Origin of the sequence: Enterobacter sp. BWH64 (assembly GCF_001037645.1) — a bacterium.
GTDB classification, from domain to species: Bacteria; Pseudomonadota; Gammaproteobacteria; order Enterobacterales; family Enterobacteriaceae; genus Enterobacter; species Enterobacter hormaechei_C.
Map to the genome: position 1 here is coordinate 4,056,726 of NZ_KQ089922.1, position 114,349 is coordinate 4,171,074.

The 114,349-nt window shown below is 57.5% G+C and carries 106 protein-coding genes and 6 tRNA genes (1 of these 112 running past the window's edge); 40 read left to right on the top strand and 72 right to left on the bottom strand.

Annotated features, from left to right (window positions below):
- Positions 1-5 precede the first annotated feature (5 nt).
- From SK50_RS19280 to mltB, 12 genes are all read right to left on the bottom strand, one after another.
- Positions 6-82: transfer RNA gene (locus SK50_RS19280), tRNA-Arg, on the bottom strand.
- 64 nt (positions 83-146) lie between these two features.
- Positions 147-223, bottom strand: a tRNA-Arg gene (locus tag SK50_RS19285).
- A gap of 4 nt (positions 224-227) precedes the next feature.
- Positions 228-320 (bottom strand) — tRNA-Ser (locus tag SK50_RS19290).
- A 342-nt stretch (positions 321-662) separates the two neighbouring features.
- Positions 663-848 carry a carbon storage regulator CsrA gene (csrA, locus tag SK50_RS19295; protein ID WP_000906486.1) on the bottom strand — a complete coding sequence of 62 codons (186 nt, stop codon included), beginning with the start codon at positions 846-848 and terminating at the stop codon, positions 663-665.
- A 241-nt stretch (positions 849-1,089) separates the two neighbouring features.
- Positions 1,090-3,717 carry an alanine--tRNA ligase gene (gene alaS, locus SK50_RS19300; RefSeq protein WP_015571666.1) on the bottom strand — a complete coding sequence of 876 codons (2,628 nt, stop codon included), beginning with the start codon at positions 3,715-3,717 and terminating at the stop codon, positions 1,090-1,092.
- Between the two features lie 131 nt (positions 3,718-3,848).
- A complete protein-coding gene (recX, locus tag SK50_RS19305) occupies positions 3,849-4,349 on the bottom strand; it encodes a recombination regulator RecX (RefSeq protein WP_017382782.1) in 501 nt (166 codons plus the stop codon).
- A gap of 68 nt (positions 4,350-4,417) precedes the next feature.
- Entirely contained in the window at positions 4,418-5,476 is a 1,059-nt protein-coding gene (gene recA / locus SK50_RS19310) for a recombinase RecA (RefSeq protein ID WP_015571667.1), read from the bottom strand.
- An 89-nt stretch (positions 5,477-5,565) separates the two neighbouring features.
- Complete coding sequence (gene pncC, locus SK50_RS19315) at positions 5,566-6,063, bottom strand: nicotinamide-nucleotide amidase (protein WP_003862172.1); 498 nt, start codon at positions 6,061-6,063, stop codon at positions 5,566-5,568.
- A gap of 130 nt (positions 6,064-6,193) precedes the next feature.
- Entirely contained in the window at positions 6,194-7,072 is an 879-nt protein-coding gene (locus tag SK50_RS19320; RefSeq protein ID WP_022649141.1) for a metal ABC transporter substrate-binding protein, read from the bottom strand.
- Positions 7,073-7,086: 14 nt separating this feature from the next.
- On the bottom strand, positions 7,087-7,947 hold the full coding sequence (locus SK50_RS19325; protein ID WP_015571669.1) for a metal ABC transporter permease: 861 nt from the start codon (positions 7,945-7,947) through the stop codon (positions 7,087-7,089).
- Positions 7,944-8,597: a metal ABC transporter ATP-binding protein gene (locus tag SK50_RS19330; protein ID WP_017382783.1), complete on the bottom strand. Its 654-nt coding sequence runs from the start codon at positions 8,595-8,597 to the stop codon at positions 7,944-7,946. The genes SK50_RS19325 and SK50_RS19330 overlap by 4 nt, the downstream gene beginning before the upstream one ends.
- A gap of 290 nt (positions 8,598-8,887) precedes the next feature.
- Complete coding sequence (mltB, locus tag SK50_RS19335) at positions 8,888-9,988, bottom strand: lytic murein transglycosylase B (RefSeq protein ID WP_015571672.1); 1,101 nt, start codon at positions 9,986-9,988, stop codon at positions 8,888-8,890.
- A gap of 251 nt (positions 9,989-10,239) precedes the next feature.
- Between mltB and srlA the strand changes: the two genes are divergently transcribed.
- The 7 genes from srlA to gutQ all read left to right on the top strand — a co-directional run bounded on the left by srlA (position 10,240) and on the right by gutQ (position 15,174).
- A complete protein-coding gene (srlA, locus tag SK50_RS19340) occupies positions 10,240-10,803 on the top strand; it encodes a PTS glucitol/sorbitol transporter subunit IIC (RefSeq protein WP_045344506.1) in 564 nt (187 codons plus the stop codon).
- Entirely contained in the window at positions 10,800-11,759 is a 960-nt protein-coding gene (locus SK50_RS19345; protein WP_048229838.1) for a PTS glucitol/sorbitol transporter subunit IIB, read from the top strand. The genes srlA and SK50_RS19345 overlap by 4 nt, the downstream gene beginning before the upstream one ends.
- 12 nt (positions 11,760-11,771) lie before the next feature.
- A complete protein-coding gene (gene srlB / locus SK50_RS19350) occupies positions 11,772-12,134 on the top strand; it encodes a PTS glucitol/sorbitol transporter subunit IIA (RefSeq protein WP_017692786.1) in 363 nt (120 codons plus the stop codon).
- A gap of 14 nt (positions 12,135-12,148) precedes the next feature.
- The gene (gene srlD, locus SK50_RS19355) at positions 12,149-12,928 is read left to right on the top strand and encodes a sorbitol-6-phosphate dehydrogenase (protein ID WP_045339987.1); all 780 of its coding nucleotides are present in this window, start codon (positions 12,149-12,151) and stop codon (positions 12,926-12,928) included.
- A gap of 91 nt (positions 12,929-13,019) precedes the next feature.
- On the top strand, positions 13,020-13,379 hold the full coding sequence (gutM, locus tag SK50_RS19360) for a transcriptional regulator GutM (RefSeq protein ID WP_045333224.1): 360 nt from the start codon (positions 13,020-13,022) through the stop codon (positions 13,377-13,379).
- Positions 13,380-13,442: 63 nt separating this feature from the next.
- On the top strand, positions 13,443-14,216 hold the full coding sequence (locus tag SK50_RS19365; RefSeq protein WP_015571676.1) for a glucitol operon DNA-binding transcriptional repressor SrlR: 774 nt from the start codon (positions 13,443-13,445) through the stop codon (positions 14,214-14,216).
- Entirely contained in the window at positions 14,209-15,174 is a 966-nt protein-coding gene (gene gutQ / locus SK50_RS19370; RefSeq protein ID WP_015571677.1) for an arabinose-5-phosphate isomerase GutQ, read from the top strand. Before SK50_RS19365 ends, gutQ begins: the two co-directional genes overlap by 8 nt.
- On the opposite strand, the gene norR is transcribed toward gutQ, so the two are convergent.
- Entirely contained in the window at positions 15,171-16,685 is a 1,515-nt protein-coding gene (gene norR / locus SK50_RS19375; protein ID WP_045341533.1) for a nitric oxide reductase transcriptional regulator NorR, read from the bottom strand. The genes gutQ and norR overlap by 4 nt on opposite strands.
- Positions 16,686-16,872: 187 nt before the next feature.
- On the opposite strand from norR, the gene norV reads away from it, so the two are divergent.
- Both norV and norW read left to right on the top strand, forming a co-directional pair.
- A complete protein-coding gene (gene norV / locus SK50_RS19380) occupies positions 16,873-18,321 on the top strand; it encodes an anaerobic nitric oxide reductase flavorubredoxin (RefSeq protein ID WP_045344504.1) in 1,449 nt (482 codons plus the stop codon).
- Positions 18,318-19,451, top strand: a complete 1,134-nt coding sequence (gene norW / locus SK50_RS19385) for an NADH:flavorubredoxin reductase NorW (protein WP_045344503.1) — start codon at positions 18,318-18,320, stop codon at positions 19,449-19,451. Before norV ends, norW begins: the two co-directional genes overlap by 4 nt.
- Before the next feature lie 127 nt (positions 19,452-19,578).
- On the opposite strand, the gene SK50_RS19390 is transcribed toward norW, so the two are convergent.
- The 4 genes from SK50_RS19390 to SK50_RS19405 all read right to left on the bottom strand — a co-directional run bounded on the left by SK50_RS19390 (position 19,579) and on the right by SK50_RS19405 (position 24,542).
- Entirely contained in the window at positions 19,579-20,601 is a 1,023-nt protein-coding gene (locus SK50_RS19390) for a HoxN/HupN/NixA family nickel/cobalt transporter (protein ID WP_017382791.1), read from the bottom strand.
- Position 20,602: 1 nt separating this feature from the next.
- Entirely contained in the window at positions 20,603-22,819 is a 2,217-nt protein-coding gene (gene hypF, locus SK50_RS19395) for a carbamoyltransferase HypF (RefSeq protein ID WP_047716709.1), read from the bottom strand.
- Positions 22,820-22,825: 6 nt separating this feature from the next.
- Positions 22,826-23,371, bottom strand: a complete 546-nt coding sequence (hydN, locus tag SK50_RS19400) for an electron transport protein HydN (protein ID WP_017382793.1) — start codon at positions 23,369-23,371, stop codon at positions 22,826-22,828.
- 133 nt (positions 23,372-23,504) lie between these two features.
- Entirely contained in the window at positions 23,505-24,542 is a 1,038-nt protein-coding gene (locus tag SK50_RS19405) for a LacI family DNA-binding transcriptional regulator (protein WP_322934345.1), read from the bottom strand.
- A 189-nt stretch (positions 24,543-24,731) separates the two neighbouring features.
- Here SK50_RS19405 and ascF point away from each other — a divergent pair, with 189 nt between their 5' ends.
- Both ascF and SK50_RS19415 read left to right on the top strand, forming a co-directional pair.
- A complete protein-coding gene (gene ascF, locus SK50_RS19410; RefSeq protein WP_023295324.1) occupies positions 24,732-26,183 on the top strand; it encodes a PTS cellobiose/arbutin/salicin transporter subunit IIBC in 1,452 nt (483 codons plus the stop codon).
- A gap of 18 nt (positions 26,184-26,201) precedes the next feature.
- Positions 26,202-27,626, top strand: a complete 1,425-nt coding sequence (locus tag SK50_RS19415) for a 6-phospho-beta-glucosidase (protein ID WP_023304313.1) — start codon at positions 26,202-26,204, stop codon at positions 27,624-27,626.
- Positions 27,627-27,714: 88 nt separating this feature from the next.
- Here the strand turns inward: SK50_RS19415 and hycI are convergent, their stop codons facing one another.
- From hycI to hycA, 9 genes are all read right to left on the bottom strand, one after another.
- Positions 27,715-28,170, bottom strand: coding sequence for a hydrogenase maturation peptidase HycI (gene hycI / locus SK50_RS19420; RefSeq protein WP_023304314.1), 456 nt, complete (start codon positions 28,168-28,170; stop codon positions 27,715-27,717).
- On the bottom strand, positions 28,163-28,573 hold the full coding sequence (locus SK50_RS19425) for a formate hydrogenlyase maturation HycH family protein (RefSeq protein ID WP_023304315.1): 411 nt from the start codon (positions 28,571-28,573) through the stop codon (positions 28,163-28,165). Before SK50_RS19425 ends, hycI begins: the two co-directional genes overlap by 8 nt.
- Positions 28,570-29,337, bottom strand: coding sequence for an NADH-quinone oxidoreductase subunit B family protein (locus SK50_RS19430; protein WP_023304316.1), 768 nt, complete (start codon positions 29,335-29,337; stop codon positions 28,570-28,572). The genes SK50_RS19425 and SK50_RS19430 overlap by 4 nt, the downstream gene beginning before the upstream one ends.
- On the bottom strand, positions 29,337-29,879 hold the full coding sequence (locus SK50_RS19435; protein WP_023295328.1) for a formate hydrogenlyase complex iron-sulfur subunit: 543 nt from the start codon (positions 29,877-29,879) through the stop codon (positions 29,337-29,339). The genes SK50_RS19430 and SK50_RS19435 overlap by 1 nt, the downstream gene beginning before the upstream one ends.
- Positions 29,880-29,888: 9 nt before the next feature.
- Positions 29,889-31,598 (bottom strand): formate hydrogenlyase subunit HycE, encoded by a 1,710-nt coding sequence (gene hycE / locus SK50_RS19440; RefSeq protein WP_015571690.1) that lies wholly within the window; start codon positions 31,596-31,598, stop codon positions 29,889-29,891.
- A 15-nt stretch (positions 31,599-31,613) separates the two neighbouring features.
- Positions 31,614-32,537 carry a respiratory chain complex I subunit 1 family protein gene (locus tag SK50_RS19445; protein WP_017382801.1) on the bottom strand — a complete coding sequence of 308 codons (924 nt, stop codon included), beginning with the start codon at positions 32,535-32,537 and terminating at the stop codon, positions 31,614-31,616.
- A gap of 1 nt (position 32,538) precedes the next feature.
- The gene (gene hycC, locus SK50_RS19450) at positions 32,539-34,353 is read right to left on the bottom strand and encodes a formate hydrogenlyase subunit 3 (RefSeq protein WP_023304318.1); all 1,815 of its coding nucleotides are present in this window, start codon (positions 34,351-34,353) and stop codon (positions 32,539-32,541) included.
- Positions 34,350-34,958, bottom strand: a complete 609-nt coding sequence (locus SK50_RS19455) for a 4Fe-4S dicluster domain-containing protein (protein ID WP_017382803.1) — start codon at positions 34,956-34,958, stop codon at positions 34,350-34,352. The genes hycC and SK50_RS19455 overlap by 4 nt, the downstream gene beginning before the upstream one ends.
- A 73-nt stretch (positions 34,959-35,031) precedes the next feature.
- A complete protein-coding gene (gene hycA / locus SK50_RS19460) occupies positions 35,032-35,496 on the bottom strand; it encodes a formate hydrogenlyase regulator HycA (RefSeq protein WP_017382804.1) in 465 nt (154 codons plus the stop codon).
- Between the two features lie 210 nt (positions 35,497-35,706).
- On the opposite strand from hycA, the gene hypA reads away from it, so the two are divergent.
- The 6 genes from hypA to flhA all read left to right on the top strand — a co-directional run bounded on the left by hypA (position 35,707) and on the right by flhA (position 41,454).
- A complete protein-coding gene (hypA, locus tag SK50_RS19465) occupies positions 35,707-36,057 on the top strand; it encodes a hydrogenase maturation nickel metallochaperone HypA (protein ID WP_017692771.1) in 351 nt (116 codons plus the stop codon).
- 3 nt (positions 36,058-36,060) lie between these two features.
- On the top strand, positions 36,061-36,924 hold the full coding sequence (gene hypB / locus SK50_RS19470; protein WP_032671926.1) for a hydrogenase nickel incorporation protein HypB: 864 nt from the start codon (positions 36,061-36,063) through the stop codon (positions 36,922-36,924).
- The gene (locus SK50_RS19475; protein WP_045141992.1) at positions 36,915-37,187 is read left to right on the top strand and encodes a HypC/HybG/HupF family hydrogenase formation chaperone; all 273 of its coding nucleotides are present in this window, start codon (positions 36,915-36,917) and stop codon (positions 37,185-37,187) included. The genes hypB and SK50_RS19475 overlap by 10 nt, the downstream gene beginning before the upstream one ends.
- 3 nt (positions 37,188-37,190) lie before the next feature.
- Entirely contained in the window at positions 37,191-38,312 is a 1,122-nt protein-coding gene (gene hypD, locus SK50_RS19480) for a hydrogenase formation protein HypD (RefSeq protein ID WP_045344500.1), read from the top strand.
- Positions 38,309-39,319 (top strand): hydrogenase expression/formation protein HypE, encoded by a 1,011-nt coding sequence (gene hypE / locus SK50_RS19485; protein WP_045344499.1) that lies wholly within the window; start codon positions 38,309-38,311, stop codon positions 39,317-39,319. Before hypD ends, hypE begins: the two co-directional genes overlap by 4 nt.
- Positions 39,320-39,381: 62 nt before the next feature.
- Positions 39,382-41,454, top strand: a complete 2,073-nt coding sequence (flhA, locus tag SK50_RS19490) for a formate hydrogenlyase transcriptional activator FlhA (protein ID WP_032669319.1) — start codon at positions 39,382-39,384, stop codon at positions 41,452-41,454.
- Positions 41,455-41,515: 61 nt separating this feature from the next.
- Here the strand turns inward: flhA and SK50_RS19495 are convergent, their stop codons facing one another.
- The gene (locus tag SK50_RS19495) at positions 41,516-41,860 is read right to left on the bottom strand and encodes a nitrous oxide-stimulated promoter family protein (RefSeq protein ID WP_022649174.1); all 345 of its coding nucleotides are present in this window, start codon (positions 41,858-41,860) and stop codon (positions 41,516-41,518) included.
- Between the two features lie 175 nt (positions 41,861-42,035).
- Between SK50_RS19495 and SK50_RS19500 the strand changes: the two genes are divergently transcribed.
- Positions 42,036-42,266, top strand: coding sequence for a SymE family type I addiction module toxin (locus SK50_RS19500; RefSeq protein WP_017692767.1), 231 nt, complete (start codon positions 42,036-42,038; stop codon positions 42,264-42,266).
- Between the two features lie 113 nt (positions 42,267-42,379).
- The gene (gene mutS / locus SK50_RS19505) at positions 42,380-44,941 is read left to right on the top strand and encodes a DNA mismatch repair protein MutS (protein WP_017692766.1); all 2,562 of its coding nucleotides are present in this window, start codon (positions 42,380-42,382) and stop codon (positions 44,939-44,941) included.
- A 139-nt stretch (positions 44,942-45,080) separates the two neighbouring features.
- Here mutS and SK50_RS19510 read toward each other — a convergent pair whose 3' ends face one another.
- Genes SK50_RS19510 through SK50_RS19520 form a run of 3 tightly spaced genes read right to left on the bottom strand, consistent with a single transcriptional unit; the run spans position 45,081 to position 47,332 of the window.
- On the bottom strand, positions 45,081-45,302 hold the full coding sequence (locus SK50_RS19510) for a non-oxidative hydroxyarylic acid decarboxylases subunit D (RefSeq protein WP_003862116.1): 222 nt from the start codon (positions 45,300-45,302) through the stop codon (positions 45,081-45,083).
- Positions 45,303-45,312: 10 nt separating this feature from the next.
- The gene (locus tag SK50_RS19515; protein WP_032649307.1) at positions 45,313-46,740 is read right to left on the bottom strand and encodes a non-oxidative hydroxyarylic acid decarboxylases subunit C; all 1,428 of its coding nucleotides are present in this window, start codon (positions 46,738-46,740) and stop codon (positions 45,313-45,315) included.
- Positions 46,730-47,332, bottom strand: a complete 603-nt coding sequence (locus tag SK50_RS19520; RefSeq protein WP_003862111.1) for a non-oxidative hydroxyarylic acid decarboxylases subunit B — start codon at positions 47,330-47,332, stop codon at positions 46,730-46,732. Before SK50_RS19520 ends, SK50_RS19515 begins: the two co-directional genes overlap by 11 nt.
- 173 nt (positions 47,333-47,505) lie before the next feature.
- On the opposite strand from SK50_RS19520, the gene SK50_RS19525 reads away from it, so the two are divergent.
- Positions 47,506-47,913: a MarR family winged helix-turn-helix transcriptional regulator gene (locus SK50_RS19525; protein ID WP_015571704.1), complete on the top strand. Its 408-nt coding sequence runs from the start codon at positions 47,506-47,508 to the stop codon at positions 47,911-47,913.
- Here the strand turns inward: SK50_RS19525 and SK50_RS19530 are convergent.
- Positions 47,910-48,797: a LysR family transcriptional regulator gene (locus tag SK50_RS19530; RefSeq protein ID WP_023304325.1), complete on the bottom strand. Its 888-nt coding sequence runs from the start codon at positions 48,795-48,797 to the stop codon at positions 47,910-47,912. The two genes, SK50_RS19525 and SK50_RS19530, sit on opposite strands and share 4 nt — an antisense overlap.
- A 109-nt stretch (positions 48,798-48,906) precedes the next feature.
- On the opposite strand from SK50_RS19530, the gene SK50_RS19535 reads away from it, so the two are divergent.
- Positions 48,907-50,109 (top strand): MFS transporter, encoded by a 1,203-nt coding sequence (locus SK50_RS19535; RefSeq protein WP_045344498.1) that lies wholly within the window; start codon positions 48,907-48,909, stop codon positions 50,107-50,109.
- Entirely contained in the window at positions 50,106-50,483 is a 378-nt protein-coding gene (locus SK50_RS19540; protein ID WP_015571707.1) for a DUF4440 domain-containing protein, read from the top strand. The genes SK50_RS19535 and SK50_RS19540 overlap by 4 nt, the downstream gene beginning before the upstream one ends.
- 50 nt (positions 50,484-50,533) lie before the next feature.
- Here the strand turns inward: SK50_RS19540 and rpoS are convergent, their stop codons facing one another.
- Together rpoS and nlpD are read right to left on the bottom strand one after the other, a co-directional pair.
- The gene (gene rpoS / locus SK50_RS19545) at positions 50,534-51,526 is read right to left on the bottom strand and encodes an RNA polymerase sigma factor RpoS (RefSeq protein WP_013098493.1); all 993 of its coding nucleotides are present in this window, start codon (positions 51,524-51,526) and stop codon (positions 50,534-50,536) included.
- Between the two features lie 59 nt (positions 51,527-51,585).
- Positions 51,586-52,659, bottom strand: a complete 1,074-nt coding sequence (gene nlpD / locus SK50_RS19550; protein ID WP_223259309.1) for a murein hydrolase activator NlpD — start codon at positions 52,657-52,659, stop codon at positions 51,586-51,588.
- Here nlpD and SK50_RS24215 point away from each other — a divergent pair.
- Complete coding sequence (locus SK50_RS24215) at positions 52,592-52,732, top strand: peptidase (RefSeq protein WP_223230135.1); 141 nt, start codon at positions 52,592-52,594, stop codon at positions 52,730-52,732. The two genes, nlpD and SK50_RS24215, sit on opposite strands and share 68 nt — an antisense overlap.
- Positions 52,733-52,826: 94 nt before the next feature.
- On the opposite strand, the gene SK50_RS19555 is transcribed toward SK50_RS24215, so the two are convergent.
- The 11 genes from SK50_RS19555 to cysG all read right to left on the bottom strand — a co-directional run bounded on the left by SK50_RS19555 (position 52,827) and on the right by cysG (position 61,535).
- Entirely contained in the window at positions 52,827-53,453 is a 627-nt protein-coding gene (locus tag SK50_RS19555) for a protein-L-isoaspartate(D-aspartate) O-methyltransferase (protein ID WP_015571709.1), read from the bottom strand.
- Complete coding sequence (gene surE, locus SK50_RS19560; RefSeq protein WP_017382816.1) at positions 53,447-54,208, bottom strand: 5'/3'-nucleotidase SurE; 762 nt, start codon at positions 54,206-54,208, stop codon at positions 53,447-53,449. Before surE ends, SK50_RS19555 begins: the two co-directional genes overlap by 7 nt.
- Positions 54,189-55,238, bottom strand: a complete 1,050-nt coding sequence (gene truD / locus SK50_RS19565; protein ID WP_045344497.1) for a tRNA pseudouridine(13) synthase TruD — start codon at positions 55,236-55,238, stop codon at positions 54,189-54,191. The genes surE and truD overlap by 20 nt, the downstream gene beginning before the upstream one ends.
- Positions 55,235-55,714, bottom strand: a complete 480-nt coding sequence (gene ispF / locus SK50_RS19570; protein WP_015571711.1) for a 2-C-methyl-D-erythritol 2,4-cyclodiphosphate synthase — start codon at positions 55,712-55,714, stop codon at positions 55,235-55,237. Before ispF ends, truD begins: the two co-directional genes overlap by 4 nt.
- On the bottom strand, positions 55,714-56,424 hold the full coding sequence (gene ispD, locus SK50_RS19575; protein WP_015571712.1) for a 2-C-methyl-D-erythritol 4-phosphate cytidylyltransferase: 711 nt from the start codon (positions 56,422-56,424) through the stop codon (positions 55,714-55,716). Before ispD ends, ispF begins: the two co-directional genes overlap by 1 nt.
- 19 nt (positions 56,425-56,443) lie before the next feature.
- On the bottom strand, positions 56,444-56,755 hold the full coding sequence (ftsB, locus tag SK50_RS19580; RefSeq protein WP_003862095.1) for a cell division protein FtsB: 312 nt from the start codon (positions 56,753-56,755) through the stop codon (positions 56,444-56,446).
- Between the two features lie 79 nt (positions 56,756-56,834).
- Positions 56,835-57,161 (bottom strand): DUF3561 family protein, encoded by a 327-nt coding sequence (locus SK50_RS19585; protein ID WP_006811767.1) that lies wholly within the window; start codon positions 57,159-57,161, stop codon positions 56,835-56,837.
- 58 nt (positions 57,162-57,219) lie between these two features.
- The gene (cysC, locus tag SK50_RS19590; RefSeq protein WP_045344496.1) at positions 57,220-57,825 is read right to left on the bottom strand and encodes an adenylyl-sulfate kinase; all 606 of its coding nucleotides are present in this window, start codon (positions 57,823-57,825) and stop codon (positions 57,220-57,222) included.
- Positions 57,825-59,249, bottom strand: coding sequence for a sulfate adenylyltransferase subunit CysN (gene cysN / locus SK50_RS19595; RefSeq protein ID WP_015571714.1), 1,425 nt, complete (start codon positions 59,247-59,249; stop codon positions 57,825-57,827). Before cysN ends, cysC begins: the two co-directional genes overlap by 1 nt.
- A 9-nt stretch (positions 59,250-59,258) precedes the next feature.
- Positions 59,259-60,167, bottom strand: a complete 909-nt coding sequence (gene cysD, locus SK50_RS19600; RefSeq protein ID WP_006811770.1) for a sulfate adenylyltransferase subunit CysD — start codon at positions 60,165-60,167, stop codon at positions 59,259-59,261.
- 9 nt (positions 60,168-60,176) lie between these two features.
- Complete coding sequence (gene cysG / locus SK50_RS19605; RefSeq protein WP_017382819.1) at positions 60,177-61,535, bottom strand: siroheme synthase CysG; 1,359 nt, start codon at positions 61,533-61,535, stop codon at positions 60,177-60,179.
- 237 nt (positions 61,536-61,772) lie between these two features.
- On the opposite strand from cysG, the gene SK50_RS19610 reads away from it, so the two are divergent.
- Complete coding sequence (locus SK50_RS19610) at positions 61,773-62,816, top strand: aminopeptidase (RefSeq protein ID WP_045344495.1); 1,044 nt, start codon at positions 61,773-61,775, stop codon at positions 62,814-62,816.
- 93 nt (positions 62,817-62,909) lie between these two features.
- On the opposite strand, the gene cysH is transcribed toward SK50_RS19610, so the two are convergent.
- From cysH to cysJ, 3 genes are all read right to left on the bottom strand, one after another.
- Positions 62,910-63,644: a phosphoadenosine phosphosulfate reductase gene (cysH, locus tag SK50_RS19615; RefSeq protein WP_017382820.1), complete on the bottom strand. Its 735-nt coding sequence runs from the start codon at positions 63,642-63,644 to the stop codon at positions 62,910-62,912.
- Positions 63,645-63,743: 99 nt separating this feature from the next.
- A complete protein-coding gene (gene cysI, locus SK50_RS19620) occupies positions 63,744-65,456 on the bottom strand; it encodes an assimilatory sulfite reductase (NADPH) hemoprotein subunit (RefSeq protein ID WP_015571717.1) in 1,713 nt (570 codons plus the stop codon).
- Positions 65,456-67,261: an NADPH-dependent assimilatory sulfite reductase flavoprotein subunit gene (cysJ, locus tag SK50_RS19625; protein WP_032619140.1), complete on the bottom strand. Its 1,806-nt coding sequence runs from the start codon at positions 67,259-67,261 to the stop codon at positions 65,456-65,458. Before cysJ ends, cysI begins: the two co-directional genes overlap by 1 nt.
- Positions 67,262-67,564: 303 nt before the next feature.
- Here cysJ and queD point away from each other — a divergent pair, with 303 nt between their 5' ends.
- The gene (gene queD / locus SK50_RS19630; protein WP_006811776.1) at positions 67,565-67,930 is read left to right on the top strand and encodes a 6-carboxytetrahydropterin synthase QueD; all 366 of its coding nucleotides are present in this window, start codon (positions 67,565-67,567) and stop codon (positions 67,928-67,930) included.
- On the opposite strand, the gene SK50_RS19635 is transcribed toward queD, so the two are convergent.
- On the bottom strand, positions 67,915-70,269 hold the full coding sequence (locus SK50_RS19635; protein WP_047721187.1) for a helix-turn-helix domain-containing protein: 2,355 nt from the start codon (positions 70,267-70,269) through the stop codon (positions 67,915-67,917). The two genes, queD and SK50_RS19635, sit on opposite strands and share 16 nt — an antisense overlap.
- Before the next feature lie 171 nt (positions 70,270-70,440).
- Between SK50_RS19635 and SK50_RS19640 the strand changes: the two genes are divergently transcribed.
- Together SK50_RS19640 and SK50_RS19645 are read left to right on the top strand one after the other, a co-directional pair.
- On the top strand, positions 70,441-71,610 hold the full coding sequence (locus SK50_RS19640; protein WP_023304334.1) for a M20 aminoacylase family protein: 1,170 nt from the start codon (positions 70,441-70,443) through the stop codon (positions 71,608-71,610).
- A 27-nt stretch (positions 71,611-71,637) separates the two neighbouring features.
- The gene (locus tag SK50_RS19645; protein ID WP_045344492.1) at positions 71,638-73,035 is read left to right on the top strand and encodes an MFS transporter; all 1,398 of its coding nucleotides are present in this window, start codon (positions 71,638-71,640) and stop codon (positions 73,033-73,035) included.
- 17 nt (positions 73,036-73,052) lie between these two features.
- On the opposite strand, the gene queE is transcribed toward SK50_RS19645, so the two are convergent.
- From queE to SK50_RS19660, 3 genes are read right to left on the bottom strand one after another with little or no spacing between them, the layout of a single operon-like run.
- The gene (gene queE, locus SK50_RS19650; RefSeq protein ID WP_006811780.1) at positions 73,053-73,724 is read right to left on the bottom strand and encodes a 7-carboxy-7-deazaguanine synthase QueE; all 672 of its coding nucleotides are present in this window, start codon (positions 73,722-73,724) and stop codon (positions 73,053-73,055) included.
- 54 nt (positions 73,725-73,778) lie between these two features.
- Complete coding sequence (locus tag SK50_RS19655) at positions 73,779-74,486, bottom strand: N-acetylmannosamine-6-phosphate 2-epimerase (RefSeq protein WP_023304336.1); 708 nt, start codon at positions 74,484-74,486, stop codon at positions 73,779-73,781.
- The gene (locus SK50_RS19660; protein WP_023304337.1) at positions 74,486-76,045 is read right to left on the bottom strand and encodes a maltose/glucose-specific PTS transporter subunit IIC; all 1,560 of its coding nucleotides are present in this window, start codon (positions 76,043-76,045) and stop codon (positions 74,486-74,488) included. The genes SK50_RS19655 and SK50_RS19660 overlap by 1 nt, the downstream gene beginning before the upstream one ends.
- A 166-nt stretch (positions 76,046-76,211) precedes the next feature.
- Here SK50_RS19660 and SK50_RS19665 point away from each other — a divergent pair, with 166 nt between their 5' ends.
- Complete coding sequence (locus SK50_RS19665) at positions 76,212-77,036, top strand: MurR/RpiR family transcriptional regulator (RefSeq protein WP_015571725.1); 825 nt, start codon at positions 76,212-76,214, stop codon at positions 77,034-77,036.
- A gap of 52 nt (positions 77,037-77,088) precedes the next feature.
- On the opposite strand, the gene eno is transcribed toward SK50_RS19665, so the two are convergent.
- The 5 genes from eno to rlmD all read right to left on the bottom strand — a co-directional run bounded on the left by eno (position 77,089) and on the right by rlmD (position 84,771).
- Positions 77,089-78,387, bottom strand: coding sequence for a phosphopyruvate hydratase (gene eno / locus SK50_RS19670; protein ID WP_006811784.1), 1,299 nt, complete (start codon positions 78,385-78,387; stop codon positions 77,089-77,091).
- An 82-nt stretch (positions 78,388-78,469) separates the two neighbouring features.
- Positions 78,470-80,107: a glutamine hydrolyzing CTP synthase gene (pyrG, locus tag SK50_RS19675; protein WP_003862718.1), complete on the bottom strand. Its 1,638-nt coding sequence runs from the start codon at positions 80,105-80,107 to the stop codon at positions 78,470-78,472.
- 223 nt (positions 80,108-80,330) lie between these two features.
- Positions 80,331-81,122, bottom strand: a complete 792-nt coding sequence (gene mazG, locus SK50_RS19680) for a nucleoside triphosphate pyrophosphohydrolase (protein WP_017382826.1) — start codon at positions 81,120-81,122, stop codon at positions 80,331-80,333.
- 67 nt (positions 81,123-81,189) lie between these two features.
- Entirely contained in the window at positions 81,190-83,421 is a 2,232-nt protein-coding gene (relA, locus tag SK50_RS19685; protein WP_048229845.1) for a GTP diphosphokinase, read from the bottom strand.
- 51 nt (positions 83,422-83,472) lie between these two features.
- A complete protein-coding gene (gene rlmD / locus SK50_RS19690) occupies positions 83,473-84,771 on the bottom strand; it encodes a 23S rRNA (uracil(1939)-C(5))-methyltransferase RlmD (protein WP_048229846.1) in 1,299 nt (432 codons plus the stop codon).
- A 57-nt stretch (positions 84,772-84,828) separates the two neighbouring features.
- On the opposite strand from rlmD, the gene barA reads away from it, so the two are divergent.
- Positions 84,829-87,588: a two-component sensor histidine kinase BarA gene (gene barA / locus SK50_RS19695; RefSeq protein ID WP_017692749.1), complete on the top strand. Its 2,760-nt coding sequence runs from the start codon at positions 84,829-84,831 to the stop codon at positions 87,586-87,588.
- A 50-nt stretch (positions 87,589-87,638) separates the two neighbouring features.
- On the opposite strand, the gene SK50_RS19700 is transcribed toward barA, so the two are convergent.
- The 8 genes from SK50_RS19700 to syd all read right to left on the bottom strand — a co-directional run bounded on the left by SK50_RS19700 (position 87,639) and on the right by syd (position 95,973).
- A complete protein-coding gene (locus SK50_RS19700; RefSeq protein ID WP_045344490.1) occupies positions 87,639-88,784 on the bottom strand; it encodes a glycerate kinase in 1,146 nt (381 codons plus the stop codon).
- Positions 88,785-88,861: 77 nt separating this feature from the next.
- Positions 88,862-90,199, bottom strand: coding sequence for a glucarate dehydratase (gene gudD / locus SK50_RS19705; RefSeq protein WP_032619132.1), 1,338 nt, complete (start codon positions 90,197-90,199; stop codon positions 88,862-88,864).
- Positions 90,200-90,214: 15 nt separating this feature from the next.
- The gene (locus SK50_RS19710) at positions 90,215-91,555 is read right to left on the bottom strand and encodes an enolase C-terminal domain-like protein (protein WP_003862733.1); all 1,341 of its coding nucleotides are present in this window, start codon (positions 91,553-91,555) and stop codon (positions 90,215-90,217) included.
- Positions 91,555-92,910: a galactarate/glucarate/glycerate transporter GudP gene (gudP, locus tag SK50_RS19715; protein ID WP_017692746.1), complete on the bottom strand. Its 1,356-nt coding sequence runs from the start codon at positions 92,908-92,910 to the stop codon at positions 91,555-91,557. Before gudP ends, SK50_RS19710 begins: the two co-directional genes overlap by 1 nt.
- Before the next feature lie 308 nt (positions 92,911-93,218).
- Positions 93,219-93,668, bottom strand: a complete 450-nt coding sequence (locus SK50_RS19720; protein ID WP_023295346.1) for a flavodoxin — start codon at positions 93,666-93,668, stop codon at positions 93,219-93,221.
- A 15-nt stretch (positions 93,669-93,683) separates the two neighbouring features.
- Complete coding sequence (gene truC, locus SK50_RS19725) at positions 93,684-94,469, bottom strand: tRNA pseudouridine(65) synthase TruC (protein WP_023295347.1); 786 nt, start codon at positions 94,467-94,469, stop codon at positions 93,684-93,686.
- On the bottom strand, positions 94,466-94,795 hold the full coding sequence (locus SK50_RS19730; protein ID WP_017382834.1) for a YqcC family protein: 330 nt from the start codon (positions 94,793-94,795) through the stop codon (positions 94,466-94,468). The genes truC and SK50_RS19730 overlap by 4 nt, the downstream gene beginning before the upstream one ends.
- Before the next feature lie 632 nt (positions 94,796-95,427).
- Positions 95,428-95,973 carry a SecY-interacting protein gene (gene syd, locus SK50_RS19740; protein ID WP_032619128.1) on the bottom strand — a complete coding sequence of 182 codons (546 nt, stop codon included), beginning with the start codon at positions 95,971-95,973 and terminating at the stop codon, positions 95,428-95,430.
- A 69-nt stretch (positions 95,974-96,042) separates the two neighbouring features.
- Between syd and queF the strand changes: the two genes are divergently transcribed.
- The 5 genes from queF to xni all read left to right on the top strand — a co-directional run bounded on the left by queF (position 96,043) and on the right by xni (position 102,458).
- The gene (queF, locus tag SK50_RS19745) at positions 96,043-96,885 is read left to right on the top strand and encodes an NADPH-dependent 7-cyano-7-deazaguanine reductase QueF (protein ID WP_015571734.1); all 843 of its coding nucleotides are present in this window, start codon (positions 96,043-96,045) and stop codon (positions 96,883-96,885) included.
- Between the two features lie 116 nt (positions 96,886-97,001).
- Positions 97,002-98,366 (top strand): nucleotide 5'-monophosphate nucleosidase PpnN, encoded by a 1,365-nt coding sequence (gene ppnN, locus SK50_RS19750; protein WP_003862748.1) that lies wholly within the window; start codon positions 97,002-97,004, stop codon positions 98,364-98,366.
- Between the two features lie 504 nt (positions 98,367-98,870).
- A complete protein-coding gene (locus SK50_RS19755; protein WP_048229848.1) occupies positions 98,871-100,160 on the top strand; it encodes an HAAAP family serine/threonine permease in 1,290 nt (429 codons plus the stop codon).
- A 62-nt stretch (positions 100,161-100,222) separates the two neighbouring features.
- Positions 100,223-101,590, top strand: coding sequence for an L-serine ammonia-lyase (locus SK50_RS19760; protein WP_015571736.1), 1,368 nt, complete (start codon positions 100,223-100,225; stop codon positions 101,588-101,590).
- A 112-nt stretch (positions 101,591-101,702) separates the two neighbouring features.
- A complete protein-coding gene (gene xni, locus SK50_RS19765; protein WP_045344488.1) occupies positions 101,703-102,458 on the top strand; it encodes a flap endonuclease Xni in 756 nt (251 codons plus the stop codon).
- Between the two features lie 57 nt (positions 102,459-102,515).
- Here the strand turns inward: xni and rlmM are convergent, their stop codons facing one another.
- The 4 genes from rlmM to SK50_RS19785 all read right to left on the bottom strand — a co-directional run bounded on the left by rlmM (position 102,516) and on the right by SK50_RS19785 (position 105,539).
- The gene (rlmM, locus tag SK50_RS19770) at positions 102,516-103,616 is read right to left on the bottom strand and encodes a 23S rRNA (cytidine(2498)-2'-O)-methyltransferase RlmM (RefSeq protein ID WP_003862754.1); all 1,101 of its coding nucleotides are present in this window, start codon (positions 103,614-103,616) and stop codon (positions 102,516-102,518) included.
- Complete coding sequence (locus SK50_RS19775) at positions 103,609-104,004, bottom strand: DUF423 domain-containing protein (protein WP_003862756.1); 396 nt, start codon at positions 104,002-104,004, stop codon at positions 103,609-103,611. The genes rlmM and SK50_RS19775 overlap by 8 nt, the downstream gene beginning before the upstream one ends.
- Positions 104,005-104,043: 39 nt before the next feature.
- Positions 104,044-104,961, bottom strand: coding sequence for a glycine cleavage system transcriptional regulator GcvA (gene gcvA / locus SK50_RS19780; protein WP_003862758.1), 918 nt, complete (start codon positions 104,959-104,961; stop codon positions 104,044-104,046).
- A gap of 350 nt (positions 104,962-105,311) precedes the next feature.
- Positions 105,312-105,539: a YgdI/YgdR family lipoprotein gene (locus SK50_RS19785; protein ID WP_015571738.1), complete on the bottom strand. Its 228-nt coding sequence runs from the start codon at positions 105,537-105,539 to the stop codon at positions 105,312-105,314.
- 191 nt (positions 105,540-105,730) lie between these two features.
- Between SK50_RS19785 and csdA the strand changes: the two genes are divergently transcribed.
- Positions 105,731-106,936, top strand: a complete 1,206-nt coding sequence (csdA, locus tag SK50_RS19790; RefSeq protein ID WP_032619123.1) for a cysteine desulfurase CsdA — start codon at positions 105,731-105,733, stop codon at positions 106,934-106,936.
- Entirely contained in the window at positions 106,936-107,382 is a 447-nt protein-coding gene (csdE, locus tag SK50_RS19795) for a cysteine desulfurase sulfur acceptor subunit CsdE (RefSeq protein WP_017382839.1), read from the top strand. Before csdA ends, csdE begins: the two co-directional genes overlap by 1 nt.
- Here the strand turns inward: csdE and tcdA are convergent.
- Both tcdA and mltA read right to left on the bottom strand, forming a co-directional pair.
- Entirely contained in the window at positions 107,373-108,179 is an 807-nt protein-coding gene (gene tcdA, locus SK50_RS19800; protein ID WP_006811804.1) for a tRNA cyclic N6-threonylcarbamoyladenosine(37) synthase TcdA, read from the bottom strand. The genes csdE and tcdA overlap by 10 nt on opposite strands.
- Positions 108,180-108,254: 75 nt before the next feature.
- The gene (gene mltA / locus SK50_RS19805) at positions 108,255-109,352 is read right to left on the bottom strand and encodes a murein transglycosylase A (RefSeq protein ID WP_040118048.1); all 1,098 of its coding nucleotides are present in this window, start codon (positions 109,350-109,352) and stop codon (positions 108,255-108,257) included.
- A gap of 208 nt (positions 109,353-109,560) precedes the next feature.
- Between mltA and SK50_RS19810 the strand changes: the two genes are divergently transcribed.
- The 3 genes from SK50_RS19810 to SK50_RS19820 all read left to right on the top strand — a co-directional run bounded on the left by SK50_RS19810 (position 109,561) and on the right by SK50_RS19820 (position 109,879).
- Positions 109,561-109,637 (top strand) — tRNA-Met (locus SK50_RS19810).
- 44 nt (positions 109,638-109,681) lie between these two features.
- Positions 109,682-109,758: transfer RNA gene (locus tag SK50_RS19815), tRNA-Met, on the top strand.
- A gap of 44 nt (positions 109,759-109,802) precedes the next feature.
- A tRNA-Met gene (locus SK50_RS19820) sits at positions 109,803-109,879 on the top strand.
- Positions 109,880-109,968: 89 nt separating this feature from the next.
- On the opposite strand, the gene amiC is transcribed toward SK50_RS19820, so the two are convergent.
- The gene (gene amiC / locus SK50_RS19825; protein ID WP_045344620.1) at positions 109,969-111,222 is read right to left on the bottom strand and encodes an N-acetylmuramoyl-L-alanine amidase AmiC; all 1,254 of its coding nucleotides are present in this window, start codon (positions 111,220-111,222) and stop codon (positions 109,969-109,971) included.
- A 227-nt stretch (positions 111,223-111,449) separates the two neighbouring features.
- Here amiC and argA point away from each other — a divergent pair, with 227 nt between their 5' ends.
- Positions 111,450-112,781 (top strand): amino-acid N-acetyltransferase, encoded by a 1,332-nt coding sequence (argA, locus tag SK50_RS19830; RefSeq protein ID WP_015571744.1) that lies wholly within the window; start codon positions 111,450-111,452, stop codon positions 112,779-112,781.
- Positions 112,782-112,814: 33 nt separating this feature from the next.
- Here argA and recD read toward each other — a convergent pair whose 3' ends face one another.
- Positions 112,815-114,349 carry the 3' portion of an exodeoxyribonuclease V subunit alpha gene (gene recD / locus SK50_RS19835; protein ID WP_045344622.1) on the bottom strand. It continues 286 nt past the right edge of the window, so the window shows 1,535 of its 1,821 coding nt (coding positions 287-1,821); its start codon lies off the right edge, out of view; it ends in the stop codon at positions 112,815-112,817.

Here is a 114,349-nt window from a genome sequence, read left to right on the forward strand (position 1 = left end):
AAAAATGGTGCATCCGGGAGGATTCGAACCTCCGACCGCTCGGTTCGTAGCCGAGTACTCTATCCAGCTGAGCTACGGATGCATCGGGATTTACTACTGTACTGCTCGATATTCATATCACTTCGAAAGCAATATGAAGTAATAGATGGTGCATCCGGGAGGATTCGAACCTCCGACCGCTCGGTTCGTAGCCGAGTACTCTATCCAGCTGAGCTACGGATGCAAAATGGCGGTGAGGCGGGGATTCGAACCCCGGATGCAGCTTTTGACCGCATACTCCCTTAGCAGGGGAGCGCCTTCAGCCTCTCGGCCACCTCACCACACAACGCCTCTTTCGAGTGCTTCGAGCAACTCGTTAAGAGCTTCTCGTCGCTGCGTGGCGCATATATTACTTTCTGGGACTTATAAGTCAAACAATTTTCCACATGCTTTTTTCGTTTGCACAATTCGCACCCAATTCGCATGTAAAAGCCGCAAAGAGAGTGTTTTATAAGCGGATTTTGCAGGCATCTTCACAGAATTGTGTTGAGAGAAGCGCGTCTTTTGGATGAGATAAAATTATGAGAATGGTCAAAAACGAAGCGTTTGAAATAGAACGGTAACTTTATGCAGGAAAAATAGCAGGAGGGTTGCGTCTCGCCCGACAGCGAGACGCGACAATATCAGTAACTGGACTGCTGGGATTTTTCAGCCTGGATACGCTGGTAGATCTCTTCACGGTGGACAGATACTTCTTTAGGAGCGTTAACACCAATACGTACCTGGTTACCCTTTACCCCTAAAACTGTCACGGTGACCTCATCCCCAATCATGAGGGTCTCACCAACTCGACGAGTCAGAATCAGCATTCTTTGCTCCTTGAAAGATTAAAAGAGTCGGGTCTCTTGTATCCCGGCATTATCCATCATATAACGCCAAAAAGTAAGCGATGACAAACACGTAAAGTGTAAGCAGTCACGGCATCACATTCTGTTAAACGTAAGTTTAGCCGATATACACAAACTCAACCTGACTTTATCGTTATCGATAGCGCAGTGAGCAAGACGCCATAACGTTACCGCTATGGCGTCTGCTTGTGCTTTGTAGTTATTACAGTTTCGCGCTTACCCAGCTTTCAACGCTGGCTAATGCCGCGGGAAGTGCCGCCGCATCCGTACCACCGGCTTGCGCCATGTCCGGACGACCGCCACCTTTGCCACCCACCTGCTGGGCGACCATGCCAATCAGTTCCCCTGCTTTAACACGATCCGTCACATCCTTAGAGACGCCCGCAATCAGAGAAACCTTACCCTCTGCGACCGTTGCCAGCACGATAACCGTCGAACCAAGCTGGTTCTTCAGATCGTCGACCATGGTACGCAGCATCTTAGGCTCAACGCCCGCCAGATCGCTGACCAGCAGTTTGACGCCCTTAATGTCTACCGCTTTGCTGGAGAGGTTTGCGCTCTCCTGCGCCGCAGCCTGTTCTTTCAGCTGCTGGAGTTCTTTTTCCAGCTGACGGGTACGATCCAGCGCGACACGCACTTTTTCGCCCAGGTTCTGACTATCGCCTTTCAGCAGCTGCGCGATCTCGTGCAGCTGGTCGCTCTGCGCATGCAGGCTGGCAATCGCGCCTTCCCCGGTCACCGCCTCAATACGACGCACGCCTGCCGCCGTCCCCGACTCGGAAACGATGCGGAACAAGCCGATGTCACCGGTGCGGGATGCGTGAGTACCGCCACACAGTTCGGTAGAGAAGTCGCCCATGCTCAGCACGCGAACGCGGTCGTCATATTTCTCGCCAAACAGCGCCATCGCACCTTTCTTCTTCGCTGCCTCGAGATCCATGATGTGGGTTTCGATTGGCAGGTTACGACGGATCTGGGCATTCACCAGGTCTTCCACCGCACGAATTTCAGACGGCTTCATCGCTTCAAAATGCGAGAAGTCGAAACGCAGCACTTTGTCATTAACCAGAGAACCTTTCTGTGCAACGTGCGTACCCAGCACTTCGCGCAGGGCTGCGTGCATCAGGTGGGTTGCCGAGTGGTTCAGACGAATGCGCGCGCGGCGAGCTTCGTCAACGTTGGCCTGAACGCCCTCGCCCACTTTCAGAGAGCCGGAAACCAGTTTGCCCTGGTGACCAATCGCCTGACCGTATTTCTGGGTATCGCTTACGCTGAAGCTGAAGCCATTGCCTTTCAGTTCGCCTTTATCGCCAACCTGACCGCCCGATTCCGCATAGAACGGCGTTTTATCCAGGATAACAACCGCTTCCTGGCCCGCGCTAATGCTGTCTACGGCTTTACCGTCAACAAACAGCGCGGTCACGTTGCTGGTCAGGGCCAGCTCTTCGTAGCCTTTAAATTCAGACGCGCTATCAACGCGGATCATCGCGTTGTAGTCCGCGCCAAAACCGCTGGATTCACGCGCACGACGACGCTGTTCTTCCATTGCGGCTTCAAAGCCTGCTTCGTCAACTTTGATGTTGCGCTCGCGGCAAACGTCCGCGGTCAGGTCAACCGGGAAGCCGTAGGTGTCGTACAGGCGGAAAGCGGTTTCGCCATCCAGCGTGTCGCCCTTGAGTTTCGCCAGCTCGTCGTCCAGCAGCGCCAGACCGCGTTCCAGCGTACGGGCAAACTGCTCTTCTTCGGTTTTCAGAACCTGTTCAACCTGCGCCTGCTGGCGTTTCAGCTCATCGCCGGCAGAGCCCATCACGCCAATCAGTGGCCCAACGAGTTTATAGAAGAAGGTGTCCTTCGCGCCCAGCATGTTGCCATGGCGGATCGCACGACGAATTATACGACGCAGCACATAGCCACGGTTTTCATTCGACGGGATAACGCCGTCAGCAATCAGGAACGCACAGGAACGAATATGGTCTGCGATAACGCGCAGTGATTTGTTGCTCAGATCGGTTGCGCCCGTTACCTCAGCAACGGCTTTGATCAGGGTGCTGAACAGGTCAATCTCATAGTTGGAGTTAACGTGTTGCAGAACGGCCGCGATACGCTCAAGGCCCATACCGGTATCTACGGACGGTTTTGGCAGCGGCTCCATGGTGCCGTCGGCCTGACGGTTGAACTGCATGAAGACGATGTTCCAGATCTCAATGTAGCGATCGCCATCTTCTTCCGCGCTTCCCGGAGGGCCACCCCAGATGTGGTCGCCATGATCGTAGAAGATCTCGGTGCACGGACCGCAAGGGCCGGTGTCGCCCATCTGCCAGAAGTTATCAGACGCGTAAGGCGCGCCTTTGTTGTCACCGATACGGATGATACGTTCGCGCGGGATACCCACTTCTTTTTCCCAGATGTCGAACGCTTCGTCATCGGTCTCATACACGGTCACCCACAGACGCTCTTTCGGCAGATTGAACCAGTTTTCACCGGTCAGCAGTTCCCACGCGTATTGAATGGCATCGTGTTTGAAATAGTCGCCGAAGCTGAAGTTACCCAGCATTTCGAAGAAGGTGTGGTGGCGCGCGGTGTAACCGACGTTTTCCAGATCGTTGTGTTTACCGCCCGCACGCACGCAACGCTGTGAGGTTGTGGCGCGGGAATAATTACGCTTGTCGAGACCAAGGAACACATCCTTGAACTGGTTCATCCCGGCGTTGGTAAACAGCAGAGTCGGGTCATTGTTCGGTACCAGGGAGCTGCTGGCAACAACCTGGTGTCCCTTACTATGGAAAAAATCGAGAAACGCCTGACGGATCTCAGCGGTGCTCTTGCTCATAATTATCCTGAAATCAAGCTAACGAAATGTCGCAGCAGATCTGTATCTGTAAACAGTTGGACGGACCAGCTACTGGAAAAAGTGGGAATAAGATAAGTTTTCTTTAGTGGGAAGTAAAATCCCGCATGCGTTCAATCGGTAAAATTACGCCAGATATCCTGAATATCTTCCATCAGGAAGCCGCGGTAGAGCAAAAAGCGCTGGATTTTAACTTTTTCTGAAAATTCACGCGGCAGCGGCTCACCGTACTTTCGTACCGCCTGCTCACGCGCCAGTTCGCACCAGTCAATTTCACTTTCGCGCATGGCTTTTTCAATCGATTCACGGGCTACGCCTTTCTGGTTCAGCTCCTGGCGGATACGCGCTGGCCCATAGCCTTTACGACCACGGCTGGCAAGAAAGCGAGCGGCAAAACGGCCGTCATCCAGATAGTGATGCTCGTAGCACCAGGCAACCACGCGGTCATAATCTTCCGCGGTGGCATCAATGTCTTCCGGACCGTTTTTGCTCATGACGGGCGCTGACAGTTTCCGCCGCAGCTCCTGTTCGCTATGGTCACGCACGGCAAGAATACGCACGGCCCGATCCAGCAAGCGTGAGTAGGCTGGTCGGCGTGATGTCGGTTCACTCATAAAAAACCTGTCGATTCAGAAATGCAAAAAGGGCCGCATCAGCAGCCCTTCATTTTTATCCGAGAGGATTAAAAGTCTTCGTTGGTTTCTTCAGCATCCGCGCCGTCGACCACGAAATCAGGTTTAGAGTCCTGGTTGTTCAGCAGGAGTTCACGCACCTTCTTCTCAATCTCTTTCGCCGCCGCCGGGTTCTCTTTCAGCCAGGAGATAGCATTCGCTTTACCCTGACCAATCTTGTCACCGTTGTAGCTGTACCATGCGCCCGCTTTTTCAATCAGCTTCTCTTTCACGCCCAGGTCAACCAGCTCGCCGAGGAAGTTGATACCTTCGCCGTAGAGGATCTGGAACTCAGCCTGTTTGAACGGTGCTGCGATTTTGTTCTTCACAACCTTCACGCGGGTTTCGCTACCGACTACGTTATCCCCCTCTTTCACCGCACCGATACGGCGGATATCCAGACGGACAGAAGCGTAGAATTTCAGAGCGTTACCGCCGGTGGTGGTTTCCGGGTTACCGAACATTACACCAATTTTCATACGGATCTGGTTGATGAAGATCAGCAGCGTATTGGACTGCTTCAGGTTACCCGCCAGCTTACGCATCGCCTGGCTCATCATACGTGCCGCGAGGCCCATGTGAGAGTCACCGATTTCACCTTCAATTTCCGCTTTTGGCGTCAGCGCCGCAACGGAGTCGACGATGATCACGTCAACCGCACCTGAGCGCGCCAGCGCGTCACAAATTTCCAGTGCCTGCTCGCCGGTGTCCGGCTGGGAGCACAGCAGGTTGTCGATATCAACGCCCAGTTTACGGGCATAGACCGGGTCCAGCGCGTGCTCGGCATCGATAAACGCACAGGTTTTACCTTCGCGCTGTGCCGCCGCAACAACCTGCAACGTCAGGGTAGTTTTACCCGAGGATTCCGGACCGTAGATTTCTACGATACGGCCCATCGGCAAACCGCCAGCGCCCAGTGCGATATCAAGAGAAAGCGAACCAGTGGAGATAGTTTCCACATCCATGGAACGGTCTTCACCCAGGCGCATGATGGAGCCTTTACCGAATTGCTTTTCGATCTGGCCCAGTGCTGCCGCCAACGCTTTCTGTTTGTTTTCGTCGATAGCCATTATTACTCCTGTCATGCCGGGAGAAGCAACTGCGCTTCACCATGGACTTCTGTTCTGTTGAGGCAATTATACTGTATAGTCATACAGTATCAAGTATTTTGTAGAAATTGTTGCCAGAGCGTTTTTAACGCGTATTCCGTTGCCTGACGACGCACGCTTTCGCGGTCGCCGCTGAAGCATTCCCGGCGGGTGATCCCTTCACCTTTTGAGGTGGCAAAGCCAAACCAGACGGTGCCGACAGGCTTCACGTCGCTGCCGCCGTCCGGCCCCGCGATACCGCTGATGGAGATAGCGTAATCTGCGCGCGCCTCTTTCAGCGCGCCAATCGCCATCTCGATCACCACCGGCTCGCTGACCGCGCCATGCTGCTCAAGCGTGGCTTCACGCACGCCGATCATCTGCGCTTTCGCCTCGTTACTGTAGGTCACAAAGCCGCGTTCAAACCAGGCGGAACTGCCAGCAATATCGGTAATTGCTTTCGCCACCCAGCCGCCGGTGCAGGATTCTGCGGTCGTGAGAGTCGCGCCGCGCTGTTTCAGCGCCAGCCCCACCACTTCGCTTAGCTGCATCAATTCATGGTCAGTCATTCTCGCTCCAGGCCTTAGAAAAACATGCAGCACAAGATAGCACTTTCTCATCAAATATGGGGATGCGCGTCGGGTTTTACGAGGGGGCTTCAGAAAAAAGCCGATGCGGACGCATCGGCCAGAGAGACGCTTATTTCATGCTGTTAGCGAGGGTGTCCACATTGTGGCGAAACGCCTTGACGTAGGTGTCCGCCACGCCGCCCTTCGCGGACAGCGCTTCCGGGTAAAGTTCACCACCCGGCTGGGCGCCCGTGGCGGTCGCAATCTGCTTCACCAGGCGTGGGTCAAGCTGGTTTTCCATAAACCAGGTTTTCACGCCGTCAGCTTTAATCTGATTGATGATCTCCGCTACCTGCGCCGCGCTGGCTTCACTCTCAGACGACAGCCCCTGCGGCGCCATAAACGTCACGCCGTAGGCGCGGCTGAAATAGCCGAAGGCGTCGTGGCTGGTCAGCACTTTGCGCTTCGCCTGTGGGATGTCGCTGAAACGCTTTTTAGCCCAACCGTCCAGTTGAGAGAGCTGCGCAATATAGGGTTTACCGGTAGCTTCAAGCGCCGCCGTATCTTCAGGATCGGCCTTCACCAGCCCTGAGAGAATATTTTGCGCATACAGCGCGCCGTTCGCCGCGCTGTTCCACGCGTGCGGATCGGTCACGGTTTTACCGTCCTCTTCCAGCGTGTGCGTTTTCACGCCGTCCGAAGCAACCACCAGTTGGCCTTTGAATCCGGAGGCTTTCACCAGACGGTCGAGCCAGCCCTCCAGCCCCAGCCCATTGACCACCACCACGTCAGCTTTACTCAGCGCCGCGCTGTCTTTGGGCGAAGGTTCGAAAGTATGGGGATCACCGTCCGGCCCCACCAGCGTCGTCACCTTCACACGATCGCCGCCAACCTGCTGCGTGATGTCTCCCAGGATGGAAAAGCTGGTCACCACATTAAGCGTTTTCGCCATTACGCCGTGCGTCATCATGCCGAGCGCGAGCGCCACGGCTAATCCTGTACGTTTCATCGTTTCCCCTTGCGTTAAAAAAGCGCCCGCAGGCTATCCGCCAGCCTGCTGCGCGTGCCAAATAAAACTGAAATAAAGAACAATGCGCTGGCGGTCAGCACAATGGAGGGCCCGGCGGGCAGACTCACTGCCCAGGAAAGGCTTAAGCCCAGCCACGCGCAAAAAATACCGCTGATACCCGCCATCAAAAGTAACCCTGGCAGTGTGCGCACCCAGCAGCGTGCCGCCACGGCGGGTAACATCATCAGCCCGACGGCCATCAGCGTGCCGAGCACCTGAAAACCGGCTACCAGGTTGAGCACCAGCAGCGCCAGAAACAGACCGTGTAACATCCCGGGCAGCCAGCGCGCGTTCACCTGCAACCACGCGGTATCAAACGCTTCGCTGACCAGCCCCCGATAAAAAATCGCCAGCGTGAGGAGCGTGAACATGCAAACGCCCGTCACGAACAGGGCTGACGCGCTATCCACGGCGAGAATGGAGCCAAACAGAAGATGAAGCAGATCGACATTTGAACCGCGCAGCGACACCAGCGTGACGCCCAGCGCCAGCGAGCCCAGGTAAAACCCCGCGAAGCTGGCATCCTCTTTAAGCGGCGTGCGGCGGCTGACCAGCCCGGCCACCAGCGCAACGGCGATCCCGGCAATAAACCCGCCGACAGTCATTGCCAGCAGCGACATCCCGCTGAGCAGATAGCCCACCGCGACACCCGGCAAAATGGCGTGAGAAAGGGCGTCCCCCATAAGGCTCATCCGACGCAGTTGAAGAAATACGCCCAGCGCAGTGGTGCTGACGGAGAGCGCCAGGCAAACCACCAGCGCGCGCCGCATAAAGCCGTACTCAATAAACGGCTGGAAGAAGAGATGCCAGATCATGCCACCCTCACCCGCTCGGTTTTCCAGTGCGGCGTATCAGCATCCAGCCGCAGCGTTTGTGGGAAGTGGCGCGAGACGCGTTCGCTGTCGTGCAGTACCGCCAGCAGGGTCTGCCCCTGCATATACATCTCCAGCATCAGATCCATCAGCACGTTGCAGGTCGCTTCATCGACGCCGGTGAAAGGCTCATCCAGCATCACCAGGGGCGCCTGCTGCACCAAAACGCGGGCAAACAGCATGCGCTGAAACTGGCCGCCGGAAAGTTCATCTATGGTAGAGAACGCCATGGACTCCAGCCCCACGCGCTCCAGCGCGCCGGCAATGCGCATGCGGGTATCCCGACGAAAACCGGCAAACAGTGAGATTGCTGGCCAGCAGCCCATACTCACCACGTCCTGCACGGTCAGAGGAAATTGCGCCTCCAGCGCGTGACGCTGCGCCAGCCAGCCCACCACCGGACGTCTCCCCTGCCAGCGAAACGTACCGCTGACGGGCGGAATAAAGCCGGCGAGCGTTTTCAGCAGCGTGGATTTGCCGCAGCCGTTGGCCCCGACGATAGCGGTCATGCTCCCGCGTTCAATCACGCCGGACAGCGCGCGCGTAACGGGCTGGCGATCGTAACCCGCCACCAGGTCGTTCATCACGATCATGGTAACGCCACCGCCCAGCGCACGGCCAGGCCGAGAAACAGAATGAGCACCAGCGCCAGCAGCAGCCGAACCGGGGATGAGAGAGAAAACAGGGACATGGATATCTCAATTCAAAAATAATGTTATAACATAACAATAATGAAAGTCGATTAAGATGTAAACGGTGGGAGTGAAATGGGAGTGTGGCGAAATGTTTCTGCAAACTTCCCTCTCCCGTGGGAGAGGGTCAGGGTGCGGGCAGCCATGCCGGGTGGCGGCGTTGCCTTAACCGGCCTACCCGTCAGGGTAACTTACTGGCTAAACGGTGACGCTGCCGGCACACGCGCCTGAGACACCGCCAGCCCCAGCTGCCACACCGCCATCGCATAGTGCGTGCTGTGGTTGTAGCGGGTAATGGTGTAGAAGTTCGGCAGCCCGAACCAGTACTGATAACCGGTTCCGACATCCAGGCGCAGCAGGCTCACCTGGTCAACATTGCCCAGCGGCTGCGACGGCGTTAAGCCTGCCGCTGCCAGCTGCGCCACGCTGTATTTGGTTTTAAATCCGTTTTCCAGACCAAACGCCTCGCCGTTCGCCTGCACCGCCACCTGGCCGCCCGGCGTCCAGCCATGCGCTTTGAAGTAGTTGGCCACGCTGCCAATGGCGTCTTCGGGATCCCACAGGTTGATGTGACCATCCCCGTTAAAATCTACCGCGTACTGCTTATAGGAGGACGGCATAAACTGGCCGTAGCCCATAGCCCCGGCGAACGACCCTTTCAGATCGAGCGGATCGTCCTGTTCGTCTCGCGCCATCAGCAGGAAGGTTTCCAGCTCGGAAGAGAAATACTCGGCGCGGCGCGGGTAGTTGAAGGAGAGCGTCGCCAGCGCATCAAGGATGCGGGTTTTACCCATAATGCGTCCCCAGCGGGTCTCGACCCCAATAATACCGACGATGATCTCCGGCGGCACGCCATAGACCTGCCACGCACGGTTCAGGGCGTCTTCATACTGATTCCAGAACACCACGCCATTCTGCACGTTGTCCGGGGTAATAAACTGTTTGCGATAGCGCAGCCACGCGCCGTTTGGCCCGGTCGGCACCTGGGCTGTCGGCGCCTGCCTGTCCATCAGGCGCAGCACGTAGTCCAGACGCTTCGCCTGAGACAAAATGGCATGCAGCTGCTGGCGGTCAAAACCGTGCTTGCTCACCATTTTATCGATGAACTGTTCGGCCGCAGGGTTATTCGCGAAGTCGCCGCCCATCTGCATCATATTGTGCTGCGGCTCCAGCAGGAATCCTCCGGAAGGCGCGCCCGCCGTTGGCTGAGCGGCTTCGGTCTTGGGTTTGCTACTACAGGCGGACAGGAGAATAAGCGCAGGCAACAGCGCTGCATAACGACGCTTGAACATGTGGCATCCATTTAACGAGTTCGGTAAGAGCCCAGTATGGTAAAGCATCCCCAACTCCTCAAGGAAGCGGTACGCCCCCCCTCAGCGCAAATCCGCGCTTTTTTCCACCAAAAATTATTCACCTCACCAATAAACTTTCAAAACAATACACTTTTCTTTCATTGTGAGATCTGATTAACACTTTAAAACCTTTCAAAGTGATTATTATTAGCCGCAGATAGACAAAAACAAACGCCCTACAGGAGAGAAGAATGATAGAAACCATCACCCACGGCGCCGAGTGGTTCATCGGGCTGTTTCAGAAAGGCGGCGAGGTATTCACCGGCATGGTGACCGGGATCCTGCCCCTGCTGATCAGCCTGCTGGTGATCATGAACGCCCTGATTAACTTTATCGGCCAGCAGCGTATTGAACGCTTCGCCCAGCGCTGTGCCGGCAATCCGCTGTCCCGCTACCTGATCCTGCCCTTCATCGGCACCTTTGTGTTCTGCAACCCGATGACCTTAAGCCTCGGCCGCTTTATGCCAGAGAAGTACAAGCCGAGTTATTACGCCGCCGCCTCCTACAGCTGCCATTCAATGAACGGCCTGTTCCCGCACATTAACCCCGGCGAGCTGTTTGTTTACCTCGGGATTGCCAGCGGTCTCACTACGCTGGGACTGCCGCTCGGCCCGCTGGCGGTGAGCTATCTGCTGGTCGGCCTGGTCACCAACTTCTTCCGCGGCTGGGTGACGGACCTCACCACCGCCATTTTTGAGAAAAAAATGGGCATCCAGCTTGATGAGAAAGTCCATCTTTCAGGAGCCACAGCATGAACCGGATCCGCATAGAGAAAGACACGGGCGGCTGGGGCGGCCCGCTGGAGTTCGACGCCACCGAAGGCAAAAAGATCGTCTACATCACCGCGGGCACGCGCCCGGCGATCGTCGACAGGCTGCGCGAGCTGACCGGCTGGGAAGCGGTCGACGGCTTCAAGGAAGGCGAGCCGCCGGAAGCGGAAATCGGCGTGGCGGTAATCGACTGCGGCGGCACGCTGCGCTGCGGCATCTACCCGAAGCGCCGCATTCCGACGGTGAATATTCACTCCACGGGCAAATCAGGCCCGCTGGCGCAGTACATCCTTGAGGACATTTATGTCTCGGGCGTGAAGGAGGACAACATCACGCTGGTGAATGGCACACCCGCGCCGCAAAAAGCAGCCCCGCGCGACTACGACACCAGCAAAAAAATCACCGAGCAGAGCGACGGCCTGCTGGCGAAGGTCGGGATGGGGATGGGGTCCGCCGTGGCGGTTCTGTTTCAGTCCGGGCGCGACACCATCGACACGGTGCTGAAAACCATTCTGCCGTTTATGGCGTTCGTCTCGGCGCTGATCGGCATCATCATGGCCTCCGGCCTCGGCGACTGGATTGCCCACGGCCTCGCCCCGCTCGCCAGCCACCCGCTCGGCCTGGTGACGCTGGCGCTGATCTGCTCCTTCCCGCTGCTGTCGCCGTTTCTCGGCCCGGGCGCGGTGATTGCCCAGGTCATCGGCGTGCTGATTGGCGTGCAGATTGGTCTGGGGAATATTCCCCCGCACCTCGCCCTGCCCGCCCTGTTTGCCATTAACGCTCAGGCGGCGTGCGACTTCATCCCCGTCGGGCTGTCGCTGGCGGAAGCGCGCCAGGAGACCGTGCGCGTGGGCGTCCCCTCCGTGCTGGTGAGCCGCTTCCTGACGGGCGCGCCAACGGTGCTAATTGCCTGGTTTGTCTCCGGCTTTATTTATCAATAAGAGGTTCCTGCCATGACCGTGATTTACCAGACCACCATTACCCGCATCGGCCAGAGCGCAGCCGATGCGCTGAGCGACCAGATGCTGATCACCTTCCGCGAAGGGGCCCCGGCAGATATCGAAGAGTTTTGCTTCATCCACTGCCACGGCGAGTTAAACGGCGAGCTGAAGGCCGGTGGCCAGCTGGAACTGGGCAAGGCGCGCTATGCCGTAACCGCCGTCGGTGACGTCGCCGAGCAAAACCTGCGCGAGCTGGGGCACATCACCTTGCGTTTCGACGGCCAGCCGCGGGCGGAGTATCCCGGCACGGTTCACGTTGAGGGGCCGGTTCCGCAGGCCGTCACCCCAGGCTGCACGTTAAAATTTATTTCGTAATAAAGGAGAGACACATGAGTCAGGTTGCCGTTGTCATTGGTGGGGGACAAACCTTAGGCGAGTTCCTCTGCCATGGGCTTGTCGCAGAGGGCTACCGCGTGGCGGTCGTGGATATTCAGAGTGAGAAAGCCGCCCGCGTAGCGGACGCCATCAACACCGAATTTGGCGAAGGGATGGCGTATGGATTTGGCGCCGACGCCACCAGCGAGCAGAGCGTGATGGCGCTGGCCCGCGGCGTGGATGAGATTTTTGGTCGCACCGATCTGCTGGTCTACAGCGCGGGGATTGCGAAAGCGGCCTTTATCAGCGATTTCGAACTGGGGGATTTTGATCGCTCGTTGCAGGTGAATCTGGTGGGCTATTTCCTCTGCGCCCGCGAATTTTCCCGTCTGATGATCCGCGACGGTATTCAGGGTCGCATCATTCAGATCAACTCAAAATCGGGGAAAGTGGGCAGCAAGCACAACTCCGGCTACAGCGCGGCGAAGTTTGGCGGCGTCGGGCTGACGCAGTCTCTGGCGCTGGATCTGGCCGAATACGGCATAACCGTGCACGCGCTGATGCTGGGTAATCTGCTGAAATCCCCGATGTTCCAGTCCCTGCTGCCGCAGTATGCCGCCAAACTTGGCATCAAAGCAGAGGACGTCGAACAGTACTACATCGACAAAGTGCCGCTGAAGCGCGGGTGCGATTATCAGGACGTGCTGAACATGCTGCTGTTTTACGCCAGCCCGAAAGCCTCGTACTGCACCGGGCAGTCGATTAACGTCACCGGTGGGCAGGTGATGTTCTGAGTTCATTCCCCGGTGGCGCTGCGCTTACCGGGGCTACAATCCCCGTAGGCCGGGTAAGGCGCAGCCGCCACCCGGCAGTTAAGGAGCCGATATGGTCACCGCACTCATCACCGTCGCCGCCCTCTCCTGGCTTTGCCAGATGGCGTTTGGCGGCTGGCAAATCCATCAGTTTAACCGCGCCTTTGATGCCCTGTGCCAGAAAGGCCGCGTGGGCGTCGGGCGTTCCGGCGGACGCTTTAAACCGCGGGTTGTCGTCGCTGTTGCGCTGGATGAAAACAATATGGTTTGCGATTCCCTCATCATGCGCGGCGTAACGGTGTTTGCCCGTCCGACCAAAATCCAGGCGATCGACGGCATTTCGCTGCATGAATTACAACCTGATGTGATCTTCCCCCATGATTCACTCTGTCAGAATGCACTATCATTAGCGCTTAATCTGAAACATGGATAATTTCGTTGTGAAAGTTATAAACTTGCGGAATTATCATTTCGCAACGTAAGGAACGAAGCGCCTATGAAACCACGTCAGCGGCAGGCGGCCATACTTGAGCATCTGCAAAAGCAGGGAAAGTGCTCGGTAGAGGATCTGGCCCACTACTTTGACACCACCGGCACGACAATACGCAAGGACCTGGTGTTGCTCGAAAACTCCGGCGCCGTCATTCGTACCTACGGCGGCGTGGTGCTCAATAAAGACGAAGCCGACCCGCCTATCGACCACAAAACACTGATCAATACCCACCAGAAAGCGCTGATTGCCGAAGCCGCCGTCAAATTTATCCAGGACGGCGATTCCATTATCCTCGACGCAGGCAGTACCGTCCTACAGATGATCCCGCTGCTCAGCCGCTTTAATAACATCACCGTGATGACCAACAGCCTGCACATCGTCAATGCCCTGTCAGAGTTCGACAGCGAGCAGACCATCCTGATGCCCGGTGGCACCTTCCGTAAAAAATCCGCGTCGTTTCACGGGCAGCTGGCGGAGAATGCCTTCGACCACTTCAGCTTCGATAAGCTGTTTATGGGCACGGACGGCATCGACCTCAACGCGGGCGTGACCACCTTCAACGAGGTGTTCAGCGTCAGCAAAGCGATGTGCAACGCCGCGCGGGAAGTGATTTTGATGGCGGACTCGTCGAAGTTTGGCCGTAAAAGCCCCAACATTGTCTGTAGCCTTGAAAGCGTCGATAAGCTGATTACCGACGCAGGTATCGATCCGGCATTTAAAAAAGCGCTGGAAGCGAAGGGCATCGACGTGATCGTAACCGGAGAGAAAAATGAGTGATTTTCTGTTAAACGCAGGCCGTCAGACCCTGCTGCTGGAGCTACAGGAAGCCAGCCGCCTGCCGGAACGTCTGGGTGAGGATTTTGTTCGTGCAGCCAACACCATTATCCACTGCGAGGGCAAAGTGATCGTGGCGGGTATCGGTAAATCCGGTCATATCGGCAAGAAGATTGCCGCGACGCTTGCCAGCACCGGCACCCCGGCGTTCTTCGTGCATCCTGCCGAAGCGCTGCACGGCGATCTGGGGATGATCGAAAGCCGCGACGTGATGCTGTTTATCTCCTACTCCGGTTCAGCCAAAGAGCTGGATCTCATCATCCCTCGCCTGCAAGAAAAATCGGTGGCCCTGTTAGCGATGACCGGCAAATCCCGTTCGCCGCTGGCGCTGGCCGCGAAAGCAACCCTGGATATTTCCGTTGAGCGCGAAGCCTGTCCGATGCACCTGGCACCGACCTCCAGCACCGTCAACACGCTGATGATGGGCGACGCCCTGGCGATGGCGGTGATGCAGGCGCGCGGTTTTAATGAGGAAGATTTCGCCCGCTCCCATCCTGCGGGCGCGCTTGGGGCTCGTCTGCTCAACAAAGTTCACCACCTGATGCGCACGGACGATGCCATTCCTCAGGTCAAACTCGACACCAGCGTGATGGACGCCATGCTGGAGCTGAGCCGCACCGGGCTGGGGCTGGTTGCGGTATGCGACAATGACCGCCAGGTGAAGGGCGTCTTCACCGACGGCGACCTGCGCCGCTGGCTGGTGGGCGGCGGCAAGCTGGAGGCGCGGGTATCCGAAGCAATGACCCAGGGCGGGCTGACGCTGAATGCCGACAGCCGCGCGATTGAAGCCAAAGAGGTGCTGATGAAGCGCAAAATCACCGCCGCGCCGGTGGTGGACGAGCACGGCAGGCTGTGCGGCGCGATCAACCTGCAAGACTTCTACCAGGCGGGGATTATTTAACCCTTCAGCCCCAGACGTTTCGCCAGCCTGTGAAGGTTGGCGACGTCCATCTCCAGCGCCCGCGCGCACGCCGCCCAGCTGCGGTTATTCTGCTCCAGCGCGCGGGCGATCATCTGACGCTGGAACGCATCCGTCGCCTCGCGCAGGTTTTCGTTCACGCTCTCAGGTATCACCGGCTTCACGGGCGGCATCGTTTCCTCATGCAGCGCGAAATGGCGCGCATGAATAACCACTTCATCCCCCGAACGCGTTGCCCGCGCCAGCACCACCGCGCGGTGGATCGCATGTTCCAGCTCACGCACGTTACCCGGCCAGCCGTAGCTCAGCAGGTGCGTCCTCGCGCCGGGACTTAGCACCACGCGGGAAAGCCCCATTTTGAGCCGACACTGTTCGCAGAAAAAGCCCGCCAGCAGAACCACATCCTCGCCCCGCTCGCGCAGCGGCGGCACCGTGAGCGGGAACACGCTCAGACGGTGGAACAGATCGGCGCGGAAATTCCCCGCCAGCACCGCTTCGCGCAGATCGCGGTTCGTCGCCGCCAGCACGCGCACATCCACGCGTAAGCTGCGATCGTCTCCCACGCGTTGAATATCGCCATACTGCAACACCCGCAGCAGTTTGGCCTGGAGCGAAAGGGAGAGTTCGCCAATTTCATCGAGGAACAGCGTGCCGTTATCAGCCATTTCGAACTTGCCGCTGCGGTTGCTGATCGCCCCGGTAAAGGCCCCTTTGACGTGTCCGAACAGCTCGCTTTCCGCCACGCTTTCCGGCAACGCCGCGCAGTTGAGATAGACCAGCGGATTCACCGCACGGGGCGAGGCTTCGTGGATCGCTTTTGCCACCAGCTCTTTACCGGTGCCGGTCTCCCCGAAGATCAGCACGTTCAAATCAGACGCGGCGACAATCTCAATCTCTTTTTTGAGCTGCGCCATGCCCGGCGAAAGGCCGATCATTTCGGTGTGCGCCACCTGCTCAAACGCCGTCGGGCTACCCGGAAGAATATTCTGGCTCTCCAGCTGTTCTATCAGCAGGGCGTTGTTCAGCGCCCCGGCCGCCAGCGCGGCAATCAGCCGTAGCTCTTCGTCGCTGAAGGTATCGAACTGATCCGGCGACATGCCGTCGAGGGTTAACGCGCCAATCAGGTTCTGCCCGGCAAACAGCGGCAGGCCGATACAGGCGTGCACCTTCAGGCTCTCCTGTCCGGGGATCAGGCCGTCGTACGGATCGGGCAGATCGCTGTCTGCCGGGAAACGCACCACGTCACCCGCGCGGGCGATGGTTTCCAGACGCGGGTGGCCCTCCAGGGTAAAGCGCCGCCCGAGTACGTCCTTCGCCAGACCGTCGATAGCCAGCGGAATAAACTGCCGCCCTTCGTAACGCAGCAGCGCCGACGCATCGCAATCCAGCACGTGGCGCAACGTGGAGATCAGCCGCTGAAAGCGGTCCTGATGACCAATACCGGTTTGCAGTTCTATGGCGATCTTCGCCAGCACATCTACGGAAAAGCTCATCTCTGCCTCACTGTCATTTTGACAATACATAGTGTCATATTGACAATTTTTAAGATAGTCAAAATGACTACCCATTAGGGGGCATCGAAACGAAAACACATTATTTTCAACAAGTTAAAAAGTTGGCACGCAACTTGATATATGACAGTCATCTTATTTGAAAACGCCGTATTAAGTTGAGGTTGCTATGTCTATTCTGGTTAAAAATAACATTCATTGGGTGGGTCAACGTGACTGGGAAGTACGTGATTTTCACGGGACGGAATACAAAACGCTGCGCGGCAGCAGCTACAACAGCTATCTCATTCGTGAAGGTAAAAACGTCCTGATCGATACCGTCGATCACAAATTCAGCCGCGAGTTCGTGCAGAACCTGCGCAGCGAAATCGATCTGAATGACATCGACTACATTATCATCAACCACGCGGAAGAGGATCATGCCGGGGCGCTGACCGAGCTGATGTCCCACATTCCGGATACCCCGATCTACTGCACCACCAACGCCATTGACTCCATCAACGGCCACCACCACCATCCGGAGTGGAACTTCCACACCGTGAAAACCGGCGACACGCTGGATATCGGCAATGGCAAACAGCTGATCTTCGTGGAAACCCCAATGCTGCACTGGCCGGACAGCATGATGACCTACATGACCGGTGACGCGGTGCTGTTCAGTAACGACGCCTTCGGCCAGCACTACTGTGACGAACGTCTGTTCAACGACGAAGTGGATCAGACCGAGCTGTTCGAACAGTGCCAGCGCTACTACGCCAACATCCTGACCCCGTTCAGCCGTCTGGTCACGCCAAAAATTACCGAGATCCTCGGCTTCAACCTGCCGGTGGATATGATTGCCACCTCCCACGGCGTGGTATGGCGTGAAAATCCAACCCAGATTGTCGAACTGTACCTGAAGTGGGCGGCGGACTATCAGGAAGATCGCATCACCATCTTCTACGACACCATGTCCAACAACACCCGCATGATGGCGGACGCCATTGCCCAAGGCATCAACGAAGTTGACCCGAACGTGGCGGTGAAAATCTTCAACGTGGCGCGCAGCGATAAGAATGAGGTATTGACCAACGTCTTCCGCTCCAAAGGCGTGCTGGTGGGTACCTCCACCATGAATAACGTGATGATGCCGAAAATTGCCGGACTGGTGGAAGAGATGACCGGCCTGCGCTTTCGTAACAAACGCGCCAGCGCCTTTGGTTCACACGGCTGGAGCGGCGGCGCGGTAGACCGTCTCTCCACCCGTTTACAGGATGCCGGTTTTGAGATGTCCCTGAGCCTGAAGGCGAAATGGCGTCCGGATCTCGACGCGCTGGAAATCTGTCGCCAGCACGGTCGCGACATTGCCCGCCAGTGGGCGCTTGCACCGCTGCCGGAAACCGCACCCGCCGCGGCGGTTACGCCGGAAGCTGAAGCAGAAGCCGCTCCTGCCGCTGCCGACCTCGGCCCTTGCATGCAGTGCAGCGTCTGCCAGTGGATTTACGATCCTGAGCTGGGCGAGCCGTTGCAGGATGTCGCGCCGGGTACGCCGTGGAGCGAGGTGCCGGACAACTTCCTCTGCCCGGAATGTTCCCTCGGGAAAGACGTCTTTGATGAACTGGCAACGGAGGCAAAATGAGCCACGGCATCGTCATTATCGGCTCGGGCTTTGCCGCCCGCCAGCTGGTGAAAAATATCCGCAAACAGGATGCTAACGTGCCGTTGACGGTGATCGCCGCCGACAGCATGGATGAGTACAACAAGCCTGATTTAAGCCACGTCATTAGCCAGAATCAGCGCGCCGACGATCTCACCCGCCAGACGGCGGGGGAGTTCGCAGAACAGTTTAACCTGCGTCTGTTTCCGTACACCTGGGTCACCGATATCGACGCCGACGCCCACGTGGTGAACGCGAAAGATAAAACCTGGCAGTACGACAAGCTGGTGCTGGCGACGGGGGCATCGGCGTTTGTGCCGCCGGTTGAGGGCCGCGAGCTGATGGTCACGCTCAACAGCCAGCAGGAGTATCAGGCCAGCGAGACCCTGTTACGCGACGCCATGCGGGTGATGATTGTCGGCGGCGGACTGATTGGCACCGAGCTGGCGATGGACTTCTGCCGGGCGGGAAAATCCGTCACCCTGGTTGACCACGCGGCCAGCATTCTGTCAGCGCTGATGCCAGCAGAAGTAAGCAGTCGCTTACAGCATCGTCTGACCGACATGGGCGTGCATCTGCTGCTGAAATCGCAGTTACAGAGCCTGAGCAAAACCGAAACCGGCATTTGTGCGACGCTCGACCGCAACCGCAGCGTTGAAGTGGATGTGGTTATTGCGGCGACGGGGTTGCGCCCGGAAACCGCGCTGGCGCACCGCGCGGGCGCAGAGATCAATCGCGGCGTGAAGGTGGACAGCTACCTGCAAACCACCCGGCCGGACATTTATGCCCTGGGCGACTGCGCGGAAATTAACGGCCAGGTGCTGCCGTTCCTGCAACCGATTCAGTTAAGCGCCATGTTCCTGGCGAAAAACCTGCTCGGCGGCAACGCCCCGGTGAAATTACCCGCCATGCTGGTGAAGGTAAAAACGCCGGAACTACCGCTGCATCTCGCAGGTGAAACGCAGCGTCAGGATCTGGACTGGGAGATTGTCCTTTCGCCTCAGGGCATGGTGGCGCGCGGCACCGATACCGACGGTCAGATGCGCGCCTTTGTCGTCAGCGAAGACAGAATGAAGGAGGCCTTCGCGCTGCTGAAATCGCTACCAGCTTAACCCTCGTCATGCCGGGTGGCGCTCCGCTTACCCGGCCTACAGTACTGCCACGCTTACTTAACCTTTGGATTTTATTGTCCACCGCCCCGATGTCCCGGGGCTTTTTTTTATCGCTACACTTTCAGCGTCAGGGGCGCACCACCAGCGCGTCATAACCGCGCCAGCGATAGTTCGCCATCGAGATCAGCCAGCAGGCGACAAACAGCCCGACCACCACAAATCCGGCGTCGCCCAGGTTATCGTTCACCGCGCCAATCAGATCCCACACGCCGCCGCTGAGGGAGAACTTGTCCATCAGCAGACCCAGCGCTTCCAGGCCGCCAATAAACAGCGCCACCACCACCGAAGTCCCGGTGATGGTCATGTTGTAGTACAGCTTGCGCTGCGGCTTGTTAAACGCCCAGCCGTAGGCACCCACCATCAGCAGGTTATCGAGCGTATCGACCAGCGCCATGCCGCTGGCGAAGAGCGCCGGGAAGATCATGATCGACCACACCGACATCCCGCTGGAGGCGCTGGCGGCGGAGATCCCCAGCACGCCGATTTCGGTGGCGGTGTCGAACCCCAGGCCGAACAGGAAACCGACCAGGTACATCTGCCAGCTTTTATTGACGAGGCGGAAGGTTTTGCCGAACAGCCAGTTCATGACGCCGCCCTGTGCAGGCAGCGTGATGTCGCCCTGCACGGGATTGCCGTGTTTCAGCGCCTGAAAACTGCGCCAGACGCCGCGCAGGATCACCATATTCACCAGCGCCATCGCCAGCAGGAAGGTTGCCGACACCGCCGTGCCGATCAGGCTGCCGGTCTCGTGAAACCACGCCATATTCTTCTGAAATGCCGTGGCGGTCGCGGCGATGGCAATGGAGGCCAGCACCACGATGGTGGAGTGTCCGAGGGAAAACCATGCGCCCACGCCGGACGGGCGCTTGCCCTGCTGCATCATTTTACGCGTCACGGTATCAATCGCGGCGATATGGTCGGCATCCACCGCATGACGCAGTCCGTAACACCAGGCCAGCAGGCTGGCCGCCATCAGCACCGTACTGCCGCTAAAGGTGTGCCACGCCAGCCCCCAGGCCAGCAGGTTAGCCATCCCGAGAGCCAGCAGCAGGCACGCTGCACGAGGTTCATTGCGTAAAAGTCGTAACATTTTAAATCCCTTGTGAACATGATCGGGCGGCAGCAACCACCGCCTGCCCGAAGGAGATCGCTCCGTCGCCTGCGGGCAGGCGCGAAGGAAAAAGAAGCGTGAAATCAGAAAGGTAATGACGAAGGCGCGCGCGCAGCAGGCGGTTGTGAAGGACGCCGCCGCTGAAGCACACCGTAGAGAGCGACCGTCGGCGGGCATGCGTTGCCGCCAGTTCGCTCAGCCCTTTTGCCAGCGCATCGTGAAAAGCCCAGGCACGCTCGCCGGGTTCCGCCCGCCAGGTAAGCCACTGTTGCCAGAACAGCGCAAGGTTATCCGTCTGGAGCGTCACCGGATGATCAACCCCTGCGCAGCGTTCGGCCAGCGCCTCCAGCCGGCACGCGGCTTCGCCCTCATAGCGTTGCGTTTCAATGCCCAGCGCACAGGCCACGGCGTCGAACAGACGACCACAGGAGGAGGCCCGCGGCGCATTGATACCGCGCGACACAGCCGTTGCCAGCAGCGGCCAGTTTTGACGCTGTACCACCTCTGTTTCCGGGTACTGCTGCCAGTCAGGTACGAACGCCAGACAGTGGGCGAGCAAATTGCGCCACGGCTGTTTTGCCGCCAGATCGCCCCCCGGCAGCGCAACGGCTGGCAGACCGCCCAGCCGTTCGCAGTCGCGATAGTTCACCCGCAGGCACTCGCCGCCCCACAGCGCGCCGTTCTCGCCCATGCCGATCCCGTCCAGCGTCAGGGCAATAACATCCCCGCCGTTGAGCGGCCAGCCATTCTCCGCCAGACACGCTGCCGCATGCGCATGATGATGCAGCACGGTCTCAACGGGCAGCGCCTGCGCCCGGGCCCACAGTCGGGCGTGATAACCCGGATGGGCATCGCACACCACGCGCTCAGGCTGAAAGGCGTAGATGTCCTGCATCGTCGAGAGCGCACTGCGCCACTGCGCCTCTACCCCCTCGTCGCTCAGATCGCCAAAATGCTGGCTCAGCACCGCCTGGTTGCCACGCACCAGGCTGAAGGTGTTTTTCATCTCCGCGCCGGTGCATAACATGGGCGGGATGTCGCGGAATCCGGCGGGCAATGTGATGGCATCCGGCACAAAACCGCGTGCGCGACGCAGCATCGTGCCCTCCTGGTCCATCACTGAATCATCCATCCGTTGCAGGATGTCGCGGTTGTGCAGCAGGAAGCCGTCAGCGATGTCACTGAGTTCTTCCAGCGCCTGCTGGTTGCTTATGGCGGGTGGATGGCCGCTGAGGTTGCCGGAGGTCATCACCAGCGGGCGCTGGCAGTCCAGCATCAGCAAATGCTGGAGCGGGTTCGCAGGCAGCATCACGCCGACCGTATCCAGCCCCGGCGCAATCTCCTCAGGAAACGCAGGAAGGCAGGCTTTTGGCGTCAGCACAATCGGCGCAGCGGGTGAACGTAACAGCGTCTGGATGGCCTCCGGCAGATCGTCCGCATGCGGGATCATCACCGCCAGCGGCCTGGTCGGGCGCTGCTTGCGTGCCCGTAATTTCCGAACCGCCTGCGGGTTAAGCGCGTCGCAGACCAGGTGAAAACCGCCCAGCCCTTTGACCGCCACAATCCCGCCGCCTTCCAGCATCGCCACCGCCGCGCTTAACGCCGATTCGCGGGTGGCAGCAGCCTCCCCGGCTCGCCACTCCAGCTGCGGTCCGCAATCCGGGCAGGCCACCGGCTGGGCGTGAAAACGCCGGTCAGCCGGGTTGCGGTACTCCGTTTCACAGGGCACACAGAGCGGGAATGGCGCCATTGACGTGGCCGGGCGGTCATAGGGCATGGCGCGGATAATGGTAAACCGCGGCCCGCAGTGGGTGCAGTTGATAAACGGGTAGCGGTAGCGACGTTCGCGGGGATCGCGCATCTCCACCAGGCATGCGGGACAGGTGGCGGCATCCGGGACGATTTGCGTGTCCATCGCCCCGCTCTCGCTGTGGCGGATGACAAACTCATCCGGCAGCGTCGTCCAGCTGAACGGCTGCGTTTCAATGCGATCGATGCGCGCCAGCGGTGGGCAGTCCTGGCGCAGTCTCGCGGTAAAGTCACCCCCACTGCCCGCGAGACGCACCAGGACACCCTCTCCGTCGTTGCAGACGTCGCCTGCCAGCCCCAGCTGGTGCGCAAGCTGCCAGACGAAGGGACGAAATCCTACCCCCTGCACCTTGCCGCGCACCCGAAGCTGTACGCCGTTAACGCGCATCGCAATTTAAAACAGCAGCGATGATGAGGTGTCGAACGCCGCGCGGCGGCGTTTTTCGGCACTCATCTGTTCGAGCTTGTCGCGATCGACGCAGACCAGCGCATGCGTCGGACAGGCTTCCATACACGCCGGACCGGCATCGCGGTGGTAGCAGAGGTCACATTTATTGGCTTCGGCTTTCTCCGCGCGTACGCTCAGCCCGATACCGCTGTTGCGCACCACCGGGCGAACCACCACCTCCATCGCGCCATACGGACACGCCACCACACAGGTTTTGCACCCGATGCAGCGCTCCTGCATCACATGCACGAAGCCTTTCTCGCGCTTAATCGCCCCGTTCGGACAGACGTTGGCGCACGGCGCGTCTTCGCACTGGCGACAGATAGCGGCGGTAGAAATATTCACGCCTTTAATGACGTGGATGCGCGGCAGGAAGGTATCAGGGGTGAGAGAGGCGCAATCCTGCTCTGCCTGATGGGACACCACGCACGCCACTTCACAGGTACGGCAACCAATGCATTTGCTGGCATCGGCCATAATAAAACGGTTCATCTGCTTCTCCGGCATAACTGTTATGCGCGAAGCTATTCATAAACCGTGCCAATATTTAATGCTTTGATTTTATAGGGAAATTTAAAAGAGAAGGATCTGTCATCGTCATTAGTGACGATGACAGATGTCGACGTCAGCGATGCGGGCCGTCAATGACGGAGTCGCGCAGGATAAGCTCGCCGGAGAAGGTTTGCTGAGGCTTAAACTCACCGCCGTCGAGCATGAAAATCATACGGCTGATGGTCTCCTGAATCATCTCCGTTACCGGAATACGCACGCTGGAGAGGGACGGCACGATATAGGGCGCGATTGCCACGTCGTCAAAGCCGATGACGGACACTGCGCCCGGCGTGGCGACGCCGCTCTCGTGCAGCTGCCTGATGGCGCCAATCGCCATGTCGTCGTTACTCGCCACCAGCGCGGTAAACGTTTCGCCGCGGGTGAGCAACTGAGAGACCGCCGCCGCGCCGCTGGCCGGGTTCCACTTCCCTTCGGCGATCAGCGCGTCGCGAACTGCAATCCCGTGCTGCGCCAGCGCGTCCTTGTAGCCGGAAAGACGCTCCACCCCGGTGGGGGAATCCAGCGAACCGGTGATAAACGCAATCTCCCGGTGGCCTTTCGCGATCAGCTGCGATACTGCGTCCTGACACGACGCTTTATGATCGGACCAGACGCTGTGACTGCTGTTTTTCCGCAAACGGCGGTTGAGCACCATGATCGGCTGCTCGCATTTCTCAATGATCTCGTCCAGCGCTTCCACGCTCAGAAAACGCGGATAGATGATTACCGCGTCGCAGCGCATGTCGAGCAGGTACTGGATCGCCTCGCGCTCCTCTTCGGCGCTGTGCTTGCCGTCCGCCAGGATCAGCTGACGCCCCTTCTCTTCCGTCATCCGCGCGGCGTTAAACAGCAGCTCGCTAAAGTAGACCCCATGGTACAGGGTGTTCGTCACCACCAGCCCCAGGGTCTGGGTGCGTTTGGTCGCCAGGTTTCGCGCCAGCAGATTGGGGCGATACCCGCTCTCTTCGATGGCCTGAAACACGCGGTCTTTCGTCTCCTGGCTGACGTAACCGTTCCCCGACAGTACCCGGGAGACCGTCGCTTTTGATACGCCTGCCCGCTTCGCCACTTCCAGCATCGTGGTCATATTATTATTCCGTCTGAACCTGATGGGCGCAGTGTACTGCACCGCAGAAAAATTGTCCCAGCGGCGTTATCACGCTTTTTACGGCCACGAGTGATCGTCATCACGAAACGAAAAAATGCATAAAAAGTGGTCTTGTTTCATTAAAAGAAACTCATGATGATTATGTGAAACCGGTTTCCTACATTTCACACAACGATAACAGGATCACATCCGATGGCAAAAAATTACGCTGCGCTGGCAAACGACGTTGTCAGCGCGCTGGGCGGTAAAGAGAACATCGTCGCCGTCACCCACTGCATGACGCGCCTGCGCTTCGTTCTTAAAGACGAAAGCCTTACCGACGCCGCACGCCTGAAAAGCATCAGCGGCGTGCTCGGCGTGGTGCGCAACGACAACCAGTGTCAGGTGATCATCGGCAACACCGTGTCCCAGGCATACCGTGAAGTAGTGAGCCTGCTGCCCGCCAACCTGCAACCTGCCGTAGCGGAAGGTCCACAGAAGCTCACGCTGCGCCGGGTTGGCGCCGGGATCCTCGACGCGCTGATCGGCACCATGTCTCCGCTGATCCCGGCGATCATCGGCGGGTCGATGGTCAAGCTGCTGGCGATGATCCTTGAGATGACCGGCGTGCTGGGCAAAGGCGACCCGACGCTGACGATCCTGACCGTTATCGGCGACGGCGCGTTCTTCTTCCTGCCGCTGATGGTGGCGGCATCCGCGGCGGTGAAGTTCAAAACCAACATGTCGCTGGCGATTGCTATCGCGGGCGTACTGGTTCACCCGAGCTTTATCGAGCTGATGGCCAAGGCCGCGCAGGGCGAGCACGTTGAGTTCGCCTTCATTCCGGTGACGGCGGTGAAATACACCTACACGGTGATCCCCGCCCTGGTGATGACCTGGTGCCTGTCGTACATCGAACGCTGGGTGGATCGCATTACCCCGGCGGTGACCAAAAACTTCCTCAAGCCGATGCTGATCGTGCTGATTGCCGCCCCGCTCGCCATCGTACTGATTGGCCCGCTCGGGATCTGGATCGGCAGCGCCATCTCCGCGCTGGTCTACACCATTCACGGCTATCTGGGCTGGCTCTCCGTTGCCATTATGGGCGCGCTGTGGCCGCTGCTGGTGATGACCGGGATGCACCGCGTGTTTACGCCGACCATCATCCAGACCATTGCCGAAACGGGCAAAGAAGGGATGGTGATGCCGTCGGAAATCGGCGCCAACCTGTCGCTCGGCGGTTCGTCGCTGGCGGTGGCGTGGAAAACCAAAAACCCGGAACTGCGCCAGACGGCGCTGGCCGCGGCGGCCTCCGCCATCATGGCGGGGATCTCTGAACCGGCCCTGTACGGCGTGGCGGTACGCCTGAAGCGTCCGCTGATTGCGAGCCTGATCAGCGGTTTTATCTGCGGCGCGGTGGCGGGCATGGCCGGTCTTGCCAGCCACTCGATGGCGGCGCCGGGGCTGTTCACCAGCGTGCAGTTCTTCGACCCGGCCAACCCGATGACCATCGTCTGGGTGTTTGGCGTGATGGGTCTGGCGGTGGTGCTGTCGTTTGTGCTGACCCTGCTGTTAGGGTTTGAGGATATCCCGGTAGAAGACGAAGCCGAAAAAGCACGCGCCCTGCAAACCGCACCGGTACAGAACAAAGCAGCAGAAGCATAAACTGAAAGCGAGGTAAGAATGTCTGTTTTTCCACAAGGATTTTTATGGGGCGGCGCGCTTGCCGCCAACCAGAGTGAAGGGGCTTACCGTGAAGGCGGCAAAGGACTGACGACGGTCGATATGATCCCCCACGGCGCAAACCGTCTGGCGGTAAAAGTCGGCAAGGAAAAACGGTTTTCGTTGCGGGACGACGAATTCTACCCGAGCCACGAGGCGATTGATTTTTACCATCGCTACAAAGAAGACATCGCCCTGATGGCGGAGATGGGCTTTACGGTGTTCCGCACCTCGATTGCCTGGAGCCGCCTCTACCCGAACGGCGACGAACCGCTGCCGAATCAGGAAGGCATTGCCTTCTACCGCGCGGTGTTCGAGGAGTGCAAAAAGTACAACATCGAGCCGCTGGTCACGCTCTGCCACTTCGACGTGCCGATGCACCTGGTGACGGAGTACGGCTCCTGGCGCAACCGCAAAATGGTGGATTTCTTCGCCCGCTACGCCCGCACCTGCTTTGAAGCGTTTAACGGGCTGGTGAAATACTGGCTGACCTTCAACGAAATCAACATCATGCTGCACAGCCCGTTCTCCGGCGCGGGGCTGGTGTTTGAGGAAGGGGAAAACGAAGATCAGGTGAAATACCAGGCCGCGCACCACGAGCTGGTGGCGAGCGCGCTGGCGACCAAAATTGCCCACGAGGTGAACCCGGAAAACCAGGTCGGCTGCATGCTGGCGGGCGGCAATTTCTACCCGTACTCCTGCAAGCCGGAAGACGTGTGGATGGCGCTGGAGAAAGACCGCGAGAACCTGTTCTTTATCGACGTGCAGGCGCGCGGCAGCTATCCGGCCTACTCCGCCCGCGTGTTCCGCGAGAAAGGCGTGGTGATTGTGAAAGACCCGGGCGACGATGAACTGCTGAAAAACACCGTCGATTTTGTCTCGTTCAGCTATTACGCCTCGCGCTGCGCGTCGGCGGACATGAACGCGAGCAACACCAGCGCGGCGAACATCGTGAAGTCCCTGCGTAACCCACACATTCAGGTGAGCGAGTGGGGCTGGGGTATCGACCCGCTCGGCCTGCGCATCACCATGAACATGATGTACGACCGCTACCAGAAGCCGCTGTTCCTGGTGGAAAACGGCCTCGGGGCGAAGGACGTTATTGATGAAAACGGCGAGATCAACGACGACTACCGCATCAGCTACCTGCGCGAGCATATCCGCGCGATGGGCGACGCGATTGAGGACGGCGTACCGCTGCTGGGCTACACCACCTGGGGCTGCATTGATCTGGTATCGGCCTCAACGGGGGAAATGAGCAAGCGCTACGGGTTTGTGTACGTCGACCGGGACGACGCCGGAAACGGCACGCTGGACCGCAAGCGCAAGAAATCGTTCTGGTGGTATAAGAAGGTGATTGCGAGTAACGGGGGGGATCTGGCGTAGCCTGTTGCCCTCACCCCAGCCCTCTCCCACAGGGAGAGGGAGATGGGTTTGGTAGGCAGGGTAAGGCGAAGGCGCCACCCGGCACTGCTCAGAGCTGAGGAAATCCTCCATCCCCAACCCACCCGGTAAGCCGTGAATACACCACGTCCACCGCCTCTTTCACCGGCGGCGTCATCGGATAATAAAACCCGACGATGTCCGGCTGAATGCCCAGAAACAGCACCTCGCCCACGTCGTCTTTAATCTGATCCACCAGATAGTTGAGAGGCATGTTGTGGGTGGTCATCATAAACATCTCGGCGATGTCGTCCGGGTCAATCAGGCGGATCTCGCCGGGGTTGAGCCCCATATCGGTGGCATCGACGATTAACAGCCTGTCCGGGCGCAGTTCACGAATGGCCACCACGTCGTTTTCCGGCGCGCTGCCGCCGTCAATCACCACCCAACTGCCCGGCGGGTTCGCAGCGCACTTTTCCGCCAGCAGCGGGCCCGCGCCGTCGTCGCCCATCATGCTGTTGCCGACACACAGTAAAACGTCAGTCACGTAATCTCCTCACCATCAGGTAGATGGCGCTCTCCTGATGAATATCGTGCAGCATGCCGAGCAGCGTTTTGCTCCACGCCTGCTGCGCCGGGGTTTGTACGCTCAGCGCCGCGTCAAAGGCGTTAGCGAGCATCGTGATGTGGTTGGCGTCGATCACAATCTCGCCGTACTTCGGCACGCCCTCCATCTTGCGCCGCGCCGCGCTGCCCTCCTCCAGCGTGGCGATCCACGCCAGGTATTCCGGCCACGGGCAGCTCAGCGCCGTTTCAAGGCAGTCGATCACCCCGAGGTGGTGCCCAATCGCCAGGCTGTAATAGACCACCTGCTGCGCCGCATCCGGCGTGGCATCGTTCTCATCAATAAACTTACGGCTCAGCTGGCTGAACACCACCGTTTCACTCATCGGATACGCGCCTCATCCACAATGCTGTTCAGGTTCGCCACGATCTCATTGAGACGCGGATCGTTCTCGGCCTCCAGCCAGCGCGCTACCTGATGGTCGCCCTGGCCCAGCAGACGCAGGTAATCGTCGGCAATCTGGCGTCCGTAGCGGTAGCCCGCCAGCCTGCGCGCCGTGCGGTCGATCTTCACCCGCAGCGGCTGCACCATATCCGGGTGCAGGAGAGTGGCTGGCTGGTTGTCCAGCTCGCCCGGCTCACGAGCGTGGATCTTCTGCTCCAGCAGGCCGAGCGCCATGGCAAAACCGTACAGCGTGGCGGCGGGCGTCGGCGGGCAGCCCGGAATGTAGACGTCCACCGGCACGATTTTGTCGGTGCCGCCCCAGACGCAGTAAAGATCGTGGAAGATGCCGCCGCTGTTGCCGCAGGCGCCGTAGGAGATACAGATTTTCGGATCCGGCGCAGACTGCCAGGCGCGCAGCGCAGGCGAACGCATCGCGCGGGTGACCGCGCCGGTGAACAGCAGGATATCCGCATGGCGCGGGGACGGCACCACTTTGATGCCGAAGCGCTCGGCGTCAAACAGCGGTGACAGCGTGGCGAAGATCTCAATCTCGCAGCCGTTGCAGCCGCCGCAGTCCACGCGGTAGACGTAGGCCGAGCGTTTGATTTTTTTCAGCAGCGACGCCTTCATGCTGGCGATGGATTCGTCCACCGTCATCGGCACAGGAATGCCGTTAGCATCGCGCGGGCCCAGTAGGTTTTCCATCAGCTGGCCTCTCTCATATGGCGGGTGATATCAATACGGTCGGACGGCAGCAGGCACTTCTGACGCTTGCACTCCGGGCAGGTTTCGAAGTTTTCGCGGTGATGCTCCGCGCGGACGTCGCCGTTGTGCTTCAGCAGCGCGATGGCGTAGTCGATCTCTTTTTGCACGGCGAACGGACGCTTGCAGACGCGGCAGTTGCACAGCGCAAAGCGCGACTGCTGGAGGAAGTCCTCTTTTTTCCACACCGCCAGCTCGTACTCCTGAGACAGGCGAATGGCCACCGTCGGGCAGACCTCCTCGCAGCGGCCGCAGAAGATGCAGCGCCCGAGGTTAAACTGCCAGGCCAGCTCGCCGGTTTTCAGGTCCGTTTCCACCGTTAAGGCATTCGACGGGCAGGCGTTGACGCAGGCCGCGCAGCCGATGCACTGCTGCGGATTGTGCTCCGGCTTGCCGCGAAAGTTTTTATCCACCGGCATCGGCTCCAGCGGATAGCTGCTGGTCTGCGTGCCGGTTTTGATCACTTTTTTGATAAAGGTAAACATGGCGAGTCCTTATTTCAGCGGCGAGTTTTTACGCTCAATGCTGTAGCGCTCAAGCTCTTTGTACGGCACCACCTGGCTTTTCTTCTTGCGCACGTCCACGACGGTCATGCGGTCGGTGCAGGAGTAGCACGGGTCGAGGCTGCCGATGATCAGCGGCGCGTCAGAGACCGTATTGCCGCGCAGCATGTAGCGCAGGGTTGGCCAGTTGGCGTAGGTCGCCGCGCGGCAGCGCCAGCGGTAGAGCTTCTGGTTGTCGCCGGTCATGCTCCAGTGGATGTCGTCCCCGCGCGGCGCTTCGGCAAAGCCGAGGGCAAAGCGGTTTGGAATGTAGGTGAAGCCTTCCACCATCAGCGGGCCGCCCGGCAGATTATCGAGGCCGTAGTCGATCATGTTCAGCGCGGTGAATACCTCGTTGATGCGCACCTTCAGACGGGAGATGACGTCGCAGCCCTGCTCGCTGTGCACGGTCATCGGCAGCAGGCCGTAGCCGACGAACGGGTGATCGGCGCGGGTATCGCGGGCGTGGCCGCTGGCGCGCACCATCGGGCCGACGTTGCTGAAGTCGCGGGCGATTTCCGGGTCAAGACGACCAATCCCGACGGTGCGCTGCTCAATGTTTGGCGTGCTGAGCAGCATGTCCACCAGCTCCTGCACGTCCCGCCGCATCTGCTGCGCCAGCTGGCGGGTCTGGATCATGTCGTCTTTCAGCAGGTCGCGGCGGATCCCGCCGATCAGGTTCAGGCCGTAGGTTTTACGCGCCCCGGTAAGGATCTCCGCCATCTTCATCGACGCCTCGCGCACGCGGAAGAACTGCATAAACCCGGAGTCAAAGCCGACGAAGTGGCAGGCCAGGCCGAGGTTGAGCAGGTGCGAGTGCAGGCGCTCCACCTCCAGCAGAATGGCGCGGATCATCTGCGCGCGTTCCGGCACCACGATCCCCATGCCGTTTTCCACCGAGGTGGTGTAGGCGGTGCTGTGGGCAAAGCCGCAGATGCCGCACACGCGGTCAGAGAGGAACGTGACTTCGTTGTAGCCCATGCGGGTCTCCGCCAGCTTCTCCATGCCGCGGTGGACGTAGAACAGGCGGTAGTCGGCGTCGATAATGTTCTCGCCGTCGACGAACAGGCGGAAGTGGCCCGGTTCGTCGGAGGTAACGTGCAGCGGGCCAATCGGCACCACGTTATTCTTCTTGCTGCCCAGCTCGTTGATGAACTCGTAGGTTTCGCTGTCGGTGGTCGGGGCCGGGCGCTGGCGATAGTCCATGCTGTCCTTGCGCAGCGGATAGAGTTCATCCGGCCAGTCGTCCGGCAGCACCAGGCGACGCTCGTCAGGCAGGCCAACCGGCACCAGACCATACATGTCGCGCACTTCGCGCTCGCCCCAGACGGCGGCAGGCACGCGCGGCGTGACGGAGGGGTATTCCGGTTTAGCCGGATCGACCTCTACGCGCACGGTGAGCCAGCACTTCTCCCCCTGCTCCATCGACATCACGTAGTACACCGCATAGTTGCCACACAGCTGACGCTCGTCGTTGCCGAACAGCACTGACAGCCAGCCGCCCTGCTGGTAATAGAGAAACTCCACCACTTCCGGCAGATAGTTCACCTTAATGGTGACGGTGATCTGGTCTTTGGTTTGCCAGGACTCCTCCAGCACCACGCCCGGGAAAGCCTGATGCAACGCGGCGAGATACTGCTGACCTTTCTTTTCTTCAGACATAAACACTCTCTTTAATCACGCCACCAGCAAGGAGACGAACGCTAAAAATGCAAAACCAAAACCGGCCCAGGTGATGCGTGACGTTTCAACAAAACGCAGGCGCGCCATGCTGTTTTCAAACAGGGCAATCACCAGCACGCCGATAAGCAGCTTGAGCACAGCCACCACCACGGCCAGCAGCAGGCCGCCCGCAGAGAAGTGCGTCATCTGCCCCCACGGGAAGAAAACGCCGACGAACATCTGCAACACCACCAGCTGCTTGAGGCTGATGCCCCACTTCAGCACCGCAAAGCCGTAGCCGCTGTATTCGGTGAGCGGCCCCTCCTGTAATTCCTGCTCCGCTTCCGCGAGATCGAACGGCAACTTGCCCATCTCGATAAAGGTGGCGAACGCGCAGGCGCAGAGCGCCAGCACCAGCGGGAGAGAACGTGAAACCGGCCAGTGGTAAACGGTGTCGGTGATAAAACTGATATGGGTCGAGCCTGCAACCTGTGCGGCAACCCACAGCCCCAGCAGCAGAATTGGCTCAACCAGCACGCCGAGCATCGCCTCGCGGCTGGCGCCGATACCCGTAAACGGGCTGCCGGTATCCAGACCCGCAATCGCAAAGAAGAAACGCGCGATGGCGAAGAGGTAGATCAGCGTAATCAGATCGCCCAGCACCGGCAGCGGCGAGCCCACCGTCACTACCGGCAGCGCGGTGGCGATGGTCAGCATCACGCCCACCATCACAAACGGCGTCAGGCGGAACACCCAGCCTGCGGCGTCCGGCGCGACGCTCTGACGGGAAAGCAGTTTGAAGAGATCGCGGTACTCCTGGAGCACGCCAGGCCCGCGACGGTTGTGCAGCCGGGCGCGCGCCACGCGCGTGATGCCCGACAGCAGCGGCGCGGCGGCGAACAGCACCAGCGCCTGAAGAATTGCCAGTAACAGACTCATGTCAGGCTCCTCGTGAAATGACAATCACCACCAGCACCGCCAGCTCGATCAGCGCCAGGCGGCGGAACAGCACGGGCACGGCGGCACCCTGCCAGCCCGGCACCCAGCCCACCGGGTTCAGCCAATGGCGCAGCTTCAGCACGGCGGCGAAGTTCTCCTTCACCGGCATAGCGAAACCGTGGGCGGTGATGACCATCGACTGCTCATGTTCGTAGCCGCAGGCCCACGCCGCGCCGCGCGAGCGGGAGGCGAGACGGTCGCGTCTGAAGAACAGCATCAGCACGAACGGCAGGAGCGGCGCGGCAATCAGCAGCAGCGCCATCATCGGCTGGGAAACGACGGTATGCGCCGTGACCAGCGGCAGCGGAATGGCGTGGCCCAGCAGCGGCAGCAACCACGGCGCGGCGACGCCGCCCGCGATGCAGCACAGCGCCAGTGCGACCACGCTTACGCCCATCAGTAGCGGTGCGCAGCAGGCGTTTTCCGCTTCGCGGGTGCGCGGCGCGCCCAGGAAGGTGACGCCGTAAACCTTCGCCATACACATCACCGCCAGCGCGCCGGTGATCGCCAGGCCCACCGCCAGCAGCGGGCCGAGTAAACGCCCGATAAACGCCTCGCTCTGGCCGAGGGCGAAGAAGGACTGATAAATCACCCACTCGCCGGCAAAGCCGTTCAGCGGCGGCAGCGCAGCCATCGCCATCAGCCCGACCAGCATCGCCAGCGAAATGACGGGCATTTTTTTGCCAATCCCGCCGAGCTTTTCAATATCGCGGTGCCCGGTGCGGAACCAGACGCTGCCCGCACCGAGGAACAGGGTGCTTTTAAACAGACTGTGGTTGATAAGGTGATACAGACCGCCAATAAACCCGGCGGCAATCAGCGCCGGCTGGTTGAGCGCCAGCCCGGTGACGCCCGCGCCCATGCCGAGCAGGATAATCCCGATGTTCTCCAGGGTGTGGTACGCCAGCAGACGCTGGATGTTGTGCTCCATCAGCGCGTACAGCCCGCCGACGAACGCGGTGATCATCCCTGCAATCAGCAGCGCCACGCCCCACCACAGCGGCGGCTGACCGCCCGTCAGGGTTATCATCAGGATGCCGAACAGACCGACCTTCATCACCACGGTGGAGAACAGCGCAGCGGCCGGGGCTGAGGCATTGGCATGCGCCTGCGGCACCCAGCCGTGCAGCGGGATTATCCCGGCCAGCAGGCCAAAACCAACTACGCCCAACGTCCAGACGTCGTTGCCCAGCGGCTGGCCGTTAAGCATGGCAAAATCCAGCGTGCCGAAACGCTGCCACACCAGCCAGCAGGCCAGCGCCAGCAGCAGCGTGCCGAGACGTCCGAGCGCAAACCACAGCTTGCCGGAGGCGCTGCATCCGGTCAGGAACACGCCGCACAGGGCCATGATTTCTGCCATCACCACCAGCGCGCCGAGGTTGCTGGCGATAACGGTACAGACCGCGGCGGCCATCAACAGGTTAACCAGCAGGCCGTTGGCTTTGGTGTGCTGATGTCGGTGCCAGTCGATATTAAACAGGCTGATAAACAGTCCGCACAGGCCAAAGGTTATCAGCCAGATGGCGTTCAGCGGCGTAAGCTCAACGGCGTGGTGAATCAGCGGGATGAGGGTGTCAACAGACTGGCCGTCGATCAGGACAACCCCGCCCGCCGCCAGCGTCATCAGGCTGCCGACCGCCCCGCCGATACCGGCGATCACGCCGCTCAGCGTTTTATGGAAGGAGAGAAGCAGCGCCAGGACAGCGGCGGCGGCAAACCAGGCCACACCGCTGGTCATCATAACTATCGCGTTCATTTCGCCCCCTCGTTAAGCGCCCGCAGCAGCGAAAGATCGCCGACGTCGGTATTGATGGTCAGCTCGCGCTTGCGTTTGCTGGTGCGAGCGATGTCGCGGATGTTGACCAGGACCAGCGCCCGGGTCGGGCAGGTCCGCACGCAGGCCGGACCCTGCTCATCGAAGCTGCACAGATCGCACTTCACCGCAACGGCGCGAATGCCCGGCACCCAGTCCAGCAGCGTACTCACGCGTGCCGGAGCCGGTGGCGCAGGCGGCGCTTTCGCAGTATTAGCATTCGCCGGAATATGCAGCGGACGGCTGCCTGAAAACTCAATGGCGCCGAACGGACAGGCGATGCCGCACAGCTTGCAGCTCACGCACAGGCTTTCGTTCAGCTGTACCGCGCCGTCAACGCGGGTGATGGCATTGACAGGACAGACGCCCGCGCACGGGGCGTCTTCACAGTGGTGACAGAGCTGCGGGGCAGACTCTTTCTCATTACGCATGACGCGCAGGCGCGGCATGGACTGTAGCCCGTGCAGGCGGTGCGTTTCCGAACACGCCGCCTCACAGGTCCGACAGCCAATACAGACCGTCGAGTCAGCAATTACAAAACGGTTCACCGGGTCATCCTCTGGTGATGGTCATTTTTGACGAAAAAAAACTGTCTTATCGACACTTCTCGACACTCGTTTTTCAGGCCACGTTCGCGGAGGATTTTCCGTCGATCAGCTGTTTCAGGTTGACTGGCCGATCGTGCTCAACGGCGGCGTAGAGGCCGTTATAAACCGGCGCGATTTTCTCCAGATAGTGCTCCAGCACCTGCTGGCGATCGCGGTTGCTGACGTGACCGTCCACCATACCGTCCGCCATCAGCTGCGCCCGGGCGATGCAGTGCCTGTCGCCCTCTTTCGTCTCGACGTAGTACTCAATCGTGTGGCTGTTGAAGGTCTCCGCCAGGGTGACGTAAATCGTAAAGTGACCGAACAGAACAAAACGCATATCCCCCTGCGCCGCACAGCTCATGGCGTGATGCAGATGGGCCTTCGACAGCGTGATCCCCTGGATCAGTGAATTGCAGTACAGGTGCCATTGCTCCTGGAGCTGCTGATGACGTTGCGCGATGTAATCCGCTTTTTCGCTAATTTCCCAAATAGTCATAAAAGGTATCCGGTTAATGGAGTTAGCGGCTGTTAAGCAGATTTCGTGCCAGTTTTTAATCTGTTGATTTAAATGGATTTTAAAGAGATGTGCACTGTCACCGCCGCAGTGTCGACGTGTCATTTCGACAGCGTTGACATCGTCACGCCGTAACGCAAATCAAGCTGGCACCGTTATTGCATTGAATGGGCAATTCATTAAGGAGGCGTCATGCACGAAATCACCCTCTGCCAGCGGGCACTGGAACTTATCGAACAGCAGGCAGTGCAAAACCACGCGAAACGCGTCACCGGCGTCTGGCTGAAGGTCGGGGCGTTTTCCTGCGTCGAGACCAGCGCCCTCACCTTCTGTTTTGAGCTGGTGTGCCGCGGCACGCTGGCGGAAGGGTGCGCGCTGCATATCGACGAGCAGCAGGCGGAGTGCTGGTGCGAGCAGTGTCAGCAGTACGTCACGCTGCTGTCATCGAAGGTACAGCGCTGTCCGCAGTGCCAGAGCAGCGGGCTGCGCATCGTGGCGGATGACGGTATGCAGATCCAACGCCTCGAAATCGAGAAGGAGTAATGTATGTGTAGTACCTGCGGTTGCGCTGAAGGCAACCTGTATATAGAAGGGGATGAACACCGTCCCCACTCCGCGTTTCGCTCCGCGCCCTTTTCTCCTGCCCCGCGTCCCGCGGCGGCCCTGACCGGCATCACCTTTGCCCCGCAGCGTTCCGACGCGGGCGACCTCCATTACGGCCATGGCGAAGCGGGTACGCACGCGCCGGGCATCAGCCAGCGCCAGATGCTGGAGGTGGAGATCAACGTGCTGGACAAGAATAACCAGCTCGCCGCCCGCAATCGCGCCCGCTTTGCCGCGCGCGAACAGCTGGTGCTGAACCTGGTCTCCAGCCCCGGCTCCGGTAAAACCACGCTGCTGACCGAAACCCTTAAACGTCTGAACGAACACGTCTCCTGCGCCGTAATCGAAGGCGACCAGCAAACGGTAAACGACGCCGCGCGCATCCGCGAAACCGGTACGCCTGCGATTCAGGTCAACACCGGGAAAGGGTGCCACCTGGACGCGCAGATGATTGCCGACGCCGCCCCGCGCCTGCCGCTGGCGGATAACGGTATCCTGTTTATTGAAAACGTCGGCAACCTGGTCTGCCCGGCAAGCTTCGACCTCGGCGAGCGGCATAAAGTGGCGGTGCTCTCCGTGACCGAAGGGGAAGACAAGCCGCTGAAATATCCGCATATGTTTGCCGCCGCCTCCCTCATGCTGCTGAACAAGGTCGACCTGCTGCCGTACCTGAATTTCGACGTGGATAAGTGCCTGGCTTACGCCCGGGAAGTGAACCCGGACATTGAGATCCTGCTGGTTTCCGCCACGCGCGGCGACGGGATGGACGCCTGGCTGAACTGGCTGGAGAACGAACGATGTGCATAGGCGTCCCCGGACAAATTCATTCCATCGACGGCAATCAGGCCAAAGTGGAAGTCTGCGGCATCCTGCGCGATGTCGACCTGACGCTGGTAGGCAGCCACGATGAGACCGGCGCAACGCGTCTCGGCCAGTGGGTGCTGGTCCATGTGGGTTTTGCCATGAGCGTGATTAATGAGGAAGAAGCCCGCGACACGCTGGATGCGCTACAGAATATGTTTGACGTCGAACCGGACGTGGGCGCCCTGTTGTATGGGGAGGAACGTTAACACATGCGTTACGTTGATGAATATCGCGCGCCTAAGCAGGTGTTGCAGCTTATCGATCGCCTGAAGACCCGCGCCTCGCTGCTGGACTACACGAAAGAAAAACCGCTGCGGATCATGGAGGTGTGCGGCGGACACACCCACGCCATCTTTAAATTTGGCCTCGACCAGCTGCTGCCGGAGAACATCGAGTTTATCCACGGCCCCGGCTGCCCGGTGTGCGTGCTGCCGATGGGGCGCATCGACAGCTGTATCGACATCGCCAGCCGCCCCGGTGTGATTTTTTGCACCTTTGGCGACGCCATGCGTGTTCCGGGAAAAAATGGCTCGCTGCTCCAGGCGAAGGCGCGCGGCGCGGACGTGCGGATCGTCTACTCACCGATGGATGCCCTGACGCTGGCGATGGCTAATCCTGAGCGTAAGGTCGTCTTTTTCGGGCTGGGTTTTGAAACCACCATGCCCGCCACCGCCATTACCCTCCAGCAGGCGAAAGCCCGCAACGTCACAAACTTTTACTTTTTCTGCCAGCACATCACGCTTATTCCCACGCTGCGCAGCCTGCTTGAAGCGCCGGATAACGGTATCGACGCGTTTCTGGCGCCGGGCCACGTCAGCATGGTGATCGGCACAGAAGCCTACGGTTTTATCGCTGAACAGTACAATCGTCCGTTAGTGGTGGCTGGTTTCGAGCCACTTGATCTACTGCAAGGCGTGACCATGCTGGTTGAGCAGAAAATAGCGGCCCTGAGTGCGGTGGAAAATCAGTATCGTCGCGTGGTGCCCGATGCAGGTAACAGACGGGCACAGCAGGCCATAGCCGACGTGTTTAGCGTCGAAGGCGACAGCGAGTGGCGCGGACTGGGGCTGATTGCCGAATCCGGCGTGCACCTGACGCCCACGTATCGCGCCTTCGACGCCGAAGCGCATTTCCGCCCGCAGCCGCAGCAGGTGTGCGACGATCCCCGCGCCCGCTGTGGCGACGTACTCACCGGCAAATGCAAACCTCATCACTGCCCGTTATTTGGCAACGCCTGTAACCCGCAAACCGCGTTTGGCGCGCTGATGGTCTCTTCCGAAGGGGCATGCGCCGCGTGGTATCACTATCGCAACCAGGAGTGTGAAGCATGAACACGGTGGAAATGGCGCACGGAAGCGGTGGACAGGCGATGCAGCAGCTGATTAACCGGCTGTTTATGGAAGCCTTTAATAACCCCTGGCTCGCCGAGCAGGAAGATCAGGCGCGTATTGACCTCGCGGCCCTGACCGCCCACGGTGACAGGCTGGCGTTCTCTACCGACAGCTACGTGATTGACCCGCTGTTCTTCCCGGGAGGCGATATCGGCAAGCTCGCCGTCTGCGGCACGGCAAACGACGTGGCCGTCAGCGGCGCGATCCCCCGCTACCTCTCCTGCGGGTTTATCCTCGAAGAAGGGTTACCAATGGAGACGCTCACGGCGGTGGTCAACAGCATGGCGCACACCGCCCGCGAGGCGGGGATCGCCATCGTCACCGGGGATACCAAGGTGGTGCAGCGCGGCGCGGCGGATAAGCTCTTCATAAACACCGCCGGGATGGGGGCGATCCCTGCCGACATTCACTGGGGCGCGCAGCAGCTTTGCGCAGGCGACGTGCTGATTGTCAGCGGCACGCTGGGCTGCCACGGGGCAACCATCCTGAACCTGCGCGAAGGCCTGGGGCTGGATGGCGAGCTGCGCAGTGACTGCGCGGTACTCACGCCGCTGATCCAGACGCTGCGCGACATGCCGGGCGTAAAAGCCCTGCGCGACGCCACGCGGGGCGGCGTGAATGCCGTGGTGCACGAGTTCGCGGCAAGCTGCGGCTGCGGGATTGAGCTGACCGAGCGCGGCCTGCCCGTTAAGCCCGCCGTGCGCGGGCTGTGCGAGCTACTAGGTCTAGACCCGCTTAACTTTGCCAATGAGGGCAAGCTGGTGATCGGCGTGGAACGCGCGGCGGCGGAAGCCGTACTTGCACAGCTGCGCACGCATCCTTTAGGGAAAGACGCGGCCATCATCGGCGACGTGGTTGAGCGCAAAGGGGTGCGCCTGACCGGGCTTTACGGCGTGAAGCACACGCTGGATCTGCCGCACGCTGAACCGTTACCCCGAATTTGCTAGACCGCGCCAAAAGCGGTCAGCGCTGAATTTCTCTTTTTGCCAGTTTCTATTGGAAAGCAACAATGCCGTATACACCGATGAGCGATCTTGGACAGCAGGGCCTGTTTGACATCACGCGCACACTTTTACAACAGCCCGATCTCGGCGCGCTGAGCGATGCCCTGACGCGGCTGGTCAGGCAATCAGCGCTGGCGGACAGCGCCGCCATTGTGCTCTGGCATAGCGCAACCCACCGCGCGAGCTATTTCTCAACGCGTGATAACGGCAAAATCTTCGAATATGAAGATGAAACGTTTCTGGCCCACGGTCCGGTGCGGCGTATCCTCTCCCGCCCGGAAGCGCTGCACTGCAATTTTGACCAGTTTCGCCAGGCCTGGCCGAAGCTGGCAGAGAGCAATCTTTACCACCCGTTCGGCCACTACAGCATGCTGCCGCTGGCGGTGGAAGGGCAAATTTTTGGCGGCTGCGAGTTTATCCGCGATACCGACCAGCCCTGGAGCGAGGCGGAGTACGAACGCCTGCACACCTTTACCCAGATTGTGGCCGTTGTCGCGGAGCAGATCCAAAGCCGCGTCACCAATAACGTGGACTACGACCTGCTGAGCCGCGAGCGCGATAACTTCCGCATTCTGGTTGCCATCACCAACGCCGTGCTCTCCCGCCTGGACATGGATGAGTTGGTCAGCGAAGTGTCAAAAGAGATCCATCACTATTTTAAAATCGATGCCATCAGCATTGCGCTACGCGGCAACCGGAAAGGCAAGCTGAACATCTACTCCACCCACTACCTTGATGAAGCCAACCCGGCGCACGAGCAGAGCGAAGTGGATGAAGCGGGAACGCTGTCCGAGCGGGTATTTAAAAGCAAAGAGATCCTGCTGCTCAATCTCAATGAACAGGATCCGGTAGCCCCCTACGAGCGGATGTTGTTCAACACCTGGGGCAACAAGATCCAGACCCTGTGCCTGCTGCCGCTGATGTCCGGCAACACCATGCTCGGCGTGCTTAAACTGGCGCAGTGCGATGAGGCCGTATTTACCACCGCCAACCTGAAGCTGCTGCGCCAGATCGCCGAGCGTATCTCCATTGCGCTGGATAACGCCCTCGCCTATCAGGAGATCCACCGCCTGAAGGAGAGGCTGGTGGACGAAAACCTGGCGCTGACCGAGCAGCTCAACAACGTGGACAGCGAGTTTGGCGAAATCATCGGGCGCAGCGATGCCATGTACAGCGTCCTTAAGCAGGTGGAAATGGTGGCGCAGAGCGACAGCACGGTGCTGATCCTCGGTGAAACCGGTACCGGGAAAGAGCTGATTGCCCGGGCGATCCACAATCTGAGCAACCGCAATAGCCGCCGGATGGTGAAGATGAACTGCGCGGCGATGCCTGCGGGCTTACTGGAAAGCGACCTGTTCGGCCACGAGCGCGGCGCCTTTACCGGCGCCAGCAGCCAGCGGCTGGGCCGTTTTGAACTGGCGGATAAAAGCTCGTTGTTCCTCGACGAAGTGGGCGATATGCCGCTGGAGCTTCAGCCCAAGCTGCTGCGCGTTTTGCAGGAGCAGGAGTTCGAGCGCCTCGGCAGCAACAAGCTGATCCAGACCGACGTGCGTCTGATTGCCGCCACCAACCGCGATCTGAAAAAAATGGTCGCCGACCGCGAGTTTCGCAGCGATCTTTACTATCGCCTGAACGTCTTCCCGATCTGCCTGCCGCCGCTTCGCGAGCGCCCGGAAGATATTCCGCTGCTGGTGAAAGCCTTTACCGCGAAGATTGCCCGCCGGATGGGGCGAAATATCGACAGTATTCCTGCCGAAACGCTACGCACCCTCTCGGCGATGGAGTGGCCGGGGAACGTGCGCGAGCTGGAAAACGTCATTGAGCGCGCGGTCCTGCTGACGCGCGGGAACGTGCTCCAGCTCTCCCTGCCAGAGGTTACTCTCTCTGAAACGACCGTGACCGCAACCGAGCTTGCGAAAGAGGGAGAAGATGAATATCAGCTCATTATGCGAGTGCTGAAGGAGACCAACGGCGTGGTAGCCGGACCGAAAGGTGCGGCGCAACGGCTGGGGCTGAAGCGTACCACCCTGCTCTCGCGCATGAAGCGTCTGGGAATCGATAAAGAGAGTCTGAATTAACCCGTCATTCCGGCGACGTCGCCCTGCGCGTAATTTGTCGCCCACTGCGGCGCGGAGCCGGTTATTTTTTGGGCCGATACTTTTCGGGTAATTCCGGAACCGGACGGCGATCGTCGATCAGATGACGGATGGTCAGAATTGGATGACGCCATAACATACGTGGCCCTGCCCAACGCATCACCTGCTTCATCTCTTCCCGTCGGGCGGGCTGATAACAGTGCACAGGGCACTGTTTGCAGGCGGGTTTTTCCTCACCAAACACGCATTTATCCAGCCGCTTATCGGCATAAGCCTTGAGCGCTGAATAGTGCCCCTCTTCTTTTATGGCGTGCGGACACCTGTTTTCGTACAGGGCGATCATTCTGGCGATCGTCTTTTTTTCTCGTGAAATACGTTTACCGGACATAACGTCGTCCTCAACAATAAAGTGCATTTATAATACCCTTTTATCCGCACATTTTCAGTCATTGCATTCCATTTTCTGAAGCGCCCTTCCAGAATTACCCCGCCCCCCGCTGCGTTTTACTGGTATTTTATACAGGCATAAATAACCACCTTTGACCGCATTCACCGGAGAGCTTATGCAAGAGATCGCGATCGCCAAACCCTATCGTCACTTGAAAGTGGGTTACTTCAGAAAACGTCATGAAGACCGTAAAACGAAAATTCCAAAACGCTACAGCGTACACGCAGCGCTGAGCCTGAAAGGCGACTGGCTTGAGCAAGCGGGATTTACCACCAACTCGCAGGTTCGGGTGGGCGTCGAGCACGGGAAAATCATCATTGAATTAATGGTGGAAGATGCCTCGTAAAGTCGTGACTTTTTTCTGCGCCGCACCTTTTTTTCATGCGACAATAGAAGGAACAATCGGCCATTGAGCCGCTCAAAGCGTAATATTTTCAAAGAAATGGATATCATAACTCCATGAGCACAATCGACAATTTCGACGCGCATACGCCAATGATGCAGCAGTACCTGAAGCTGAAGGCACAGCATCCGGAAATTTTGCTGTTTTACCGTATGGGCGATTTTTACGAGCTTTTTTATGACGATGCGAAACGTGCGTCTCAGCTGCTCGACATTTCCCTGACGAAACGTGGCGCGTCGGCAGGCGAGCCCATCCCGATGGCAGGTATCCCGCATCACGCGGTTGAAAACTATCTGGCGAAGCTGGTGAACCAGGGTGAGTCTGTCGCTATCTGCGAACAAATTGGCGACCCGGCCACGTCGAAAGGCCCCGTTGAGCGCAAGGTCGTACGCATCGTGACGCCGGGAACCATCAGCGATGAGGCCCTGCTTCAGGAGCGCCAGGATAACCTGCTGGCGGCGATCTGGCAGGACGGTAAAGGGTTTGGCTACGCCACGCTGGATATCAGCTCCGGTCGTTTTCGCCTGAGTGAACCGGCTGACCGTGAAACCATGGCGGCTGAACTACAGCGCACCAATCCGGCAGAACTGCTTTATGCAGAGGATTTCGCCGAGACGGCGCTGATTGAAGGTCGCCGCGGCCTGCGTCGTCGTCCACTGTGGGAGTTCGAAATTGATACCGCGCGCCAGCAGCTGAACCTGCAATTTGGCACGCGCGATTTGATTGGCTTTGGCGTAGAAAATGCCCCGCGCGGGCTGTGTGCCGCAGGCTGCCTGTTGCAGTACGTTAAGGATACGCAGCGTACCGCCCTGCCCCATATCCGTTCCATTACCATGGAGCGTCAGCAGGACAGCATCATCATGGATGCCGCCACGCGCCGCAACCTGGAGATCACTCAGAACCTCGCTGGCGGCATGGAAAATACGCTGGCGTCGGTTCTCGACAGCACGGTTACCCCCATGGGCAGCCGTATGCTTAAACGCTGGCTGCATATGCCGATCCGCAATACCGACACGCTGATCGGCCGCCAGCAAACCATTGCCGCATTGCAGGATCGTTACACCGACTTGCAGCCGGTGCTGCGTCAGGTGGGTGATCTTGAGCGTATCCTGGCGCGCCTGGCACTGCGCACCGCGCGTCCACGCGATCTTGCCCGTATGCGTCACGCGTTCCAGCAGTTGCCGGAACTGCGTGCTCAGTTGGGAGAGATCGACAGCGCGCCAGTGCAGAAGCTGCGCGAAACCATGGGCGAATTTACCGAGCTTCGCGAACTGCTGGAACGCGCCATCATTGATGCGCCGCCTGTTCTGGTGCGGGATGGCGGGGTTATTGCTCCGGGTTACAACGAAGAGCTGGACGAATGGCGTGCGCTGGCCGATGGCGCGACGGATTATCTGGATAAGCTGGAAATCCGCGAGCGTGAACGTCTGGGGCTCGACACCCTGAAAGTCGGCTACAACGCGGTACACGGTTACTATATCCAGATCAGCCGTGGGCAGAGCCACCTGGCACCGATTCACTACGTTCGCCGCCAGACGCTGAAAAATGCCGAGCGCTACATTATTCCCGAGCTGAAAGAGTACGAAGACAAAGTGCTCACGTCGAAAGGTAAAGCGCTGGCGCTGGAGAAACAGCTGTATGACGAGCTGTTCGACATCCTGATGCCGCACCTGGCTGACCTGCAACTGAGCGCCGCTGCGCTGGCCGAGCTGGATGTCCTGGTAAACCTGGCCGAGCGCGCCGATACGCTGAATTACACCTGTCCGACCTTTACTGACAAACCCGGCATTCGCATTACCGAAGGCCGCCACCCGGTGGTTGAGCAGGTGCTGAACGAACCGTTTATTGCCAACCCGTTGAACCTGTCACCGCAGCGAAGAATGCTGATCATTACCGGCCCCAACATGGGCGGTAAAAGCACCTATATGCGCCAGACAGCCCTTATCGCGCTGCTCGCCTACATCGGCAGCTACGTTCCGGCGCAGAAAGTTGAGATTGGCCCTATCGACCGTATCTTCACCCGTGTGGGTGCGGCGGACGATCTGGCGAGCGGTCGCTCTACATTTATGGTCGAGATGACCGAAACCGCCAACATTCTGCATAACGCGACAGAGAACAGTCTGGTGTTGATGGACGAAGTAGGACGCGGTACCTCCACCTATGACGGCCTGTCCCTGGCCTGGGCGTGCGCGGAAAGTCTGGCAAATAAAATCAAGGCGCTGACGCTGTTCGCAACGCACTATTTCGAACTGACACAGCTGCCAGAGAAAATGGAAGGCGTGGCTAACGTCCACCTTGATGCGCTTGAGCACGGCGACACCATCGCCTTTATGCACACGGTGCAGGACGGCGCGGCAAGCAAGAGTTATGGCCTGGCCGTCGCGGCGCTGGCGGGCGTGCCAAAAGAGGTGATCAAGCGCGCGCGTCAGAAACTGCGTGAACTGGAAAGTTTGTCACCGAATGCGGCGGCGACGCAGATAGATGGTACGCAGATGTCACTGCTGGCGGTCCCGGAAGAGACCTCTCCGGCCGTGGAAGCGCTGGAAAATCTCGACCCGGATTCCCTGACGCCGCGACAGGCGCTGGAGTGGATTTATCGGTTGAAGAGTCTGGTTTAGTTCTCTGCGGTCTTTTTTGCCGGGTGACGGCTACGCTTACCGGGCCTACAAAACCCGTAGGCCCGGTAAGCGTAGCGCCACCGGGCAAAGGACCGCACAATATTATCGCCCGGTAAGCGCAGCCGCCACCGGGCTTTTTTTACAGCAGCGGCGGGATCGTCGGCACCTGCGGCGCCTCATCAATATCCTTCTGCGTCATGCGGAACGCTTCCGGGTAATGCTCGCGGCTGGTACGGCGCAGCGGTTCGGTATCGCGCCAGGTATACAGACAGTGCTGACACTGGTATACCGTCCAGACACCTTTCACCGGTGATGTTGCCATCACTTCAATATGTTCATCGGCACAACGTGGACAAATCATTTTTTCCTCCTTATTGACGTGCCGCCAGCATCGCGGTCAGTTTTTCGGCCCAGGCTTTGGTTTCAGGGAGATCCTGTACCGGCTGGCTGTAGTGACCACGGTTGTCCGGGGCAACAGGGGTGGTGGCATCAATGATCAGCTTGTCAGTGATCCCCGCCGGGCTGGAGCCAGGGTCAAGCTCGAGCACAGACATATTCGGTAGCTGCACCAGATCGCCTGCCGGATTGACCTTCGATGACAGCGCCCACATCACCTGCGGCAGGTTAAACGGATCGACATCTTCATCCACCATAATCACCATCTTCACGTAACCCAGACCGTGTGGCGTGGTCATGGCGCGGAGCCCGACCGCACGGGCAAAACCGCCGTAACGCTTTTTAGTGGAGATAATCGCCAGCAGACCGTGGGTGTACATGGCGTTTACCGCCTGCACTTCCGGGAATTCCGCCTTCAGCTGCTGATAGAGCGGTACGCAGGTGGCGGGCCCCATCAGATAATCAATCTCGGTCCACGGCATGCCCAGGTAGAGAGATTCGAAAATCGGTTTAGTGCGGTAAGAAACTTTGTCGATACGCACAACCGTCATGTTGCGCCCGCCGGAGTAGTGACCGGTAAACTCACCGAAGGGCCCTTCAATTTCACGTTTCCGGCCTTCAATCACCCCTTCCAGGATCACTTCCGACCCCCACGGCACATCGAAACCGGTCAGCGGAGCCGTCGCAATCGGATACGGGCTTTCACGTAGCGCACCGGCCATCTCATACTCGGATTGATCGTATTTCAGCGGCGTGGCGCCCATCAGGGTGATGATCGGATCGTTACCCAGCGTAATGGCAATTGGCAGGTCTTCGCCGCGCTCTTCTGCCTTATGCAGATGCAACGCAATATCGTGCATCGGCACCGGTTGCAGGCCGAGCTTACGCTTGCCCTTCACTTCCATACGATAGATCCCGACGTTTTGCTTGCCGAAGTGATCGGGGTCGAGCGGATCGCGGGAGACAACGCATGCTTTATCGAGATAAAAGCCCCCGTCACCGTCGTTCAGGCGGAACAGCGGCAGAATGTCGAACAGGTTAATGTCTTCCCCGTCCACCGTGTTCTGCGCCCAGGCCGGGTTTGCACGACGCTCTGGCGCGACGGGAAATTTGTCCCAGCGACGAATAAACTCGTCGATCTGTTTTTTCACCGAGGTATTCGCCGGCAGCCCCATCGAAATAGCGTGGTTTTGCCACGAGCCGATAGTGTTCATCACCACACGGGCATCGGTGAAACCGCGAATATTATCGAACCACAGCGCAGGCGCGCCATCGCCAATGCGCCCGGTAGCGTTGGCGGCCGCCGCTAAATCCGGCTCAGCGTTTACCTCTTCCTCAATTTTCAGCAGCTGCCCTTGCTCATCGAGCGCCTGCAAGAAGCTTCTCAAATCATCAAATGCCATCTTTATTCTCCTGTGAAAAATGTTTCGCTGCCTGCAAACCTTCCCAGCGTCGGGCTTTTTTATGCTCCAGACCGAACTGGTCGAGAACGCGGGTCACGATATGCTGGGTAATGTCATCGGCGGTTTGCGGGTGGTTGTAGTACGCAGGCATAGGCGGCACCATCGCCACGCCCATGCGGGAAAGGGCAAGCATGTTCTCGAGATGGATGGTGCTGAGCGGCGTCTCACGGGGAACCAGCACCAGCTTGCGTCCCTCTTTCAGCACCACGTCTGCCGCACGCCCTACCAGCCCTTCGGCGTAGCCCGCGCGGATACCCGCCAGCGTTTTCATGCTGCACGGGATGACGATCATGCCGTCGGTGCGAAACGAGCCGGAGGAGATGGTGGCAGCCTGATCGGCCGGGCTATGGACGACATCCGCCAGGGCAGCAACGTCATGCGCAGTGAAGGGCGTTTCCAGCTCAATCGTGGTTTTTGCCCACTTCGACATCACCAGATGCGTTTCCACCTCCGGCATTTCCCGCAGCGCCTGCAACAACGCCACGCCTAATGGCGCACCCGTTGCGCCCGTCATTCCCACAATCAATCTCATTCAGCACCTCAATAAGTTTGTTCGTATACGAACATATTAATTAAACTACGCCTTGATCCTGCTGCTGACAAGATCGTTCGTATACGATCACACTAATCGCTAAAAAACTCTCGCGTTAAAATTCAGCCCGAGAGCGGCTATCATAGAGGGAGTATTTTTCCGTCGGAGTGTCCATGGAGTTAAGACAAGAAGCTTTCCACCTGCTACGTCAGCTTTTTCAACAGCATACCGCCCAGTGGCAGCACGCATTGCCCGAACTGACAAAGCCACAGTATGCGGTGATGCGGTCAATTGCTGAAAATCCTGGCATTGAGCAGGTTGCCCTGACTGAAGTCGCGGTGAGCACCAAAGCGACGCTGGCAGAAATGCTGAGCCGCATGGAAGCACGCGGCCTGGTCAGGCGCGAGCACGATCCGGCGGACAAGCGCCGTCGGTTTGTCTTTCTGACGGCCGAAGGTGAGGCCCTGCTTGAGAGCAGTAAACCGATTGGAAATGAGGTGGATGAGGCGTTTTTAGGGCGCCTTAACGGCGCGGAACGAGAGCAATTTTCAGCGCTCATTAAAAAGATGATGCAGGATTAAGTAACCCTGACGCGCATAAAATCAATAAATGTTCGCACTTTCGCGGGCACATGCCGGGCATCAGGATAAACGGCATAGATGCCCTGCTGAGCGAACGTGTACGCCGGTAACAGCGAGACCAGTTCCCCTGCATCCAGTGCGTTTCGCACCAGCCACTCCGGCAGCAGCGCCACTCCACATCCCGCGAGGGCAAAAGCCATCAGCGCCTGGGCGCTGTCTGCATACAGGCGCGGCGCTTTCTTGATCTCAAAGGAAACCGGCTGCCCATCAACGCCTCTCATCTGCCAGCGCAGCGGCGAGGTTAAACGCTCGTGAATGATCCAGTCCGCTTCCGCCAGCTGCTCCAGCGAGTTAACCGGATGGTTTGCCAGCCAGCCTGGCGTTGCCACGGGCAGGATGGTGAAGGAGGTCATCAACGCGGCGTGGTAGCGCGAATCTGCAAGCGTGCCGAGCCGGATAGCGACATCGAAGCGCTCGGCGATAAGATCGGCATGCAAAGAGGACGAGACATGCCGCACGCGGAGGTCCGGGTGCAGCTGGCTAAATTCAGCCAGCAAAGGCACCACCACCTGCGAGCCATATTCGGGCGTGGTGGTGATCCGCAGTTCTCCCGTCAGCCCGGCGTGGTTGGCGCGAACATCATCCTGCAATCGCTCTGCATCCCGTAACAGCATCACGCTTCGTTGATGAAAGAGCTTCCCCGCTTCGGTCAGCGTCAGGCGTCGGGTGGTTCGCAGCAACAGGGTGACGCCCAGCTCCTCTTCAAGCTGACGAATATGAAAGCTGACCACCGCTTTTGTCAGCCCCATCGCCTCCGCCGCGGCGGTGAAACTGCCGGTGTCCGCTACGGCGATAAACATCGCCGTACGCTGTAAATTAAGCATCGCTTGCCTGGTTAACTGTCAAAATAATGTTGACAGTATATCGTGCTTTGTCGCGTTTATCCGTAACGCGCGGGCCGATACGATACGCCACCTCACCGGAGGAACTTCCATGACGTATCGCAGCAAAATCGCCGTCGTCTTTCTGCTCGGCTTTTTCCTTGATTTAATAAACATGTTTATTGCCAGCGTCGCCTTTCCGGCGATGGCTCGCGCTTTCAATACCACACCTTCCGCGCTTGCCTGGGTAAGTAACGGATACATTGCCGGACTGACGTTAGTCATCCCTTTCAGCAGTATCCTGACGCGCCGCGTCGGGCCGAAACGCGTTATCCTGCTCTCACTGCTTCTCTTTAGCGCGGCCTCCGTTGCGGCGGGTCTCTCATCTTCGCTGGAAAGTCTGATTGCCTGGCGAGTCGTACAGGGCGCCGGAGGGGGTTTACTGATCCCGGTTGGTCAGGCGCTGACCTGGCAACAGTTTAAGCCTCATGAGCGGGCCAGACTCTCCTCGGCGGTGATGCTGGTCGCACTGCTTGCCCCCGCGTGCTCACCGGCTGTGGGCGGTATGCTGGTTCAGACATTCAGCTGGCGCTGGATATTTTTTGCCACCCTGCCCGTCGCCATTGTCACCTTTGCTTTGGCCTGCGCGTGGCTTAAAACAGAACCGTCGCCGATAACCCCCACCAGGACAGTAAACCTGTCTTTGCTGACGGATCCGCTGTTGCGCTTATCCATGCTTATCTATGTGTGCGTACCCGGCATCTTTATCGGCGTGAACGTAACGGGCATGTATTACCTCCAGAGCGAGGCCAATATGACGCCCGCCGCAACGGGCATGCTTATGCTGCCGTGGTCTGTGGCTTCGTTTGTGGCTATCACCGCGACAGGACGCTATTTCAACCGTATCGGCCCCCGGCCGCTGGTGGTCATCGGTTGCCTTTTGCAGGCGACGGGCATTCTGCTTTTAGTTAACGTCGGCCCGGCAATGCTGCTACCTGCCGTTGCGTTTGCGCTGATGGGCGCGGGGGGGAGCCTTTGCAGCAGTACGGCTCAGAGCAGCGCGTTTTTGACGATGCGACCGGAAGATATGCCCGATGCCAGCGCGCTATGGAATCTGAATCGTCAGTTGAGCTTTTTTGCGGGCGCTCTGCTGCTGGCGCAGGCGCTGAGCTTCATGCAGGATTATCTCGCGCCGCTGGTCGCCTGGCACGGGATGTTTGTTTTTGCCGCAGTCATCACCCTACTGCCCGTACTGTACGTCTACCGTCTTAACAACACGCAGTTACTTGCGCAACTGCAACAGGAGCAACCATGACCCATTTCGAACAAGAGATCCTCGACATTCACGTCGCCCTTGAAAACTGGTTAGGTGCAGGCGAAGGCGATCGGGACGCCCTGCTCGCCCGTTTCCGTCCGGATTTTCTGATGGTTCCACCGAGTGGCAACCCTTTAGATCATCACGCGCTTGCCCAATTTTTATATGCGCAGCGGGGAACCCGACCGGGGCTCAGGATCGACATTGATGCGTTAACAACGCTTCAGACATGGGACAACGGCGCAGTGCTCCATTACCGGGAAACGCAAACCCGGCCAGGCCAGCCCGTCAACGTGCGCTGGTCAACCGCAGTGCTTAATCAGGAAGGGGATAACATCACCTGGCGTTTGCTGCACGAAACGGCGCAGCCGTAAGACATAAAAAAGGCCCGTCTCACGACGGGCCTTTTCTGACGAATGGTTGCTTACTCGCGGAACAGCGCTTCGATATTCAGACCTTGCCCTTGCAGGATTTCACGCAGGCGACGTAGTCCTTCAACCTGAATCTGACGAACACGTTCACGGGTCAGGCCAATCTCACGACCGACGTCTTCCAGTGTCGCAGCTTCATACCCCAGTAAACCGAAACGACGTGCCAGCACTTCACGCTGTTTGGCGTTCAGTTCGAACAACCATTTGACGATGCTCTGTTTCATGTCATCGTCCTGCGTGGTGTCTTCCGGGCCGTTGTCTTTTTCATCGGCCAGGATGTCCAGCAGCGCTTTTTCGGAGTCGCCACCCAGCGGGGTGTCAACCGAGGTAATGCGCTCGTTGAGACGCAGCATACGGCTTACGTCATCAACCGGTTTGTCGAGTTGCTCTGCAATCTCTTCCGCACTTGGCTCGTGGTCCAGTTTATGGGACAACTCGCGCGCGGTACGCAGATAAACATTCAACTCTTTGACGATGTGGATCGGCAGTCGGATCGTACGGGTCTGGTTCATAATAGCCCGTTCGATGGTCTGACGAATCCACCAGGTCGCGTAGGTTGAGAAACGGAACCCGCGTTCCGGGTCAAACTTCTCAACTGCGCGGATGAGACCTAAGTTGCCCTCTTCAATCAGATCCAGCAGAGCCAGACCACGATTGCCGTAACGGCGGGCAATTTTCACGACCAGTCGCAGGTTACTTTCGATCATGCGACGACGCGAGGCAACATCACCACGCAAAGCACGACGTGCGAAATAGACTTCTTCTTCGGCCGTTAGCAGTGGGGAGTAACCAATCTCCCCAAGGTAAAGCTGAGTCGCGTCCAGCACACGCTGTGTGGCACCCTGCGATAACAGCTCTTCTTCAGCCAAATCGTTATCACTGGGTTCCTCTTCTACTAAGGCTTTTTCGTCAAAAGCCTCTGCTCCGTTCTCATCAAATTCCGCGTCTTCATTTAAATCATGAACTTTCAGCGTATTCTGACTCATAAGGTGGCTCCTACCCGTGATCCCTGGACGAGACACCCTGGCTGGCATGTCCCATCAATTTATCGCTGCGGTAAATATTGCAGCGGGTTTACGGATTTCCCCTTGTAACGAATTTCAAAATGCAAGCGTGTAGAACTGGTTCCGGTGCTACCCATGGTAGCGATTTTTTGCCCCGCCTTAACTTCTTGTTGTTCCCGGACCAGCATAGTGTCGTTATGGGCGTAGGCACTCAGGTAATCATCATTATGTTTGATGATAATAAGATTACCGTAACCGCGCAGTGCGTTACCGGCATAGACAACGCGCCCGTCTGCGGTCGCGATGATTGCCTGTCCTTTACTGCCTGCGATATCGATCCCTTTGTTGCCCCCCTCAGAGGTAGCGAAGTTCTCGATAATCTTGCCGTCAGTTGGCCAGCGCCAGGTGGTGATTGACGAGCTGGCATTCTGACTGCTTGCAGTCGGTACAGTAGAGCTAACCACAGGTGCCGTAGTCGGTGCTGTGACAACAGTCGCAGTACCTTTATTATTCGGCAACATTTTGTTAGCACTCTGATCACCTGAATCCTCAGAATACGTAATTACAGGTTGTGAAGCAACCACCGTGGTGGTTTTTTGTGCAGGGGTGACGCTGTTATTTTGCGCAGTTACGTCGGCCGCTGAAACGGTGTTGCCTGGCGTAAGCGGTGTCCCCGTCGCGTTGCCAACCTGAAGCGTTTGCCCGACTTCCAGAGCGTACGGGGCCTGGACGTTGTTTCGCTGTGCCAGATCGCGGAAATCGTTCCCGGTGATCCAGGCAATATAGAACAGCGTATCGCCGCGCTTCACGGTATAGGTGCTGCCGCCGGTATAGCTACCTTTCGGAATGTTCCCATATTTACGGTTATACACTATGCGGCCATTTTCGGTCTGAACAGGCTGATCCACTGGCTGAATCTGCGAAGGCTGCGTAACTGGACGCTGGACCGGCTGGATCTGCGGAGTTTGCTGCGCCGTGGACGTGCCCATTTTAGGCGGAGGGGTAATCAACATTCCGCTGGACGTGTTACCCGAGCCGCTGGTTCCATTGACGGAACTGACGGGCGCAGGTGCATTGTCAGAACTTGTACAGCCTGCCAGCCAGAGCGAAACCAGTGATAATGCCGCAACACGGCTGATGGTGAATTTTGGGCTTCCCGCGCTCATTTATCCCCCAGGAATGTGTTAACTACCAGTGACTTAAAAATAACCGTGATGGCACGAACCTATCGCGCCACACCATACGCTGAATTTGCCTCAATAACCCTGGAAAAATCCGAGTCTCAGGCCAGCTCGCCCTTAACCAGGGGCACAAAGCGCACGGCTTCCACGGTATCGATAATAAACTCGCCGCCGCGTCGACGAACGCGCTTTAAAAGCTGCTGCTCATCGCCTACGGGCAAAACCAGAATGCCGCCCTCGTCCAGCTGCGAGAGAAGTGCAGCGGGGATTTCAGGTGGCGCTGCCGTGACAATGATGGCGTCAAACGGGGCGCGAGCCTGCCAACCCTGCCATCCATCGCCGTGGCGTGTCGATACATTATGTAAATCAAGCTGTTTCAGGCGACGGCGCGCCTGCCACTGCAAGCCTTTAATCCGTTCCACGGAACAGACATGGTGCACAAGGTGGGCCAGGATCGCGGTCTGATACCCTGAACCGGTGCCAATTTCCAGCACGCGGGAGTCTGGCGTTAACTCCAGAAGCTCCGTCATACGCGCCACCATGTAAGGCTGCGAAATCGTCTGGCCTTGCCCGATGGGCAGCGCCACGTTTTCCCACGCTTTGTGTTCAAACGCCTCATCTACAAACTTCTCACGGGGAACCTGGGCAAGCGCATCCAGCACCTGCTCGTTGGCGATCCCCTGTGCGCGTAATTGTTCCAGAAGAGTTTGTACACGTTTACTTACCATTGCGCGTTCACTCCGACCCGATCTAACCAGTCCGACACCACATCATGCGCGCTATAAGCGGTTAAATCTACGTGCAACGGCGTAACGGAAACGTAACCCTCATCCACCGCAGCGAAGTCGGTGTCTGGCCCGGCATCGCATTTATCTCCCGGCGGGCCGATCCAGTACAGGGTATTGCCGCGCGGATCCTGCTGGGGAATAACCTGATCGGCCGGATGGCGACTGCCGCAGCGCGTCACGCGGATCCCTTTGATCTCGTCCAGCGGGAGATCCGGCACGTTAATATTGAGGATACGTCCGGTACGCAGCGGCTCGCGGCCAAGCGCACGGAGAATGGAGCAGGTCACCGCAGCGGCAGTGTCATAGTGGGTGTGGCCGTTTAACGAGACCGCCAGCGCCGGGAACCCCAGGTGACGCCCCTCCATCGCCGCGGCCACGGTGCCGGAGTAAATCACATCATCGCCAAGATTTGGCCCGGCATTGATGCCGGAGACCACAACATCCGGCCGCGGGCGCATCAGCGCATTTACGCCCAGAAACACGCAGTCGGTCGGCGTCCCCATCTGGACGGCAATATCGCCATTCTCAAAGGTAAAGGTGCGAAGTGAAGACTCCAGCGTCAATGAGTTAGACGCGCCACTGCGGTTACGATCGGGAGCCACGACCTGCACATCCGCAAATTCGCGGAGGTGTTTCGCCAGCGTCTGAATACCTGGCGCATGGATCCCGTCATCGTTACTCAGCAATATTCGCATAATCACCCGACGTGTTGATAAGTTCCCTGACAACACTGGTGGCAAAGCTACCTGCCGGCAGCCAGAAGCGTAACTCGACGGTTACGTCATCCCACCAGTTCCAGCTCAGCTGTTGCGGATAGAGGAGCATCGCACGGCGCGCCGCCTCGACTTTTTCCCGCACCAGCAATGATTGTAATTCTGGCGCATCCGCCACCGCTGACTGCTCAGCGGCCAGCGCCTCGCCCTGGGTTCCCCAGTCGCCTGAGCCCGGCAAGGCGGCGGTAATCATCAGCGCTTTAGCGTCCACGCGCGACTGGGCATCGGCCATCTCATCGGCCGTTGCCACAAACCAGCTTCCGCGTCCCGCTAATTGTAGCGCATCGCCGACAACAACTTGATTCGCGTCCGGTTTTTTCAGCCGTTCGCTCACAATCTGATTAAACAACGCACTGCGGGCTGCCGACAACCAAAAACTGCGTTTATTCCTGTCGCGCACCGGCGCGCTGCTTTGCGCCCAGCGCAGCGCGCCCAGCAGGTTGCTGCCACCAATGCCAAAGCGCTGTGCGCCAAAATAGTTTGGCACGCCGCGTTCGGTAATGGCCTTCAGGCGTTTTTCAACGTCATCGCGGTCGGCCACTTCACGCAGCACCAGCGTGAAATCGTTGCCTTTCAACGCTCCCGGACGCAATTTGCGTTTGTGGCGGGCATACTCCAGTACCTTACAGCCCTCAAGCTCAAATTTGCTTAAATCGGGCATGGCATTGCCGGGCACGCGGGCGCAAAGCCACTGTTCGGTCACGGCATGCTTATCCTTTTGACCGGCAAAGCTCACCTCGCGGGCGTGAATGTTGAGGAATTTTGCCAGCGCGTCCGCCACGAAGCGGGTGTTGCAGCCGTTTTTCAGAATGCGCACCAGGATGTGCTCGCCTTCGCCATCCGGCTCAAAACCCAGATCTTCCACTACCACGAAATCTTCAGGGTTGGCTTTCAGCAGACCCTTGCCCTGCGGTTTACCGTGCAGATACGTCAGGTTGTCGAAATCCGTCATTTGACCGCCTTCACCAGCAGCGCCACGGCTTCACAGGCAATGCCTTCGCCACGACCGGTAAAGCCCAGCTTCTCCGTGGTGGTCGCTTTGACGTTGACGTCGTCCATATGGCAGCCCAGATCTTCAGCGATAAACACGCGCATCTGAGGGATGTGCGGCAGCATCTTCGGTGCCTGAGCAATGATCGTCACATCAACGTTGCCGAGGGTGTAGCCTTTGGCCTGAATACGACGCCAGGCTTCGCGCAGCAGTTCGCGGCTGTCTGCGCCTTTAAAAGCAGGATCGGTGTCCGGGAACAGTTTACCAATGTCGCCCAACGCGGCGGCACCCAGCAGCGCGTCGGTCAGCGCATGCAGCGCCACGTCGCCATCAGAATGCGCCAGCAAACCTTTTTCGTATGGAATGCGCACGCCGCCAATGATAATTGGGCCAACGCCGCCAAAGGCGTGTACATCAAAACCGTGTCCAATACGCATTATGCCTTCTCCTGAGAGGTCGTACGGGTAAGATAAAATTCCGCGAGCTGTAAGTCTTCCGGGCGCGTCACTTTTATATTATCAGCGCGTCCTTCAACAAGCGTTGGGTGGAAACCGCAATACTCCAGCGCCGAGGCTTCGTCCGTAATGGTCGCACCTTCTTTAAGCGCACGCGTTAAGCAGTCGTGGAGTAATTGGAGGGGAAAAAATTGTGGCGTCAGCGCGTGCCATAAATCCACGCGCTCGACGGTGTGGGCAATCGCCGGTTTACCCGGTTCGGCACGCTTCATGGTGTCACGCACCGGGGCGGCCAGAATGCCGCCCACGTTACTGGTTTCACTCAGGGCCAGCAGACGTGACAGATCGTCGTGATGCAGACAGGGACGCGCGGCATCGTGCACCAGCACCCACTGCGCGTTCCCGGCAGCCTGAATGCCCGCCAGAACAGAGTCGGCCCGCTCGGCGCCGCCGTCAACAACGGTAATCTGGGGATGATGTGCCAGCGGGAGCTGCGCAAAACGCGCATCGCCGGGGCTGATGGCAATAACCACGCGTTTCACCCGGGCATGCGCCAGCAGCGCTGCCACGGCGTGCTCGAGGATCGTTTTATCACCAATTGAGAGGTACTGCTTGGGACACTCTGTCTGCATGCGCCGGCCAAAACCTGCGGCCGGCACCACGGCACAGACGTCCGAAAAAGTTGCTGCCATGTCGTAATCCTGGGCCTGATTATCGATTGTTTTGTGCGGAGCCCTGATTGCGTTTAGACGCATCCGGAACCAGGCGATAAAACGTTTCGCCCGGCTTAGTCATACTGAGTTCATTGCGTGCGCGCTCCTCAATCGCCTCCTGGCCGCCATTGAGGTCATCAATTTCAGCAAAAAGTTGATCGTTACGCGCTTTAAGTTTGGCGTTTGTCGCCTGCTGTGCCGCGACGTCATCGCTCACCCGGCTGTAGTCGTGCAGTCCGTTTTTGCCGAACCACAGCGAATATTGCAGCCAGACCAGCAAAGCCAGCAACAGCAGCGTTAGTTTACCCATCCTGCCCCCTGAAAAAACGGCATCATCATCCCATAACTTTCCGCTGGACTCTACTGCGGGGTTTTAATTATGCCGTAAGTTAGCCCATCAGCCATAAAAACAGCAGGCCAAAGATGACCACAACGGTGGCGATAGTGATGAGCGTACTATACAGGAGCTTGCCGTTGAAAAGGGAGTGCAGCGCCACGCCCACAACCACCGCAACGGGCATCAGCGCCAGAAAGAAAGGCCAGGTATAGAGGAAGAAAAAGAGGGTGTTACCACCGTAGATCAAAAACGGGATACCCAGCGCCAGTAGCCACGATACGAAGCCGACTATCGCCCCAGGGAAGGACCAGGTCGTTTCGTCGTCGGTCGTTAACGGTTCCGACCCGGTGGTAATCATGTAGTTTTCACTGTTGCGCATAGCTAATCCTGTGACCGTGACTCATCGCTCGGGAAGACAGCTCCCGAACGATACCGTCTCAGGATCTGATAATATCGTCCCGTCTGAGCAGGTCTAATAATTGGCTTACTAAATTTGTTACCAATTGTTGGCCTTCCAGATGAATCTCAGGGGATTCAGGCGCTTCGTAAACCGAGTCAATGCCGGTGAAGTTTCGCAGCTCTCCCGCGCGGGCTTTTTTGTACAGCCCTTTTGGATCGCGCGCTTCGCAGATTGCCAGCGGGGTATCCACAAACACTTCAATAAAGCGATTCTGCCCCACGCGCTCACGCACCATCTGACGTTCGGCGCGGTGAGGTGAGATAAACGCCGTTAGCACCACCAGCCCGGCATCCGCCATCAGGCTGGCGACTTCCCCTACCCGACGAATGTTCTCTTTACGGTCTTCATCGCTGAACCCTAAATCGCTGCACAGGCCGTGACGCACGTTGTCGCCGTCCAGCAGGTAGGTGCTCACCCCCTGCTGATGCAGCGCCTCTTCCAGTGCGCCTGCCACCGTGGATTTACCGGAGCCAGACAGCCCGGTAAACCACAGCACAACCCCACGGTGATCGTGGAGCTGTTCGCGCTGGGCGACGGTGACCGGATGAGGATGCCAGACGACGTTCTCATCATGGGCGGCCATCACTTGCCTCCCAGCAGATCGCGTGCGCCCCAGTGCGGGAAGTGCTTACGCACCAGCGCATTCAGTTCCAGCTCGAAGGCGCTGAACTCAGACGTCACGCTCGCCTGTGCGTCAGGCTCGCGGACCATGCCGGCACCGACGGTGACGTTGGTCAGGCGGTCAATGAAGATCAGCCCGCCCGTCACCGGATTCTGCTGATACGGATCCAGCACCAGCGGCTCGTCGAAGGTCATATCCACCAGACCGATGCCGTTCAGCGGCAGCTCGCTCACGTCACGGTGGGTCAGGTTGTTGATGTCCACCTGGAACTGAATGCCGTCCACGCGGGCGCGGGTTTTCTTGCCGGCGATTTTAATGTCATAGCTCTGGCCTGCGGTCAGCGGCTGTTCGGCCATCCACACTACATCCACGGATGCGCCCTGCACCGCCGCCAGCGTTTCCTGCGCGTCGACCAGCAGGTCGCCGCGGCTGATATCAATTTCGTCTTTCAGTACCAGGGTTACCGCTTCACCTGCCCCGGCTTCGTCCAGATCGCCATCAAAGGTGACGATACGGGCGATGGTCGATTCCACGCCGGATGGCAGCACCTTGACGCGCTGACCCACCTTCACGGAGCCTGAAGCGAGAGTACCGGAGAAACCGCGGAAATCGAGGTTCGGACGGTTCACGTACTGCACCGGGAAGCGCATCGGCTGGGTATCGACCACGCGCTGAATTTCAACGGTTTCCAGCACTTCCAGCAGCGTCGGGCCGCTGTACCACGGCATGTTCGCGCTCTGAGAGGCGACGTTATCCCCTTCCAGCGCCGACAGCGGCACAAAGCGAATATCGAGGTTGCCCGGCAGCTGTTCAGCAAAGGTCAGGTAGCTCTGGCGGATCTCGTCGAAACGCGCTTCGCTGTAGTCCACCAGATCCATTTTGTTTACTGCCACCACCAGGTGTTTGATCCCCAGCAGCGTAGAGATAAAGCTGTGACGACGAGTCTGATCCAGCACACCTTTACGGGCGTCGATCAGCAGGATCGCCAGGTCACAGGTGGACGCGCCGGTCGCCATGTTACGGGTGTACTGCTCGTGCCCCGGGGTGTCGGCGATAATAAATTTGCGCTTTTCGGTAGAGAAGTAGCGATAGGCGACATCAATGGTAATGCCCTGCTCGCGCTCCGCCTGCAAGCCGTCCACCAGCAGCGCCAGGTCGAGTTTTTCGCCCTGGGTGCCGTGGCGTTTACTGTCATTGTGCAGGGAAGAGAGCTGATCTTCGTAGATCTGGCGCGTGTCATGCAGCAGACGACCAATCAGGGTACTTTTCCCGTCATCCACGCTGCCGCAGGTCAGGAAACGCAGCAGGCTTTTGTACTGTTGGGCGTGCAGATAAGCTTCTACGCCGCCTTCATCGGCAATTTGTTGGGCAATAGTCGTATTCATGGCGGCTCCTTAGAAATAACCCTGACGTTTCTTCAGCTCCATGGAGCCTGCCTGGTCGCGGTCAATCACGCGGCCCTGTCGCTCACTGGTGGTCGACACCAGCATCTCCTCGATGATCTCGGGCAGCGTCTGCGCACTGGATTCCACCGCGCCGGTCAACGGCCAGCAGCCGAGAGTACGGAAACGGACCATCTGTTTTTTGATCACTTCGCCCGGCTGTAAATCAATGCGATCGTCGTCGATCATCATCAGCATGCCGTCGCGCTCCAGCACCGGGCGCTCGGCCGCCAGATACAGCGGAACGATCTCAATATTTTCCAGATAGATGTACTGCCAGATATCCAGCTCGGTCCAGTTGGAGAGCGGGAAGACGCGAATGCTTTCGCCCTTGTTGATCTGGCCGTTGTAGTTGTGCCACAGCTCCGGACGCTGGTTTTTCGGGTCCCAGCGGTGGAAGCGGTCGCGGAAAGAGTAGATACGCTCTTTGGCGCGGGATTTCTCTTCGTCACGTCGCGCGCCGCCGAAGGCCGCATCAAAACCGTATTTATTCAGCGCCTGCTTCAGCCCTTCGGTTTTCATGATGTCGGTATGCTTGGCGCTGCCGTGCACGAACGGGTTGATGCCCATCGCCACCCCTTCCGGGTTTTTGTGCACCAGCAGCTCGCAGCCGTAGGCTTTGGCGGTACGGTCACGAAACTCGTACATCTCGCGGAATTTCCAGCCGGTATCCACGTGTAACAGCGGGAACGGCAGCGTACCCGGATAAAACGCTTTACGCGCCAGGTGCAGCATGACGCTGGAATCTTTACCGATGGAGTACATCATCACCGGGTTAGAAAACTCGGCGGCCACTTCGCGGATAATGTGGATACTTTCCGCTTCGAGCTGCCGCAGGTGAGTAAGTCGTTTTTGGTCCATAACCGTTCCTTAAGCCAAATTTATAACAGAAGCGCCAAAGCCTTCTGTGTCGGTTGTGTGTTGGAACCAGGCGAGCGTGCTGTGCAGCTGCACCACTTCTCCCACCACGATCAGGGCGGGCATTGGGGCGTCTTTCGCCAGGGTTGCAAGGTCTTGTAAGGTGCCGATGGCGACATGCTGATCGACGCGTGTCCCGCGGGAGATCACCGCTACCGGCGTCGTCGCATCGCGACCGTGCTGAATAAGCTGTTCGCTGATGTCAGCCGCTTTCATCGTGCCCATATAAATCGCCAGCGTTTGTCGGCTCTGGGCGAGATGCGACCAGTCAAACGGCGTGCTGTCGGCTTTATAGTGCCCGGTCACAAAGGTCACGCTCTGGGCGTAATCGCGATGGGTCAGCGGAATACCGGCGTAGGCCGTGACGGCAGACGCCGCCGTAATGCCGGGAACCACCTGGAACGGGACGCCCGCTTCGGCTGCCGCCTGCAACTCCTCGCCACCACGACCGAAGATAAACGGGTCGCCCCCTTTCAGGCGCACCACGGTCTTGCCCGCTTTCGCGGCGGCAATCAGCATCTGGTTAGTGTCGTGCTGGGGCACGGAGTGCTCGCCGGCACGTTTGCCGACGCAAATTTGCTCAGCGTCACGGCGGATCAGCTCGCGAATACCGTCGGTGACCAGGTGGTCATAGAACACGACATCCGCATCCTGAAGAACCTGGAGGCCACGCAGCGTGAGCAGCCCGGCATCGCCCGGCCCGGCGCCCACCAGAATGATCTCTCCGCCCGTACTGCCGGGGTTATCCAGTTCGTCTTCGAGAATTTGTTGCGCCGCCGTCTCGTTACCGGCCTGCATCAGGCTGGCAAAGCGGCCGCGAAACACACGCTCCCAGAAGCGACGGCGTTCCGTCACGCTGGTCAGACGCGTTTTCAACTGGTTGCGCCAGTAGCTGGCCTTCTCCGCCATGCGTCCGAGGCTGGTCGGCAGCAGCGCTTCGATTTTTTCTCTCAGCACGCGCGCCAGCACCGGGGCGGTGCCGCCGGAGGAGATCGCCACCAGCAGCGGCGAGCGGTCGACAATCGACGGGAAGATAAATGAACATAACGGCTGGTCGTCTACCACGTTCACCAGACGGTGACGGGCCTGAGCTGCGTCGGAGATGCGGCGGTTGAGCGCCCGATCTTCGGTTGCCGCAATCACCAGCACCACGCTGTCGATCTGAGACTCTGCAAAATCCGCCTCTGCAACGATCTGCACCTGCGCCCCGGCGCGTTGCAGGAAGGCGATTTTGCGATCGGCAATTTCACCCGTCCCGACAACTAGTACCGGTCGGTCTTTTAAGGCAGCAAAAAGGGGGAGATAGTCCACAGGCAACAACTCACTAACAACCACGAATAAAGGGACTATAGGGGGCGGCTTAGATCGAATGAAATTACGAATTGGAATGAGTAGTTACTCAATGGAATAACGCCGTGGAAAAGCAAATATCAAAAAGTGCTTAACACGCGAAATTTCGGGCATTTAGGAGCAATTCAAATTGTGTCTACCCGATCACAGTTTCATACTATGCGGGTTAAAATTTTGCTCTGTTTTTAAGGACTCACTATGTTTTCCGCAATGCGCCACCGATTCGTTGCCCTGGCGCTCGGCGTTTGCTTTATCCTTCCGGCTCAGGCAAAAAATCAATCTTACGGTGAAATAGCCAGTATGCAGGCGCGGCATATTGCGACGGTCTTTCCGGGCCGTATGACCGGAACCCCAGCCGAGATGCTCTCGGCAGACTATATCCGTCAGCAATTTGCGGATATGGGCTATGAGAGCGACATTCGCGCTTTCCATAGCCGCTACATCTATACCACACGCAATAAAACGCAGAACTGGCATAACGTAACCGGCAGCACGGTCATTGCGGCGCACGAAGGAAAGGCGGCTGAGCAGATTATTATTATGGCGCACCTTGATACCTACACGCCGTTGAGCGACGCCGATGTCGATAATAACCTCGGCGGGCTGACGCTTCAGGGACTGGATGACAATGCGGCGGGTCTGGGCGTGATGCTTGAGCTGGCCGAACGCCTGAAGAATATTCCGACGAAATACAGCATTCGCTTTGTTGCGACCAGCGGCGAAGAAGAAGGAAAACTCGGAGCTGAGAATCTCCTTAAGCGCATGAGCGCTGAGGAGAAGAAAAATACGTTGCTGGTGATTAACCTCGATAATCTGATCGTGGGGGATAAGCTCTATTTTAATAGCGGACAGAGCACGCCGAGCAGCGTACGTAAACTCACCCGCGACCGCGCGCTGGCGCTTGCCCGAACGTATGGCGTCTATGCCGCGACAAATCCGGGCGGTAACCCGCAGTATCCTAAAGGCACAGGCTGCTGTAATGACGGTGAAGTGTTTGATAAAGCGGGCATTCCGGTGCTGTACGTCGAGGCGACGAACTGGGCGCTGGGCAAAAAAGATGGCTATCAGCAGCGCAGCAAATCGAAAGCCTTTCCGGACGGGACCAGCTGGCATGATGTGCGGCTGGATAATCAGCAGCACATTGATAAAGCGCTGCCGCAGCGGATTGAGCACCGCAGCCGGGATGTCGTGAAAGTGATGCTGCCGCTGGTGAAGGAGCTGGCGAAAGCAGGGAAAGCCTGATGTCGTTAAGCCCGGTGGCGGCTACGCCTTACCGGGCCTACGTTTTGTGCCGTTGTAGGCCCGGTAAGCGCAGCGCCACCGGGCGAAAAAACATTACCCTTCGTGCAGCCCGCACTCGCGCTTCAGCCCAAAGAATCGCGTCTCTTCTTCCGCCATTCCCGGTTCCCATTTACGCGTGGTGTGGGTGTCGCCTACCGACAGGTAGCCTTGATCCCACAGCGGATGGTACTTCAGCCCGTGCTTTTGCAGATACTGGTACACCGTGCGGTTATCCCAGTCGATGATCGGCAGCACTTTGAACACGCCGCGCTGCACCGCCAGCACCGGCAGCGTTGCCCGGCTCCCGGACTGCTCGCGGCGCAGGCCCGCGAACCAGGTCTGAGCGTTCAGCTCTTTCAGCGCCCGGTTCATCGGCTCGACCTTGTTGATCTCATTGTATTTCTCAATGCCCTCAACGCCCTGTTCCCACAGCTTGCCGTAGCGCGCCTCCTGCCAGGCCGCGCTTTCCGTCGCGCGGTAAACTTTGAGGTTCAGCTTGAGCTTGTCCGTCAGCTCGTCAATAAACTGGTAGGTCTCCGGGAACAGATAGCCGGTATCGGTGAGGATCACCGGAATGTCCGGGCGGATCCGATTCACCAGGTGCAGGCTGACCGCCGCCTGGATGCCAAAGCTTGACGACAGCACATAGTCACCCGGCAGGTTTTCCAGCGCCCACGCCACGCGCCCTTCGGCGTCGAGTTTTTCCAGCTGGGCGTTGGTTTCTGCGAGTGCCAGAATGCGTTCGACTTTTGGCAGGTCATTAAGGGCGTTTAGATCGAGTACGGACATAAGAACCTCGTTTGCCTGTTTTGCCGGGCGGCACTGCGTTTGCCCGACCTACAAAACCCGTAGGCCCGGTAAGCGAAGCGCCACCGGGCAAAGGATGCGTTACTCCCAGAAATCCCTGGCGGGATCGAGCACCGGGCGAATGATGCCCGCACGCACCGTAAAGTCGCCGAAGCCTTCACCCGCTTCGCGCTCTTTCGCCCAGCGCCCGACAAGCTCGTCGATGGAATCAAGAATTTCCGGTTCCGTAATATTTTCACGGTACATACGCGGAATGCGCGTCCCCATACGGTTGCCGCCAAGGTGCACGTTGTAACGACCCGGCGCTTTGCCCACCAGACCCAGTTCGGCCAGCATCGCGCGACCGCAGCCGTTCGGGCAGCCGGTGACGCGCATAACAATATGCTCGTCCGGAATACCGTGTTTTTCCAGAATCGCTTCCACTTTATCAGTGAAGGACGGCAGGAAACGTTCCGCTTCGGCCATCGCCAGCGGGCAGGTCGGGAACGACACGCAGGCCATCGAGTTTTCACGCTGCGGTTTAACCGCATTCATCAACCCATGATCGCGCGCCAGCTTCTCGATCTTCGCCTTCTGGCTTTCCGGCACGCCGGCAATAATCAGGTTCTGGTTGGCGGTAATGCGGAACTCGCCTTTATGGATCTTAGCAATTTCCAGCAGACCGGTTTTCAGCGGGCGGCCCGGATAATCCAGAATACGACCGTTTTCAATAAACAGCGTCAGGTGCCATTTATTATCGATACCTTTCACCCAGCCAATGCGATCGCCGCGACCGGTGAATTCGTAAGGGCGGATCGGCTCAAACTTGATCCCCGCGCGACGCTCCACTTCTTCTTTGAACGTCTCGACGCCTACACGCTCCAGGGTGTATTTGGTTTTCGCGTTTTTACGGTCGGTACGGTTGCCCCAGTCGCGCTGGGTAGTAACCACCGCCTCAGCCACGGCCAGAGTGTGCTCCAGCGGCAGGAAGCCGAACTCGCTCGCGGTGCGGGCGTAGGTTTTCTTGTTCCCATGCTCGATGGACAAACCGCCGCCCACCAGCAGGTTAAAGCCGACCAGCTTGCCATTTTCGGCAATCGCCACGAAGTTCATGTCGTTGGCGTGCAGGTCGATATCGTTCTGCGGCGGGATAACCACCGTGGTCTTGAATTTGCGCGGCAGGTAGGTCTGACCGAGGATCGGCTCTTCGTCCGTGGTCGCGACTTTCTCCTGATCGAGCCAGATCTCCGCATAGGCACGCGTGCGTGGCAGCAGGTGCTCGGAGATCTTCTTCGCCCACTCGTACGCTTCGGCGTGCAACTCGGACTCATACGGGTTCGAGGTGCAAAGCACGTTACGGTTCATGTCGTTGGCGGTCGCCAGCGCGTCCAGCCCCACGGAGTGCAGCATCTGGTGCACCGGCTTGACGTTCTTCTTCAGAATGCCGTGGAACTGGAAGGTCTGACGGTTAGTCAGACGGATGCTGCCGTAAATCGTGTTTTCACCGGCAAACTTGTCAATCGCCTGCCACTGTTTGGTGGTGATGATGCCACCCGGCAGGCGGCAGCGCAGCAGCATCGCATGACGCGGCTCCAGCTTCTGTTCGGCACGTTCGGCGCGGATATCGCGGTCGTCCTGCTGGTACATACCGTGGAAACGGATCAGCAGGAAGTTGTCGCCTTTGAAACCGCCGGTCAGGCCGTCATTTAAATCTTCGGCAATGGTACCGCGCAGGTAGTTGCTCTCTACCTTCATGCGCTCGGCATCAGACAGTTTGCCTTCGACCACCAGTGGGCCAGGATGTTTTTCGCTCATTAGTAGACATCTCGCTGATAACGGCGCTCTACGCGCAGCTCACTTAAAAATTCATCCGCCGTTTCGGCATCCATACCGCCGAATTCGGCAATCACTTCCAGCAGTGCCTGCTCAACGTCTTTCGCCATGCGATTGGCGTCGCCGCAGACATAAATGTGGGCGCCGTCATTGATCCAGCGCCACAGCTCTGCGCCCTGTTCGCGCAGTTTGTCTTGTACGTATACTTTTTCTTTCTGATCGCGGGACCAGGCCAGATCGATGCGGGTCAGCACGCCCTCTTTGACGTAGCGCTGCCATTCAACCTGGTAGAGGAAATCTTCAGTAAAATGCGGGTTGCCGAAGAACAGCCAGTTTTTACCCGGCGCCTCGTCCGCTGCACGCTGCTGCATAAAGGCGCGGAACGGTGCGATGCCGGTGCCCGGGCCAATCATGATCACCGGCGTTTCCGGGTTCGCCGGCAGGCGGAAGTTGTCGTTGTGTTCGATAAAGACGCGCACCTCGCCCTCTTCTTCCACGCGGTCGGCCAGGAAGCCCGACGCCCCACCCGCCCGCGCGCGGCCTTCGATGTCGTAACGCACCACGCCAACGGTGATGTGGACTTCGTTTTCCACTTCCGCCTGTGAAGAGGCGATGGAGTAAAGACGCGGCGTCAGCGGACGCAGCAGGCCGATCAGCGCGTCGGCATCCAGCTGTGCCGGGGAGAAACGCACCATGTCGACAATCGGCGTCGTCGCGGCGTAATGCTGTAACTTCACTTTGTCCCCCACCAGCGGCAGAAGGGACTCGCTGCGCGTTAAGGTGGCGTAGTTTTCAACGATATTGGCGGTGTTCACCGTCAGCTCGAAATGCCACTGAAGCGCCTCAGAGAGCGGTAAGGTTTTACCTTCCACCTGGACCGGCTCCGTGCCTTTCAGCCACAGCAGCTCGACCAGCTCTTTCACCAGCGCCGGATCGTTCTGATACCAGACGCCCAGCGCATCGCCAGGCTGATAACGCAGGCCGGAGTCACCGAGATCGATTTCGATATGGCGCACGTCTTTTTCCGAATCACGGCCCGTGATTTTCTGGTTTACCGACAGGCTCGCCGTCAGCGGCGCCTCTTTCGTGTAAGGGCTGGTGTGGATTTCGTTGACGGTGCCCGCTGCGGTAACGGCGGCTTGCGCTGGCGTCTCTTTCGGGACGCGGGCCTTCAGCACCTCAACGATGCGCGTCCGCCATTCGGCGGCGGCGGCCTGGTATTCGACATCAGCGTCTACGCGATCCAGCAGGCGCTCTGCACCCAGCTCCGCCAGCTTGCTGTCGAAGTCTTTACCGGACTGGCAGAAAAATTCATAGGACGTATCACCGAGGCCGAAGACGGCAAAGGCGGTGCCCTCCAGCCTGGGCGCTTTTTTCGAGAACAGGAACTTATGCAGCGCGACGGCTTCTTCCGCAGGCTCACCTTCCCCCTGCGTTGACGCCACCACCACCAACAGTTTTTCTGACGCGATCTGTTTGAATTTATAATCCCCGGCGTTGACCAGGTTGACGTTCAACTTCGCGGCGAGCAGGTCATCACGCAGCGCTTCGGCCACACGACGGGCATTACCCGTTTGCGAAGCGGAGATAAGCGTGATGGCAGGAATTTCAACGGCCGTTGGCGGGACGCCAGCCACAGCACCCGGCTGCTGATTGAGCATTCCCCAGAAATAGCCGGAGACCCAGGCGAGCTGGGTGGGTGAAAAATCGGAAGTCGCGGCCTGGAGGCGCGCCAGTTGCTCCGGGTTAAGGGGAAGCAAATTTGAAGGTGGGGCCTGTGTTGTCATGCGTCGTTATGTTCCAGTAGCAAAGCGGACTTTAAGCGAATAAATCCAAACTGAAGATAAGGTTAACGGCGGGGATAATAACAATTAAAGAAGGGATGGAAATAATAAATAACCAAATGGACTAACCTGTTTTAGTTATCGTTCTTAACGATAAAAGCGATTAAATAACTATCTGAAATAAAACAATAAAGGCCGATAAACACCATGAATACGAGGCGGTGACCGTTCAAAGCCGTTTTAGTTAATGATAAAAATTGTGCTTTCCGGTACTATGCGGCGGTTTTTTCCGCATTCCTGAGAGCTATGATGTCCACCACACTGTTTAAAGATTTCACCTTCGAAGCCGCACACCACCTTCCACACGTTCCTGCCGGGCACAAATGTGGCCGCCTGCATGGACACTCGTTTATGGTGCGTCTTGAAATCACCGGTGAAGTCGATCCCCATACGGGCTGGATCATGGACTTTGCCGAACTGAAGGCTGCGTTTAAGCCGACCTACGATCGTCTCGATCACTACTACCTGAATGATATTCCGGGCCTTGAAAACCCGACCAGCGAAGTGCTGGCGAAATGGATTTGGGATCAGATGAAACCGCTGGTGCCGCTGCTGAGCGCGGTGATGATCAAAGAGACCTGCACGGCAGGCTGCGTCTACCGCGGGGAGTGAATCTCCTCCGTTGCGGCCTCACGAGGCACGAGCGGCGTAAACTCGTAGAGCACCAGCGCATTACTCTCCAGTGATTCACTCAGTTGCCAGCCGTCATAAAGGCGTTCATCGCGTACGGAAAGCGTTGGACGCGCTTTATGCGCTATCCAGCGCCACATCTCTTCATCAGGGCCGCTTTCGCTGCCAACCCCTTCAAGTAACGGATAGAGCGCGCCGTTGTGCTGATCAAACAGATGACATTTAATTCGCCATTTACCGCACATTCCCTTCAGGTGTAAATGATACTGCTGGCGAAAACGCTGGATGAATGCTTCTTCACTGGAAAGCAGCGGATTAAAAACCACCACATTACGCAGCAACAGCTGATAACCATTGAGATGGCGCGTAAGCAGGACACGCTTATCATTGACCAGCACCTCGCCCCGCAGACGTTGCCAGAGCCAGAGTACCCAATAAACCGGACGCGGCAGACCATGGTTATACTGTAGCGCCAGGCTTGAGGTATCGATGGTGTTGTTTGCACGGGCTTCTCCCTGAAGGCCCGAATTGAGCCAGAATCCCGCCAGCCAGACCTGCTCCGAAAGTCCGAGCAGGTTCTGCATCAGCAACGCCCCACGAAAAAACCAGCCGTTTGTCGCCCGCGTGTTGCCGGTGAGGGTATTCCAGGAGAGAAGCCAGACGGGAAGCGAACATTTACGCAAGCGAAGGGCAGCGAGGATCTGGCGGACCTTCAGTATCGGATAATTTTCCGTTGAGGAGAGAGGGGTTGCCCCCAGTTGCGCGGGATCGAGAAGCTCATTGGCATCGGCCGAACAGGCAAGAAAATCGGCCTGCATCAGGATGGCTGAACTGAACAGGGTATCGTCGCTTACGCCCGCGCTGACGGGGGCAAATCGGTGCCATAAACCAAACTTTGCCTGCGGAAGATAAGTTCGTATTGCCTTTTGCTGGGCCAGCCAGACCTGCTCCCGGGTCTCCTCACTCGCCTGTGTTGACCAGTGCATGACGAAGTGCCAGCCCGCGGTGATCTCTGGCGAAAAATGATTAACCGACTGTTGTAAAAAACGGGTAAGAAGATCGCGACGGGTCGTTACGCCGGTGTGCAGTAGCACCGTCCACTGCTTTTTTGCCAGCCAGGTGAAGAGCTGATGCAGATTGTACCAGCAGGCGTAGCCCGCCATCTGGGGATCATCCCACCCGGTGGCAAACAGACGACTGCTGAGAAAAGGTTCGGCGATATCAATTCCCTCAATGGGAATGGCCTCATTTATCGCCTCCAGATTTTGTCGGACGTCCTCACGCAGCAAATCGTCGAGCTCACGCAGGGTAATGACCACCCGCATACGGCGCAGCGAGGCAGAAAGAGGATTAAGCTGCTCAAGATCCAGGCTCTGCTCCTGCTGCGGATGAACGATGAGCGGCGAGGCTCCCCAACCGCGCGCCACCGGTTCATTGAGCAGGCTAAACAGCTTGTCCACGGCGACCGGATAGCGCTGCTCACGCCTGTCCGTCCGAATACGTGCCGCCTCCGGGTGCTGGCGCCGGGCCTTACGAAACTCACCCGGGGACATATTGTGAACACGCCTGAACCGATCGCTCATCATACGCGTGCTGGCGAAACCCTGCTCAAGCGCAATCTGGTGCAGCGGTCGGTTCGTCAGCCGGAGAGCGTCGGCCGCCTTTTCCAGCCGCAGGTGGGTGATGTACTGCATGAAACTGATCCCCACCTCCTTGCGAAAGAGACGAGAGAGCCAGGCTTCAGAGACATATTCACTCGCGGCGATTTCCGCAAGCGTAATACGGCGGGAATAACTGGCATTGATCCGCTCTATCACCCGGGCGATGCGTTTGCTGTGCGCTGAGGAAAGTTCCCGGGACAGCATACGGGCAGGCTGTTGAAAGCGGCTGGTCAGCAACAGCAATATCTCGCTCAGCCAGCGGTACGCCTCCAGCCGGTAGCGGTGCGGGTCGTTGATGAGGGTGACCACAAGAAGCTGGCGCAGCAGATCGCGAAGCGCATCGCATTGGGGCCAGACGCCTCCGGCTTCTGCCGGTACAGCATAATCATGGGCAAAAAAATCATTGCAGAGCTGGACGACCCAGCGCCCGGAAAGGGTTACGCGCAGGGTGACATTTGCCGTTTCGCTCGTGAACTGCCAGCGCCGATGACGGTTGATGATAGCAAGGGTATTGGCCTCCAGGATGTCATGTCCCACATCGGTGTTCAGCTCTGCCCGCCCTTCCAGCACCCAGAGCAACGTTAGCGTATCGCCTTCATCCTCCACGCAGTGGCGAATGTCCTGAATCTCTATCCAAAACTCATCTCCCCGTTGCGCCATCTTACCCCTCACCAAAGACAAAAAATGACCTGATCTTTTTTGTCATAACTGAATTGTATGAAAAACAATCAAAATAAAGCCGTCGCTTTACAACAAAAAAATGCATTTTCAGGCGGGACGATCGTCATAGACTCGAAATTATCATCGTTTGGCAGAAAAAGGATAACAAAAATGACACATCCAATTATCGAAGCTCTGCGTGGCAACGAAGCCCGGTTCACTGAATTACGTCACTATTTTCATCAGCATCCTGAAATTGGTTTTGAGGAGCACAACACGAGCGATCGCGTTGCAGCGCTGCTTCAGGAATGGGGATATGAGGTTCATCGCGGCCTGGCGAAAACCGGTGTGGTCGGCACACTGAAGGTGGGTAACGGGCATAAACGCCTGGGCCTGCGCGCCGATATGGATGCGCTGCCAATGCAGGAAAACAACGGCAAGGCGTGGAGCAGTACCGTTGAGGGTAAATTCCACGGCTGCGGTCATGACGGCCACACCACAACGCTCCTGTATGCAGCGGAGTACCTGGCACGCACCCGCAATTTTAACGGCACGCTGCACCTTATTTTTCAGCCCGCGGAAGAACTTCTGTATGGCGGACGCGTTATGGTAGAGGACGGTTTGTTTGACCTGTTCCCCTGCGACCACATCTTTGGTCTACACAATATGCCGTCACAGCCCCTCGGAAAAATTGGTCTGCGCGATGGCGCCATGATGGCCTCTTCCGACACCCTTCATATTGAGGTTAACGGCGTGGGTGGTCACGGCGCGGTGCCAGAACATACCGTTGACGCCACCCTGGTTGCCTGTCATATCACTATCGCGTTGCAGTCCATTGTTTCGCGCAACATTACCCCCTTCCAGCCAGCCGTCGTTACCGTAGGCAGCATTCAGGCCGGGCACGCCCCTAACATTATCAACGACAAAGTATTGATGAAACTTACCGTGCGCACGCTGGATGAAAGCGTGCGGCAAACCGTGCTACAGCGTATCCATGATATCGCCGTTGCACAGGCGGAAAGTTTCAATGCGACGGCCACCATTCGACACATTAACGGCAGCCCGGTGCTGAAAAACAATCCGCAAGCCAACGAGATGGTGCGCAGCGTCGCCACCGATCTGTTCGGTCAGGATGCCGTCGCGGAGGTCAATGCGTTTATGGGCAGCGAGGACTTTGCTTTCATGCTCGAGAAAAATCCCAATGGATGCTATTTCACGCTTGGCGCCGGGGATGAGCCTGACCGCTGCATGGTACATAACCCGGGCTACGACTTTAACGACAACATTCTCCTCACCGGCGCGGCGCTGTGGGCCGCACTGACCGAACACTATCTGCGCTGATTCGCACCTTCCCGGGAGGGCTGCACTATGAGTACCGTTTCCCTGACAGGCGCATCCGCCTACGCCGGTAACGATCGGCTGCTGGCGGGTATCGTCATGAGCGTTCTGACATTCTGGCTGTTTGCCCAGTCGGTTATCAACGTGGTTCCGGCCATGCAGAATAGCCTCGATATTGCCCTCGAAACCCTTACGCTGGCCGTCAGCCTGAGCGCGTTGTTCAGCGGCTGTTTTGTCGTCGCCTGCGGTGGGTTTGCCGATAAGTATGGGCGCATGCGCCTGACCATGATTGGCCTGATCCTGAGCATGATCGGGAGTGGTCTGCTGTTCATTTCATGGGAGCCCGTCCTGTTTCTGTTGGGACGAGCGATACAGGGGCTATCAGCGGCCTGCATTATGCCCGCCACGCTGGCGCTGATTAAAACCTGGTATGAAGGTAAAGCACGCCAGCGCGCAATTAGTTTCTGGGTTATCGGTTCATGGGGCGGGAGTGGCCTGAGCTCGTTTGTGGGAGGCGCCATCGCCACCACGCTGGGCTGGCGCTGGATTTTTATTCTGTCGATGGTGGTGGCTCTGGTCGCGCTATTGCTTATCCGCGCCACGCCGGAAAGCCGCAGCCCTGATGCGTGTCGACACAAACTGGATATCAGCGGCCTGGTGAGTTTTGTCCTTATGCTGGTGCTGTTCAATCTGTTTATCAGCAAAGGACACAGCTGGGGCTGGAGCAGCAGTTTATCGCTTCTTGTACTGTGTGGAGCCGTGATTGCACTGATGTGCTTTATCGTTACCGGGCGGCGGAAAGGCGATGCGGCGCTGATCGATTTCGCCCTGTTTAAAAACCGGGCCTATAGCGCCTCGGTATTCTCAAATTTCCTGCTCAACGGCTGCATTGGCACCATGATGATCGCCAGCATCTGGTTGCAGCAGGGCCATCATCTGTCACCGCTACAGACCGGCATGATGACGCTGGGGTATCTGGTTACCGTACTGGCGATGATCCGGGTGGGTGAAAAACTGCTTCAGCGCTATGGCGCCAGGCTGCCGATGATGACCGGCCCGCTGCTGACCGCAACAGGTATTTCGCTGATTTCATCCACCTTCTTAAGCAAAGAGGTCTACATTGTTACCGTTTTTCTGAGCAATATTTTATTTGGGCTGGGGCTCGGATGTTACGCCACGCCCTCAACGGACACGGCGGTAATGAATGCCCCTGAAAACAAAGTGGGGGTGGCTTCTGGGATCTATAAGATGGGCAGTTCCCTGGGCGGCGCAATGGGTATCGCGGTCACCGCATCGCTGTACGCGCTATGGCTGCCGATGGGAACGGCCAGTGCCGCGCAGTATGCCTTGCTTTTCAACAGTGCGATTTGCCTTGGGTCGGCAGTCGTGACCTGGGCTTTACTGCCAACAACAAAAGCCCCGCGTTAAGCGGGGCCACAAAAGTATCAGGCAATGTTCAGATATTTGTGCGTCTGCATCGACAGCCGCCAGTTGCGGGCGATACAGGTTTCAATGCACAGACGGGTCGCATCGTCTTTCTGGCTGATAGGCTGTAGCGCGATCACGCGCTGCTTTTCGTCCGTCAGCGTCGCCAGCAGTTCATCCAGCGCTTCGATGTCACGCACGCGCCCCACCGGATGTTTGATCTCATCAGCACGCTCAAGCGCCTGCGACAGTACGTCATACCCGCCGCGCATATTCACTTTTGGTGAAACCGTGACCCACGTTGAATGGGAGCAGCGCACTTCATGGGTGCCGCTGGTTTCGATCTGACAGCTATAGCCGTTCTTCTCGAGCAGTTCGGTGAGCGGCATCAGATCGTGAATGCAGGGTTCCCCGCCGGTGATCACCACATGCCGCGCCGTCCAGCCCTGACGACCAATAATGGCAAGCAGATCTTCCGCGCTGCCCGCGCCCCATTTATCGCTCTCTTTGGTTTTCGCCAGAATGCTGAACAGCGACACTTCCCGATCTGCGAGCTTATCCCACGTATGTTTGGTATCACACCAGGCGCAGCCAACCGGGCATCCCTGTAAACGAATAAAGATAGCGGGAACGCCGGTAAAGTAACCCTCGCCTTGCAGGGTCTGGAACATCTCGTTAATCGGGTACTGCATAGTCAACTCTGTTAAGGGGATAAACGATAAGTATCGCAGATCCCCGTCAGATGATCATGCTCCATCGGTGCTTTGCGCGCCAATTGCCGCCATAAACCGTTCCGTAATTTGCTGTGGTCGGGTGATCGCCCCGCCGACGACAACCGTGTGCCCCCCCAGCGCCAGACACCTGGCCGCGCGTTCAGGCGTATCCACGTTACCTTCAGCAATCACGGGGATCGTGACGGCAGACAGCACCTCTTTCAAAAACGCGCAGTCATTTTCCGGTAGCGAATGGCCCGCAGTCTCCGCCGTATAACCGTAAAGGGTGGTTCCGACGCAATCAAACCCCAGCGCCTGCGCGGCCACGGCCTCCTGCACGGTGGCAATATCCGCCATCAGCAGCAGCGAAGGGTAACGGGTGCGGATCTGCGCGATCAGCATGTCCAGCGATCCGCCACCGGGCCGTTTCCGGGCGGTCGCATCCAGCGCAACGATCTCCGGGCCGACCGCCATCAACTCATCCACTTCTTTGAGCGTTGCGGTGATGAACACCTCGCTGTCCGGATAGTCTCGTTTGATGATGCCGATTACCGGCAGTGAGACCAGCCCTTTGATAGCCTCAATATCCACCACGCTATTGGCGCGGATCGCAGCGGCACCGCCCTGGGCCGCCGCCAGCGCCATTCGCGACATAATAAACGGGCTGTGCAGCGGTTCGTTTTCCAGCGCCTGGCAGGAGACGACCAGTTTTCCTTTCAGGTTATCCAGTACAGTTTTCATTACGATAAGATCTCTTCTACTTCGTTTTTGATAATGGTGACGTGCGGTCCATAGATGACCTGGACACCGTTGCCGCGGACGATTACGCCGCGGGCGCCGGTCGCTTTCAGTGCAGATTCATTGACTTTGCTACCGTCTTTCACCGTGACGCGAAGGCGCGTGGCGCAGCAGTCAACGTCATCCAGATTGTCTTTTCCTCCCAGCCCGGCGATCACCGCCGCGGCGCGCTCGCTTTGCGGCAGGGTAGCCTCGTCAGCCAACGCCTCCTTTTCACGGCCCGGCGTGGCAAAATCAAAACGTTTGATCAGATAACGGAAGGTACAGTAGTAAAGGAAGAACCACGGTACGCCCACCAGCGGGACGAACATCCAGTTAGTTTTCGCTTCACCCTGCAAAATGCCGAACAGCACGAAATCAATAAACCCGCCGGAGAATGTTTGTCCGATGGTGATGTGCAGCATGTGCGCGAGCATGAACGCCAGCCCGTCGAACAGCGCATGAATGACGTACAGCACCGGGGCAATAAACAGGAATGAGAACTCTATGGGCTCGGTAATTCCCGTCAGGAATGAGGTTAATGCCGCAGAGAGCAGCAGCCCGGCAACCCGCTTTTTGTTCTCCGGCCTGGCCGTGTGGTACATCGCAAGGCAGGCGCCGAGCAGACCAAACATCATGGTAATAAAGCGCCCGGACATGAAGCGCGACGTGCCCTCATAGAAATGCTGCGTGTTCGGGTCGGCGAGCTGGGCGAAGAAGATCCGCTGCGTGCCCTCAACCAGGTGACCGTTAACAATTTCACTGCCGCCAAGCGCGGTGGTCCAGAACGGAAGATAGAAAATGTGGTGCAGACCAAACGGGCCAAGCATGCGCAGGATGAAGCCGTACAGCAACGTCCCCAGATAGCCGGTGGCATCCACCAGCCCGCCGAGGCCAAAGATCAGCTTCTGGAAATGCGGCCAGACCACGGTCATCAGCGCGCCGACGAGTATCGCTGCCAGTGAGCTGATAATGGGAACGAAGCGTGAGCCGCCAAAAAAGCCCAGGAATTGCGGAAGCGCGATTTTATTAAATCGATGATGCAGTGCGCAGGTCACCAGCCCAATAACTACCCCACCAAATACGCCCGTTTCAAGCGTCTGAATACCCAGCGTCATGCCCTGCCCTACGGCGCCCGGGTTGTCATGCGCCAGTTTTCCGGTCAGGATCAGCAGCGCATTGATAGTGGCATTCATCACCAGATAAGCGAGCAACGCCGCCAGCCCTGCCGTGCCTTTATCATTTTTCGCCAGCCCAACGGCGACCCCAACAGCAAACAGTACCGACAGGTTTGCAAACACAATCGAGCCTGCGCTGCTCATGATGGTAAAGATGGCCTGTAGCCAGCCAACGTCTAAAAATGGATACGCGGTAAGCGTATTCGGATTCGATAGCGCCCCGCCAATCCCCAGCAACAGACCTGCTGCGGGCAGTATGGCGATGGGTAACATAAAGGATTTGCCAAAGCGCTGCGCTTTTTCAAACCATCCGCCGGAAGACGCTCCGCTGAACATTTGCATCATTTTTTTATCCCCCTGGTTATTGATGAAAATTTTTACCACATATATTTTTAATTGTGAAAATTACCACCAAAAACCAGGACGCCGATCATACTTTTTCGAAATGACTGGCATCTCTCCCCCGCTTTCCGCCACACTAGTTGGCAGAGAAACGCATTAAGGATCTAGCATGTCGGACCATGAAAACCTGCTGCTGAAGCTACGCCAGGAGGCTTCCGGGTACAGCCCAACGCAACAAAAACTGGGGGAGTTTGTCCTCAACGATCCTGCCAGGGTGCTCTACCTGACGATCACCGAGCTGGCGCGTGAAAGCGGCACCAGCGAGGCCAGCGTCACACGCCTTTGCCGCACGCTGGGCTGTAAGGGATATAACGAATTTAAAATGGCGCTTGCGCTGGATATTCAGCAGGGTTTGCCGGAGCGTCAGGCAGGAGATGCGATAGATAACGTGGTGGATGAGTCTGTCCAGGCGCTGCAAGATACCGCAAAACTCCTCGACCGGGCCCAGCTTGAACAGGCGACACTGGCCCTGCATCAGGCGCAGTCAGTGCAAATTTACGGGGTGGCGGCCAGCGCAATTCTGGGGGAGTATTTGCATTACAAGCTGCTGCGACTCGGCAAACCTGCACAGCTGTTTAGCGATATGCATCGCGCCGCCATGAATGCGACGACGCTCTCGAAAGAGACGCTGGTGGTAGCCATATCAAGTTCCGGCTCTACACGGGATCTGCTTCACGTGGTGAAACTCGCCCGCAAGCGCGGCGTTAAGGTACTGGCGCTCAGCAATACGCCCCGCAGCCCGCTGGCCTCCCTGAGCGATTTACAGCTGGTTGCAGCCAAGCCCGAGGGACCGCTGAGCGCGGGTGCGCTCAATGCCAAGGTTGGCGTGATGCTGCTGGTTGAACTGCTAACCACTTCCCTTATTGCAGTAGACAGCCATTACGGTGACGTTAGCCAGCAAACGGCAAGCGCCACGTTGCCGCTTCTGCTATAGAAAACAAAAAACCCGCCGAAGCGGGTTTTTTCATAAGAACGAAGATTCAGGCTTATGCCTGGCCTTTGATCTCTTTACGACCGTTGTAAGGTGCTTTTTCGCCCAGCGCTTCTTCGATACGAATCAGCTGGTTGTATTTAGCAACACGGTCAGAACGGCTCATAGAACCGGTTTTGATCTGGCCAGCAGCGGTACCCACAGCCAGGTCAGCGATGGTAGCGTCTTCAGTTTCGCCAGAACGGTGAGAGATAACCGCGGTGTAGCCAGCGTCTTTCGCCATTTTGATCGCAGCCAGCGTTTCGGTCAGAGAACCGATCTGGTTGAATTTGATCAGGATGGAGTTAACGATGCCTTTCTCGATGCCTTCTTTCAGGATCTTGGTGTTGGTTACGAACAGATCGTCACCAACCAGCTGGATTTTGTCGCCCAGTACTTTGGTCTGGTATGCGAAACCATCCCAGTCAGACTCGTCCAGACCGTCTTCGATAGACACGATTGGGTACTGTTTGGTCAGGTCTTCCAGGAAGTGGGTGAACTCTTCGGAGGTGAACGCTTTGTTGCCTTCGCCAGCCAGAACGTATTTACCGTCTTTGTAGAATTCAGATGCTGCGCAGTCCATCGCCAGGGTGATGTCTTTGCCCAGCTCGTAGCCTGCTGCTTTAACCGCTTCAGCGATAACAGCCAGTGCTTCTGCGTTAGAACCCAGGTTTGGCGCGTAGCCGCCTTCGTCACCAACAGCCGTGTTCATGCCTTTAGCTTTCAGAACTTTAGCCAGGTTGTGGAACACTTCAGAACCCATACGTACCGCTTCTTTCAGGGTTTTCGCGCCAACTGGCTGAATCATGAATTCCTGAATATCAACGTTGTTGTCTGCGTGCTCACCACCGTTGATGATGTTCATCATTGGTACAGGCATGGAGTATTTGCCTGGGGTGCCGTTCAGTTCAGCGATGTGCTCGAACAGTGGCATGCCTTTAGCTGCCGCTGCCGCTTTGGCGTTCGCCAGGGAAACGGCCAGGATTGCGTTCGCACCGAAGTTAGATTTGTTTTCAGTACCGTCCAGATCGATCATGATCTTGTCGATGCCAGCCTGATCTTTAGCATCTTTGCCAACGATAGCCTGAGCAATAGGACCGTTAACAGCGCCAACCGCTTTCAGTACGCCTTTGCCCATGAAACGGGATTTGTCGCCATCACGCAGTTCCAGCGCTTCGCGGGAACCTGTAGAAGCACCTGATGGAGCCGCTGCCATACCGACGAAACCACCTTCCAGATGAACTTCAGCTTCAACGGTCGGGTTACCACGGGAGTCGATGATTTCACGACCGATGACTTTAACGATTTTGGACATTAGATTTTCCTCAGTACAAGTTAAACTAAAACTCCAGACAAACAACGCGTACCAAAGGTACGCGTTGCCGTTCTAACTTTTTTTACTTCGCCTGACGCTTCTGGTACTCGCTGGCGGCTTTCACGAAGCCTGCAAACAGCGGATGCCCGTCACGCGGCGTTGAAGTAAATTCCGGGTGGAATTGGCAGGCCACGAACCACGGATGGTTAGGCACTTCGATGATCTCGACTAACTGATCATCCCCGGAACGGCCCGCAACACGCAGACCCGCAGCTTCAATTTGTTTCAACAACATGTTGTTGACTTCATAGCGGTGACGATGGCGTTCGGTGATGACCGGCTCGCCGTACAGCTTGCGTACCACGCTATCGTCGGACAGCTGGCAGGCCTGTGCGCCAAGACGCATGGTGCCACCCAGATCGCTCTTCTCGGTACGGACTTCGACGTTACCGTCTTCGTCGCGCCATTCCGTAATCAGCGCCACAACAGGGTACTTACAGTCTGGCACAAATTCCGTAGAGTTCGCGTTTTCCATTCCCGCTACGTTGCGCGCAAATTCAATCAGCGCAACCTGCATACCCAGGCAGATACCGAGGTATGGAATATTGTTTTCACGCGCATAGCGTGCAGTGGCGATCTTGCCTTCAACACCACGGTAGCCGAAGCCGCCAGGGATGAGGATAGCATCCAGATCTTTAAGAATTTCAACGCCGCGCGTCTCTACATCCTGTGAATCAATCAGCTTGATGTTCACAGAGACGCGATTCTTCAGACCACCGTGTTTCAGCGCTTCGATAACTGACTTGTAGGCATCCGGCAGTTCGATGTACTTGCCGACCATACCGATAGTCACTTCGCCGCCCGGATTGGCTTCTTCGTAAATCACCTGCTCCCATTCAGACAGGTTAGCTTCCGGACAGTTCAAGCTGAATCGTTTACAAATATAATCGTCCAGCCCCTGTGATTTCAACAGGCCCGGGATTTTATAAATGGAATCGACATCTTTCATTGAAATAACGGCTTTTTCAGGCACGTTACAGAACAATGCAATTTTCGCGCGTTCGTTCGCCGGAATCGCGCGATCGGAACGGCAAACCAGGATGTCAGGCTGAATACCGATGGAGAGCAACTCTTTAACAGAGTGCTGAGTCGGTTTGGTTTTCACTTCACCTGCTGCTGCCATGTAAGGCACCAGCGTCAGGTGCATGAACAGCGCGTGCTCACGACCAATATCTACCGCCAGCTGACGAATCGCTTCGAGGAACGGCAGGGATTCGATATCCCCTACGGTACCGCCGATTTCAACCAGCACAACGTCATGCCCTTCGCCACCGGCAAGGACACGTTCTTTGATGGCGTTAGTGATGTGTGGGATGACCTGCACGGTCGCGCCCAGGTAGTCACCACGGCGCTCTTTACGCAGAACGTCAGAGTAGATACGGCCAGTCGTAAAGTTGTTACGACGGGTCATTTTGGTACGGATGAAACGCTCGTAGTGGCCAAGATCCAGATCGGTTTCAGCGCCGTCTTCAGTAACGAACACTTCCCCGTGTTGGGTTGGGCTCATGGTGCCAGGATCGACGTTGATGTACGGATCCAGTTTCATCATGGTCACATTGAGGCCACGGGCTTCAAGAATGGCTGCGAGGGAGGCTGCGGCAATGCCTTTACCCAGAGAGGATACGACCCCGCCGGTCACAAAAATATAGTTCGTTGTCATGCTGAACCTGAGAAGTTAGGGTGAAACGATGGAATAACCAGGACGGGAAAGTAGTATACCCGAACACGACGAGCGCCACAAACTTTCATTCTCCGTCTCCACTCCAGGCCATGACAAACATAAGGAGTGAGAAAATAGCCCCTTTTGGGTAAATGTTTTTGACGCAAATCAAGCGCTTGTCATTTAAAAAATCACACAAATTGCGCTTGATCGCAAAATCTCGTTAGAGATCATGTTCCTGGCGTTTTACTTCCTGCCAGACTTCTTCCATCGCGTCGAGGTCAATCCCGCTCATTTCCAGGCCGCGCGAGGCCACAATCCGCTCAACTTCGCGAAAGCGTCGTTCGAATTTAATGTTCGCTTTTTGCAGGGCGGTTTCCGCTTTTACACCGAGGTGGCGCGAAAGGTTGACGGTCGCAAACAGCAGATCGCCCATCTCCTCTTCCAGCTTTGCTTCATCCACAACGGCCTGCTGCGCTTCATGCATCACTTCGTCGATCTCTTCGTGCACTTTTTCCAGCACCGGGCCGAGAGAGTTCCAGTCAAACCCTACCGCCGAGCAGCGCTTTTGAATTTTGTGCGCGCGCATCAGCGCGGGAAGGTTCAGGGGAATGTCGTCCAGCGCCGAGTGCTGGGATTTTTCAGCGCGTTCGGCGCTTTTTATCTGCTCCCAGCGCGCCAGCACTTCCGCACTGTTGCCTGCGGAGGCATCGCCAAAAATATGCGGATGACGACGCTCCAGCTTGTCGCTGATAGCGGCGCAGATATCGTCAAAGTTAAAGCGCCCCTCTTCCTGCGCCATCTGCGCGTAGAACACAACCTGGAACAGCAGGTCGCCCAGCTCACCGCGCAGGTCGTCGAAATCTTCGCGCGAAATCGCGTCCAGCACTTCGTAGGTCTCTTCCAGCGTGTAAGGCGCAATGGTGGCGAAAGTCTGCTCTTTATCCCACGGGCAGCCGTTTTCCGGATCGCGCAGACGTTTCATGATGCCAAGCAGGCGGTCGATTTGAGTCATAACAGATTCCATTAAATGCCTGAGCCGGGTGGCGGCGTTGCCTTACCCGGCCTACAGAAGAGGATGTTTAGCCGCCGTGCAGACGACGCGCGTCAATCACATCCGGCACCTGGTTCAGTTTGCCGAGTACGCGGCCCAGCACCTGAAGGTTATAGATTTCGATAGTCATATCGATGGTGGCAAGCTGCTCGCGGGTATCGCTGCGGCTGGCAACGCCCAGCACGTTGACCTTTTCGTTGGCGAGAATGGTGGTGATGTCGCGCAGCAGGCCGCTGCGGTCGTTGGAAGTGACGCGCACCACCAGCGAGTAACCCGCCGAGTAGCTCTCCCCCCAGACGGCTTCCACGATACGTTCCGGCGCATGCGATTGCAGCTCTGCAAGCTGATCGCAGTCGGAGCGGTGAATCGAGATCCCGCGCCCCTGGGTGATAAAGCCGACAATATCGTCTCCCGGGATCGGCTGGCAGCAGCGGGCAATATGGTGCATGAGGTTACCCACCCCTTCAACCACCACGCGGCCATTGTCCTTGCTGCGCTGCTGCGGAGCGTAGGTTTTCTGCTGGAGCTGTTTCAGCGCCGCCGCATCCTGCTCCGCTGCGCTTGGCTTGTTGAACTGCGCTTGCAGGAAGTTCACCATCTGGTTCAGGCGGATATCGCCGCCACCAATCGCCGCTAACAGTTCGTCGAGCTCGTTGAAGTTGTAGCGTGGCAGCAGGAACTTCTCCGCCTCTTTCAGGCTTATCCCGATATGTTCCAGCTCGTCGTCCAGGATCTGACGACCGGCAAGGATGTTCTTGTCACGATCCTGCTTGCGGAACCAGGCGTGGATTTTAGAGCGCCCACGGCTGGTGGTAACGTAACCGAGGTTCGGATTCAGCCAGTCGCGGCTTGGGTTTGGCTGCTTCTGGGTGATGATTTCAATCTGATCGCCCATCTGGAGCTGGTAGGTAAACGGTACGATACGTCCGCCGATCTTCGCCCCGATGCAACGGTGCCCCACATCGCTGTGGATGTGGTAGGCGAAATCGAGCGGCGTGGAGCCTGCCGGCAAATCAACAACATCCCCTTTCGGGGTAAAGACGTAGACGCGATCGTCGAAGACCTGACTGCGCACTTCGTCGAGCATTTCGCCGGAGTCGGCCATCTCTTCCTGCCACGCAATCAGCTTACGCAGCCAGGCGATACGGTCCTCGTGACCGGAGCGACCGCCGCCGGAGGTACCCTCTTTGTATTTCCAGTGCGCCGCCACGCCCAGCTCGGCGTCTTCGTGCATCTGTTTGGTACGGATCTGAATTTCCACCGTTTTGCCGCCAGGGCCGAGCACCACGGTATGAATAGACTGATAGCCGTTTGGTTTGGGGTTGGCGACGTAGTCATCAAACTCATCCGGCAGATGGCGGAAGTGAGTATGCACTATCCCCAGCGCGGCATAGCAGTCCTGGAGACGCTCCGCCACGATACGTACGGCGCGCACGTCAAACAGCTCGTCAAAGGCGAGATGTTTCTTCTGCATTTTGCGCCAGATGCTGTAGATGTGCTTTGGACGCCCGTAGACCTCGGCGCGCACATTCTCCTCTTTCATCGACTGGCGCAGCCCGCTGACAAATTCCTCGATATAGTGCTCGCGGTCAATGCGGCGTTCGTGCAGCAATTTTGCAATGCGTTTGTATTCCGCCGGATGCAGATAGCGGAAGCAGTAATCTTCCAGCTCCCACTTCAGTTGCCCGATACCGAGACGGTTCGCCAGCGGCGCATAGATATTCGTACACTCTTTAGCGGCCAGGACGCGCTCGTCTTCCGGCGCATCCTTCACTTCACGCAGATGGGCAACCCGTTCGGCCAGCTTGATAACCACACAGCGGAAATCATCTACCATCGCCAGCAGCATGCGACGGACGTTATCCACCTGCTCGGAAGAGACAGAGTCCGTTTGCGCGGCTTTAAGCTGACGAATGGCTGCCATGTCACGCACGCCGTGGATAAGCGCCACGACGGACTGGCCGACGCTTTCACGCAGGACGTCTTCCGTCACCACGTCGGCGTCCGCCAGGGGGAACAGCAGTGCGGCCTGTAGCGTTTCGATGTCCATGTTCAGCATGGAGAGAATTTCAACCATCTCCACGCCGCGCCACAACAGCAGTTCAGCGTCCGGATGCCCCTGCGTTGTGCGTAAACAATAGGCCCAGGTTTCGGTTAAGCGTTCACACGACTGCTGGCTGGAAATCCCCAGACTTGCGATCCATTTTTGAGGGTCAAACTCACCAGCTTTATTTAAATGTGCACTTCTTACCGCAACCATCGTCCTCTCCTTTAGGGACAAGGGCCTGTCGAAGTCGACAAGCCAAACTCATTAGATGTGCTCGAACAACACCATCGATTCCAGATGACCAGTGTGCGGGAACATGTCCAGCATTGCCAGACGCCGAATCTGGTAACCCCCGCTCAATAATGCTTCGCTGTCACGGGCAAGCGTCGCCGGGTTACAGGAAACATAGACCACGCGTTCAGGCGCGAGTTTAATTATATGCTGCATCACGCCCGGCGCACCTGCGCGCGCCGGATCGAGCAGGATCTTATCAAAGCCCTGCTTAGCCCACGGGTGCCGAGTGACATCATCCTCAAGATTTTGATGAAAGAATGTCACATTTTGCAAACCGTTCTGTTGGGCGTTCTCCTGGCCTTTCGCCACCAGCGCCTCAACGCCTTCCACCCCGACCACGCTGGCTGCTCTGCGCGCCAGCGGCAGGGTAAAGTTCCCCATGCCGCAGAACAGATCGAGCACCCGATCGGTGGGTTGTACGTCCAGCCACGCCAGCGCGTTCGCTACCATCTGCTGGTTCACGCCGTCGTTAACCTGGATAAAATCCCGCGGGCTGAACGTTAAGCGTAGCCCGTCTGACGCATACCAGGGCGCTTCTCCGCTGACCTGCTCAAGTATCTCGCTTTGCGGCGCGAGGAAAAGCGCAAGCTCATGAGAATGCGAAAAGCGTTCCAGTTTTTCGCGATCCGCCTTTGACAGCGGCGCGGTGTGGCGCAGCACCATCAGCGGGCCACTGTTGGCCAGCACCAGTTCGACATGGCCCAGCGAACGCACGCCATCCAGCGATGCAAGACAGTGGTGCACGTCCGGGAGCAACGCCCCAAGATGGGGCGCCAAAACAGGGCACTGCGTGACAGAGACGATATCGCTGGAGCCAGCTTTGCGAAAACCCATCTCCAGCCGCTCGGTTTTGGGCTGGTAGCTGAGGCTCAGGCGAGCGCGGCGACGGTAGCCCCAGGGCCGATCGGCAATGATGTCATTCACGTCGTGTCCGACCAAGCGGGCCAGCGCGCTGCTTTTACTTTTTTGCTGTAATTCTGTGCTGGCATGCTGTTGCTGGCAGCCGCCGCAGACGCCAAAATGGGGGCAGCGAGGCGTCACGCGCTCCGGGCTATCCTTAAGACGGCGCTTGACCTGACCGCGCGCATACTGACGTTTGTCTTCCGTCAGCGTAATATCTGCGCGTTCTCCTGGCAGCAAACCTGTGATAAACAGTGTCTTACCCTTGTGACGCGCCACCCCCTGTCCAAAAGGATCGAGGTCCGTGGCTTCAACAGTTATGATCTGACGCGTCGTCACGCGTCGTTTTGCAGAGTAGAATTGCGCCATCGCCGAGATTGTTCTCAAATAAACATAATTAGCCTGATTGTCCCATAACGGAACTCCATGACCAACTACAGCCTGCGCGCGCGCATGATGATTTTGATCCTCGCTCCTACCGTTCTCATCGGTTTGCTGCTGAGCATTTTCTTTGTGGTGCATCGCTATAACGATTTGCAGAGACAGCTTGAAGATGCCGGGGCCAGCATTATCGAACCGCTGGCCGTCTCCAGCGAGTACGGCATGAACCTGCAAAACCGTGAATCTATTGGTCAGTTAATCAGCGTGCTGCACCGCCGTCATTCAGAGATCGTGCGCGCCATTTCCGTTTATGATGAGCATAACCGTCTGTTCGTCACCTCGAATTTCCATCTGGATCCCACGTCGCTGAAAATCCCGGAGGGTACCCCCTTCCCGCGTCACCTTACGGTGTTGCGGCGCGGCGATATCATGATCCTGCGCACGCCGATTATCTCCGAAAGCTATTCACCCGACGAATCCGCCCAGTCCGATGCGAAGTCCAGCAATAATATGCTGGGATATGTGGCGCTGGAGCTGGATCTCAAGTCGGTGCGGCTCCAGCAGTACAAAGAAATTTTCATCTCCGGCGTGATGATGCTGTTCTGTATCGGCATCGCGCTGATCTTCGGCTGGCGACTGATGCGCGACGTCACCGGGCCTATCCGCAACATGGTGAATACCGTTGACCGGATCCGCCGGGGTCAGCTCGACAGCCGCGTGGAAGGCTTTATGCTCGGCGAGCTGGATATGCTGAAAAATGGCATCAACTCAATGGCGATGTCGCTGGCGGCTTATCACGAAGAGATGCAGCACAACGTTGACCAGGCCACCTCTGACCTGCGCGAAACGCTGGAGCAGATGGAGATCCAGAACGTGGAGCTGGATCTGGCGAAAAAACGTGCGCAGGAGGCGGCACGAATTAAGTCTGAGTTCCTGGCGAACATGTCGCACGAGCTGCGCACGCCGCTGAACGGGGTGATTGGCTTCACCCGTCTGACGCTCAAAAGCGAGCTGAACCCGACCCAGCGTGACCATCTGCATACCATTGAACGCTCAGCCAACAACCTGCTGACCATTATTAACGACGTACTGGACTTCTCGAAGCTGGAAGCGGGCAAGCTGATTCTGGAGAGTATTCCCTTCCCGCTGCGCAGCACGCTGGATGACGTGGTCACGCTTCTTGCCCACTCATCGCATGATAAGGGTCTGGAACTGACGCTCAATATTAAAAATGATGTGCCGGATAACGTCATTGGCGACCCGCTGCGCCTGCAACAGGTCATTACCAATCTGGTGGGCAACGCGATTAAGTTCACCGAGAGCGGCAACATCGACATTCTGGTCGAAAAAAGGGCGCTCAGTAATAACAAAGTCCAGATTGAAGTGCAGATCCGGGATACCGGCATCGGTATTCCGGAGCGCGATCAGACGCGTCTGTTCCAGGCTTTCCGCCAGGCCGATGCGAGCATTTCCCGTCGTCACGGCGGAACGGGCCTGGGGCTGGTGATCACCCAAAAGCTGGTGAAAGAGATGGGAGGCGATATCTCCTTCCACAGCCAGCCTAACCGGGGCTCAACCTTCTGGTTCCATATCAACCTTGATCTTAACCCGAACGTGCAGACCGACGGCCCGGTCACCGGCTGCCTGAAAGGGATGCGTCTGGCCTATGTGGAACCGAACGCCGCGGCGGCGCAGTGTACGCTGGATGTATTAAGCAGCACGCCGCTGGAGGTCATCTACAGCCCGACCTTCTCCGCGCTGGCTAACGATCATTACGATATCCTGTTGTTGGGGATTCCGGTGACGTTTACCGGAGAACTGACCATGCAGCAGGAACGCCTGGCGAAGGCGGCCTCAATGACGGACTACCTGCTGCTGGCGCTGCCGTGCCACGCCCAAATCAACGCCGAAGAGCTGAAAAACGACGGAGCGGCGGCGTGTCTGCTGAAACCCCTCACCGCCACACGGCTGTTACCTGCGCTGACCGAATATTGCCGTCTGACGCATCAGTCCCTGCCGCTGGAAAACGACGAACATAAGCTGCCGATGACGGTGATGGCCGTGGACGATAACCCGGCGAACCTGAAGCTGATTGGCGTGCTGCTTGAGGATCAGGTTCAGCATGTTGAGCTGTGTACCAGCGGCGCCGAAGCCGTGGAACAAGCCAAACAGATGCAGTTCGACCTGATCCTGATGGATATTCAGATGCCGGGCATGGATGGCATCCGCGCCTGCGAGTTGATTCGCCAGCTTCCGCACCAGCAGCAGACGCCGGTGATTGCCGTGACGGCGCACGCGATGGCGGGGCAAAAGGAGAAACTGCTGGGTGCGGGCATGAACGATTATCTGGCGAAACCGATCGACGAAGAGAAGCTGCACAGCCTGCTGCTGCGCTACAAGCCGGGGCACATTGGCGGGACATACACCATTACAGCTGAATCGCCGGAGATCAGCGTTAACCAGAATGCCACGTTTGACTGGCAACTGGCGCTGCGCCAGGCGGCGGGCAAACCGGATCTGGCCCGCGATATGCTGCAAATGCTGGTGGACTTCCTGCCTGAGATCCGTAACAAGGTTGAAGAACAGCTGGTGGGTGAAAACCCCGAAGGACTGCTGGAAGCCATTCATAAACTGCACGGCAGCTGCGGCTACAGCGGCGTACCGCGGTTGAAAAATCTCTGCCAGTTGCTTGAACAGCAGCTCCGCGCGGGTACGCCAGAATCCGATCTCGAACCGGAGTTCCTGGAGCTGCTGGACGAGATGGACAACGTGACGCGGGAAGCAATGAAGGTGTTGGGGAGCTAAGACCAAAGCCCGGTGGCGCTTCGCTTACCGGGCTTACAGGAGCACGAACGTTAACGCGACATCCCCTGCCCCATCTTTATCACCGCCGCAATATTCCTTGCGGCCATCTGTACATTCTGTTGCGCATTTTCCAGCGCGTCCTCCAGCGAGCAGATGGTGTAAATCACGCTGAATACGGCATCCAGTCCGTGCTCATGCACCACGCCAACATCCGCCGTCAGGCTGCCGGCAATGCCGATAACCGGCTTGTTATAGCGTTTCGCGACTCTCGCCACGCCAACGGGCACTTTGCCGTGGATCGTCTGGCTGTCGATACGCCCTTCGCCCGTGATCACCAGATCGGCATCCGCGACCTGTTCATCAAGATGCAGGGCATCGGTGACAATCTCAATCCCCTGACGGAGCTGTGCGCCGCAAAATGCATACAGCGCCGCCCCCATTCCGCCAGCCGCACCGCCGCCCGCCAGGTTTAAGACGTCAATATCCAGATCCCGGGCGATAATTTTTGCGTAATGCGCAAGCGCGTTGTCCAGCGTACTGACCATCTCCGGCGTCGCCCCTTTCTGCGGACCAAATACCGCAGAAGCGCCAGTCTCGCCGATCAGGGGGTTGGTTACATCGCAGGCCACTTCAATTCGACAGTCTGCCAGCCGCTTATCCAGCCCGCTAAGATCGATATGCGCAAGGCTTGCCAGTTCGCCACCGCCCGGCCCAACGGGCTGCGCTTTCGCATCCAGCAGTTTTACGCCCAGCGCCTGCACCATGCCTGCGCCACCGTCATTGGTCGCGCTGCCTCCAATGCCAATAATGATATGCTTAACGCCCGCATCCAGCGCATGACGGATCAGTTCCCCGGTTCCCCAGGATGTGGTGATTAACGGGTTACGCTTTGCGGGAGCAACAAGCTCCAGACCGCTCGCTGCCGCCATCTCGATAAAGGCGCTTTTCCCGTCTCCGGATAACCCGAAAAACCCTTCCACCCGTTCACCCAAAGGTCCGGTAACGGGAACATGGACAAGACGCCCATGCGTGGCTGCCACCATCGCTTCCACCGTCCCTTCGCCACCATCGGCAACCGGTAATTTGACATAGTCCGCTGACGGGAAAATTTCGCGAAAACCGACCTCTATCGCCGTCGCCACCTCCAGCGCGCTCAAGCTTTCCTTATACGAGTCCGGAGCGATAACAATTTTCATAAGCCATCCTTACGCATGTTAGTTACGTTAAGCATACACCACGTAAGGGACCACTCATGGGAGCGGTCCCAATGCGCTTATCGTACCATGCACGGACGTTTATTGTCGAATGTCCACTCTGGGATCAGGTATTGCATCGCCAGCGCGTCATCACGCGCGCCCAGGCCATGTTTCTGGTACAGCTCATGCGCTTTCATGACCTGGTCCATATCCAGCTCAACGCCCAGCCCCGGCGTAGCAGGAACTTGTACCATGCCGCCTTTAATCTCAAACGGCTGTTTGGTCAGGCGCTGGTTGCCCTCCTGCCAGATCCAGTGGGTGTCGATGGCGGTAATGTTGCCCGGCGCAGCGGCCGCCACGTGGGTGAACATCGCCAGCGAGATGTCGAAGTGGTTGTTGGAGTGCGAGCCCCAGGTCAGGCCGAACTCATGGCACATCTGCGCCACGCGAACCGAACCCTGCATCGTCCAGAAGTGCGGGTCTGCCAGCGGAATGTCCACCGATTGCAGCGAGAGCGTGTGCCCCATCTGACGCCAGTCGGTCGCGATCATGTTGGTAGCTGTTGGCAGCCCGGTGGCGCGACGGAACTCCGCCATCACTTCACGTCCGGAGAAACCCTGCTCTGCGCCGCACGGATCTTCCGCGTAGGCCAGCACGCCTTTGAGCTGCTTACCGATTTTTATCGCCTCATCAAGCGACCAGGCACCGTTCGGATCCAGCGTGACGCGCGCCTGCGGGAAGCGCTTCGCCAGCGCGGCGATCGCCTCTGCTTCTTCTTCACCTGCCAGTACGCCGCCTTTCAGCTTGAAGTCATTAAAGCCATATTTTTCATACGCGGCTTCCGCCAGGCGCACTACCGCGTCCGGAGTCATCGCTTCATCGTGACGCACACGATACCAGTCGCATTTTTCGTCCGGCTGGCTCTGGTACGGCAGCGGGGTGAGTTTGCGGTTGCCGATAAAGAACAGGTAGCCGAGCATTTCCACTTCGCTGCGCTGTTGGCCGTCTCCCAGCAGGGAGGCGACATTGACGCCCAGATGCTGGCCCAGCAGATCCAGCATCGCGGCTTCAATGCCCGTGACCACATGAATAGTGGTGCGCAGATCAAACGTTTGCAGACCACGGCCACCCGCATCACGATCGGCAAAGGTCGTACGCACGCGAGTCAGCACATTTTTGTACTCGCCCAGCGTTTTACCCACCACCAGCGGAATGGCGTCCTCCAGCGTTTTACGGATCTTCTCCCCGCCCGGGATTTCACCGACACCGGTATGCCCTGAGTTGTCCTTGATCACCACTATATTACGGGTGAAGAACGGCGCATGGGCGCCGCTCAGGTTCATCAGCATGCTGTCATGTCCCGCGACAGGAATGATCTGCATGGAGGTGACTACAGGGGTAGAAAATGTGCTCATCGTTCGATCCTTTTATCAGTGACGTCCAAATACAGGGCGCTTACGGTCAAATGTCCAGCCGGGGATAAGGTACTGCATCGGGCCTGCGTCGTTGCGCGCGCCGCCCGGTAGTTTTTTATACGCTTCATGCGCCTTGTGGATCTGATCCCAGTCAAGCTCCACGCCCAGCCCCGGCGCATCCGGTACGGCAATGGTGCCATTTTTGATTTCAAGTGGATTTTTGGTCAGGCGCGCTTCGCCTTCCTGCCAGATCCAGTGCGTATCGATGGCGGTCGGGTTGCCCGGCGCCGCCGCGCCAACGTGGGTAAACATCGCCAGCGAAATGTCAAAATGGTTATTGGAGTGGCAGCCCCAGGTGAGCCCCCAGTCATCGCACAGCTGCGCCACGCGCACCGCGCCGGAAAGGGTCCAGAAGTGCGGGTCCGCCAGCGGTATGTCCACCGCATTCAGCATCACCGCATGGCCCATTTCACGCCAGTTGGTGGCGATCATGTTGGTCGCAACCGGCAGCCCGGTAGCGCGGCGGAATTCGGCCATCACCTCGCGACCAGAAAAGCCCTGCTCGGCGCCGCACGGATCTTCCGCGTAGGTCAGCACGTCGCCCAGCCCTTTGCACAGCGCGATAGCTTCATCCAGCAGCCAGGCGCCGTTCGGATCGACGGTGATGCGTGCCTCCGGGAAGCGTTTTTTCAACGCGCGCACGCTGTCAATCTCCTGCTCGCCCGGCAGAACGCCGCCTTTCAGCTTGAAGTCTTTAAAGCCGTAGCGATCCTGCGCCGCCTCTGCCAGGCGTACCACCGCTTCGCCAGAGAGCGCCTCCTGATGACGCAGGTGATACCACTCGTGGCTGCCCGGCGAGCGTTCCAGATACGGCAGATCGGTTTTCGTCCGGTCGCCAACGTAGAACAGATAGCCCAGCACCGTTACCGCATCACGCTGTTTGCCTGGCCCCAGCAGTTCGCAGACCGGCACGTTCAGCGCCTTGCCCAGTAAATCGAGGAGAGCCGCCTCCAGCGCCGCCACCGCGTTAACGCGCAGTTCAAACGTCCAGGCGCCTTTGCCGAAGGTATCAAAATCCGCCGACTGGTTGCCCTTATGCACCCGCTGAACCACCTTGTTCAGGCGGGCGACCTCCTGCCCAACCACCTGCGGGATAGCGTCGACCAGCGTCTGGTAAATCACCTCTCCGCCAGGCGCTTCCCCGACGCCGGTATTCCCTGCGCTGTCGGTCAGCACCACAATATTGCGGGTGAACCAGGCGTTATGCGCGCCACCAATGTTGAGCAGCATGCTGTCCTGCCCCGCCACCGGAATGACCTTCATCTCCGTCACGATCGGGCTTGATTGCGTTGTCATCATCCGCGCTCCCCAACAGGTTTCAGTTCGATTCGTTTGATGTCACCCACCAGCACCAGGTAACTGAGTACCGCCACCAGCGCATGGACGCCTACATAAATCAGAGCGCCGTTGAAGGAGCCGGTGCTGCCGACGATGTAACCGATAGCGATTGGGGTGACAATGCCGGAAATGTTGCCAAACATGTTGAACAGACCGCCGCTCAGGCCGCTGATCTCTTTCGGCGCGGTATCTGCCATCACCGCCCAGCCCAGTGCGCCAATGCCTTTACCGAAGAAGGCCATCGCCATAAAGCCGATAATCATCCACTCCGCGCTGACGTAGTTACAGAAAACCATGGTCATGGAGAGCAGCATGCCGAGTACGATTGGCGTTTTACGCGCAATATTCAGCGAACCGGTACGACGCATCAGCCAGTCGGAGATGACCCCGCCAAGCACCCCACCCACGAAGCCGCAGATGGCCGGCACGGAGGCGACAAACCCCGCCTTCAGAATCGACATCCCACGCGCCTGCACCAGGTAAACCGGGAACCAGGTGATGAAGAAGTAGGTTAAGGCGTTAATGCAGTACTGGCCGAGATAGATACCGATCATCATCCGTGAGCCGACGAGCTGTTTGATCTGCCCCCATTTCTGGCTGAACGGAACTTTAGCTTTCTGGGTTTTCTGATCCATGTTGATCAGCGCCCCACCTTCAGCAATGTAGTCCAGCTCTTTCTTGTTCACGCCCGGATGCTGGTTTGGTTCGTGGATCACTTTCAGCCAGATGAAGCTGATGACGATCCCCAGCCCGCCCATGAAGAAGAAGACGTGCGACCAGCCCACTTCGTGCGTCAGCCAGCCCATGATTGGCGCGAAAATAACCGTCGCAAAGTATTGCGCCGAGTTAAAGATGGCTACCGCCGTTCCCCTCTCCTGTGCCGGGAACCAGGCGGCCACAATACGGCTGTTGCCAGGGAACGATGGCGCTTCCGCTAAGCCCACCAGGAAGCGGAGGGTAAAGAGCGCAATGATAATGCCGAAGCCGCTGAAGATATCCACGAAGCCCTGTAACAGGGTAAACATCGACCAGATGAAAATGGACCAGAAATAGACCCGTTTTGAACCAAAGCGGTCCAGCAGCCAGCCGCCAGGGATTTGGCCGATTACGTAGGCCCATGAAAATGCGGAGAAAACATAACCCATACCCACCGGATCAAGTCCGATGTCCTTTGCCATCTCAGAGCCGGCAATGGATAACGTGGCACGGTCGCCGTAGTTGAAAGAGGTGACGATAAACAGCATCACCACTATCCAGTAGCGGGCGTTGGTGCGCTTCTCAGCGCTGCTCGCCGCGTGGCTTAATGTACTCATTGTTGCACTCCTGAAACATAGCTTTCGCCTGGTTCATTCTGTACAGCACCTGTAGGGTAATCAGAATGAGAGATTTGTGTTTGGTTTTGGTACGGCCAGAAGCCGTTTTATAGTGACGGGAAAAGTATATGAAGGAGTGCCTCTTCACCTCACCGTGCAAAAACACAGTATTGAAGGGCGTGAGGGAGGTTGTTTAGGGCATAAGCCCAGAGGAGTGGAAGGTGGTTCACGGAAATGGCGTTTGGGGCGGGGTGTAATGCCGGGTGGCGGCTACGCCTGACCCGGCCTGGCGTTTGTATAGTACAGGGTTAGTTCAGGAGCGTTGCCCAGTGTTCAACCCAGGGATTTGACTCGCTTTCTGGCTCAGGGTGTTCACCCGCATCAATCAGCAACATCTCTCCGACGCGCTGAGCGCTCTGTTCCTGCAACAGCGCGTCGAACTGCTTACCGCCGCCGCAGAAATTAGCGTAAGAGCTATCGCCGAGGGCGATGATGCCATAGTGAACATCTGGCTGATAGCCAAGCTGGTCTTTAATGCCCTGGAAAAGCGGGACGATGCTGTCCGGCAGATCGCCCTGCCCGGTGGTGGAGGTCACCACCAGAATGTATTTATCTTTATACTTTTCCCAGTCCGCCAGCTCCGGATCTTCATAGACCGTTGCTTTATGGCCCTGGTTTACAAGGATTGCTTCCGCTTCCTCCGCCACCAGCAGCGAGTTGCCGTACATCGTGCCGACAAAAATGCCTACTTCAGCCATGCTTTGCTCCCGTAATTATTGCGCTTGCTGTTCATCCTGAACGTTGCCTGCGGCAAACTCAACCCTTTCATTTTCGGGGAGTTGTCCCAGCCAGCCAAACTGTGACAGCGCCTGCATCCAGACCTCGTCCAGCCCTGCGCGAATAGTCAGCGGTTCGCCGGTAAACGGGTGCGTCAGGCGTAGCTCGCTGGCGTGCAGCATCAGCCGGTTACAGCCAAAGTGCTCGGCCGCGCTGCGGTTCTGGCGCAGATCGCCGTGCTTGCTGTCGCCGATAATCGGGTGGCGCAGATGTGCAAGGTGGCGGCGAAGCTGGTGCTTGCGCCCGGTTTTGGGCAAAAGCTCAACCAGACTGTATCGCGTGGTCGGAAATTTGCTGGTCGCCACCGGCAGTTCTGTGGTCGCCATACCGCGATAGTCGGTCACCGCAGGCTGCGGGCCTTTATCTTCGCGGGCAAATTTATCGGCGATTTTATCCAGTTCCTCCACCAGCGGATAATCAAGCGTGGCGGAATCCGTCAGCCAGCCACGCACGATGGCGTGGTAGCGCTTTTGCATCTGGTGGTGCTCAAACTGCTGCGAAAGCAGTCGACCCGCCTCACTGGAAAGCCCCATCAGCAGAACGCCAGAGGTTGGCCGATCCAGACGATGGGCAGTAAAGACGTGCTGACCGATCTGATCGCGCACGGTTTGCATGACCACGACTTTCTCATCGCGATCGAGCCAGCTACGGTGCACCAGCCAGCCGGACGGTTTATTCACCGCCACTAACCACTCATCCTGATAAAGGATCTCAAGCGTCATGCATCGTCACCGGCGAAAAGCGCATCGAGCTTTTCCAGCTCCACCAGCATCATGGCACGCGCCGGGTGGGTCGCTTCCAGCGCCATTTCGTAATAGGGAGAGACGGCAAAAGACGCGGGCAACGCGTGACCACCTTCCAGCAGCGCGTGCATACGCGGAATTAAGACCCACTGGAGCCACTCGAACGGGGCCAGCGTATCCAGACAAAACGGTTGGGTGCTGGCGAACGCGTCTGGCTGCGGCGCGTTATCCTGCCACAGCTGATGCTGGCGCATAAGGGCTTCGATGGCGTGCAACTGCGCACGAACGTTGTCATGATGCGACATATATACCTCAACTGAAAAACGGAATGGCGCGAAGCATAGCATTGCGGAAGACAGAAATAAAAAAAGGGAGCACTGTAAAAACAGTGCTCCCGGTTCGTTTCGCAGCATTCCAGCTACAATACGTGCTCCCTGCTCATCCGTGACAACTTTTCCTGATGCCCGAAGGCCTGGTCATCCCTTTACCTTTTGCTTCCTGCTCACATCGTCCTGATGTGTAGGTTTCATCCTGAAACGTCCTGGCCATCCTGACCCACCGACCATCCTGACCGGCTCTCGTTCTCCTTCCTGGAGGTGTCCCTTACGCATCCTGCGTGATCCACTTTGCTTCATCCTGAAGCCTTCCTGCGGCGTCATCCTGACGTGTCCCTGGTAAGAAACGCCATCATCCTGATGTTCGTTTCTCGTGTCGGCATCCTGTCGACACAGATAGAATCCGCTATTCTGCTTCGTCTTACAACCCACCTTGTAAGCAATGTAAGCCAGGCGAAACGGGGGATTTCCTTTCAGAAAAACACTAACCTGTTGAAAGAAAAGTTAATATTAATCTGAAATTCCTAAGGCAACGCTAACTGTTTCGGCGATGTCTCACAGAGCGTGTAAGAGATCTCTCACACGTCCAGTAGCATCATGGATTACAGAAGCGGCTCAATTTGGGTAAGAAAATCCGCAAGTGAAGGCGCGAGAACGTCGCGATTGCGGGTCCCGAGCGTCTCTTTGATGACCTCGCCAGACAGGTTGCAGACAGAAATGACGTCCAGTTCACTGTCGAGCGTCGCAATAAAAAGAGTCGGAGAGAGCTTAAGGCGTTTTTGCGTGACCAGGTGACCAATGAGGTTTTCCTGAACGCGTTGCAGATCGTCTTCGCTCCAGGTTTGCAGCAGCGTCAACGGCTGTCCTGCAAAACATGCAGTCATATCCCCGGCAAACTGCGTGGTATAAAATGCATGAAGCGCAGGTTGTATCACAATGTCCATCGCGCGTTCAACCGCATTTACATTGTGCTCGCCCGTGAACGGTTTCGGTTGCCAGATAACGTAATCATCCTGCGAAGCGATAATGCACGGTGACGGCACGCCATATAAGTCAGTACTTTGCGGCCACGTCCCCCGCTTTTCATGCCAGGCATCGCAATAGCGGGTCGTGAAGGACGTCAGGGCATTTGCAGTTTCGATATCCACCGATTTCTCTCTTCTTGTAAGACAGGATAAACTCAGCCCATAAGTGTACCTGTAAAGTGGCTATGAAACATGTCTTACGAAAATCATCAGGCGTTAACGGGCTTAACGCTGGGTAAATCGACCGATTACCGCGACACCTACGATGCAAGCCTGTTGCAGGGCGTGCCGCGCAGTCTGAACCGCGATCCGCTCGGGCTGCACGCTGACGCGCTGCCGTTTGTCGGCGGCGACATCTGGACGCTGTACGAACTCTCCTGGCTGAATGCGCGCGGTCTGCCGCAGGTGGCCGTGGGCCACGTCGAGCTGGATTACGCCAGCGTAAACCTGGTCGAATCCAAGAGCTTTAAGCTCTATCTCAACAGCTTTAACCAGACCAAATTCAACAGCTGGGACGAGGTACAACAGACGCTTGAACGTGATTTAAGCGCGTGCGCGCAGGGGAACGTAACCGTCTCGTTATACCGTCTGCATGAGCTGGAAGGACAGCCTGTCGCCCATTTCCACGGCACCTGCATCGACGATCAGGACATTGAGGTGGAAAGCTATGAATTTAGCACCGACTACCTGGAAAACGCGGCGGGCGGAAAAGTGGTCAACGAGACGCTGGTCAGCCATCTGCTGAAATCCAACTGCCTTATCACCCATCAGCCTGACTGGGGCTCGGTACAGATCCAGTACCGCGGCCCGCAGATTGACCGTGAAAAGCTGCTGCGTTACCTGGTGTCATTCCGTCATCACAACGAATTCCACGAGCAGTGCGTGGAGCGCATCTTCAACGACATCCAGCGTTTCTGCCAGCCCGAAAAGCTGAGCGTTTACGCCCGCTACACCCGTCGCGGCGGCCTGGATATCAATCCGTGGCGCACCAATACCGATTTTGTGCCTGCCACCGGACGGCTGGTGCGCCAGTAAGATAAATATTTTCACAATATGCGGGCGGTATTCCGCCCGAAGTGTTGTGAAACGTCATAAGCCAGGGCTATTGTAATCAACAGGGAAAGACGATAATCGTCCCATAAGGAGCTCACTTGATTACACATATTAGCCCGCTTGGCTCTATGGATATGTTGTCGCAGCTGGAAGTGGACATGCTTAAACGCACCGCCAGTAGCGACCTTTATCAACTGTTTCGTAACTGTTCACTTGCCGTACTGAACTCCGGAAGCCTGACCGACAACAGTAAAGAGCTGCTGTCCCGCTTCGAAAGTTTTGATATCAACGTGCTGCGCCGCGAGCGCGGGGTGAAGCTGGAAGTGATCAACCCGCCGGAAGACGCTTTTGTCGACGGGCGTATTATTCGCTCACTTCAGGCCAACCTGTTTGCCGTGCTGCGCGACATTCTGTTTGTTAACGGACAGATCAGCAACGCCGGACGTTTCCAGCATCTTGACCTGGAAAGTTCCGTTCATATCACTAACCTGGTCTTCTCTATTCTGCGTAACGCCCGCGCCCTGCACGTGGGCGAAGCGCCGAACATGGTCGTCTGCTGGGGTGGTCACTCTATTAACGAAACCGAATACCTGTATGCCCGCCGCGTGGGGACGCAGCTCGGCCTGCGCGAACTGAATATCTGTACCGGTTGCGGTCCTGGCGCGATGGAAGCACCAATGAAAGGCGCGGCAGTAGGTCACGCGCAGCAACGCTATAAAGAAGGCCGTTTTATCGGCATGACCGAGCCGTCGATCATCGCCGCTGAGCCGCCTAACCCGCTGGTTAACGAACTGATTATTATGCCGGATATCGAAAAACGTCTTGAGGCGTTTGTCCGTATCGCGCACGGCATTATTATCTTCCCGGGCGGCGTAGGTACGGCGGAAGAGCTGCTTTATCTGCTCGGGATCCTGATGAACCCGGCCAACAAAGATCAGGTTCTGCCGCTGATCCTGACCGGCCCGAAAGAGAGCGCCGACTACTTCCGCGTGCTGGACGAGTTTATCGTGCATACGCTGGGCGAAGACGCGCGCCGTCACTACCGCATTATTATTGACGATGCCGCAGAAGTGGCCCGTCAGATGAAAAAAGCAATGCCGCTGGTGAAAGAGAATCGTCGTGATACCGGGGATGCCTACAGCTTTAACTGGTCCATCCGTATCGCACCGGATCTTCAGATCCCCTTCGAGCCGTCGCATGAGAACATGGCGAACCTCAAACTCTATCCGGATCAGCCGGTGGAAGTGCTGGCTGCCGACCTGCGTCGCGCCTTCTCTGGCATCGTGGCGGGGAACGTGAAAGAGGTGGGGATACGCGCAATTGAAGAGTTTGGCCCGTATAAGATCCACGGTGATCCGGAGATGATGCGCCGCATGGATGATATGTTGCAGGGCTTTGTCGCTCAGCACCGCATGAAGCTTCCAGGCTCTGCCTATATTCCGTGTTACGAAATCATCAAGTAAAGCGACATTCCTCTCCTCTCAAGCCGGATCGTCATCCGGCTTTTTTATTCGTGTTGCAATACATAGCGATCTTCAATGTTATTAACAAATCTGACGCCTGCGCAAACGATTACCTCGTTTTTGAAACCGTAAATAATCAGTCTTAATCGAAATTACCCGCCAGAAAATCCTAAAATCCCATTTCTTTACAGCGAAAGACACCTATCTCGCGGGTCGACCTTTTCGAAAACATGTCGTTAATGGTAGCCTTCGCGCCCGTAAATTCTCTTAGATGTTTTTTTAACAGATAAATGGTCTAAAGATACCCACATCACAAGTGGATTATTGCATTTGGGATCGCGATCACTGATAGATTCATAACTAGAATGTATCTTTCCGCCCGCCAATAGTTACGGGCAAAAATTATTAAAAAACCGTCACTGAACGAATTTCATATTACCGTCAGGCGCTTTTTCATCGGATTTGACTAAAAACCTGACAATTTGCTTCCTCCAGGAGATACAGATGGAAACCACTCAAACCAGCACCGTTGCTTCGATTGAATCCCGAAGCGGTTGGCGCAAAACGGATACCATGTGGATGCTTGGCCTGTACGGCACAGCAATCGGCGCTGGTGTACTGTTCCTTCCTATCAACGAAGGTGTCGGCGGTATGATCCCGCTGATCATCATGGCCCTCATCGCCTTCCCGATGACCTTCTTTGCGCACCGAGGCCTGACCCGCTTCGTGCTGTCCGGTAAAAACCCGGGCGAAGATATCACTGAAGTCGTTGAAGAACACTTCGGCGTCGGCGCAGGTAAGCTGATTACCCTGCTCTACTTCTTCGCGATTTACCCGATTCTGCTGGTGTACAGCGTTGCTATCACCAACACCGTAGAAAGCTTTATGATGCACCAGCTTCAGATGACCCCGCCGCCGCGTGCGATTCTGTCCCTGATCCTGATCGTCGGTATGATGACCATCGTGCGCTTCGGCGAGCAGATGATTGTGAAAGCGATGAGCGTGCTGGTGTTCCCGTTTGTTGCGGCTCTGATGGTGCTGGCTCTGTACCTGATCCCACAGTGGAACGGCGCTGCGCTGGAAACCCTGTCTCTGAGCAGCGCATCCACGACCGGCAACGGTCTGCTGCTGACCCTGTGGCTGGCGATCCCGGTGATGGTGTTCTCCTTCAACCACTCGCCAATCATCTCTTCCTTCGCAGTAGCGAAGCGTGAAGAGTACGGCAATGGCGCAGAGAACAAGTGCTCCAGCATCCTGGCTCGCGCGCACATCATGATGGTACTGACCGTAATGTTCTTCGTGTTCAGCTGCGTGCTGAGCCTCTCCCCGGCGGATCTGGCGGCGGCGAAAGAGCAGAACATCTCTATTCTGTCTTACCTGGCAAACCACTTTAACGCACCGCTGATTGCGTGGATGGCGCCGATCATCGCAATTATCGCCATCACCAAATCCTTCCTGGGCCACTACCTGGGCGCACGTGAAGGCTTCAACGGCATGGTGATTAAATCTCTGCGTGGTAAAGGCAAGACCATTGAAATCAACCGTCTGAACAAAATCACTGCGCTGTTCATGCTGGTAACCACCTGGGCGGTAGCCACCCTGAACCCAAGCATTCTGGGCATGATTGAAACCCTGGGCGGCCCGATTATCGCGATGATCCTGTTCCTGATGCCGATGTACGCGATTCAGAAAGTGCCTGCGATGCGTAAATACAGCGGCCATATCAGCAACGTGTTCGTTGTTGTGATGGGCCTGATTGCCATCTCCGCTATTTTCTACTCGCTGTTCAGCTAATACCTTCTGCGCCGTCTGCGGACGGCGCACTTCTCCCCTCTGACTGAAGCAATGGACGCATCATGATTAGCGTATTCGATATCTTCAAAATCGGTATTGGTCCTTCCAGCTCTCACACCGTCGGACCAATGAAAGCCGGTAAACAATTCACGGATGACTTGATTGCACGCGGCATTTTGCACGACATCACCCGCGTGGTTGTCGATGTATATGGTTCCCTTTCCCTGACCGGTAAAGGCCACCATACCGATATTGCCATTATCATGGGGCTGGCGGGTAATCTGCCGGATACCGTTGATATTGATGCAATACCTGGCTTTATCCAGGACGTGAACACCCACGGTCGTTTGCTGCTGGCGAACGGCGAGCATGAGGTTGAATTCCCGGTTGATCACTGCATGAATTTCCATGCGGATAACCTGTCGCTGCACGAGAATGGCATGCGCATTACCGCGCTGGCCGGAGACAAAGCGGTTTACAGCCAGACGTATTACTCCATCGGCGGCGGGTTTATCGTCGACGAGGACCATTTTGGTCAAAGCACCAATTCTGCCGTTGATGTGCCGTACCCTTACAAAAACGCGGCCGACTTACAGCGTCACTGCCAGGAGACAGGGCTTTCTCTCTCCGGCCTGATGATGAAAAACGAGCTGGCCCTGCACAGCAAAGAGGAGCTGGAACAGCACTTCGCTAACGTCTGGGAAGTGATGCGCAGCGGCATTGAGCGCGGGATCACCACCGAAGGCGTGCTGCCGGGTAAACTGCGTGTTCCGCGTCGTGCGGCTGCGCTGCGCCGCATGCTGGTCAGCACCGACAAAACCACCACCGACCCGATGGCCGTCGTCGACTGGATCAACATGTTCGCGCTGGCGGTGAACGAAGAGAACGCCGCGGGTGGCCGCGTCGTCACCGCGCCAACCAACGGGGCGTGCGGAATTGTTCCGGCGGTTCTGGCGTATTACGACAAGTTTATCCGTGAAGTGAATGCAAACTCACTCGCGCGGTATATGCTGGTCGCCAGTGCGATTGGCTCACTGTACAAGATGAACGCCTCGATTTCCGGCGCGGAAGTGGGCTGTCAGGGTGAAGTGGGCGTCGCCTGCTCTATGGCGGCGGCGGGTCTGGCCGAATTACTGGGCGCAAGTCCTGCGCAGGTTTGTATTGCGGCGGAAATCGGCATGGAACATAACCTGGGGCTGACCTGCGATCCGGTCGGCGGACAGGTCCAGGTGCCATGCATCGAGCGTAACGCCATCGCCTCTGTGAAAGCGGTGAACGCGGCCCGTATGGCGCTGCGTCGTACCAGCGAACCGCGCGTCTGCCTCGACAAGGTTATCGAAACCATGTACGAAACCGGTAAAGATATGAACGCCAAATACCGCGAAACCTCCCGCGGTGGCCTGGCGATGAAGATCGTCACCTGCGATTAAGCCTCTCAGGAAGCCTCGTTTTGCGAGGCTTCTTCCTGTTTTCCCCACCATTCATAGTTTCATGCTGCGCTCAGTGTTACCCTTCCCCCATTAGACAGAAGGGAGATTATCTGTGGCCGTTCATTTGCTTATCGTCGATGCACTTAACCTGATTCGCCGTATTCATGCGGTACAGGGCACCCCCTGCAAGGACACCTGTTTACACGCGCTGGAGCAGCTCATTCGCCATAGCGAACCCACCCACGCTGTTGCCGTATTCGACGATGAAGCACGCAATACCGGCTGGCGGCACCAGCGCCTGCCGGACTACAAAGCCGGACGTGCGCCAATGCCGGACGATCTGCACGCAGAAATGCCCGCTATCCGCGCGGCCTTTGAGCAGCGCGGCGTTCCGTGCTGGGGCGCCTACGGTAATGAGGCTGACGATTTAGCCGCAACGCTGGCGGTTAAAGTCGCGAGCGCCGGGCATCAGGCGACTATCGTTTCAACCGACAAAGGCTACTGCCAGCTGCTCTCTCCAACGATCCGCATCCGGGACTACTTTCAAAAACGCTGGCTGGACGCGCCATTCATTGCCAGCGAGTTTGGCGTATCGCCTGAGCAACTGCCGGATTACTGGGGGCTGGCGGGGATCAGCAGCTCTAAAGTGCCGGGTGTCGCCGGTATTGGACCCAAAAGCGCCGCACAGCTGCTGACGGAGTTTCAGAGTCTGGAAGGAATTTACGCCAGGCTTGATGAAGTGCCGGAAAAATGGCGCAAAAAGCTGGAGGCGCATAAAGAGATGGCGTTTATCTGCCGGGAGGTGGCGACGCTACAGACGGATTTACAGCTGGACGGGAATTTACAGCAGTTAAGGTTAGAACGTTAAAACAACTACACGATTTTGTAGGCCCGGTAAGCGCAGCGCCACCGGGCGTTACAAACGTTATCGCTCGTCGCGACGCCCACCCACTGCCGCCCACCAGCGACGGATATGGACCGTCACTTCTTCGCGGTCGTGATAAAGCTGACGCGCCTGGATTTCCGCGTTAATCCCGTGTTCGTCCAGCTGCTGCTGAATATAGGCCAGGTTCTGCGACACCTCTTCGTAGCGCTTTTTCATCGGCAGCTTGAGGTTGAAAATCGTCTCACGACACCAGCCGTTCACCAGCCAGGAGGCCATCAGCGCCGCGACTTTCGCCGGTTTTTCTACCATGTCGCACACCATCCAGGAGATGTTGTTGCGGTTCGGGCGATAGCGGAAGCCGTCCTCACGCAGCCAGGTGACCTGCCCGGTATCCATCAGGCTTTGCGCCATCGGGCCGTTATCCACAGACGAAACCCACATATTGCGTTTCACCAGCTGATAGGTCCAGCCGCCCGGGCACGCGCCAAGGTCGACGGCATACATGCCGTTTGCCAGACGTTCGTCCCACTCGTCCGCCGGGATAAAGACGTGAAACGCCTCTTCCAGCTTCAGGGTTGAACGGCTCGGCGCATCTGCCGGGAAGCGCAGACGCGGGATCCCCATAAAGAACGGCGAATTATTGGTGGTATACGAGTAGCCGGCGTAGCAACATCCTGGCGCAATAAAGAAGATATGCACGACCGGGCGCTTTGGCGTTTCGTAGTTTGTCAGCACACCCGCATCACGCAGCGCCGCGCGCAGCGGCACGGTGAACTTACGGCAGAACTTCATCAGCTCTTTGCTTTCGTTGGTGTCGGCCACTTCCACGCGCAAATCGCCGCCCTTCTCCACCACACCCTGCAACAGGCCAACAATCGGCGTGATGCGATCTTCCGGCGGAAGATCTTTCAGCAGTTCGCCCGCGACAAACATCTGACGGGCGAAAATCAATGAGCTGAACGGCAGTTCGCGCGCCAGCTTGTCGGCATCATCAGGCTGATAGCATTCAAATACCACATAGCCCGCGTTCTCTTTGACGCGAGCGAATCCAAAGACTTCACGCTTCGCCGCTTTATCGGTGATTTCCGCGGCGCACTCTTTCTCAAACCCCGGGCGACAATATAAAACAACCTTATTCATGAACAACGCCCTTGCGTTTCAGACGGATAGCTCCGATAAACATTAACACCCAACCCGCCAGGAAGCTGACGCCGCCGACAGGTGTAACAAACGCCCACAGGCGTAAATGCGACAGCGCCAGACAGTAAAGACTGCCGCTGAACAGTACGGTACCCAGCGCCAGAAAGACGCTGCTCCAGTAAAACCAGATGCTGATGCGGCGCTGCATCGCCACCGCCAGCCCAAAAATCGCCAGCGTGTGGAACGCCTGATATTCAAGGCCGGTCTGGATCCAACCCATCTCCACAACGCCCAGAGATTTGCTTAAGACATGCGCGCCAAACGCGCCCAGAGCTACAAAAATAAAGCCACTCACCGCGGCGAAAATCAGCATGAATCGGCTGGTCATGTTTAAGTCCTGAATTGATGCGTGCCCGGCACACAAACGTTATTGTTCATACCTGAAGCGGAATTTTTCTTGCTCGCTTGCCGCTTTCGCCAGTATCCACTGCCGGAAAGCGGCTATTTTACCCAGTTCTGCCTGACTGTCATGACAAACCAGATAAAATGCATTCTTGCTGACCAGTACATCGTTAAATGGGCAAACCAGACGGCCTGCCTCAATTTCGGACTGCGCCATAACGTTGTTTGCCAACGCCACGCCCTGCCCGTGAATAGCAGCCTGTAGCACCATCGCGCTGTGGCTAAAAATGGGACCCTGCTGCACGTTTATATGATTAAGACCTAACTGGCGGGTATAAGTTTGCCAGTCGCGACGCGAAGCATCGTGCAAAAGCGTATGTTGCGCCAGATCGGCGGGCGTTTTGAGCGCTTTATCCCCCGTCAGCAGCAGCGGTGAACAGACCGGCAACAGATATTCTGCGTATAATTTTTCCACACGCAAGCCCGGCCAGTTACCGCGACCGTAAAAAATCGCCACGTCCACATCATCTGCCAGCTTGTCTTCCTGACGGTCCACCGCCTGGATTCGGACATCGATTCCCGGATAAGTTGAGTTAAAGCTTGAGAGTCGCGGCACCAGCCACTGAATGGCAAAACTGGGCAATAAACTCACAGTCAGGGCGCCTTTTGCGCTCCGGGCCTGAAGTTTGCGCGTGGCTTCCGTCAGCTGGGAAAAAATCTCTTTAATATCCTGAAAATAGCTCTGCCCCTCTTCGGTCAACAGCAACGAACGGTTGCGTCGACGGAACAGCTTAAGCCCCAGAAAATCCTCCAGAGACTTGATTTGATGACTTACTGCGGCCTGTGTCACAAAAAGCTCATCGGCTGCGCGGGTGAAGCTGAGGTGGCGTGCTGCTGCATCAAAAACACGTAATGCATTTAGGGGTGGCAATCGCTTGGACATGGTTATCTGGCTTAGATGTTAACGAGATTTAACATATAGGAAACAACGTTTAACCTATTAGTTTTTTTTATCTGAGCCATTATAATTTGTCCGTTGAGGAACTACCAGCAAATACCTATAGTGGCGGCACTTCCTGAGCCGGAACGAAAAGCTTTTTTTGGAATGCGTGTTCTGAAGGGCTTTTGGCTTACGGTTGTGATGTTGTGTTGTTGTGTTTGCAATTGGTCTGCGATTCAGACCACGGTAGCAACGCTACCAATTTTTCACTTCCTGTACATTTACCCTGTCTGTCCATAGTGATTAATGTAGCACCGCCAACTTGCGGTGCTTTTTTTTCGCTTATCTAACTGTTAATGCTCGATTTCCTTCATCTCTTTCACGTCACTGCGGTTGATCTGCTGTTTGTTCCCGTTAGCATCTTTGTATGAAATCATCCCGGTATCATTATCGGTTGTCGGTTTCCCTTCAGAGACGATAGATCGACCATCGTTGGTATGCATTACGTAGTTATTACCAGAACAGGCGCTCAGGGCAAAGGTCAACGCACAGGCAGAAATGATTGCAGCTGTCTTTTTCATGATTATCTCCTTTAGCAATTAATGCTATTCAAACCTCGATTTATAACAGGCTAAAACATCCGCCTAACACTATTTAGCATAACCTGCTTTTTCAGACTCGCCAGGATAAGCAGACAAATCTGATAGATATCAACTTCCTTGCCCTGCCGATGAATTTGCGCGACGATCGTAGAATCGATATGAGGAATTCCATGAACGCTTTCAGTCCTGCGCAGTTTCGCGCACAGTTTCCTGCGCTGGCCGATGCCGGCATTTATCTTGATAGCGCCGCCACGGCCCTTAAACCGCAGGCGGTGATTGAGGCAACCCGCCAGTTTTACAGCCTGAGCGCCGGGAACGTGCACCGCAGCCAGTATGCCGACGCGCAGCGCTTAACGGCGCAATACGAAGCCGCACGGGATCAGGTCGCGCGCCTGATCAATGCTGACAGCGGTAAGAACATCGTCTGGACGCGGGGCACCACCGAGGCCATTAACATGGTGGCGCAATGTTACGCGCGTCCGCTGTTGCAGCCCGGGGATGAGATCATCGTCAGCGAGGCGGAACACCACGCCAACCTGGTACCCTGGCTGATGGTGGCCGAACAAACCGGGGCACAGGTTGTAAAGCTCCCGTTGGGTGCGGACTTCCTGCCTGACGTGGCGCGTCTGCCTGAGCTGATTACGCCGCGCAGCCGTATTCTGGCGCTGGGGCAGATGTCCAACGTCACCGGCGGCTGCCCGGATCTGGCGCGTGCCATTGAGATTGCCCATGCCAGCGGCGTGGTGGTGATGGTCGACGGTGCGCAGGGTGTGGTGCATTTTCCGGCTGACGTTCAGGCGCTGGATATCGACTTCTATGCCTTCTCAGGACACAAATTGTACGGGCCAACCGGTATCGGCGCGCTGTACGGCAAAGCTGAACTGCTGGCCCGGATGACGCCGTGGCTCGGCGGCGGCAAGATGATTACCGAAGTCACCTTCGACGGTTTTAAAACGCAGGATGTACCCTACCGCCTGGAAGCCGGTACCCCAAACGTGGCCGGGGTTATCGGTCTGAGCGCAGCGCTCGAATGGTTGGCAGAAACGGACGTGGTTCAGGCTGAAAGCTGGAGCCGGGGTCTGGCGACGCTGGCGGAAGAAGAACTGAAAAAACGTCCGGGTTTTCGCTCGTTCCGCGTCCAGGACTCCAGCCTGCTCGCCTTTGATTTCGCGGGCGTGCACCATAGCGACATGGTGACGTTGCTTGCCGGATATGGCATTGCCCTGCGTGCCGGACAGCACTGCGCCCAGCCGCTGCTGGCGGCCATTGGCGTAAGCGGTACCCTGCGCGCCTCGTTTGCACCGTATAATACAAAAAGCGACGTCGAGGCGCTGGTTTCCGCCGTCGACCGCGCCCTGGAATTACTGGTGGATTAATGACAAGTTCAGCTTTAGCCGGACACCCGTTCGGCACCGTTATTACTGAAGAGACGTTAAAACAGACCTTCGTCCCGCTCACGCAGTGGGAAGATAAATATCGTCAGCTGATCCTGCTGGGTAAACAGTTGCCCACGCTGTCAGACGAGCTGAAATCACAGGCGAAGGAGATCGCAGGCTGCGAGAACCGCGTCTGGCTTGGGTTTAGCGTATCCGGTGAGAAACTGCATTTCTTCGGCGACAGCGAGGGACGCATTGTTCGCGGTCTGCTGGCGGTGCTGTTGACCGCAATCGAAGGGAAAAGCGCCGCAGAACTGCTGGCGCATTCTCCGCTGGCGCTGTTTGATGAGCTGGGACTTCGCGCGCAGCTTAGCGCCTCGCGCGGTCAGGGACTGATTGCGCTAAACGACGCGGTACTGGATGCCGCCCGTCAGGCTCAGGCCTGACGTTCCGCCTTCGCCATCATCTTCTTCAGGGCGTGAGAGACCGCCACAAAGCCGAAGGAGGCGGTCACCATGGTGGCCGCTCCAAACCCTGAGGCACAATCCATCCGCTTTGGCCCTTCCGCCGTGCTTTTCATTGCACAGACCGAACCATCCGCCTGCGGATAAACCAGCGCTTCTGTCGAGAACACACAGTCCACGCCCAGCTTGCCTTTGCTATTTTTCACCACGTTGAAGTCGCTTTTTAAGCGCTCGCGCAGCTTAGCGGCCAGCGGATCCTGAATGGTTTTCGCCAGATCCGCCACCTGGATCTGCGTCGGATCAATTTGTCCACCCGCGCCGCCCGTTGTCACCAGCGGCACCTTGTAACGACGACAGTAAGCGATCAGCGCCGCTTTTGGCCGCACGCTGTCGATGGCATCAATCACATAGCTGTAGCCTTTGCTCATGTACTCCGCGACGTTATCTGCCGTCACAAAGTCGTCGATCACCGTCACCCTACACTCCGGGTTGATGAGACGAATACGCTCCGCCATCACCTCGGACTTCGCCAGACCGACGTTATCACGCAGGGCGTGGATCTGACGGTTAGTGTTAGTGACGCAGACGTCATCCATATCAATCAACGTAATTGCGCCAATGCCGGTTCTCGCCAGCGCTTCTGCCGCCCACGAACCCACACCACCAATGCCCACCACGCAGACATGCGCATCCGCGAACAGTTGCAGGGCTTTTTCACCATATAACCGTGCCGTGCCGCCGAAACGCTGGCGCCAGGCATCGCTGATTACCACAGACATAAAACCTCAGATGTAAAAAGGGTGAGGTATTCCTCACCCTGAACCGTAATCCGTCTTGCCCTCAGAATACCACAATCAGCCGCTGAATACGTTTCCGGTACCCGGCGCTGTCTTCAGCACCCACACGCGTCCGTAGTGGTTATACCAGCCTGCACGATGGCCGGCATCCGGGCCGATGCCCTGATAAATGTCGAAGTGCTGGCCTTTGATCGCCCCACCCACGTCCAGCGCCACCATCAGGCGTAATTCATACTTGCCATTGAATTTGCCGTTGTTGTCGAGGAGTGGAACTTCCGCCAGCAGCGTAGTACCTGCCGGGATAATCGAACGATCCGATGCCACAGAAGCGCGGCCAATCAGCGGGACGGCGCTCGCCCCTTTCACCGGCGCAAAGTTCTGCGGTTTGAAGAAGACAAACGATGGGTTCTGCTCAAGCAGCTCACGCACTTCCGCTTCGCTGTGTTTTTCGCCCCACTCGCGGATCGCCTGCATCGACATATCTTCTCGTTTCACTTCGCCACGGTCGATGAGCACCTTACCGATGCTGCGATAGGCATGGCCATTTTTCCCGGCGTAGCTAAAGAAGTTCAGCGGCGAGCCGTCGCCAAAATCAATATAGCCGCTGCCCTGCACGTCCATAATGAAGTTGTCCATCAGCGAGTTGCTGTAGGCCAGCACGTAATTTTCGCTCAGCGCGCCAGCGTAGATCTCGGCGCGGGACGGCAGACGACCGCGTTTCGGCGGCATACGGTAAATGGGATACTGGAACTCGCCCTGGCGTGTGTGGCGCGCCTGGACAACCGGAGTGTAGTAACCGGTAAACTGGACGTTACCGTAGTTATCCGCCCCCTCCATCTGCCAGGCATCGATACCAAACTGGCGCATATTGCGGGTATCACCGCCTGCACGCAGCCAGTCCTGCACGGCGCTATAGACGTTGTTCTGCGAACCGTATAAACGCGGAGAAGCAGTGCGGATCTGGTAGACCTGCTCGGAGAAGTCTCCGGCATTGATCGGAGCGCCCACGGCGTCTGGCTGGTTAACTAAAGAGAAAGGCTGGGATAACTTCCCGTCTTTATACTGTTGACCGCGATCGGTCGGTTTGGAAGAGCAGGCCGCAAGAATCGCCACCATTGCGCCTGTCATCAGATACTTCGCCCAACGTCCTTTCATTATATCTCGTCTTTTAGTTGCCCAATTCCGCGAGATGAAGATAACAAACCCACCGTGTTAATGAAATGCAATCACCTTCCCTTTGGCAAATTCTGCACAAAAAATAGTCCAAAGTAGCTTTTGCCGTTCATTTTGCATACAAAATAATGAATTATGTGAAAAAGGGGTTGCATCACAAACCTATCCGAGTATAGTGCGCTTCCACGGACGCGGGGTGGAGCAGCCTGGTAGCTCGTCGGGCTCATAACCCGAAGGTCGTCGGTTCAAATCCGGCCCCCGCAACCAATTAAAATTTGATGAAGTATCTTCTACGACTGTAGAAAGACGGACGCGGGGTGGAGCAGCCTGGTAGCTCGTCGGGCTCATAACCCGAAGGTCGTCGGTTCAAATCCGGCCCCCGCAACCAATCAAATTTGAAGAAGTAAGTTTCTACAAGTGTAGAAAGACGGACGCGGGGTGGAGCAGCCTGGTAGCTCGTCGGGCTCATAACCCGAAGGTCGTCGGTTCAAATCCGGCCCCCGCAACCAACACTTCTTAAAACAATAAACACCCTGAAGGGTGTTTTTTTGTATCTGGCGTTTGTGAAAATGCCGGGCATGATACCCGGCTTAATGCCCTACCCCCGCCGCGCCAGCGTTTCCCCGTCTGAGAAGTAGGCCCGGATCCCCGCCAGAATCGACTCCGCCACTTCCTGCTGGAATTTAACCGTCTTGAGCTTACGTTCCTCTTCCACGTTACTGATAAACGCGGTTTCGACCAGAATGGATGGAATATCTGGCGCTTTCAGTACCGCAAATCCGGCCTGCTCGACGCTGTTTTTGTGCAGCTTGTTGACCCGGCCCAGCTTGCCCAGCACCGCTTTACCAAACTTCAGGCTGTCGGTAATGGTCAGCGACTGCACCATATCAAACATCGTATGGTCGACGTAACGGTCGCCACTTTTGCTCACGCCACCAATTAAATCCGAGGCGTTCTGCGTGTCCGCCAGGTATCTCGCGGCGGTGCTGGTCGCCCCTTTTGTTGACAGGGCAAACACTGAAGATCCACTCGGCTGGCGGCTGGTGAAGGCATCCGCGTGAATAGAGACAAACAGATCCGCGCGCTGCTTTTGCGCTTTTGCCACGCGGACCTTCAGCGGGATAAAGACATCTTCGTTGCGCGTCATGTAGGCGCGCATATTGCCCTCTTTGTCGATCAACGCCTTCAGACGACGGGCAATTTGCAGCACCACATCTTTTTCGCGGGTGCGATATTTCCCGACGGCGCCGGAATCTTCTCCGCCGTGGCCAGGATCGAGCATGATCACAATCGGGCGATCGCGCCCCGCCTTGCCCGGCTGTGGGCCACTTTGCGCTGGCGGAACCTGGCTGTCGAGATCGCCTTTGTTGTAATCCTCAAGTAATGCCAGAAGCGGATCCTGAATATCCGTCGCATTCGCCGGATAGAGATCCATCACCAGACGCTCCTTAAAGGCGGCTACAGGCGCAAGGGCAAAGAGCTGAGGTTTCACGTTCTGCTTCAGCTCAAACACCATGCGCACGGTTTGCGGATCGAACTGCCCGACGCGCGCCGATTTGATAAAGGGATCGTCGCCACGGATCTGAGCTGCCATGCCTTTAAGCACGGAGTTGAGGTTTACACCTTCGAGATCAACCACCACACGTTCAGGATTGCTGAGGGCAAATTGCTTGTATTTCAGCACGCGATTGGACTCGACCGTCACGCGCGTATAGGTCGACGACGGCCAGACGCGCACCGCGACTACCTGGCTTGTGGCGGCAAGACCCACCTGGCTGACGCTAAGCAACCACATCGCCCCGGCCCCTTTTAACAGGCGGCGGCGGCTTATTGCTGAATTGGATCCCGACATGCTTCTCCCGAGCAAGAAATCTGATTGATGAACAAAACGCCCAAATTGACCGAAAACTTTAACGAATGACGCATAAACTGTCATCTATAAAAGGGTAAACAATCATACGTTAACGCACGGATTACTTATTATTTTCTGTGGGTCGCAGAAAATTTAGGCTTGCACACGCGGCCACAATCGAATAAAAATACAGAAATTACGAATAAACATTCACTAAGGGTTGTGTCATGGTTAAGGAACGCAGAACCGAACTGGTCCAGGGATTCCGCCATTCTGTTCCCTATATCAACACCCATCGGGGAAAAACGTTTGTCATCATGCTTGGCGGCGAAGCCATTGAGCATGAAAACTTTTCCAGCATCGTCAATGATATCGGCCTGCTGCACAGCCTCGGCATCCGTCTGGTGGTGGTGTATGGCGCACGTCCGCAAATCGAAGCCAACCTGGCCGCCCATCACCATGAGCCGATCTACCACAAACACACGCGCGTGACGGATGCGAAAACCCTCGAGCTGGTCAAACAGGCGGCGGGTCTGTTGCAGCTCGATATCACCGCCCGCCTGTCGATGAGCCTGAATAATACGCCGTTGCAGGGCGCGCACATCAACGTGGTGAGCGGCAACTTTATCATCGCTCAGCCGCTCGGCGTGGACGATGGCGTGGATTACTGCCACAGCGGCCGCATCCGCCGTATTGATGAAGAAGCCATTCACCGCCAGTTAGATAATGGCGCGATCGTCCTGATGGGACCCGTTGCCGTCTCCGTAACGGGTGAAAGTTTTAATCTGACCTCAGAAGAGATTGCCACCCAGTTGGCCATCAAGCTGAAAGCGGAAAAAATGATCGGCTTTTGCTCCTCACAGGGTGTCGTGAACGATGAGGGCGTGATTGTGCCAGAACTTTTTCCGAATGAAGCCCAGGCGCGCGTCGAAGCGCTGGAAGCAGAAGGCGATTACTATTCCGGTACCGTGCGTTTTCTGCGCGGCGCCGTTAAAGCGTGCCGTAGCGGGGTGCGCCGGAGCCACCTGATCAGCTATCAGGAAGACGGCGCGCTGTTGCAGGAGCTGTTCTCCCGGGACGGGATCGGTACGCAGATCGTCATGGAGAGCGCCGAGCAGATCCGCCGTGCCACCATCAACGATATCGGCGGCATTCTGGAGCTGATCCGTCCGCTGGAACAACAGGGCATTCTGGTTCGCCGCTCCCGCGAACAGCTGGAGATGGAGATCGACAAGTTCACCATCATTCAGCGCGATAACCTGACCATAGCCTGTGCGGCGCTTTATCCGTTCCCGGAAGAGCAGATTGGCGAAATGGCATGCGTCGCCGTGCATCCTGATTACCGTAGCTCCTCACGGGGGGAACTGCTGCTTGAACGCGTGGCGGCACAGGCGCGCCAGATGGGTCTGAGCAAGCTGTTCGTGCTTACCACGCGCAGCATTCACTGGTTCCAGGAGCGCGGCTTCACGCCGGTGGATATTGATTCCCTGCCGGAAAGTAAGAAAGAGATGTACAACTACCAGCGCCGCTCGAAGGTGTTAATGGCGGACCTGGGATAACAGTCACCCTCTCCTGCTGGAGAGGGCGTTCACTCAGACAGATTCAAATATCACGCTTAATCCGCTTCTGCGCTCGGTACGGGTGGCAATCGCCTGACTCAACACGCGCTCATCCGCATACAGTGAAAGACGCTGGCGCGCACGGGTAATGGCAGTGTAGACCAGCTCGCGGGTCACAACCGGCGACAGCTGGGTCGGCAGGATCAGCGCCGCATGGTTGAACTCGGAGCCCTGAGATTTGTGTACCGTCATCGCCCATGCCGTTTCATGCTCTGGCAGGCGGCTGGGCTGGACGGACTTCACGCTACCGTCCGGTAGCTGGAACCAGACGCGCAGACCGTTACCGCGATCGAGCGCAATGCCGATATCCCCGTTGAACAGCCCCAGCGCACTGTCGTTGCGGGAGATCATCACTGGCCGGCCTTCATACCATCGCGAATGCAGCTGACGGTTAATTTTGCGTTTCTGCACCAGCAGCTGCTCCAGCCTGTCGTTCAGGCCCGCGACGCCAAACGGCCCTTCCCGCAATGCGCACAGAAGCTGGTATTCGCCAAATGCGGCGATGACCTGCCCGGGCTGACTGCGCTGCTGCACGCAGCTCAGAAAATGCTGGTATCCCTGGAGAGCCTCCTCAAGCATAGCCTGATACTCTTCCCCGCTTTGCAGCGATTTCTTTTCAATGTCAGTGAAGGTACCGTCAAACACCGTGCGCGTGGCGTGCCTGTCGCCACGGTTGACCGCCGCAGCCAGCTGGCCAATGCCGGAGTCGCTACCGAAACGGTAGCTTTTTTGCAGCAGGCACAGGCTGTCACGCAGTGCGCCCGCGATCGGCGTGTGATCGGGTTCAAGCGAGCAACCGGTCAGACGGGCGAGCTCCTGCGCCCGCGCGGGGGTATAACCGTAACTGGCGTAGGTACAGATATCCCCCAGTACGGCCCCGGCTTCTACAGAGGCGAGCTGGTCGCGATCGCCCAGGAAAACCACGCGCGCATGGGGTGGCAGCGCATCGATCAGGCGCGACATCATGGTCAGGTCGATCATGGAGGCTTCATCTACCACCAGCACGTCCAGATGCAGCGGATTGCCCGCATGGTAGCGCAGCCGCTGGCTACCCGGCTGCGCGCCGAGCAGACGGTGCAGAGTACTTGCTTCACCCGGGAAAAGCGCAAGCTGCTCCTGGGTGAGCGGCAGCCGTTGCATCGCACCGCCCAGTGATTCGGTCAGACGCGCCGCGGCCTTCCCGGTGGGCGCCGCCAGACGAATACGGCATCGCTGCTCGCCTGAAAGCTGTATCAGGGCTGCCAGCAGCTTTGCGACGGTCGTTGTTTTCCCCGTTCCCGGGCCGCCGGATATCACCGAGATCCGCCGCGTCAGGGCGACGGCTGCCGCCACTTTCTGCCAGTCTGTGGCCTCACCGGAGTCAAACAGCCTGTCCAGCGTCTGGCGAAGCTGTGCTTCGTCGCAGGGAAGCGGCGCATTGGTCTCACTAAAGAAACGCGCTACCGTCAGTTCGTTTCGCCACAGGCGGTTCAGGTATAAGCGCTCCCCCGTAAGGATCAGCGGTGCCT

What these genes read in the sequence shown, in the direction of transcription:
- SK50_RS19530 (WP_023304325.1), bottom strand. Translation starts at nt 48,797, where the DNA reads ATGCTTAATTTACAGCGTACGGCGATGTTTATCGCCGTAGCGGACACC.
- tcdA (WP_006811804.1), bottom strand. Translation starts at nt 108,179, where the DNA reads ATGTCTGTGGTAATCAGCGATGCCTGGCGCCAGCGTTTCGGCGGCACG.
- queF (WP_015571734.1), top strand. Translation starts at nt 96,043, where the DNA reads ATGTCTTACGAAAATCATCAGGCGTTAACGGGCTTAACGCTGGGTAAA.
- SK50_RS19635 (WP_047721187.1), bottom strand. Translation starts at nt 70,269, where the DNA reads ATGGCGCAACGGGGAGATGAGTTTTGGATAGAGATTCAGGACATTCGC.
- srlD (WP_045339987.1), top strand. Translation starts at nt 12,149, where the DNA reads ATGAGTCAGGTTGCCGTTGTCATTGGTGGGGGACAAACCTTAGGCGAG.
- pncC (WP_003862172.1), bottom strand. Translation starts at nt 6,063, where the DNA reads ATGACTGACCATGAATTGATGCAGCTAAGCGAAGTGGTGGGGCTGGCG.
- amiC (WP_045344620.1), bottom strand. Translation starts at nt 111,222, where the DNA reads ATGTCGGGATCCAATTCAGCAATAAGCCGCCGCCGCCTGTTAAAAGGG.
- SK50_RS19425 (WP_023304315.1), bottom strand. Translation starts at nt 28,573, where the DNA reads ATGAGTGAAACGGTGGTGTTCAGCCAGCTGAGCCGTAAGTTTATTGAT.
- eno (WP_006811784.1), bottom strand. Translation starts at nt 78,387, where the DNA reads ATGTCCAAAATCGTTAAAGTCATCGGTCGTGAAATCATCGACTCCCGT.
- SK50_RS19415 (WP_023304313.1), top strand. Translation starts at nt 26,202, where the DNA reads ATGTCTGTTTTTCCACAAGGATTTTTATGGGGCGGCGCGCTTGCCGCC.
- SK50_RS19535 (WP_045344498.1), top strand. Translation starts at nt 48,907, where the DNA reads ATGACGTATCGCAGCAAAATCGCCGTCGTCTTTCTGCTCGGCTTTTTC.
- cysN (WP_015571714.1), bottom strand. Translation starts at nt 59,249, where the DNA reads ATGAATACGACTATTGCCCAACAAATTGCCGATGAAGGCGGCGTAGAA.
- rlmM (WP_003862754.1), bottom strand. Translation starts at nt 103,616, where the DNA reads ATGAATAAGGTTGTTTTATATTGTCGCCCGGGGTTTGAGAAAGAGTGC.
- gutM (WP_045333224.1), top strand. Translation starts at nt 13,020, where the DNA reads ATGGTCACCGCACTCATCACCGTCGCCGCCCTCTCCTGGCTTTGCCAG.
- hypD (WP_045344500.1), top strand. Translation starts at nt 37,191, where the DNA reads ATGCGTTACGTTGATGAATATCGCGCGCCTAAGCAGGTGTTGCAGCTT.
- SK50_RS19445 (WP_017382801.1), bottom strand. Translation starts at nt 32,537, where the DNA reads ATGAGTCTGTTACTGGCAATTCTTCAGGCGCTGGTGCTGTTCGCCGCC.
- mutS (WP_017692766.1), top strand. Translation starts at nt 42,380, where the DNA reads ATGAGCACAATCGACAATTTCGACGCGCATACGCCAATGATGCAGCAG.
- hypE (WP_045344499.1), top strand. Translation starts at nt 38,309, where the DNA reads ATGAACACGGTGGAAATGGCGCACGGAAGCGGTGGACAGGCGATGCAG.
- rlmD (WP_048229846.1), bottom strand. Translation starts at nt 84,771, where the DNA reads ATGGCGCAATTCTACTCTGCAAAACGACGCGTGACGACGCGTCAGATC.
- SK50_RS19710 (WP_003862733.1), bottom strand. Translation starts at nt 91,555, where the DNA reads ATGACAACGCAATCAAGCCCGATCGTGACGGAGATGAAGGTCATTCCG.
- SK50_RS19520 (WP_003862111.1), bottom strand. Translation starts at nt 47,332, where the DNA reads ATGAGATTGATTGTGGGAATGACGGGCGCAACGGGTGCGCCATTAGGC.
- cysI (WP_015571717.1), bottom strand. Translation starts at nt 65,456, where the DNA reads ATGAGCGAAAAACATCCTGGCCCACTGGTGGTCGAAGGCAAACTGTCT.
- SK50_RS19660 (WP_023304337.1), bottom strand. Translation starts at nt 76,045, where the DNA reads ATGATGCAAATGTTCAGCGGAGCGTCTTCCGGCGGATGGTTTGAAAAA.
- SK50_RS19525 (WP_015571704.1), top strand. Translation starts at nt 47,506, where the DNA reads ATGGAGTTAAGACAAGAAGCTTTCCACCTGCTACGTCAGCTTTTTCAA.
- SK50_RS19515 (WP_032649307.1), bottom strand. Translation starts at nt 46,740, where the DNA reads ATGGCATTTGATGATTTGAGAAGCTTCTTGCAGGCGCTCGATGAGCAA.
- SK50_RS19435 (WP_023295328.1), bottom strand. Translation starts at nt 29,879, where the DNA reads ATGTTTACCTTTATCAAAAAAGTGATCAAAACCGGCACGCAGACCAGC.
- mazG (WP_017382826.1), bottom strand. Translation starts at nt 81,122, where the DNA reads ATGACTCAAATCGACCGCCTGCTTGGCATCATGAAACGTCTGCGCGAT.
- norV (WP_045344504.1), top strand. Translation starts at nt 16,873, where the DNA reads ATGTCTATTCTGGTTAAAAATAACATTCATTGGGTGGGTCAACGTGAC.
- cysC (WP_045344496.1), bottom strand. Translation starts at nt 57,825, where the DNA reads ATGGCCGCCCATGATGAGAACGTCGTCTGGCATCCTCATCCGGTCACC.
- SK50_RS19430 (WP_023304316.1), bottom strand. Translation starts at nt 29,337, where the DNA reads ATGGAAAACCTACTGGGCCCGCGCGATGCTAACGGCATTCCTGTGCCG.
- SK50_RS19645 (WP_045344492.1), top strand. Translation starts at nt 71,638, where the DNA reads ATGAGTACCGTTTCCCTGACAGGCGCATCCGCCTACGCCGGTAACGAT.
- queD (WP_006811776.1), top strand. Translation starts at nt 67,565, where the DNA reads ATGATGTCCACCACACTGTTTAAAGATTTCACCTTCGAAGCCGCACAC.
- hypF (WP_047716709.1), bottom strand. Translation starts at nt 22,819, where the DNA reads ATGCGCGTTAACGGCGTACAGCTTCGGGTGCGCGGCAAGGTGCAGGGG.
- SK50_RS19325 (WP_015571669.1), bottom strand. Translation starts at nt 7,947, where the DNA reads ATGATCTGGCATCTCTTCTTCCAGCCGTTTATTGAGTACGGCTTTATG.
- gudP (WP_017692746.1), bottom strand. Translation starts at nt 92,910, where the DNA reads ATGAGTACATTAAGCCACGCGGCGAGCAGCGCTGAGAAGCGCACCAAC.
- flhA (WP_032669319.1), top strand. Translation starts at nt 39,382, where the DNA reads ATGCCGTATACACCGATGAGCGATCTTGGACAGCAGGGCCTGTTTGAC.
- SK50_RS19775 (WP_003862756.1), bottom strand. Translation starts at nt 104,004, where the DNA reads ATGACCAGCCGATTCATGCTGATTTTCGCCGCGGTGAGTGGCTTTATT.
- csrA (WP_000906486.1), bottom strand. Translation starts at nt 848, where the DNA reads ATGCTGATTCTGACTCGTCGAGTTGGTGAGACCCTCATGATTGGGGAT.
- cysD (WP_006811770.1), bottom strand. Translation starts at nt 60,167, where the DNA reads ATGGACCAAAAACGACTTACTCACCTGCGGCAGCTCGAAGCGGAAAGT.
- SK50_RS19730 (WP_017382834.1), bottom strand. Translation starts at nt 94,795, where the DNA reads ATGTCGCATCATGACAACGTTCGTGCGCAGTTGCACGCCATCGAAGCC.
- SK50_RS19585 (WP_006811767.1), bottom strand. Translation starts at nt 57,161, where the DNA reads ATGCGCAACAGTGAAAACTACATGATTACCACCGGGTCGGAACCGTTA.
- SK50_RS19510 (WP_003862116.1), bottom strand. Translation starts at nt 45,302, where the DNA reads ATGATTTGTCCACGTTGTGCCGATGAACATATTGAAGTGATGGCAACA.
- csdA (WP_032619123.1), top strand. Translation starts at nt 105,731, where the DNA reads ATGAACGCTTTCAGTCCTGCGCAGTTTCGCGCACAGTTTCCTGCGCTG.
- hycC (WP_023304318.1), bottom strand. Translation starts at nt 34,353, where the DNA reads ATGAACGCGATAGTTATGATGACCAGCGGTGTGGCCTGGTTTGCCGCC.
- SK50_RS19390 (WP_017382791.1), bottom strand. Translation starts at nt 20,601, where the DNA reads ATGTTACGACTTTTACGCAATGAACCTCGTGCAGCGTGCCTGCTGCTG.
- SK50_RS19330 (WP_017382783.1), bottom strand. Translation starts at nt 8,597, where the DNA reads ATGATCGTGATGAACGACCTGGTGGCGGGTTACGATCGCCAGCCCGTT.
- alaS (WP_015571666.1), bottom strand. Translation starts at nt 3,717, where the DNA reads ATGAGCAAGAGCACCGCTGAGATCCGTCAGGCGTTTCTCGATTTTTTC.
- hypB (WP_032671926.1), top strand. Translation starts at nt 36,061, where the DNA reads ATGTGTAGTACCTGCGGTTGCGCTGAAGGCAACCTGTATATAGAAGGG.
- hycA (WP_017382804.1), bottom strand. Translation starts at nt 35,496, where the DNA reads ATGACTATTTGGGAAATTAGCGAAAAAGCGGATTACATCGCGCAACGT.
- truD (WP_045344497.1), bottom strand. Translation starts at nt 55,238, where the DNA reads ATGACGGATTTCGACAACCTGACGTATCTGCACGGTAAACCGCAGGGC.
- recA (WP_015571667.1), bottom strand. Translation starts at nt 5,476, where the DNA reads ATGGCTATCGACGAAAACAAACAGAAAGCGTTGGCGGCAGCACTGGGC.
- SK50_RS19700 (WP_045344490.1), bottom strand. Translation starts at nt 88,784, where the DNA reads ATGAAAATTGTTATCGCTCCGGACTCGTATAAGGAAAGCTTGAGCGCG.
- rpoS (WP_013098493.1), bottom strand. Translation starts at nt 51,526, where the DNA reads ATGAGTCAGAATACGCTGAAAGTTCATGATTTAAATGAAGACGCGGAA.
- SK50_RS19610 (WP_045344495.1), top strand. Translation starts at nt 61,773, where the DNA reads ATGTTTTCCGCAATGCGCCACCGATTCGTTGCCCTGGCGCTCGGCGTT.
- csdE (WP_017382839.1), top strand. Translation starts at nt 106,936, where the DNA reads ATGACAAGTTCAGCTTTAGCCGGACACCCGTTCGGCACCGTTATTACT.
- cysH (WP_017382820.1), bottom strand. Translation starts at nt 63,644, where the DNA reads ATGTCCGTACTCGATCTAAACGCCCTTAATGACCTGCCAAAAGTCGAA.
- srlA (WP_045344506.1), top strand. Translation starts at nt 10,240, where the DNA reads ATGATAGAAACCATCACCCACGGCGCCGAGTGGTTCATCGGGCTGTTT.
- SK50_RS19345 (WP_048229838.1), top strand. Translation starts at nt 10,800, where the DNA reads ATGAACCGGATCCGCATAGAGAAAGACACGGGCGGCTGGGGCGGCCCG.
- ispD (WP_015571712.1), bottom strand. Translation starts at nt 56,424, where the DNA reads ATGGCAGCAACTTTTTCGGACGTCTGTGCCGTGGTGCCGGCCGCAGGT.
- SK50_RS19365 (WP_015571676.1), top strand. Translation starts at nt 13,443, where the DNA reads ATGAAACCACGTCAGCGGCAGGCGGCCATACTTGAGCATCTGCAAAAG.
- SK50_RS19640 (WP_023304334.1), top strand. Translation starts at nt 70,441, where the DNA reads ATGACACATCCAATTATCGAAGCTCTGCGTGGCAACGAAGCCCGGTTC.
- SK50_RS19785 (WP_015571738.1), bottom strand. Translation starts at nt 105,539, where the DNA reads ATGAAAAAGACAGCTGCAATCATTTCTGCCTGTGCGTTGACCTTTGCC.
- hypA (WP_017692771.1), top strand. Translation starts at nt 35,707, where the DNA reads ATGCACGAAATCACCCTCTGCCAGCGGGCACTGGAACTTATCGAACAG.
- mltA (WP_040118048.1), bottom strand. Translation starts at nt 109,352, where the DNA reads ATGAAAGGACGTTGGGCGAAGTATCTGATGACAGGCGCAATGGTGGCG.
- gutQ (WP_015571677.1), top strand. Translation starts at nt 14,209, where the DNA reads ATGAGTGATTTTCTGTTAAACGCAGGCCGTCAGACCCTGCTGCTGGAG.
- SK50_RS19555 (WP_015571709.1), bottom strand. Translation starts at nt 53,453, where the DNA reads ATGGTAAGTAAACGTGTACAAACTCTTCTGGAACAATTACGCGCACAG.
- SK50_RS19720 (WP_023295346.1), bottom strand. Translation starts at nt 93,668, where the DNA reads ATGGCTGAAGTAGGCATTTTTGTCGGCACGATGTACGGCAACTCGCTG.
- ispF (WP_015571711.1), bottom strand. Translation starts at nt 55,714, where the DNA reads ATGCGTATTGGACACGGTTTTGATGTACACGCCTTTGGCGGCGTTGGC.
- SK50_RS19495 (WP_022649174.1), bottom strand. Translation starts at nt 41,860, where the DNA reads ATGTCCGGTAAACGTATTTCACGAGAAAAAAAGACGATCGCCAGAATG.
- SK50_RS19655 (WP_023304336.1), bottom strand. Translation starts at nt 74,486, where the DNA reads ATGAAAACTGTACTGGATAACCTGAAAGGAAAACTGGTCGTCTCCTGC.
- mltB (WP_015571672.1), bottom strand. Translation starts at nt 9,988, where the DNA reads ATGTTCAAGCGTCGTTATGCAGCGCTGTTGCCTGCGCTTATTCTCCTG.
- SK50_RS19665 (WP_015571725.1), top strand. Translation starts at nt 76,212, where the DNA reads ATGTCGGACCATGAAAACCTGCTGCTGAAGCTACGCCAGGAGGCTTCC.
- pyrG (WP_003862718.1), bottom strand. Translation starts at nt 80,107, where the DNA reads ATGACAACGAACTATATTTTTGTGACCGGCGGGGTCGTATCCTCTCTG.
- argA (WP_015571744.1), top strand. Translation starts at nt 111,450, where the DNA reads ATGGTTAAGGAACGCAGAACCGAACTGGTCCAGGGATTCCGCCATTCT.
- gudD (WP_032619132.1), bottom strand. Translation starts at nt 90,199, where the DNA reads ATGAGCACATTTTCTACCCCTGTAGTCACCTCCATGCAGATCATTCCT.
- hydN (WP_017382793.1), bottom strand. Translation starts at nt 23,371, where the DNA reads ATGAACCGTTTTATTATGGCCGATGCCAGCAAATGCATTGGTTGCCGT.
- truC (WP_023295347.1), bottom strand. Translation starts at nt 94,469, where the DNA reads ATGACGCTTGAGATCCTTTATCAGGATGAGTGGTTAGTGGCGGTGAAT.
- ascF (WP_023295324.1), top strand. Translation starts at nt 24,732, where the DNA reads ATGGCAAAAAATTACGCTGCGCTGGCAAACGACGTTGTCAGCGCGCTG.
- surE (WP_017382816.1), bottom strand. Translation starts at nt 54,208, where the DNA reads ATGCGAATATTGCTGAGTAACGATGACGGGATCCATGCGCCAGGTATT.
- hycE (WP_015571690.1), bottom strand. Translation starts at nt 31,598, where the DNA reads ATGTCTGAAGAAAAGAAAGGTCAGCAGTATCTCGCCGCGTTGCATCAG.
- SK50_RS19475 (WP_045141992.1), top strand. Translation starts at nt 36,915, where the DNA reads ATGTGCATAGGCGTCCCCGGACAAATTCATTCCATCGACGGCAATCAG.
- norR (WP_045341533.1), bottom strand. Translation starts at nt 16,685, where the DNA reads ATGAGCTTTTCCGTAGATGTGCTGGCGAAGATCGCCATAGAACTGCAA.
- queE (WP_006811780.1), bottom strand. Translation starts at nt 73,724, where the DNA reads ATGCAGTACCCGATTAACGAGATGTTCCAGACCCTGCAAGGCGAGGGT.
- SK50_RS19540 (WP_015571707.1), top strand. Translation starts at nt 50,106, where the DNA reads ATGACCCATTTCGAACAAGAGATCCTCGACATTCACGTCGCCCTTGAA.
- srlB (WP_017692786.1), top strand. Translation starts at nt 11,772, where the DNA reads ATGACCGTGATTTACCAGACCACCATTACCCGCATCGGCCAGAGCGCA.
- relA (WP_048229845.1), bottom strand. Translation starts at nt 83,421, where the DNA reads ATGGTTGCGGTAAGAAGTGCACATTTAAATAAAGCTGGTGAGTTTGAC.
- SK50_RS19755 (WP_048229848.1), top strand. Translation starts at nt 98,871, where the DNA reads ATGGAAACCACTCAAACCAGCACCGTTGCTTCGATTGAATCCCGAAGC.
- SK50_RS19760 (WP_015571736.1), top strand. Translation starts at nt 100,223, where the DNA reads ATGATTAGCGTATTCGATATCTTCAAAATCGGTATTGGTCCTTCCAGC.
- norW (WP_045344503.1), top strand. Translation starts at nt 18,318, where the DNA reads ATGAGCCACGGCATCGTCATTATCGGCTCGGGCTTTGCCGCCCGCCAG.
- ftsB (WP_003862095.1), bottom strand. Translation starts at nt 56,755, where the DNA reads ATGGGTAAACTAACGCTGCTGTTGCTGGCTTTGCTGGTCTGGCTGCAA.
- SK50_RS19320 (WP_022649141.1), bottom strand. Translation starts at nt 7,072, where the DNA reads ATGAAACGTACAGGATTAGCCGTGGCGCTCGCGCTCGGCATGATGACG.
- barA (WP_017692749.1), top strand. Translation starts at nt 84,829, where the DNA reads ATGACCAACTACAGCCTGCGCGCGCGCATGATGATTTTGATCCTCGCT.
- recX (WP_017382782.1), bottom strand. Translation starts at nt 4,349, where the DNA reads ATGAGTGAACCGACATCACGCCGACCAGCCTACTCACGCTTGCTGGAT.
- cysJ (WP_032619140.1), bottom strand. Translation starts at nt 67,261, where the DNA reads ATGACAACACAGGCCCCACCTTCAAATTTGCTTCCCCTTAACCCGGAG.
- gcvA (WP_003862758.1), bottom strand. Translation starts at nt 104,961, where the DNA reads ATGTCCAAGCGATTGCCACCCCTAAATGCATTACGTGTTTTTGATGCA.
- SK50_RS19500 (WP_017692767.1), top strand. Translation starts at nt 42,036, where the DNA reads ATGCAAGAGATCGCGATCGCCAAACCCTATCGTCACTTGAAAGTGGGT.